98 protein-coding genes and 2 pseudogenes (2 of these 100 running past the window's edge) are annotated in these 113147 nt (G+C 72.9%); 36 read left to right on the plus strand and 64 right to left on the minus strand.

Annotated features, from left to right (window positions below; genetic code table 11):
- Nucleotides 1-1152 carry the 5' portion of an MDR family MFS transporter gene (locus N5I75_RS38850; RefSeq protein ID WP_476685146.1) on the minus strand. It extends 351 nt beyond the left edge of the window, so the window shows 1152 of its 1503 coding nt (coding positions 1-1152); its start codon is at nt 1150-1152; the stop codon falls past the left edge of the window.
- Nucleotides 1153-1373: 221 nt separating this feature from the next.
- Between N5I75_RS38850 and N5I75_RS38855 the strand changes: the two are divergent.
- A pseudogene (locus N5I75_RS38855) lies at nt 1374-4105 on the plus strand (helix-turn-helix transcriptional regulator).
- 9 nt (nt 4106-4114) lie between these two features.
- Here the strand turns inward: N5I75_RS38855 and N5I75_RS38860 are convergent.
- Nucleotides 4115-4906 (minus strand): alpha/beta hydrolase, encoded by a 792-nt coding sequence (locus N5I75_RS38860; RefSeq protein WP_476685147.1) that lies wholly within the window; start codon nt 4904-4906, stop codon nt 4115-4117.
- A gap of 245 nt (nt 4907-5151) precedes the next feature.
- Between N5I75_RS38860 and N5I75_RS38865 the strand changes: the two genes are divergently transcribed.
- Nucleotides 5152-5619 (plus strand): SsgA family sporulation/cell division regulator, encoded by a 468-nt coding sequence (locus N5I75_RS38865; RefSeq protein WP_476685148.1) that lies wholly within the window; start codon nt 5152-5154, stop codon nt 5617-5619.
- Between the two features lie 7 nt (nt 5620-5626).
- On the opposite strand, the gene N5I75_RS38870 is transcribed toward N5I75_RS38865, so the two are convergent.
- The 3 genes from N5I75_RS38870 to N5I75_RS38880 all read right to left on the minus strand — a co-directional run bounded on the left by N5I75_RS38870 (nt 5627) and on the right by N5I75_RS38880 (nt 7694).
- On the minus strand, nt 5627-6586 hold the full coding sequence (locus tag N5I75_RS38870) for an alpha/beta hydrolase (protein WP_476685149.1): 960 nt from the start codon (nt 6584-6586) through the stop codon (nt 5627-5629).
- A gap of 117 nt (nt 6587-6703) precedes the next feature.
- Nucleotides 6704-6916, minus strand: coding sequence for a hypothetical protein (locus tag N5I75_RS38875; protein ID WP_476685150.1), 213 nt, complete (start codon nt 6914-6916; stop codon nt 6704-6706).
- A 97-nt stretch (nt 6917-7013) separates the two neighbouring features.
- Complete coding sequence (locus tag N5I75_RS38880) at nt 7014-7694, minus strand: TetR/AcrR family transcriptional regulator (protein ID WP_476685152.1); 681 nt, start codon at nt 7692-7694, stop codon at nt 7014-7016.
- A 159-nt stretch (nt 7695-7853) separates the two neighbouring features.
- Here N5I75_RS38880 and N5I75_RS38885 point away from each other — a divergent pair, with 159 nt between their 5' ends.
- Nucleotides 7854-10343, plus strand: a complete 2490-nt coding sequence (locus tag N5I75_RS38885; protein WP_476685154.1) for a tetratricopeptide repeat protein — start codon at nt 7854-7856, stop codon at nt 10341-10343.
- 192 nt (nt 10344-10535) lie between these two features.
- Here N5I75_RS38885 and N5I75_RS38890 read toward each other — a convergent pair whose 3' ends face one another.
- Nucleotides 10536-12788, minus strand: coding sequence for a tetratricopeptide repeat protein (locus N5I75_RS38890; RefSeq protein ID WP_476685508.1), 2253 nt, complete (start codon nt 12786-12788; stop codon nt 10536-10538).
- A gap of 255 nt (nt 12789-13043) precedes the next feature.
- Here N5I75_RS38890 and N5I75_RS38895 point away from each other — a divergent pair, with 255 nt between their 5' ends.
- Entirely contained in the window at nt 13044-15881 is a 2838-nt protein-coding gene (locus tag N5I75_RS38895) for a LuxR C-terminal-related transcriptional regulator (RefSeq protein WP_476685156.1), read from the plus strand.
- A gap of 37 nt (nt 15882-15918) precedes the next feature.
- Here the strand turns inward: N5I75_RS38895 and N5I75_RS38900 are convergent, their stop codons facing one another.
- A complete protein-coding gene (locus N5I75_RS38900; RefSeq protein ID WP_476685157.1) occupies nt 15919-18660 on the minus strand; it encodes a helix-turn-helix transcriptional regulator in 2742 nt (913 codons plus the stop codon).
- Between the two features lie 93 nt (nt 18661-18753).
- On the minus strand, nt 18754-19218 hold the full coding sequence (locus tag N5I75_RS38905; RefSeq protein ID WP_476685158.1) for a hypothetical protein: 465 nt from the start codon (nt 19216-19218) through the stop codon (nt 18754-18756).
- Between the two features lie 208 nt (nt 19219-19426).
- Between N5I75_RS38905 and N5I75_RS38910 the strand changes: the two genes are divergently transcribed.
- Nucleotides 19427-20002 carry a TetR/AcrR family transcriptional regulator gene (locus N5I75_RS38910; RefSeq protein ID WP_476685159.1) on the plus strand — a complete coding sequence of 192 codons (576 nt, stop codon included), beginning with the start codon at nt 19427-19429 and terminating at the stop codon, nt 20000-20002.
- Between the two features lie 73 nt (nt 20003-20075).
- On the opposite strand, the gene N5I75_RS38915 is transcribed toward N5I75_RS38910, so the two are convergent.
- The 3 genes from N5I75_RS38915 to N5I75_RS38925 all read right to left on the minus strand — a co-directional run bounded on the left by N5I75_RS38915 (nt 20076) and on the right by N5I75_RS38925 (nt 22259).
- Nucleotides 20076-21074 (minus strand): alpha/beta fold hydrolase, encoded by a 999-nt coding sequence (locus N5I75_RS38915; protein ID WP_476685160.1) that lies wholly within the window; start codon nt 21072-21074, stop codon nt 20076-20078.
- A 154-nt stretch (nt 21075-21228) separates the two neighbouring features.
- Nucleotides 21229-21408, minus strand: coding sequence for a hypothetical protein (locus N5I75_RS38920; RefSeq protein ID WP_476685161.1), 180 nt, complete (start codon nt 21406-21408; stop codon nt 21229-21231).
- A 14-nt stretch (nt 21409-21422) separates the two neighbouring features.
- Nucleotides 21423-22259, minus strand: coding sequence for a Bax inhibitor-1/YccA family protein (locus tag N5I75_RS38925; protein ID WP_476685162.1), 837 nt, complete (start codon nt 22257-22259; stop codon nt 21423-21425).
- A 309-nt stretch (nt 22260-22568) separates the two neighbouring features.
- On the opposite strand from N5I75_RS38925, the gene N5I75_RS38930 reads away from it, so the two are divergent.
- Nucleotides 22569-23057 (plus strand): TetR/AcrR family transcriptional regulator, encoded by a 489-nt coding sequence (locus tag N5I75_RS38930; protein ID WP_476685510.1) that lies wholly within the window; start codon nt 22569-22571, stop codon nt 23055-23057.
- Between the two features lie 132 nt (nt 23058-23189).
- On the opposite strand, the gene N5I75_RS38935 is transcribed toward N5I75_RS38930, so the two are convergent.
- The 4 genes from N5I75_RS38935 to N5I75_RS38950 all read right to left on the minus strand — a co-directional run bounded on the left by N5I75_RS38935 (nt 23190) and on the right by N5I75_RS38950 (nt 25813).
- Nucleotides 23190-23741, minus strand: a complete 552-nt coding sequence (locus N5I75_RS38935; protein WP_476685163.1) for a CGNR zinc finger domain-containing protein — start codon at nt 23739-23741, stop codon at nt 23190-23192.
- A gap of 70 nt (nt 23742-23811) precedes the next feature.
- Nucleotides 23812-24882, minus strand: a complete 1071-nt coding sequence (locus N5I75_RS38940) for a hypothetical protein (protein WP_476685165.1) — start codon at nt 24880-24882, stop codon at nt 23812-23814.
- 77 nt (nt 24883-24959) lie between these two features.
- Complete coding sequence (locus N5I75_RS38945) at nt 24960-25328, minus strand: hypothetical protein (protein ID WP_476685167.1); 369 nt, start codon at nt 25326-25328, stop codon at nt 24960-24962.
- A gap of 56 nt (nt 25329-25384) precedes the next feature.
- A complete protein-coding gene (locus N5I75_RS38950; protein ID WP_476685168.1) occupies nt 25385-25813 on the minus strand; it encodes a cupin domain-containing protein in 429 nt (142 codons plus the stop codon).
- 144 nt (nt 25814-25957) lie between these two features.
- On the opposite strand from N5I75_RS38950, the gene N5I75_RS38955 reads away from it, so the two are divergent.
- Nucleotides 25958-26329 carry a peptidase inhibitor family I36 protein gene (locus N5I75_RS38955; RefSeq protein ID WP_476685169.1) on the plus strand — a complete coding sequence of 124 codons (372 nt, stop codon included), beginning with the start codon at nt 25958-25960 and terminating at the stop codon, nt 26327-26329.
- 97 nt (nt 26330-26426) lie between these two features.
- On the opposite strand, the gene N5I75_RS38960 is transcribed toward N5I75_RS38955, so the two are convergent.
- The 6 genes from N5I75_RS38960 to N5I75_RS38985 all read right to left on the minus strand — a co-directional run bounded on the left by N5I75_RS38960 (nt 26427) and on the right by N5I75_RS38985 (nt 30901).
- The gene (locus N5I75_RS38960) at nt 26427-28055 is read right to left on the minus strand and encodes a tannase/feruloyl esterase family alpha/beta hydrolase (RefSeq protein WP_476685170.1); all 1629 of its coding nucleotides are present in this window, start codon (nt 28053-28055) and stop codon (nt 26427-26429) included.
- Between the two features lie 168 nt (nt 28056-28223).
- Nucleotides 28224-28922 carry a cytochrome b/b6 domain-containing protein gene (locus N5I75_RS38965; RefSeq protein WP_476685172.1) on the minus strand — a complete coding sequence of 233 codons (699 nt, stop codon included), beginning with the start codon at nt 28920-28922 and terminating at the stop codon, nt 28224-28226.
- Nucleotides 28870-29538 (minus strand): molybdopterin-dependent oxidoreductase, encoded by a 669-nt coding sequence (locus tag N5I75_RS38970; RefSeq protein ID WP_476685511.1) that lies wholly within the window; start codon nt 29536-29538, stop codon nt 28870-28872. The genes N5I75_RS38965 and N5I75_RS38970 overlap by 53 nt, the downstream gene beginning before the upstream one ends.
- A gap of 68 nt (nt 29539-29606) precedes the next feature.
- Nucleotides 29607-29771: a hypothetical protein gene (locus tag N5I75_RS38975; protein WP_476685173.1), complete on the minus strand. Its 165-nt coding sequence runs from the start codon at nt 29769-29771 to the stop codon at nt 29607-29609.
- A gap of 33 nt (nt 29772-29804) precedes the next feature.
- Complete coding sequence (locus N5I75_RS38980; RefSeq protein WP_476685174.1) at nt 29805-30245, minus strand: organic hydroperoxide resistance protein; 441 nt, start codon at nt 30243-30245, stop codon at nt 29805-29807.
- 143 nt (nt 30246-30388) lie between these two features.
- Nucleotides 30389-30901, minus strand: a complete 513-nt coding sequence (locus N5I75_RS38985) for a hypothetical protein (RefSeq protein ID WP_476685175.1) — start codon at nt 30899-30901, stop codon at nt 30389-30391.
- A 155-nt stretch (nt 30902-31056) separates the two neighbouring features.
- On the opposite strand from N5I75_RS38985, the gene N5I75_RS38990 reads away from it, so the two are divergent.
- Nucleotides 31057-31677 carry a TetR/AcrR family transcriptional regulator gene (locus tag N5I75_RS38990; protein ID WP_476685176.1) on the plus strand — a complete coding sequence of 207 codons (621 nt, stop codon included), beginning with the start codon at nt 31057-31059 and terminating at the stop codon, nt 31675-31677.
- 27 nt (nt 31678-31704) lie between these two features.
- Here the strand turns inward: N5I75_RS38990 and N5I75_RS38995 are convergent, their stop codons facing one another.
- Nucleotides 31705-32505, minus strand: coding sequence for an SDR family NAD(P)-dependent oxidoreductase (locus N5I75_RS38995; RefSeq protein ID WP_476685177.1), 801 nt, complete (start codon nt 32503-32505; stop codon nt 31705-31707).
- 236 nt (nt 32506-32741) lie between these two features.
- On the opposite strand from N5I75_RS38995, the gene N5I75_RS39000 reads away from it, so the two are divergent.
- From N5I75_RS39000 to N5I75_RS39010, 3 genes are all read left to right on the plus strand, one after another.
- Nucleotides 32742-33662: an alpha/beta fold hydrolase gene (locus N5I75_RS39000; protein ID WP_476685178.1), complete on the plus strand. Its 921-nt coding sequence runs from the start codon at nt 32742-32744 to the stop codon at nt 33660-33662.
- A 139-nt stretch (nt 33663-33801) separates the two neighbouring features.
- Nucleotides 33802-34299, plus strand: coding sequence for an HD domain-containing protein (locus tag N5I75_RS39005; RefSeq protein WP_476685179.1), 498 nt, complete (start codon nt 33802-33804; stop codon nt 34297-34299).
- The gene (locus N5I75_RS39010; protein ID WP_476685180.1) at nt 34296-36875 is read left to right on the plus strand and encodes a helicase associated domain-containing protein; all 2580 of its coding nucleotides are present in this window, start codon (nt 34296-34298) and stop codon (nt 36873-36875) included. The genes N5I75_RS39005 and N5I75_RS39010 overlap by 4 nt, the downstream gene beginning before the upstream one ends.
- A gap of 29 nt (nt 36876-36904) precedes the next feature.
- On the opposite strand, the gene N5I75_RS39015 is transcribed toward N5I75_RS39010, so the two are convergent.
- Nucleotides 36905-38380 (minus strand): MFS transporter, encoded by a 1476-nt coding sequence (locus tag N5I75_RS39015; RefSeq protein WP_476685181.1) that lies wholly within the window; start codon nt 38378-38380, stop codon nt 36905-36907.
- A 117-nt stretch (nt 38381-38497) separates the two neighbouring features.
- Here N5I75_RS39015 and N5I75_RS39020 point away from each other — a divergent pair, with 117 nt between their 5' ends.
- Entirely contained in the window at nt 38498-39061 is a 564-nt protein-coding gene (locus N5I75_RS39020) for a TetR/AcrR family transcriptional regulator (protein WP_476685182.1), read from the plus strand.
- Nucleotides 39062-39080: 19 nt separating this feature from the next.
- Here the strand turns inward: N5I75_RS39020 and N5I75_RS39025 are convergent, their stop codons facing one another.
- On the minus strand, nt 39081-40340 hold the full coding sequence (locus N5I75_RS39025) for an FAD-dependent monooxygenase (RefSeq protein WP_476685183.1): 1260 nt from the start codon (nt 40338-40340) through the stop codon (nt 39081-39083).
- A 325-nt stretch (nt 40341-40665) separates the two neighbouring features.
- Between N5I75_RS39025 and N5I75_RS39030 the strand changes: the two genes are divergently transcribed.
- Both N5I75_RS39030 and N5I75_RS39035 read left to right on the plus strand, forming a co-directional pair.
- Nucleotides 40666-41637 carry an ABC transporter ATP-binding protein gene (locus N5I75_RS39030; RefSeq protein WP_476685184.1) on the plus strand — a complete coding sequence of 324 codons (972 nt, stop codon included), beginning with the start codon at nt 40666-40668 and terminating at the stop codon, nt 41635-41637.
- Entirely contained in the window at nt 41634-42470 is an 837-nt protein-coding gene (locus N5I75_RS39035; protein ID WP_476685186.1) for an ABC transporter permease, read from the plus strand. Before N5I75_RS39030 ends, N5I75_RS39035 begins: the two co-directional genes overlap by 4 nt.
- Before the next feature lie 619 nt (nt 42471-43089).
- Here the strand turns inward: N5I75_RS39035 and N5I75_RS39040 are convergent.
- The 6 genes from N5I75_RS39040 to N5I75_RS39065 are packed head-to-tail and all read right to left on the minus strand — an operon-like array spanning nt 43090 to nt 53078.
- Nucleotides 43090-44025 (minus strand): thiopeptide-type bacteriocin biosynthesis protein, encoded by a 936-nt coding sequence (locus tag N5I75_RS39040; protein WP_476685187.1) that lies wholly within the window; start codon nt 44023-44025, stop codon nt 43090-43092.
- A 34-nt stretch (nt 44026-44059) separates the two neighbouring features.
- Nucleotides 44060-45571 (minus strand): nitroreductase family protein, encoded by a 1512-nt coding sequence (locus N5I75_RS39045; RefSeq protein WP_476685188.1) that lies wholly within the window; start codon nt 45569-45571, stop codon nt 44060-44062.
- A complete protein-coding gene (locus N5I75_RS39050) occupies nt 45568-47493 on the minus strand; it encodes a TOMM precursor leader peptide-binding protein (RefSeq protein ID WP_476685189.1) in 1926 nt (641 codons plus the stop codon). The genes N5I75_RS39045 and N5I75_RS39050 overlap by 4 nt, the downstream gene beginning before the upstream one ends.
- A complete protein-coding gene (locus N5I75_RS39055; protein WP_476685190.1) occupies nt 47480-49285 on the minus strand; it encodes a hypothetical protein in 1806 nt (601 codons plus the stop codon). Before N5I75_RS39055 ends, N5I75_RS39050 begins: the two co-directional genes overlap by 14 nt.
- A complete protein-coding gene (locus N5I75_RS39060) occupies nt 49282-51882 on the minus strand; it encodes a lantibiotic dehydratase family protein (RefSeq protein WP_476685191.1) in 2601 nt (866 codons plus the stop codon). The genes N5I75_RS39055 and N5I75_RS39060 overlap by 4 nt, the downstream gene beginning before the upstream one ends.
- The gene (locus N5I75_RS39065) at nt 51879-53078 is read right to left on the minus strand and encodes a hypothetical protein (protein WP_476685192.1); all 1200 of its coding nucleotides are present in this window, start codon (nt 53076-53078) and stop codon (nt 51879-51881) included. Before N5I75_RS39065 ends, N5I75_RS39060 begins: the two co-directional genes overlap by 4 nt.
- 161 nt (nt 53079-53239) lie before the next feature.
- On the opposite strand from N5I75_RS39065, the gene N5I75_RS39070 reads away from it, so the two are divergent.
- Nucleotides 53240-53830, plus strand: a complete 591-nt coding sequence (locus N5I75_RS39070; RefSeq protein ID WP_476685193.1) for a hypothetical protein — start codon at nt 53240-53242, stop codon at nt 53828-53830.
- Nucleotides 53831-53969: 139 nt separating this feature from the next.
- Here N5I75_RS39070 and N5I75_RS39075 read toward each other — a convergent pair whose 3' ends face one another.
- From N5I75_RS39075 to N5I75_RS39085, 3 genes are all read right to left on the minus strand, one after another.
- Nucleotides 53970-54140, minus strand: a complete 171-nt coding sequence (locus tag N5I75_RS39075) for a thiazolylpeptide-type bacteriocin (RefSeq protein WP_361075795.1) — start codon at nt 54138-54140, stop codon at nt 53970-53972.
- Between the two features lie 37 nt (nt 54141-54177).
- Entirely contained in the window at nt 54178-54348 is a 171-nt protein-coding gene (locus tag N5I75_RS39080; protein WP_361075795.1) for a thiazolylpeptide-type bacteriocin, read from the minus strand.
- A gap of 164 nt (nt 54349-54512) precedes the next feature.
- Nucleotides 54513-56063, minus strand: coding sequence for a SagB/ThcOx family dehydrogenase (locus N5I75_RS39085; protein WP_476685194.1), 1551 nt, complete (start codon nt 56061-56063; stop codon nt 54513-54515).
- A 192-nt stretch (nt 56064-56255) separates the two neighbouring features.
- On the opposite strand from N5I75_RS39085, the gene N5I75_RS39090 reads away from it, so the two are divergent.
- From N5I75_RS39090 to N5I75_RS39105, 4 genes are read left to right on the plus strand one after another with little or no spacing between them, the layout of a single operon-like run.
- Nucleotides 56256-57746: a multicopper oxidase family protein gene (locus N5I75_RS39090; RefSeq protein ID WP_476685195.1), complete on the plus strand. Its 1491-nt coding sequence runs from the start codon at nt 56256-56258 to the stop codon at nt 57744-57746.
- A 34-nt stretch (nt 57747-57780) separates the two neighbouring features.
- A complete protein-coding gene (locus tag N5I75_RS39095) occupies nt 57781-59547 on the plus strand; it encodes a class I adenylate-forming enzyme family protein (RefSeq protein ID WP_476685196.1) in 1767 nt (588 codons plus the stop codon).
- Nucleotides 59444-60358, plus strand: coding sequence for a 2-amino-3,7-dideoxy-D-threo-hept-6-ulosonate synthase (locus N5I75_RS39100; protein ID WP_476685197.1), 915 nt, complete (start codon nt 59444-59446; stop codon nt 60356-60358). Before N5I75_RS39095 ends, N5I75_RS39100 begins: the two co-directional genes overlap by 104 nt.
- Nucleotides 60330-61445: a 3-dehydroquinate synthase II family protein gene (locus tag N5I75_RS39105; protein ID WP_476685198.1), complete on the plus strand. Its 1116-nt coding sequence runs from the start codon at nt 60330-60332 to the stop codon at nt 61443-61445. The genes N5I75_RS39100 and N5I75_RS39105 overlap by 29 nt, the downstream gene beginning before the upstream one ends.
- A gap of 77 nt (nt 61446-61522) precedes the next feature.
- Here N5I75_RS39105 and N5I75_RS39110 read toward each other — a convergent pair whose 3' ends face one another.
- Both N5I75_RS39110 and N5I75_RS39115 read right to left on the minus strand, forming a co-directional pair.
- Nucleotides 61523-62128, minus strand: coding sequence for a response regulator transcription factor (locus N5I75_RS39110; RefSeq protein WP_476685199.1), 606 nt, complete (start codon nt 62126-62128; stop codon nt 61523-61525).
- Nucleotides 62129-62152: 24 nt separating this feature from the next.
- On the minus strand, nt 62153-62668 hold the full coding sequence (locus N5I75_RS39115) for a hypothetical protein (RefSeq protein WP_476685200.1): 516 nt from the start codon (nt 62666-62668) through the stop codon (nt 62153-62155).
- A 151-nt stretch (nt 62669-62819) separates the two neighbouring features.
- On the opposite strand from N5I75_RS39115, the gene N5I75_RS39120 reads away from it, so the two are divergent.
- On the plus strand, nt 62820-63809 hold the full coding sequence (locus N5I75_RS39120; RefSeq protein ID WP_476685201.1) for a helix-turn-helix transcriptional regulator: 990 nt from the start codon (nt 62820-62822) through the stop codon (nt 63807-63809).
- Between the two features lie 5 nt (nt 63810-63814).
- On the opposite strand, the gene N5I75_RS39125 is transcribed toward N5I75_RS39120, so the two are convergent.
- Nucleotides 63815-64180 carry a hypothetical protein gene (locus tag N5I75_RS39125; RefSeq protein ID WP_476685202.1) on the minus strand — a complete coding sequence of 122 codons (366 nt, stop codon included), beginning with the start codon at nt 64178-64180 and terminating at the stop codon, nt 63815-63817.
- A gap of 376 nt (nt 64181-64556) precedes the next feature.
- On the opposite strand from N5I75_RS39125, the gene N5I75_RS39130 reads away from it, so the two are divergent.
- On the plus strand, nt 64557-65075 hold the full coding sequence (locus N5I75_RS39130; protein ID WP_476685203.1) for a hypothetical protein: 519 nt from the start codon (nt 64557-64559) through the stop codon (nt 65073-65075).
- 52 nt (nt 65076-65127) lie between these two features.
- On the plus strand, nt 65128-65976 hold the full coding sequence (locus N5I75_RS39135) for a DUF4097 family beta strand repeat-containing protein (protein ID WP_476685204.1): 849 nt from the start codon (nt 65128-65130) through the stop codon (nt 65974-65976).
- Between the two features lie 10 nt (nt 65977-65986).
- Here N5I75_RS39135 and N5I75_RS39140 read toward each other — a convergent pair whose 3' ends face one another.
- The 11 genes from N5I75_RS39140 to N5I75_RS39190 all read right to left on the minus strand — a co-directional run bounded on the left by N5I75_RS39140 (nt 65987) and on the right by N5I75_RS39190 (nt 76652).
- The gene (locus N5I75_RS39140; protein ID WP_476685205.1) at nt 65987-67276 is read right to left on the minus strand and encodes an MFS transporter; all 1290 of its coding nucleotides are present in this window, start codon (nt 67274-67276) and stop codon (nt 65987-65989) included.
- The gene (locus N5I75_RS39145) at nt 67273-67896 is read right to left on the minus strand and encodes a 2OG-Fe(II) oxygenase (RefSeq protein WP_476685207.1); all 624 of its coding nucleotides are present in this window, start codon (nt 67894-67896) and stop codon (nt 67273-67275) included. Before N5I75_RS39145 ends, N5I75_RS39140 begins: the two co-directional genes overlap by 4 nt.
- Before the next feature lie 86 nt (nt 67897-67982).
- Nucleotides 67983-69389, minus strand: a complete 1407-nt coding sequence (locus N5I75_RS39150; protein ID WP_476685208.1) for a hypothetical protein — start codon at nt 69387-69389, stop codon at nt 67983-67985.
- Between the two features lie 67 nt (nt 69390-69456).
- Entirely contained in the window at nt 69457-70203 is a 747-nt protein-coding gene (locus N5I75_RS39155) for an HAD family hydrolase (RefSeq protein WP_476685209.1), read from the minus strand.
- Nucleotides 70194-70751, minus strand: coding sequence for a P-loop NTPase family protein (locus tag N5I75_RS39160; RefSeq protein WP_476685211.1), 558 nt, complete (start codon nt 70749-70751; stop codon nt 70194-70196). The genes N5I75_RS39155 and N5I75_RS39160 overlap by 10 nt, the downstream gene beginning before the upstream one ends.
- Complete coding sequence (locus tag N5I75_RS39165; RefSeq protein WP_476685212.1) at nt 70748-71428, minus strand: 2OG-Fe(II) oxygenase family protein; 681 nt, start codon at nt 71426-71428, stop codon at nt 70748-70750. Before N5I75_RS39165 ends, N5I75_RS39160 begins: the two co-directional genes overlap by 4 nt.
- Nucleotides 71428-73242: a hypothetical protein gene (locus N5I75_RS39170; protein ID WP_476685213.1), complete on the minus strand. Its 1815-nt coding sequence runs from the start codon at nt 73240-73242 to the stop codon at nt 71428-71430. Before N5I75_RS39170 ends, N5I75_RS39165 begins: the two co-directional genes overlap by 1 nt.
- Complete coding sequence (locus N5I75_RS39175) at nt 73239-74357, minus strand: aminotransferase class I/II-fold pyridoxal phosphate-dependent enzyme (protein WP_476685214.1); 1119 nt, start codon at nt 74355-74357, stop codon at nt 73239-73241. The genes N5I75_RS39170 and N5I75_RS39175 overlap by 4 nt, the downstream gene beginning before the upstream one ends.
- A complete protein-coding gene (locus tag N5I75_RS39180) occupies nt 74354-75676 on the minus strand; it encodes a B12-binding domain-containing radical SAM protein (RefSeq protein ID WP_476685215.1) in 1323 nt (440 codons plus the stop codon). The genes N5I75_RS39175 and N5I75_RS39180 overlap by 4 nt, the downstream gene beginning before the upstream one ends.
- The gene (locus tag N5I75_RS39185) at nt 75673-76452 is read right to left on the minus strand and encodes a tyrosine-protein phosphatase (RefSeq protein WP_476685216.1); all 780 of its coding nucleotides are present in this window, start codon (nt 76450-76452) and stop codon (nt 75673-75675) included. Before N5I75_RS39185 ends, N5I75_RS39180 begins: the two co-directional genes overlap by 4 nt.
- Nucleotides 76449-76652: a hypothetical protein gene (locus N5I75_RS39190; RefSeq protein WP_476685217.1), complete on the minus strand. Its 204-nt coding sequence runs from the start codon at nt 76650-76652 to the stop codon at nt 76449-76451. The genes N5I75_RS39185 and N5I75_RS39190 overlap by 4 nt, the downstream gene beginning before the upstream one ends.
- Before the next feature lie 237 nt (nt 76653-76889).
- Between N5I75_RS39190 and N5I75_RS39195 the strand changes: the two genes are divergently transcribed.
- Nucleotides 76890-77150, plus strand: a complete 261-nt coding sequence (locus N5I75_RS39195; protein ID WP_476685218.1) for an acyl carrier protein — start codon at nt 76890-76892, stop codon at nt 77148-77150.
- Here N5I75_RS39195 and N5I75_RS39200 read toward each other — a convergent pair.
- From N5I75_RS39200 to N5I75_RS39220, 5 genes are all read right to left on the minus strand, one after another.
- Nucleotides 77118-77852, minus strand: coding sequence for a methylmalonyl-CoA mutase family protein (locus N5I75_RS39200; RefSeq protein WP_476685219.1), 735 nt, complete (start codon nt 77850-77852; stop codon nt 77118-77120). The genes N5I75_RS39195 and N5I75_RS39200 overlap by 33 nt on opposite strands.
- Nucleotides 77853-78039: 187 nt before the next feature.
- Nucleotides 78040-79002 carry an NAD-dependent epimerase/dehydratase family protein gene (locus N5I75_RS39205; protein WP_476685220.1) on the minus strand — a complete coding sequence of 321 codons (963 nt, stop codon included), beginning with the start codon at nt 79000-79002 and terminating at the stop codon, nt 78040-78042.
- 16 nt (nt 79003-79018) lie between these two features.
- Nucleotides 79019-79903, minus strand: coding sequence for a ScbA/BarX family gamma-butyrolactone biosynthesis protein (locus N5I75_RS39210; RefSeq protein ID WP_476685222.1), 885 nt, complete (start codon nt 79901-79903; stop codon nt 79019-79021).
- Between the two features lie 291 nt (nt 79904-80194).
- Nucleotides 80195-80959, minus strand: coding sequence for an SDR family oxidoreductase (locus N5I75_RS39215; protein ID WP_476685223.1), 765 nt, complete (start codon nt 80957-80959; stop codon nt 80195-80197).
- Nucleotides 80960-81031: 72 nt separating this feature from the next.
- Nucleotides 81032-81667: a ScbR family autoregulator-binding transcription factor gene (locus N5I75_RS39220; protein WP_476685225.1), complete on the minus strand. Its 636-nt coding sequence runs from the start codon at nt 81665-81667 to the stop codon at nt 81032-81034.
- A 708-nt stretch (nt 81668-82375) separates the two neighbouring features.
- Here N5I75_RS39220 and N5I75_RS39225 point away from each other — a divergent pair.
- The 3 genes from N5I75_RS39225 to N5I75_RS39235 are packed head-to-tail and all read left to right on the plus strand — an operon-like array spanning nt 82376 to nt 84805.
- Nucleotides 82376-83047: a DUF4097 family beta strand repeat-containing protein gene (locus tag N5I75_RS39225; protein WP_476685226.1), complete on the plus strand. Its 672-nt coding sequence runs from the start codon at nt 82376-82378 to the stop codon at nt 83045-83047.
- Nucleotides 83048-83069: 22 nt separating this feature from the next.
- Nucleotides 83070-84032 (plus strand): ATP-binding cassette domain-containing protein, encoded by a 963-nt coding sequence (locus N5I75_RS39230; RefSeq protein ID WP_476685228.1) that lies wholly within the window; start codon nt 83070-83072, stop codon nt 84030-84032.
- A complete protein-coding gene (locus N5I75_RS39235; RefSeq protein ID WP_476685229.1) occupies nt 84029-84805 on the plus strand; it encodes an ABC transporter permease in 777 nt (258 codons plus the stop codon). Before N5I75_RS39230 ends, N5I75_RS39235 begins: the two co-directional genes overlap by 4 nt.
- Before the next feature lie 181 nt (nt 84806-84986).
- Here the strand turns inward: N5I75_RS39235 and N5I75_RS39240 are convergent, their stop codons facing one another.
- The gene (locus N5I75_RS39240) at nt 84987-85385 is read right to left on the minus strand and encodes a hypothetical protein (protein ID WP_476685231.1); all 399 of its coding nucleotides are present in this window, start codon (nt 85383-85385) and stop codon (nt 84987-84989) included.
- A gap of 357 nt (nt 85386-85742) precedes the next feature.
- Between N5I75_RS39240 and N5I75_RS39245 the strand changes: the two genes are divergently transcribed.
- The 8 genes from N5I75_RS39245 to N5I75_RS39280 all read left to right on the plus strand — a co-directional run bounded on the left by N5I75_RS39245 (nt 85743) and on the right by N5I75_RS39280 (nt 98442).
- Nucleotides 85743-88016: an MMPL family transporter gene (locus N5I75_RS39245; protein WP_476685232.1), complete on the plus strand. Its 2274-nt coding sequence runs from the start codon at nt 85743-85745 to the stop codon at nt 88014-88016.
- Nucleotides 88017-88234: 218 nt separating this feature from the next.
- Complete coding sequence (metK, locus tag N5I75_RS39250; RefSeq protein ID WP_476685233.1) at nt 88235-89458, plus strand: methionine adenosyltransferase; 1224 nt, start codon at nt 88235-88237, stop codon at nt 89456-89458.
- A gap of 97 nt (nt 89459-89555) precedes the next feature.
- Complete coding sequence (locus tag N5I75_RS39255; protein ID WP_476685234.1) at nt 89556-90539, plus strand: carbohydrate kinase family protein; 984 nt, start codon at nt 89556-89558, stop codon at nt 90537-90539.
- Nucleotides 90536-94015 (plus strand): methionine synthase, encoded by a 3480-nt coding sequence (gene metH / locus N5I75_RS39260; RefSeq protein ID WP_476685235.1) that lies wholly within the window; start codon nt 90536-90538, stop codon nt 94013-94015. The genes N5I75_RS39255 and metH overlap by 4 nt, the downstream gene beginning before the upstream one ends.
- Nucleotides 94012-94893: a methylenetetrahydrofolate reductase [NAD(P)H] gene (gene metF, locus N5I75_RS39265; RefSeq protein WP_476685236.1), complete on the plus strand. Its 882-nt coding sequence runs from the start codon at nt 94012-94014 to the stop codon at nt 94891-94893. The genes metH and metF overlap by 4 nt, the downstream gene beginning before the upstream one ends.
- Nucleotides 94883-96280 carry an adenosylhomocysteinase gene (ahcY, locus tag N5I75_RS39270; protein ID WP_476685237.1) on the plus strand — a complete coding sequence of 466 codons (1398 nt, stop codon included), beginning with the start codon at nt 94883-94885 and terminating at the stop codon, nt 96278-96280. The genes metF and ahcY overlap by 11 nt, the downstream gene beginning before the upstream one ends.
- Nucleotides 96281-96298: 18 nt before the next feature.
- On the plus strand, nt 96299-97579 hold the full coding sequence (locus N5I75_RS39275; RefSeq protein ID WP_476685238.1) for an aminotransferase-like domain-containing protein: 1281 nt from the start codon (nt 96299-96301) through the stop codon (nt 97577-97579).
- 101 nt (nt 97580-97680) lie between these two features.
- Nucleotides 97681-98442, plus strand: coding sequence for a thioesterase II family protein (locus N5I75_RS39280; RefSeq protein WP_476685239.1), 762 nt, complete (start codon nt 97681-97683; stop codon nt 98440-98442).
- A 94-nt stretch (nt 98443-98536) separates the two neighbouring features.
- Here N5I75_RS39280 and N5I75_RS39285 read toward each other — a convergent pair whose 3' ends face one another.
- The 6 genes and pseudogenes from N5I75_RS39285 to N5I75_RS39310 form a co-directional block, all read right to left on the minus strand.
- Entirely contained in the window at nt 98537-98980 is a 444-nt protein-coding gene (locus N5I75_RS39285; RefSeq protein ID WP_476685240.1) for an NUDIX domain-containing protein, read from the minus strand.
- A 71-nt stretch (nt 98981-99051) separates the two neighbouring features.
- A pseudogene (locus N5I75_RS39290) lies at nt 99052-99318 on the minus strand (tetratricopeptide repeat protein); the annotation flags it as partial.
- 147 nt (nt 99319-99465) lie between these two features.
- Nucleotides 99466-100008 carry an NUDIX hydrolase gene (locus N5I75_RS39295; RefSeq protein ID WP_476685242.1) on the minus strand — a complete coding sequence of 181 codons (543 nt, stop codon included), beginning with the start codon at nt 100006-100008 and terminating at the stop codon, nt 99466-99468.
- A 5-nt stretch (nt 100009-100013) separates the two neighbouring features.
- Entirely contained in the window at nt 100014-101135 is a 1122-nt protein-coding gene (locus tag N5I75_RS39300; RefSeq protein WP_476685243.1) for an adenosylhomocysteinase, read from the minus strand.
- 52 nt (nt 101136-101187) lie between these two features.
- On the minus strand, nt 101188-101625 hold the full coding sequence (locus tag N5I75_RS39305) for an ATP-binding protein (protein ID WP_476685245.1): 438 nt from the start codon (nt 101623-101625) through the stop codon (nt 101188-101190).
- 11 nt (nt 101626-101636) lie between these two features.
- The gene (locus N5I75_RS39310; protein ID WP_476685247.1) at nt 101637-102065 is read right to left on the minus strand and encodes a hypothetical protein; all 429 of its coding nucleotides are present in this window, start codon (nt 102063-102065) and stop codon (nt 101637-101639) included.
- Between the two features lie 154 nt (nt 102066-102219).
- Here N5I75_RS39310 and N5I75_RS39315 point away from each other — a divergent pair, with 154 nt between their 5' ends.
- Both N5I75_RS39315 and N5I75_RS39320 read left to right on the plus strand, forming a co-directional pair.
- Complete coding sequence (locus N5I75_RS39315) at nt 102220-103323, plus strand: hypothetical protein (RefSeq protein WP_476685248.1); 1104 nt, start codon at nt 102220-102222, stop codon at nt 103321-103323.
- Nucleotides 103324-103337: 14 nt separating this feature from the next.
- Nucleotides 103338-104006, plus strand: coding sequence for a YdcF family protein (locus N5I75_RS39320; RefSeq protein WP_476685249.1), 669 nt, complete (start codon nt 103338-103340; stop codon nt 104004-104006).
- A 387-nt stretch (nt 104007-104393) separates the two neighbouring features.
- Here the strand turns inward: N5I75_RS39320 and N5I75_RS39325 are convergent, their stop codons facing one another.
- The 5 genes from N5I75_RS39325 to N5I75_RS39345 all read right to left on the minus strand — a co-directional run.
- Nucleotides 104394-105275, minus strand: coding sequence for a 3-hydroxybutyryl-CoA dehydrogenase (locus N5I75_RS39325; protein WP_476685251.1), 882 nt, complete (start codon nt 105273-105275; stop codon nt 104394-104396).
- Entirely contained in the window at nt 105272-106300 is a 1029-nt protein-coding gene (locus tag N5I75_RS39330; protein WP_476685253.1) for a 3-oxoacyl-ACP synthase III family protein, read from the minus strand. The genes N5I75_RS39325 and N5I75_RS39330 overlap by 4 nt, the downstream gene beginning before the upstream one ends.
- Nucleotides 106297-107664 (minus strand): crotonyl-CoA carboxylase/reductase, encoded by a 1368-nt coding sequence (gene ccrA, locus N5I75_RS39335; RefSeq protein WP_476685254.1) that lies wholly within the window; start codon nt 107662-107664, stop codon nt 106297-106299. The genes N5I75_RS39330 and ccrA overlap by 4 nt, the downstream gene beginning before the upstream one ends.
- 146 nt (nt 107665-107810) lie before the next feature.
- The gene (locus tag N5I75_RS39340; RefSeq protein ID WP_476685255.1) at nt 107811-111290 is read right to left on the minus strand and encodes a non-ribosomal peptide synthetase; all 3480 of its coding nucleotides are present in this window, start codon (nt 111288-111290) and stop codon (nt 107811-107813) included.
- 186 nt (nt 111291-111476) lie between these two features.
- A protein-coding gene (locus N5I75_RS39345) for a type I polyketide synthase (RefSeq protein ID WP_476685256.1) crosses the window boundary here: on the minus strand, nt 111477-113147 show its 3' portion. The gene runs 1443 nt beyond the window's last position; the window shows 1671 of its 3114 coding nt (coding positions 1444-3114); the start codon falls outside the window, past its right edge; it ends in the stop codon at nt 111477-111479.

Consider the following 113147-nt stretch of genomic DNA (forward strand, 5'->3'; position numbering starts at 1 on the left):
GGGGACCATGCCGATGCCGACGCCGGTGAGCAGGAAGTAGCCGCTCAGCACCAGGGTGCCGGTGGTCGCGCCGATGGTGCCGAGGAGGAGCAGCCCGGCGAGGTTGGCGGCGAGGCCGGCGAGCAGGATCGTCCGCAGCCGTTCGACGTGCGCGGCCCAGCGTCCGGCCAGCGACTGGCTGATGACCAGACCCGCGACCAGCGGCAGCATGTGGACGCCGGACAGGGTGGCCGAGACTCCGTGGACGATCTGCAGGTAGGTCGGCAGGTAGACGAGGACGGCGAACATCGCGGCGTTGGCGAAGAAGCCGATCAGCGCGGAGAAGACCACGGTCCGCGAGCCGAGCATGGCCGGTGGCAGGACCGGGGCGGCGGCGCGGCGCTCGACCGGGAGCAGCACGGCGGCCAGGGCGAGGGTGGCGGCGATCAGGCCGACGATGGCCGGTGAGCCCCAGCCCCAGCGTTCGCCGAAGGAGGTGATGAGGACCAGTCCGGTGGCGATGGCGGCCAGGACGGTGGCGCCCAGGACGTCGATGCGGTTGCGGTCCCCGGCGCCGCGAGTGGTGGCGGGCAGCGCGCGGGCGGCCATGGCCAGGGCGACGATGCCGACGGGCAGGTTGATCAGGAAGGCCCAGCGCCAGGAGAGCTGGTCGGTGAAGACGCCGCCGAGGAGGGGGCCGACGATGCTGGCGACACCGTAGACCGAGCCGAACATGCCCTGGTAGCGGCCGCGTTCGGGCGGGGCGACGATGTCGCCGACGAGGGCGAAGGTCAGCACGATCATGCCGCCGCCGCCCACGCCCTGGAGCACGCGGGCGCCGATCAGCTCGGGCAGGTCGCGCGCCAGTCCGCAGGCGACCGAGGCGGCGAGGAAGATCGCGGTGGAGGTCAGGTAGAGCCGCTTGCGGCCGAACATGTCGCCGAGCTTGCCCCACAGCGGGGTCACCGCCGTGGAGGCGAGCAGGTAGGCGGCGCTGACCCAGGCGATGTCGTCGAACCCGTTCAGCTCCTCGGCTATCCGGGGCAGCGCGGTGGAGACGATCGTCTGGTCCAGGGCGGCCAGGAGGACCGCGAGGATCAGCGCGCTCATGGCCGCGGCGACGCCGCCTGCCGCGGGCGGTGCGGACCGTTGTGTCTTCTGTGCCGTGAACATCGGGCGTGCCTTTCCGGAGTGATCGCTCGGGCGGTGTGGCGATTCCAGCGCACTATGCGGCTCGCGGAAGCGACATACACCCGCTTAACTGTCACTCTACTGTAGCACTTGTCTCCTGGCTCATATGTGTCTCGCACACGTGTGAGACGCTGCTGCTCGAGGTGGGTCGGCCGGGTATGACAGGTGACGGAGAAACACACGTGGGGATCCTCAACGGGACGATGATCGGCCGGGAGAGCGAACAGGAGGCGCTGGCGGCGTTCGTGGCCGACAGCGGGGGCCGGTCCCTCGTCCTGCGCGGTGACACGGGTGTCGGCAAGAGCGCGCTCCTCGAACATGTGGCCGCCCTCGCGGCTGCGCACACGTATCGGGTCATCCGTGCCGCCGGGGTCGAGGCGGAGTCGGAGCTGCCGTTCGCCGGTCTGCACCAGTTCCTGTACCCGCTGCTGTCCTCCATCGACCGCCTCGACGCCGTGCACCGCAGGGTCTTCGACGTCGTCTTCGGCCGGAGCCAGGGCACACCTCCCTCGGTCATGACACTCGGCATCGCCGTGCTCGACCTGCTCTCCCTCGCGGCGTCGGAGAAACCCCTGCTGCTCGTGGTCGACGACGGGCAGTGGATGGACGCCGCCAGCACCGCGGTGATCGGTTTCGTCGGGCGCCGGCTGACCGGCAGCTCGGTGAAGCTCGCCGTCGTGCTCCGCGCCGACCTGCGCTCGGGCTTCGACACGGCCGCGCTGCCGGAGCTGCCGGTCACCACGCTGTCGGAGAAGGCCTCCGAGCAGCTCCTCGACGCCCGCCATCCGGGTCTCGACCCCCGGATCCGCCGCCTCGTCCTCGACGAGGCGCAGGGCAACCCGCTGGCCCTGCTCGAACTCCCGCCGTACGTACGGCGGTCGGGGCACACCTCCGGTGCCCTGCCCGGGTACACCGGCATCCCGCTCCCCGTGCGCCTGCAGCACGTGTACGGCGACCGGATCAAGGCACTCGGCGCCGGGGTGCGCGCGGAGCTGCTGCGCGGCGCGCTCGACGGTGCCGGTGCGACGGCGGGCAGCCCGCGAGGCACCCGCTACCGCATGACCGGGGCCGACGAGGCAGCGGAGTGCGGTCTGCTCGACGTCGATCCGCTCACCGGCGACTTCGTCTTCCGCCATCCCCTGGTGCGTTCGACCGTCGTCCAGACGGCGACACCCAACGAACGGCGCGCGGCCCACGCCCTGCTCGCCGAGGTGCACCGGGACGACCTGGAACGCCGCGCCACCCACCTGGCGGCGTCGACGGTCGACCCCGACGAGGAGGTCGCGGCCGTCCTCGACGCGGCGGCGGACTCCGCGACGGTGCAGGGCGGCGCGCAGGCCGCCGTAGCCTGGCTGACCCGGGCGGCGGAGCTGAGCGAGAGCCACGAGGCGCGCTCCCGGCGCCTCGGCAGCGCGGCCTACATCGCCGGGCACTCAGGACAGTTGGACCAGGCCCGCAGGCTGGTCCGCTCGGGCAGCGGCCCGGGGCCCGGCGCGTCACCCAGCTCGGTGGTCACCTCGGGGTACGTCGCGCTCTTCGAGGACGGGGACGTACGCACCTCGCACCGCCAGGTCTGCGCGGCGATCGAGACCATGCGCGAGACGGGGGTGAGCGGACCGGACACCGTCCTCACGCGCCTGGTCGACCTGTTGCTGGCCATCACCCAGTACGCGAGTGACGAGGCCGCCTGGCAGCGCACCCACGAACTCCTCGACAGCCTCGGCGATCTGGTCTCCCCGCACTCGCGGATCTACCAGGACGCCTGGGGGGACGTGGTGCTGCGCGGCGCCGGTGTGCACGAACGGGTCGAGCGCGCCTTCGCCGCCCCCGGCGACCGGGAGCCGTGGGACGTCACCCGGCTCGGGGTCGCCGCGTACCACGTGGACACCCTCGGCCGGTACCGGCCCCACCTGCAGCGCACCGTGGACCGCGAGGTGGAGACGGGCGCCCTCGCCGACGGCATGACGATGCTGCACCTGATCATGCTCGGCCAGATCGCGGCCGGTGAGTGGGGTGCGGCCGAGCGCACCGGCGAGCGGTGCCTGGAGCTGACGAGGGCCCATCAGCACGATCTGTTCACCCAGCACACCCACGCCTACCTGGGGCAGATCGCCGCGCTGCGGGGCGATCTCGAACGGGCCCGGGAGCTGCAGGCCGAGGTCGACGCCTGGGCGCGCCCGCGCGGTGTCGGCTTCCTCACCCAGATCACCGACACCATCGGCACCACCGCCGCCCTCACCGAGGGCGACCACGAGGCCGCCTACCTCCACGCGATCGGCATCACACCCCCCGGCACCTTCCGGCCCTACGCGCACCAGGCGCCCCGCACCCTCCTCGACCTCGTCGAGGCGGCCCTGCACACCGGGCGGGCCGAGCAGGCCCGCGCCCACGCCCTCGCGGCCGAGGCCGCCCGCCTCCCCGGCATCTCCCCCCGTCTCGCCCTGATCACCTACGGCGCCCTCGCCATGACGAGTGGGGATGCCGCCGAGGCCGAGGCCCTGTACCAGCGCGCCGAGACCCATCCGCACGCCGCCGACCACCCCTACGAACTCGCGCGCATCCGTCTCGCGCACGGCATCCGGCTCCGCCACACCCGGGGCGCAAGGCCGCACGCCTGCCGCTCACGCTGGCGGCGGAGGCCTTCGAACGGCTCGGGTCGCCCGCCTGGACCGAGCGCGCCCGGGCCGAACTGCGGGCCACCGGCGCCTCCCCGCTCGCGCCCTCGGCCGACCTCACCGCGCTGACCTGGCAGGAGCGCCGCATCGCCGACCTCGCGGCGAGCGGTCTGACCAACAAGGAGATCGGCCAGCGGATGCACCTCTCGCCGCGCACCGTCAGCTCGCACCTGTACCGGGTCTTCCCCAAGCTCGGCATCGCCTCCCGCGCCGCGCTGCGCGACGCCCTCGCCAAGGTCGCCGACGAGCGCACCCTGTGAGCGCGCCGGTCACTGTGCCCGCACGCCCTGGTCGTCGAGCCAGCCGAGGACGTGGTCGGCGACGTGACGCCAGCCGTTGTCCACGACGAGGGAGTGCGCGCGGTCCGCGAACTGCTTGAGGTCCGTCACGGCCGTGGAATCGCCGTAGGCCTTGTACGCGGCCCTGGTGACGGAGTCCGGGACGTACAGGTCCTCCTGTCCGGAGACGAGCAGCAGCGGGCCCCGGCCGGTGTTGCCGGTGTCCGCCACGGCGTACGGGCCGCGCCCGGGGCCCGTACCGCCCAGCTCGGTGAGGAGTCGGCGGGGAGCGGGCACCACGTACCGGTCGAAGAGCCGCTCGGCCTCCGCCGCGTCGAGGGTGTTGGCGAAGAGCGCGCGGAACCGCTCCGGGGCGAGCGGCACCCGCGGACCGGTGCTCGCCCCGTCCCCGGGCCACAGCGCGGGCCGGTCCCCGGGCCACGGGATGTCGTTGACCGGGGCGGGCGCGATGGCCACCGCGGCCCGGCCGAGGTCGACGCCGATCAGGTGCTGGGCCACCAGGCCGCCGACCGCGTGCCCGACGAGGACGGGCGCCGTGTCGAAGGAGCGCACGATCCCCGCGTAATGCTCCGTCAGGGCCCGCAGACCGAGGTCGCCGGAGGACGCGGGAGAGCGGCGCATCCGACCGGCGTCCGGCGCCTCCCCCGGCCAGCCGGGGGCGAGGCTGACGAATCCGCGCCCGGTGAAGCGCTCGGCCCATGACTCCCAGGACAGCGCGTGCAGCCACTCACCATGGATGAAGACGACGGGCGTACGGTTCACGGCTGGCTCCTCCGGGCATGACGACCTTCACGCGCACCGGCACGCGGGCGACGGATTCAGCATCGTTCAGGCGCGGATCATGGGCGACAGTCGAATGACTTAATGTCGGCGGCCGGACGGTCCGCGCGACCGTGCGCACCGCGGGAGCCGGCGCAGGACGACGGTCAACTTACTTATGTACGGCGGTCGCGCGGGGACGACAGTGGGGCGCGTCAGCTTTCCGCCCCACAGAAGGGCCTCTCGTCATGAGCGGCAACCATTTCGATGTCCGGGCTCCCGGGACGGCGGCGCCGTACGACCACGGCCCCGAGCTGGTCCTGGACATCGAGCGGGTGCTGGGCGTCTCGGCCCGGCAGGCGGTCAGGGCGGAGTTCGCCTTCGACCCCGGGTCGCCCCTGACCGTCCGCGTGGAGTTCCTCGTCGAGGGCGGCCCTCGCGCGGCGTGGCGGATCGGCCGCGACCTGCTCCGGCAGGGGCTGTACTCGGCGAGCGGTCTCGGTGACGTACAGATCTGGCCGGCGTACGCGGACCGGGACGCGGCCGTCGCCCGGCTGCAACTGGCCTCCGGCGACATGGCCGCCCTGTTCGAGCTGCCCGTACGGCCGCTGGCGCGATGGCTGGAGTACACCTACGAGGTCGTCCCCGCCGGTGCGGAGTTCTCCGCGGCCGACTGGGACCGCGCGAGCGCGGAGCTGATCCGGCCGGGGGCGTGACGGGCCGTCAGCGGGCCATCGGGGCGAAATGGGCGGCGTAGAAGTCGGTGAGCTTGTCGACGGCGATGTCGATGTGCTCCTTGCGGTCGTACAGGTCGACGTGGCTGGCGCCGTCGATCCAGTACAGCTCCTTCGGCCCGGTGGCCCGCTGGTGGACGTCGACGGCCATCCAGGAGGTGACCGCGCGGCCACCGATGACCTGGAGCAGCGGGCGGGGGCCGATCAGCGGCACCGCGTGGAAGGCGTCGAAGAAGGCGAGCTTGTCGAGGCTCTCCCAGGCGAGGAACTTCGCCGAACGCTCGTGCTCGCCGCGCGGCGTGCAGTAGTACTCGAAGCCCTCCACCCCGTGCTCGCCGCCGAGTTCGCCGGCCTGCTCGGCGGTCTCGGGGAACATGGTCATCACCCCGGGGTCCTCGCCGCGGGCCGCCGCGGTGCGTGCCCGCGCGGCGGCGTCGAGCAGGCTCTGGAAGACGGCCGGGTCCTGGGTGCCGTCGGCGCCGAGCCGGAACTGGCGGGCGACGTCCACACCGCTGACGGTGGCGACGGCCCTGACGCGGTGGTCGCCGCCGGCGGCGGAGAGCGAGTAGCCGCCGGAGGCGCAGATGCCGAGCAGGCCGATGCGGTCGGCGTCGGCCTCGTCCCGCGTGGAGAGGAAGGAGACGGCGGCCTTGAAGTCCTCCACTCGCTGAGCGGGATCCTCCAGGCCGCGCGGCAGACCGCCGGACTCGCCCTGGTACGCGGCGTCGAACGCGAGGGTGACGAAGCCGCGCTCCGCCATCCGCCGCGCGTAGGTGCCGGACGTCTGTTCCTTGACGCTGGTGCCGGGGTGACCGACCACGAGGGCCGGGCGGGGGCCCGCCGCCTGGGCGTCGGGGGTGTACAGGTGTGCGGCGATCCGGAGACCGGCGCTGTCGAAGGTGACACTTTCGAGGGCGACGGTTCCGGAGGGGGCGCTGGTCTGGGACATGAGGTCTCCCTGAGATGTGTGTGTGGGTTTCTCCCGTTGCCGGGAACATCTCCACGATCGCGCCAAACCGGCGGAGGGGGGAGAGCCAGGTTTCTGCCCGGGAAGGAACCTTCCCCCTCACAGGCCCAGATCGAGGGCGAGGCAGGAGAAGTGCTGCCACTGCCCTTCGGGGTGGTATCCGCCGTTGACCTTGGCGTCCAGCCTGCTGTCCACGCCCTGGGTGGTGTCCTCGACGCGGATGCGCTCGGGGAGCTTCCCGAAGCGCGCGTGCCGCGCCGCCGCGGCGGTGTCGGTGGTACCGGCGATTCCGGTGGTGGCTTTCTGGGTCATGACCGTCCTCCACTTCACGGATCACGTCCGTATGCGCGTCCGTACGTATCCCGGACAGGCATCACTCTCCTCGCTCACACGTAACCCGTCAAGACGGTTATCCCTGACGGTCGACGAGCATGCCCGTGACGGCCAGGTGCAGGATGCGGGCGAGGCGCTCGGCGAAGTCGACCTTCGTGGCGGCGAGCTCCGGGTCCCGCTGGGCCTCGACGACGGCCGGGGAGGGGTGGGCGAAGGGCCAGAGGCCTGCCGTGCAGACGATGGTCAGGGAGACCGCCTCGCGGGCGGCGGCCGGGTCCAGCGCGGGGATGTGTGCGCGCAGCAGGTCGGCGAGTGTGCCGAGGAGTCGGGTGTGAGCGAGTTTGAAGTCGCGTGCCGACTCGGCGGAGATGTTCCGTTCGAGTTCGGAGCCGAGCGAGCCGATCAGTTCGCACAGGGTGGTGCGGTCGGCCAACGACCGGGCGACGGCCTCGGTCACGCCCTTGGGCGGCAGCGGCCCGGCCGCCTCGCCCGCTGCCAGTTCGCCGGTCAACTCCTCGATCCAGCGGGCTAGTTCGCGGTTGAGCAGCTCGAAGAAGACCGCTTCCCTGGTCTCGAAGTAGCGCACGACGTTGGTCTTCGACAGGCCCACGCGCCGGCTCAGCTCGCGCAGGCTGATGTCCCTGACGGGCATCTCCGCGAGCAACCGCGTCGCGGTGTCGAGGATGTCCCGCTTGCGGATCTCGCGCTGCTCGGCGCTGCGCGCCCGCTGGAACTGCGCCGGCCGGTCGTCTGTCATCGTCGCTGTCCCGGGTGTCGAGGGGCTGCTGTCGTCTCTCGGCAGACTGTAAAGTGCCAGTGGCCTCTAGTCGAACACCGGCTGGTGGGACGTGGTGCGGCGGTCGTTCCCCAGCTGGTGGGCTCGCGGCCGGTTCGAGCGGTGGCGCGGAGGGTGTGGATGGACAGAACGGCGTTCGGGCGGCTGCTGCGGGAGGCGCGGCAGCGTGCGCTGCTCACCCTGGAGAGCCTCGCCGAGGCGTCCGGTGTGAGCGTCCGCGCCATCAGCGACATGGAGCGGGGCCAGAGCCTTCCCCGCCGGGCGACGCTGAGCGAGCTGATGGACGCCCTGGAGCTGTCCGAGGACGAGCGGCGGCGGTTCGTCGAGGCCTCCACGCAGCGCAGGCGGCAGGTTCCGCGGCAACTGCCGCCCGGGCTCGCCGCATTCCGTGGCCGCGAACGGGCCCTGGCCGTCGTCGAGGAGCTGACCCGGGAGACGTCCGGCGCCGGCCGGCATGTCGTCGTCTCCGCGATCGGCGGCATGGCGGGGGTGGGCAAGACGACGTTCGCCGTGCACTGGGCCCACCGGGTGGCGGACCGCTTCCCGGACGGCCAGCTGTATGTGAACCTGCGCGGCTTCGACGACTCCGGACTGCCGCTCGATCCCGGCGAGGCCCTGGGCGGGTTCCTCGACGCGCTCGGGGTGCCCAGCGGCGACGTACCGCGCGGCACCGCGGAGCGCAGCGCCCTGTTCCAGGAGCGGGCGGCGTCCCTGCGGCTGGTCGTCGTCCTCGACAACGCGCGCAACGAGGAGCAGGTCAGGCCGCTGCTGCCGGCGTCCGCCGGATGTCTGACCCTCGTCACCTCGCGCAGCCGGCTCTCCGGTCTCGCCGTCGCCGAGGGCGCCTCGATGGTCGACCTGGACGTGTGGACGCGGGAGGAGGCGCTGGCGGCGCTGGCCGCGCGGATCGGCGCCGAGCGGTGCCGGGCCGAGCCCGCCGCTGCCGCGGAGCTGGTGGCACTGTGCGCGTACCTGCCGCTCGCCATCGCCATCGTCGGCGCCCAGCTGCATGCCGACCCGCGCGCCCCGCTCGCCGCCGCCGTGCGCGAACTGCGGCGCTCGCGCTCACGCCTCGACGCCCTGTCGGCCGACGCCTCGATCCCAGACGCCGTGCCCGCTGACGGCCGGACCCTGCCTGCCGACGACCAGGCCCTGCCTGCCGACGACCGGGTTCTGCCTGCCGACGACCGGACCCTGCCCGCCGACGACCGGGTTCTGCCTGCCGACACCGTGTCCGCCGACAGCCGGACCCTGCCTGCCGACGATCGGGCCCTGCCTGCCGACGCTGCGTCCACCGACAGCCGAGCCCCGTCCGCCGACGGCCGGGCCCCGTCCGTCGGCGACCGTCGTGGTGACGTCCGTGCCGTCCTCTCCTGGTCCTACCGGGCCCTGGCCCCCGCGACGGCCCGCTTCTTCCGCCACCTCGCCCTGCACCCGGGGCCGTCGGTGTCGGCGGAGGCCGCCGCCTCGCTCGCCGGTGTGGCGATGGCGCAGGGCCGCCGTCACCTGCGGGAGCTGGCCGCCGCGAATCTGCTGTCGCGCGACGCCGAGGGCCGGTACGTGCTGCACGATCTGCTGCGCGTCTACGGCGCCGAGCTCGTCGAGCAGGAGCAGGACGACCGGTTCGGCGCCGAGACCCGGCTCCTGGACTATCTGCGGCACAACGCCAACGCGGCCACCGGGGTCCTCGACCGCAGCCCCGGACTCGAACCGGCCGCTCCCCCGGCCGAGGGCGTGGTGCGGGTCGCCGTAGACAGCCGCGAGGAGGCGCTGGAGTGGTTCCGCCAGGAGGAGTCGACCGTCGAGGCCGCCCTGCGCGCCGTGGAGGACCCGCGGCTGCTGCGCTACCGGATGGACCTCACGCGCGACTGGGTGAGCTACTACTCCGTCCTGGGCCGCTGGGCCGACGAGATCTCCGCCAAGCGGATCGGTCTGGAGGCCGCCCTCGTCCTGGACGATCCGGTCGCCATCGCCCGCAACAGCGCCGGCCTGGCGCGCGCCCTCGCCGAGACGGGCCAGGCCGAGGAGGCGGAGGAGCAGGTGAGTGTCATGCTCGCGCAGCTGGACCGGCTGCCGCCCGCGCTGCGGGCCGGCACCGAGCGGAGCGTCGGCTGGGTGCGCGGCCGGCAGGGGCGGCACGCCGAGGCCCTGCACCACGCCCGGCGGGCCCTGGCGCTCTTCCGCACGCTCGGGGACCGCGGCAGCGCGGCGCGCGAACTCAACGCCGTCGGCTGGTATCTGACCCTGCTCGGCGAGCACCGGCAGGCGATCGACTGCTGCGAACAGGCGCTGCCGATCCTGCGCGAGACGGGGAACCGCCGCAGCGAGGCCGCGACCTGGGACAGCATCGGCTACGCCCGGCACCGGCTGGGCGACCTCGACGCCGCGATCGCCGACTACCGCAGATCGCTCCAGCTCTACGAAGAGGTCCTCGACGCCTACAACCAGGCCGACGTCCTCGACCACATGGCGTCGGCGCAGCGGGAACGCGGGGACGCGGAGGAGGCCCGGGCGAGCTGGCTGCGGGCCGCCGATCTGCTGAGCGACATCGGCAACCCGCGCGCGGAGGAGCTGCGGACCAGAGCGAACGAGCTGCCCGCGCCCCGCTGACGCAGGCCGGTCGGTGGGCGGGGAAGAACCGTCCGCCGACGCAGGCCGGCCGGTGGGCGGGGAAGAACCGTCCGCCGACATGGGCCAGCCGGTGGGACCCGCCGACCTCGGCCAGCCGCCGGGCAAGGGCCCGACCATCCCGCCGACACAGGAGAGCCGCCGGGCAGGGGCCCAACCACCCGCCGACACGGGTCAGCCGGCAGGCGGAGGCAGTGTCGCCATCTTCGCGTGGATCTTCGCCGCGCTCGCGCTCCGCAGGGCGCCCAGCAGCTCGGCGGCGCGCGCCCAGCTCGCGCGGGCCTGTTCCACGTCGCCCAGTTCCAGTTGCACCGTCGCCAGATGGTCGAGCACCCCGGCCTGGCTGTAGTCGTCGTGGAGTTCGGCGAACAGGGCGCGTGAGGTCTCGAAGCCGGTGACCGCCGCCGTCAGGTCGCCGAGGCCCTTGCGGGCCCAGCCGATCCCCTGCCAGGCGCCCGCCTCGAAGCGGCGGTCGCCGGCCGCGCGGAGCAGCGGGATCGCCTCCTCGCACACGTCGATGGCCTCCTGGTGGGCGCCGAGCTGGGCGAGGACCCAACCGACGTTGCTGAGGGCGCTGGCGATGCCGCCCCGGTCGGCGAGCGCGCGGCTGATGGCCAGGGTCGAGCGGGCATGGTGCAGGGCCTCGGCGAAGCGGCCCTGGCGGATGCGGAAGTAGCCGGTCTCCCGTTCGGCGCGGGCCCGGTCCCGCGGCGGCAGCCGGTCCAGTTGCCCGAGCGTCTCGCCGATCACCGCCTCGGCCTCGTCGTCCTGGCCGGTCTCCAGCAGGGTGCGGGTCAGGATCGAGCGGGTCCGCGCGGTGGCGACCGGGTCGTCGAGCGCGAGGGCGGCGGCGAGGCCGGCGCGCGCGAGGGGCAGCTCCTCGGACCAGCGGCCCGCGGCCATGTTGTAGCCGATCCACTCCAGGGTCAGGTTCACCAGGGGCCGCAGCAGCGCGGGTTCGTCCCCGGTCTCCATGGTCCGCAGCGCGGCGCCGACGGCCGGCTCCTCCTGGCGGAACCAGGCCAGTGCCTCCTCGCGGTCGTCGAGCGCGACCTCCACGATCCCCTCGGCCGGCCGGATGTCGGGTCCGGGGTCCAGGTGCGTGACGAAGACGTTGGCGCGGTGGGCGTTGTGGCGCAGGTAGTCGAGCAGGCGTGCCCGGGGGGCGAGCCGGTCGTCGTGTTCCTGGTCGGACAGCTCGGTGCCGTAGGCGCGGACCAGGTCGTGCAGGACGTAGCGGCCCTCGGCGTCCCGGGACAGCAGGCCGGCGGCGGTCAGCTCCCGCAGGCGGCGGCGGGCGGTGGCCATGCCGGCACCGGCCATGGAGGCGGCGGCCTCGGCGGACAGGGCGGGTCCCGGATGCGCGCACACGGCGCGGAAGAAGCGGGCCGTGGCGGTGGTGAGCGCGCGGTAGGACCAGGAGAACACGGCCCGTACGTCGACGCGCTGGTCGCCGGTGGCGAGGGCGTCGAGGCGCGGCCGGGTCTGCCGCAGTTCGCGTACGGCCAGGCGCAGCGGCAGCCGCGGCTCGGCGCCGAGCTGGGCGCCGACGACGGCGACGGCCAGGGGCAGGAAGCCGCACAGCTCGACCAGTTCGGCGGCGGCCCGGGGTTCGGCCCGGCACCGTTCCTCGCCGATCCGGGCCGCCAGGGCCGCCAACGCCTCCCGGGGTGTCCACACGTCGAGGCCGATCCGGGCGACGCCGTCCGCGGCGGTCAGGCCGGGGAGGCGGTCGCGGGAGGTGACGAGGGTCAGGCAGCCTTCGGCGGCGGGCAGCAGCGGCCGCACCTGTGCGGAGTCCCGCGCGTTGTCCAGGACCGTGATCAGCCGCCGTCCCGTGGTCCGCCTGCGGAACAGGGCGCCGCGCTCCTCGAGACCGGCGGGGATGTCGGTGCTGGGCACGCCGAGGGCCCGGAGGAACCCGCCGAGCGCCTCCCCGGGGTCCAGGGGCTGTCCGGAGGGTTCGAAGCCGCGCAGGTTCACATACAGCCGGCCGTCCGGGAAGCGGTCCGCCACGCGGTGGGCGACGTGCACGGCGAGGGCGGTCTTGCCCACCCCGGCCATGCCCCCGATGGCGAGGACGGTGTGCGCGCCTTCCGCGCCGGCCCGGTCGGTGATCGCACGGGCGGCTTCCCGGGCCGCCTCGTGGCCGCGGAACACGGCGAGGTCCGGCGGCAGTTGCTGCGGGACGGTGCGGTCGGGGGCGGGCCGCGTGGCGGTCCGCACGAGGCGGCGCCGCTCGGCCTCGCCCAGTTCGAGCGCGTCCATCAGCTCGTTCAGGGTGGCCCGGCGCGGCAGGCTCTGCCCGCGCTCCATGTCGCTGATGGCCCGGACGCTCACGCCCGACGCCTCGGCGAGGCCCTCCAGCGTCAGCAGCGAGCGCTGCCGTTCCTCGCGCAGCAGCCGCCCGAACGTGCCCTTGTCCATCCCCACCCAGCAAGCAAGTACGGGGCCCGTCCGCTGGGGGCCGCCGCCGTCGACCGCGTAAAGGTAGCAGTTGTGGATCAAGCGATCCGCTACGGGCGACGGTTCCTCCGGGGTGTGAGCCGCTTGATCACCCCGGGGCAAGCTGCATGGGAACTGCCTGTTGCGGCGGGCCGGTGTCCAGTGGGATGGGCACAGGCATGAGAGCGCCCCGTGCATCGGAGGGGACCGCTCGACGTCCCGCACCAGGGGGCACCGATGGACACCCGGACCGAGGTCTCCGCCTTCTCCGTGCCCGGGGGCGGCCGTGCGTCCCGGGTCGGCGGCGGTGTGCTGCGCCGCCCGGTGGAGCGCGAGCGGCTCGTCGGGCGCGGCGGCGAGCTGCGCCTGCTGCGGGCGTTCGTCCGGGACGCGGCGGCGCACGGCGGGTCCCGCGTCGTGTGTGCGGAGGCCGGGGCGGGCAAGTCGGAGTTCCTGGCGGCGGGCGCCGGGCTGGCCTCCGCCGAGGGGATGCGTGTGCTGCGCTGCGCGGGCAGCCGGGACGGCGCCCCGGACGACCTCTCCGGTCTGCAGCAACTCCTCCGGCCTCTCCTGGAGAACGCGCGCACCGCGCGGGGCGGCGGCGACGACCTGTCCGCCCTGAGGGCGTTGCTCGTCGACGGCGTCCTTGCCCACAAGGATGTCCACAAGGAGGTCCCCGAGGATGCCCGCGAGGACCGCGCCGCTCTGCCCTTCACCGTGCTCCGTGTGCTGGAGTCGGCCGGCGCCGAGCGGCCGCTGCTCATCGCCGTCGACGACTGGGACGCGCTGGACGCGGCCAGCGCGGACGTGCTCGCCTTCGTCGCCCGCAGGACCGCGGGACACCCCCTGGCCGTGCTGCTGACCGCACGGCCGCACCCCGGCCGTACGTCCCTGACCGGCCTCCGCGAGCTGCCGCTGCGCCCCCTGACACCGGCCGAGTCCGCCGCGCTGCTCGCGACGCGGCGCCCCGGCCACGACCCGCACACCCTGCACGACCTGATGGCGACGGCGGCGGGCAACCCCCTCGCGCTGCTCGAACTGCCCACCTGGACCGGGGAGCGCGTCCCCCACCTGCCCGCGTCGTCCGACCGGCTCGCGGCCACCCTGGCCCCCGGGGCCGCCCGGCTGCCCGCCTCGACCCGGGACCTGCTGCTCGTGGCGGCGCTGCATCCGGCGGCGGACCTCCCGCTGCTGCTCGCGGCGGCCTCCCGGCTCGGGGAACGTGCGACGGGCTTCGCCACGATGGAGCCCGCGGAGCGCCAGGGCCTCGTCGCCTTCGACGGCATGCGCATGGTCTTCGGCCACCCCGCCACGGCCGGCGCCGTGGTCCGCGGGACCGGCCCCCGGCGCTGCCGCGCCGCACACGCGGCGCTCGCCGCCGAGCTGGCCGAGGGCTGCGTCCGGCAGCTGTGGCACCTCTCGCAGGCGGCCGAGGGAGCCGACGCGGAGCTCGCCCGCCGGGTGGAGGACGCCCACCGCACGGCCCTGCGGCAGGACGACCCGGCGCTTGCCCTGCGCCTGCTGCGGCGCGCCGCCGACCTGTACGGCGCGGACGGGGACCGGGGGCGCTGCCTGCTGCGGGCGGCGCAGCTCGCCGGGGACACGGGCTGGGGGCGCACGGCGCGGTCCCTGGCCCGCAGGGCGCTGGCACACCCCCTGGGACCGCTCGGCGTCCTGTACGCGCGAACGGTGACGCGGAGGGACGATCCCGCAGCACGCCTCATTACGGACCCCGGCGGCTGGCCCCTGCCGACGGGCGCCGCCGAGATCGAGAGCGCCCTGGAACTGGCCGAGCTGACGGCGCCCGCCGTCGCCGCCGACCCGGCGCGCGCGGACGCGCTCCTCACCTATCTCGACGCCCTGCCGCCGGGCACGTCGCACGATCCGCGGCTGCTGCACGCCATGGCCACGGCGGCGCCGGTCCGCCGGTCCGCCACCGTCCTCGCGCGCCTCGCCGGAACCGACCGGCACGACAACGTTGCCGTACGCGATCTGGAACGCCTCGGCGAGGCGGCCCTGCGCGGCGGCGCTCCGCTGCGCGCCCTCGAACTGCACCGGCAGGCGGAGCGCCGCTGCCGCTTCCACGGCCTGCCCGACCGGCTGCCCCTCGTCCTGCTGCGGCAGGGCCTGGCCCATCTGGTCACGGGCGACTGGGGGCAGGCCGAGGCCACGTTCCGGCGCTGCGGCGAGCAGGCCGGGGAACGGGGGCTGACGAGCGAGGCGACGGCGGCGGAGCTGCTCGGACGGCTCACGCGCGGACTGCGGACCGGGACCGTCCCCGCACCGGCCGACGCGCACGACGTCGAGGCCGCGCGGCGGTCGGTGAGCGCGATCGAGGAGATCCTCGCCGTGGGCACCGGCTGGGCGCAGGTGGAGAGCGGCGACGCCGCCTCCGGCCATGCCACCCTCGCGCGGCTCCTCGCCCGCCCCGAGCGCTGCACGGCGGTCCTGTTCGCCCTGGTCCCCTTCGCGGAGGCGGCCGCGGCCGCGCACGCGGCGGAGCCGGCCCGCGCCCGGCTGCGCTCCCTTGAGCGGGAGTTGGGCCCTGAACGCTCCCCCTTCGTCGCGGTGGCCCTCGCCGTGGCCGAGGCCGTCCTGGCGGACGACCGGGACGCGGGGGCCCTGTACGAGCGGGCCCTGGCCATGAACGTGGCCCAGAGTCCGTTCCTGGAGGCGTCGTTGCGCCTCGCGCACGGGCGGCGGCTGCGCCGGTGGCACGAGTTCACCGACTCGCGCGTCACGCTGCGCCAGGCCGCGGCCGCCTTCGGCATGACGGGCGCCGACGCCCGCGTCGCACGGATCACCGAGGAGCTGCGGGCCTCCGGCGAGCGGGCCGGCTCGGTCACCTCGGGCGCGCCCCGCGCCACCGGCGCCGCCGAGGTGCTCAGCTCGCAGGAGCTGCGGATCGCCCGGCTCGCCGCGCGCGGCCTGTCCAACCGGCAGATCGGCGCGGAGCTGGGGCTCTCCCCCCGTACGATCGGCGCCTATCTGTACCGGATCTTCCCGCGCCTGGGTGTGACGGCGCGGGCGCAGCTGGCCGGTGTCCTCGAAGCCGACGATCAGGCCCCTGTCTGAGCCCGTGTGCCGGGTGCGCGCGAGCCTCGTCCGTACGTCACCGGAGGTCCTTGCGCGCGGCGAGCTGGGCCCGGGAGGTGACGTCGAGCTTGGGGAAGATCTGGTAGAGGTGCGTGGCCACCGTGCGGGCGGAGAGGTGGAGTTGCTCGCCGATGGCGCGGTTCGTCAGGCCCCGGGCGGCGAGGCGCGCGATGGTGAGCTGCTGGGGCGAGAGCAGGCGGGCCGCGGTGTCCCCGGCGGGCGCGGCGTGCCCGGCGTCCGGCCGTCCGGCCGCCCGCAGCTCCGAGGCCGCGAGACCGGCGCGGGAGGTGGCGCCGAGCGCCAGGAAGAGCGCCTCGGCCGTGGCGAGCGGGGCGCGGGACTCGACGACGCGGCGGCGGCGCCTGAGCCGGACCCCGTAGTTCAGGTGGGTCATCGCGTGCAGCAGCGGCCAGCGGGCGGCGTCGTCGCCGATGGCCTCGTGGTAGCGGGCCTCGGCCTCGTCGTCGGGGGCGAGCGCCGCGTCGGCGTAGGCCAGGACGCGCCGGAGCATGGGCGCCCGGCCCGGGCGGGTGCGGCGCGCGACCTCCGCGACGACGGCCCGGGCGTCGTCGCTCTCGCCCGCGGGCAGGGCGGCCTCGACGAGGAAGGCGAGACCCCAGAACTGCTGGAACGAGTACGGGGTCAGCAGTTCGGTGAACGACGAGCGCAGCTGTGTGTACGCCTCGGCGTACCGTCCCGTGCCGGAGGCCGTCAGCACACGGGTGAGGGTGGCGAGGTTCAGGTGCTGGCCCTGGCCGAGGTGGCGGGAGGCCTCCTCGATCGCCGCGGCGCGCTCAAGGGCCTTGTCGTGCCGGCCCTGGAGCGCCTCGATGACGCCGAGGGCGCCGACCGCCCGGGCCGCGTAGTTCGCGTGGCCGAGCTCGGCGGCGATCGCCCTCGCCTCCGTCGCCCTCGCCCGCGCGGTCTCCCATTCGCCGCCCAGCCAGATCTCGCCCAGCGCCCTGGCCTCCAGGATCTGCGGCAGCCGTCCGGTGCGGCGGCCCGCGCGCGCCAGCGTCTCGGCGCCGTCGAGGAGGCGCGCGGCCTGTTCGAGGTCGCCGGTGAGATGGGCGGCCTGGCCGAGGAAGAGCCGCTCGTCCGGGGCGAGCGAGGCGCCCGGCCGCAGCGGTTCGTGGCTGATCGAGAGCGGGTCGGTCAGGGCCAGGGTGACGAGGTCGCGGGCGCTCCACGGCGCGGTCCGTAGTGCGCGTACGGTGCGGACGACCAGCGCCCGGTCGGCTTCGGGGGTCTGCTGCCACCAGCACCGGCCCGCGGCGGTGTGCAGCAGCTTCTGCGCGAGTACGGGGTGGGTGGCGGCGACCGACCGGGCCGCCGAGCAGAGCTGGGCGATCCGCTCGGGGCCGGTCGGCGAGGAGCCGGGCAGGACGTCGTGCAGCCACAGGAGCATGGCGCGGCCGAGCGCGCCGAGTTCGGCGGGGTCGATGCCGCGCGCGTGGCGGCGGGCCTGGGCGTCCAGGCCGTGGTGGCAGGCGAGTTCGGCGGCGCGCAGCAGCCGCGCGGCCCGGCGCGACGGGTCCGGGGAGAGGCGCGCGGCCCCTTCGAGCGCCGCGAGGGCGACCAGCAGCCCGGTCCCCGGCAACGGTCCTGCGGCCAGCGGCTCCAGGCGCCGGGCGAGGTCCTCGTCGGTGCCCGCCGCGTGCTGGGCCGCGTGCCAGGCCGTGTGCGCGGGGTCCGTGGCGCGGTCTGCGAGTGCCTGGTGGGCGGCCATGCGGCGCGCGGTCGGCTCCCGGTGCAGGACGGCCACCCGGATCAGGGGCTGGGGGAAGTGGGCGCGCCGCTCCCGCGCGACGACGAGGCCGCGCGCGACGACCTCGTCCAGGCCGGTCCGCGCATCCCGCTCGCTGCCCAGCAGGCGCGCGGCGGCGTCGAGGATCTCCTCAAGGACCGAGGAGACGCTCAGCGCGGCGGTGAGAAGCACACCGGCGCCCTGGGCCGACAGCGCCTCCAGGTCCTCCTCGTAGGCCTCGGCCAGCCGGGGGGAGGCGGGGAGCAGGCCGAGGCCGGCCGCCTCGCCGAAGCCGCTGCCGTTCGGCGCCAGTTCGGTGAGCGCGAGCGGGTTGCCGCGGGCCACGGCGAGGACGAGTTCCTCCTCCGTGGGCGCCGCCGTGCGCCCGTGGCTCCGCAGGAGTGCGCGGGCCTCGTCGGCGGAGAGCGGCCCGAGGAGGCTGGTGCGGGCGTCCGCGGGCAGCCAGTCGGCGTCGGTGGCCCGCTCGGCGACGATCATGCGCACCTGGGTGGAGCCGCACAGGTGGGCCAGCGCGCGCAGGGCGGCGCGGCTCGCGGCGTCGAGCCGGTCGAGGTCGTCGACGACGAGGAGGGGGCCTGGCTCCAGGGGGCCTGGCTCCGGGGGTGTCCGCAGCAGGCGCAGTGCGGCGTGGGCGAGGTCCTCGGGCGTCACCGCCGCGTGGTCCCCGCCGAAGGCGGACTCCAGTGGCGCCCGCTCCTGGGGCGGCAGTTCGGCGAGGCGGGGCAGGAGGGGCCGGAGCAGTCCGTGCAGGGCGGCGTGCGGCAGGTCCCGTTCGGCCGGGGCCCAGGACATCGACAGGACGGGGATGCCTGCTCGGGCCGCAGTGTGTGCGGCGTACCGCAGGACGGCGCTCTTCCCCGTCCCCGGGCCGCCGCCGAGGTGCAGGACGCGGCTGGCGCCGGGCGGGCCGGTGAGGAGTGCGGCCACCAGCTCCCGTTCGCGGGCGCGGCCGATCAGCGCGGGGTCGTCGGTCCGTGTGTGCGCACCCATGTCGTACTCCCCCGCGAGGCCCGGCACATTGTCACCGTCCCCTTGTGGGTCTCGGCCAGTCGGCCGTTCGGACCGGGTCCGGAGGGGGGTACTTTAACATTCAGGTTTCTCGTTCAGGCTGTCACAGGTGATGTCATCGGGACCCGGTACGGGCCTTTCGCCGTGTCCGGCCCGCGCGTACAGGGCGCTGATGCTGACGGCGGGGCCGTGTTCGAGGCGGCGGAACACCCAGTCGATGGGCGAGCACCGGCCGGCCCCGGGCACGTCCACGACGAGCGGGACGGCCCCGTCCGCGGCGGGGACGTGACACCAACTCCCCCCGCCCTGCCGGATCAGGACCTCCCCGACGTAGCAGCCGAAGGAGACGAGCGACTCGGCCACCTCACCGCCGGTCACCCCGTCGCTGCGGAAACCGTCGACGATCTCCTCCACCAGGCCGATGCTGCCGGGGCTGTAGTCCAGCTCCGCGTCGCTGATGTCGGACGCGGCCGCGACGACGTCGGCCGCGAGCCGGGGCGCACTGGCCGGCTCAAGGAGATACTTCATGTGCAGCTGCATGTTTGTCCTCGGACCGCTCGTGCCACCGACGCTGTCGAGGCTAGACGCAGAGCCCCGGCCGGACAGGCTCTCCCCCATAAGTACTCGGTCACTGCCCCCGGACGGACCCGTGCAGTCGACCGACTCATGCCTGTTGCTCGTGAGCCTGCCACAGTCCACACACGTGCGAACAGTCCACACACATGCGACCCCGGGAAGGAACACACCCATGGCGCGCCCTCGCGCATTCAACACGGACGTGGCGGTGGAACGGGCCACCCGCCTGTTCGCGAGACAGGGGTACGGCGCCACCTCGATGCCCCAGCTCACCGCCCGGCTGAACATCGGCAGCGGCAGTCTGTACGCGGCGTTCGGCTCCAAGGAGGGCCTGTACGCCCGCGCCCTCGGCCACTACTGCGAGGAACTGGTGCACACGCTCGGGCAGCGGATGGCGGCCGCCACCGATGTGCGCGCCGCGCTGCGGGACCTGCTGCTCACCCTGGCCGCGGCCGATGTCGCCGACCCGGAGCGGGGCTGCCTCCTTGTCAGCGCGGCGACCGAGCGTGCCACCCACCCGGCCACGGTCGAGCGGGTGCGGGCGACCATGGCGGCGGTGGAGTCGGTGCTCGTCGACGCGCTGGAGCGGGCGCGGGCCCGGGGCGAACTGCGGCGCGAGCACGAGCCGGTGGAGCTGGCCCGCTTCCTCACCACGTTCATCCAGGGGCTGCACGTCATGGGCAACGCGCGGGCGGACCTCGCCTTTCTGGAGTCCGCCGTGGACGGAGCGCTGCGGGCGCTGGACTGAGGGCCTGTGTCGGCGCCCCGGCGCCCCGGTGTACCGGCACCCCGGTGTCCTGGTACCTCCGGTCGGGCCGGGCTCAGCCCAGGGCGTGGGCTTCGAGGACCGCGGAGACGAAGGCGTCCGGACGCTCCTGGGGCAGGTTGTGGCCCGCGTCGGGGACCACGTGGTGGGCGAAGGGCCCGGTGTAGTGCGGCTTGTAGGAGCTGCCGTCGGTCCAGGGCGTCACGCCGTCGGCCTTGCCGTCGAGCGTGACGGTGGGCGCGGAGATCGTCGGCAGTTCGAGCAGGCGCCGCTCGAGCTTCTCGTAGCGGGGTGCGCCCGGGGCGGCGGCGAGGCGGTGGCCATAGCTGTGCAGGGTGACCGCGACGTAGTCGGGGTTGGTCCACAACTGCGCGGTCTGCGCGAACTCCGCCTCGGTGAACCGCCATTCGGGCGAGTTGCGCTGCCAGACGACGCGGCCCAGGTCCTCCCTGTTGCGCTCCAGGCCTTTGGCCCCGCGCTCGGTGAGGAAGTAGAAGAAGTACCAGAAGCCCAGTTCGAGGGAGGGCGCGAGGGGCTCCTGGGCGCGGGCGATGTTCTGGATCAGGTAGCCGTTGACGGAGACCAGGCCCGTGCAGCGGTGGGGCCACAGGGCCGCGGCCACGTTGGCGGCGCGCCCGCCCCAGTCGTACCCGGCGTACAGGGCCCGCCGGATGCCGAGGGCGTCCATGAACTCGATCAGGTCCGCGCCGATGGCGGCCTGCTGACCGGAGCGGAAGGTGTCCCGGTGGCGGAACCGGGTCTCGCCGTGTCCGCGCAGGTAGGGGATGTAGCAACGGAAACCGCGGTCGGCGAGCGGCGGCGCCACCTCCGCGTAGGAGCCGACCGGGCTGAACGGCCAGCCGTGCAGCAGGATGACCGGCACGCCGTCGGCCGGGCCGACGGCGTGGTAGGCGATGTCCAGGACCTCGGTGCGCACGTGCCGCAGCGGGCCGAGCCCCTGAGCGGCGACGGCCTGGCCCGCCCCTGGAACTCCGGCCGCTCCGGACGCCATTCCCGCCGCCATCGCCTGGGACACCCTGCGTCTGCTGATCACGTCGTTCCTCCCGTCGACCGGCGGTACACATGTGTCGCACACCCGCCGTATTGACATCACCGTATTGACTGGTGACAAGACTCACCCCTCCCTGCACACATGTCAAGGAGGGGAGAGGTGAAGAAGACACGTCGGTGTCCTACAGGCGGCGAGGTCACAGAAAGAGGCCGAGATACGTGGCCGCGGCCAGATACTCGTTGCGCTGGGTGGTCGCCTCGATCTCGGCGGCCTCCCTGTCCGGCGCACGCCGGTCGTTGCAGTTCACCCGGGACAGCAGGTCCTCCAGCGCCCGCTGGTCCTTGCTCGGCCGACCGGGGAGGAAGGGGTGGGTCATGAGGTGTCTCCTCGTCAGTTGTCGCCCTGGAGGATCGTGAGGAGCTGGAGCGCCTGGAGGTAGATCCAGACCAGGGTGGTGGTGAGGCCGAACGCCGCGAACCAGGCCTCGTTGCGCGGGGCGCCGTAGGCGATGCCGTCCTCGACCTGTTTGAAGTCCAGGGCCAGGAAGGCGCCGCCGAGCGCGATGCCGACGATGCCGAACACGATGCCGAGGGCGCCGCTCTGGAACCCCAGGCCGTTGCCCGCGCCGAACGCGGAGAACAGCAGGTCCGCCACGAGCAGCAGCAGGAATCCGGTCGCCGCGGCGAGGACGAAACCCTGGAAGCGCCGGTCGACACGTATCCAGCGGCGCTTGTAGGCGATCAGCACACCCGCGGACACCGCCATGGTGCCAAGGACCGCCTGGACGACGACGCCGGGCGCGATCCACGCCGAGGTGGCGCTGGAAACGGTGCCGAGGAAGACACCTTCGAAGGCGGCGTAGCCGAGGATCAGCGCCGGCGAGGGTGTGCGCTTGAAGCTCTGCGCCATGGACAGGGCGAACGCGACGAGGGCGGCGACGACGGCGATGCCGTAGGACCGTCCGATCCCGGCGCTGTCGACGGGGAGCAGGATCCAGGAGAGGGCGGCGGTGAGCACGACGGTGCCGAGCGTGGCGGCGGTGCGCACGACCACGTCGTCGATGGTCATGGCGGTCGCGGCATAAGGGCTGCTGAGAACGGGGCCGGCCGAGTCCGCTTCGGCCGCCGTGCCGACTGGCACGGGCTGGAGTCGCTGGATCGTGCGGTCCGCGGGGCCGTCGCCATCGTCGTGGCCCCATCGGGCGAAGACCGGATTGCTACTGCGCATGACGTTCCCTCCGAGGGGCCGCGACGGCGCGCGACCGCTGCCGTATGTTTCTCAACCTCTGTCGGTCGAGTAACCACTCTGACAGGTTACGCATCGCCCCGCAAGCCACTCCCCCCGGAGATCGATGCGATCTGTCGGCCTGTCGGCCCCCGCGTCGAGAAACGACCCGTGTATGAGGTGATTGGCCTGGCCATCCGCCCGCATGCGTGCCACATCACGCGGGTACCTGCACAAGATTCGCCTAGACTGGCGTCCATGAGGGCCGACGCCGCACGCAATCTCGAAGCTGTCCTGACCACTGGCGCACGTATGCTCGCCGCCGACCCGGGCGCGAGCATCGCGAGCATCGCCGCGGAGGCCGGCGTCGACCGCAGGACCGTCTACCGGCGGTTCGACACCCGCGAGGAGTTGCTCGCCGCGATCTATGTGTCGCGGCTCGAAGCCATCGAGCGGGCCATCGCCGACGCACGCCTGCGGGAGGCCCCGGTCGCGGTGGCCCTGCACCGTTACGTGGAGAACATCATCGCGGTGAACCGCACCTGGCCGGTCGATCTCACCCGCATGCTCGCCGACGACGCGGTCCGCGAGCGGCGGGACGCCTCGGTCCGGGTGGTCGACGCGTTCGTGCAGCGCGCCGTCGACGAGGGGACGTTCCGCGCCGGGCTGCCGGACGGATGGGCACAGGCGCTGCTCGCCGAGCTGATGCACCTCGTGGTGCGGCGCATGCCCGAGCTGACCGACGGGCAGGCGGCGGACCTCGTCGTCGACACGCTCCTCAAGGGCCTCGGACCGGCCTGACAGGCCGGATGGCGGCGCGGGACACGCAGGGGCGCGGGGGCGCGGGGGCCGCGAGGGCGGGGAACGGCTGACGGGCCCTGCGGGCGCTGCGGCCTGCGGGCCCGTCGGGAAGACCGGAAGAGGAGGGCGGGGTCAGCCCTGGGTGCTGCTGTGCTGGCGCGCGCGGTAGCTGGCGGCCTTGACCCGGTTGCCGCAGGTGCGCATGGCGCACCATTCGCGCCGGTGGCCGCGCGAGCGGTCGAGGTAGGTCTGCGTGCACTCGGGGCGGGCGCACTCGCGCAGCAGATCGCCGTCCGCGCCGCCGATGATCTCGACGGTCTCGCGGGCGAGCGCCGCGAGCCCCTGCGCGACCGAGCCGGTACGGGTCGCGCCGTCCCGGCCGAGCCGCAGCGTCACGGGCATGCCGGACGCCTGCAGGTTCACCTCGGCGACCGCGTCGGTGGGCAGCTCCCGGCCGTCCATGCGCGCCGTCACCAGGGAGTAGATCGACTCGCGCAGGTCCACGGCGAGGGCGAGGTCGACCTCGCTCGCGCCGGGCGCCAGGTCGAGCATCCCGGACTCCACGAACCAGTCGTCGAGCAGCTCGGGGGTGGCGAGCTTCTCCGTCGGCAGGTCGTTGCGCCGCGCGCGCAGCGTGCCGACGAAGTCCAGGGGGAGCGTCCCGCAGGGAAAGGCATGATTCACATAACCATTCTGAACGGTGAGCACCCGGAATGCAACCCGTTGGAACGGTGACCTCGTCCGACGCCGCGCCTCAGGCTCCGCTCCATGCGTCGCTGCGTACGAGCTCGGCGAGGCGGGCGGGGCTCAGTACGGGTGTGCGGCGCGTTCCCGGGAGCTGGTAGGCGCGGGCGTTCACTTCGGTGGCCAGGACGCGGAGGCCGTCGGGGCGCAGGGAGTCGGCCCGCCATTCGACGGCGCCTTCGCCCCCGTTCGTGGCCGGACCGGTGCCGGTCATGAGGAGCGTGCCGTCGGCGAGTTTCCGGGCCTTGCGGAAGACCTTGCCGATGGCCGGGTCGGCCGGTCTCCAGCGTTGCACTGTGACGGCTATGAGGCACTTGCCGTGTCCGTCGTCGACGGTGAGATGGCCGTAGCCGGGCTGTCCGCTCCCGTCGGCCACCCGGACACCGCGGGGCACGGCGGCGGCGATGACACGTGTGATGCGGTCCGCCGGCATGGACTGGTCGATGTCCGGTGCGGGCCGGGGTCGCGGCGGCGGCAGGGTGGCCAGGACCGGCTTCCAGGCGGGCGATCCGGCGATCTCGGCGAGTTCCCGGCTCGTGAGCGGCAGGGAAGCGCTCCCGTGCGGGGAGTTCCGCTCTTTCGGGGCGGGTGGCACGGCGGGGATGTTCGACACCGAGATCGCGAGCTGACGGCCGTTCGGGTACGTCAGAACGGTGGTGAGCCGTCGGGCGGCCGTGGGACGGGACTCGTCGAGCGGTGAATCGTCGGAGGTCAGTCGCGCCCCGCGATAGCTCTGTGCCGTGCAGACACTGCGCGGGTGGAGGGCGCTGTCCGGGCAGCTCAGCGCTTGCGGGCTGATGGGCAGGGGGAGGCGGCTCGCCGCTACTTCCACGAGCCCTTCGGACCCGTTCCTCGTGAAGGTCATGGAGGCCGAGGACGAGGGGTCGACCTGCCGGTTCCCGGCGTCCTGACTTCTCGCTCCGCCTCCCTGCGGGAGAAGCTCCCGCAGGGTGTGGGCGAAGGGGTTCGGGGGCGCGGGGGCTGCTTCCGGCTCCTTCGGGGCCGCGCAACCCGACGCGAGCAGGGCGCCGGCCGCCAGTGCGGGGAGTGCCAGTACCGCGCGATCAAGGATCGGTTTCACAGTTCCTGACTCCATGGGAGGAAGGGGGCGGGCCGCCGCTCGTGAACGAGCGGCGGCCCGCCGTGGACAGCCCCGGGTCAGCAGGGGCGGCCGGAGGAGATGGAGTCGTTGTAGGGGTAACTCAGCGTGTTCCAGGTGTAGTTGTTCTGGAACACGCCCTGGATGCCGCCGTAGTTGTTGTCGGTGAAGAGGCACCAGGTCTGCCCCGAGTAGTTGCTGATGTAGGAGACCCTGTCCTGGAAATTCCCGTCGCTGCCGTTGGTCAGGTTCGGGAAGGCCCAGGATTCGTAGTCGCAGCGGTTCGACGAGTTGTAGGAGTCCTCGCACAGCTTGAGGGTGCCCGCGGCGGGGGCGGCCGACGCGGGGACCGTCGTCACGGCCGCGACGAGCGCGCCCGCTGCCATCGCGACACCGGCACTCGCCATGGCCTTCTTCGTCAGCTTCATTGCAGCTCCTTCACGCAGATGGAATGGGTTTGTTTCAGGTGTGTGCTGGATGTCGGTCAATACGTCGTCACCAGCGGCTCGTCCTCGTCGACGACATACGTGGAGAGCATCATCGTCGTCACCTTCCCGACGTTGACGGCGTTGTGGACGGTCCCGGACGGGATGAAGAACGGGTCGCCCGTGCGCAGCCGGATCGGCGGCCTGTCGTCGAACTTCATGAGGACGTCACCGCGCACGATGTAGCCGACCTCCACTCCGGGGTGGCTGTGCCGGCCGGACTCCTTGTGCCGGGGGATCTGCACCAGCGTCTGCACCGTCTCCCACCCCTCGGCCGGGGACGGGTGTTCCTGCAGCAGAGTCCTGGTCACACCGTCGGTCGGACCGGAGTCGGCGGCGTGGGCGGTCGAGGAAAGGGCGGCGACCCCGAGGGCGCCGGCCGCCGCGACACCGCTGGTACGGAGAAGAGAGCGTCGATCGATCGTCACGGGTTCTCCCGAAAAGGTGTCAGGAGCCAGCCGGGCTGGCGCGATACGTGTATCTTCGGCTCCGCCAACATATCTATGCTCGGCGAGACACACAAGACACACACTCAGCCACATGTGTGCACACCTCGATCGGATGGGATGACCATGCTTCTGCGAACCATCACCGCACTGGCCGTCGGCGCGGCAGGCGCGCTGGCCCTCGCCGTCACACCGGCGACCGCGGCCCCCGCCGCGTCCTGCGACGGCGCGCTCGTGCTCTGGGACAACGTCAACTACAGCGGCGGCAACGGCTGCCTGGGCTACTGGCAGGACACCGAGAACCTGTCGGGCTTCAGCCTGCAGGACAAGGTGTCGTCCATACAGAACTTCACCGGCACCCCGTTCTGCCTGTACGCCGACAACAACTTCGGCGGTGACCACTTCGAGATCGCCCCGCACACGTCGATCGTCGACATGAGAAACCCCAACCCCTACTGGAACGACCGGATCAGCTCGGTCAAGCACAACGGCTGCTGACGATCGCGCACGGCGTACGAGAACGCCCCGGCCCGCGCCTTCGGGAAGCGCGGGCCGGGGCGTTGTCGTACGCGTAGGGAGGTCGTCGCCGGACGGGTCAGTGACGGGGGGAGACGCAGCGGAAGCTGGTGGCGAGGGCGGGGTCGCCGTGGCCCTTGTAGTGGGACACCGCGGGGTAGGCGCACAGGTCGTGTGCGACCGTCTCGCCGTCGGTGTCGACCAGCGTGGCGGGCAGGGTCCTGGGTGCCTTGCCGTGCTCGACCCAGGCGGTCAGCGCAGCGAGGCCGTCGGCCGAACCGTCCTGGCCGTTGAGGCCGCAGTGGTCGGTGTTCGGGGCGAGGAAGACACGGTAGAAGTCGTCGACGCGCCCGGCGCCGCCCAGTTCACGCTCGACCTGCCGGTGGTAGCGCACGGTGCCCTGGGCGGGGATGAACTGGTCGGTGTCGCCCTGCCAGGTGATCAGCTTGCCGCCGGATGTGCGGAAGTCCGACAGATCCGGGTCGTCGGTGCCGATGACCTCGTCGTACTCGGCCTGGGACTGCCTGAACAGCTTCGTGAAGTCGCTGTAGGTGATCTTCGTGAGGTCGAAGGACGGATCCTTCTCCAGGAAGAGCCGGACCCAGGCGGCGGGGACCGGGAAGGGCACACCCTTCACGACGCCGTCGCTCTTGTCGGGCTCGGAGTGCGCCAGGCCCGCCAGGTCGGCCCCGACCGGCACGCCCGCCCAGAGCTTCTTGCCCGAGGGGGTGCGGGGGCCGTCCCAGATCTTGCGGACCACGGCCGCGTCCGCCGCGGTGACGGTCAGCTCCTCGCCCGCGCACTCGACCTTGGTGCCGATCAGGCGGCGCGGGTCGAAGTCGCACCGGGAGGCGTCGTTGACCAGGCCGTCCTTGACGCCGTCGAGCTTGTCGCAGGCCTTGACGGCGGCGTCGGTGAACGCCTTCAGCTCGCAGTCGGTCGGGTACCTCTTCTCGTTGTTCAGGACCACCTGCGGCCACAGGGTGGCGACCTCGTACTCGTCCCAGTTGATGGCGGGCGCGTTCGCGAGGATGCCGTCGTAGTCGTCCGGGTACGCCTGGGCCTCCATGTAGCCCTGGCGGCCGCCGGTGGAGCAGCCGGTGAAGTAGGAGTAGGCGGCACGCCTGCCGTAGACGCCGTTCACGACCGCCTTGCCGACGGCCGCGGCCTCGTGCTGGGAACGGGAGGCGAAGTTCTTCAGCGCCGTGCGGTTGACCCGGCCCCCGGCGTCGAGCACCCAGCTCGTGTCGAGGACGTCGCCGACCCCGGCGTCCGTGGTCATCGCCGCGTAACCGTTCTTCACCGCGGTACCCAGGCCGACACCGTTGTCGGCGGCGCTGAAGGCGCTGCCGCCGATCGCCTGGAACCGGCCGTTCCACTGCTGCTCGGGCAGCCAGGTCTGCACCTTGGCGTGATCGCCCTCTCCCGGGTGGGTGAGGGTGACCGTCACCTGGCAGAAGGCGGGAACGCCCGAGACCTCGCCGCCGAGCAGCCCGGTGCCCTGGATGGTGCCGCCGGCCTGGCGGACCGCGGTCACGGACTCCACCTTCGTACCGGCCGGAGCCTTCACGGTCGGCGCCGCGCAGGCGGCGGTGGTGGCGGCGGCGGTGGCGGTGCCGCGCGTCTCGTCCGCCGAGGCGGTCGGCAGCCATACCGCCGCCGCGACCAGCGGCACACCTGCCGCGAGTGCCGTCAGAGCCTTCTTCATATGTTCCATCCAAGGAGTAGGTGTGTGCCTTCTGCAGCGGCACACGTGTGCACGTCACATGACGTGTCGGGAGTTCGGGGCGCGTGCGTCGCCGCCCTGTGACAACTGTGTCCATGAGCCCATGGCGCAACAACAGTCAATTGACGGCTCGGTCGGCGGAGTTGACGCTTAGGTCATTCGACGGACATCGGCGCTCGGCGACGCCTCCGCATGTTCCTCGCGCGGCCACTTCGCATGGTGCCGCCGCACCCAGGCCTTGCTGACATGTCCGGTACGCATACCGAGCCGTGCCTCCGGGTCCTGGCGCGCCATGCGCACATGTCCCAGGACGACGAGGGTGATCGCCCAGGCCAGCACATCGTGGACGAAGATCGCACTGGTGCGGGAGAGGAAGGGCAGCAGCCCCGTGCACCACATCAGCAGACCGGTGAACAGCATGACCAGCACGGCGCCGGCGATCCAGCCCGCGTAGAGCTTCTGCCCCGCGTTGAACTTCCCGGCCGGGCGCGCCCCCGGCGAGGTGCGGCGTTGCCGGACGGCGCGCAGCCACTGGCGGTCGTACGGCGCGAAGCGGTTGATGCGGCGCAGGTCGGCGCGGAAGGCGGGCGAGAGGAGCCCGAGCAGGAACGGCAGCGGCAGCGCGATGCCGGACCATTGGTGCAGGGTGACCATCAGGTGCCGGCGGCCGACGAGTTGGGCCAGCGGCCCGAGGTAGAGGCAGGCGGCGGTGGCCAGGCACACCAGCATCAGCCAGCCGGTGGTCCGGTGGATCCAGCGCTCGGCGGGGCTGAACCGGCGGACCCTGCCGGACGGTTCAGGGCGCGTCGCTGCGCCGGTCGGCGTCGTCGAGCCAGCCGTCGACCGCATAGCCGCGCTCCTCCCAGTAGCCGGGGACGACCTTGTCGGTGACCGAGATGCCGGACAGCCACTTGGCCGACTTGTAGAAGTACATGGGTGCCACGTAGAGGCGGACGGGGCCGCCGTGCGCGTGGCTGATGGGTTTGTCCTGCATCTTCAGCGCGACCATGACGTCGGAGCGGCGGGCCTGTTCCAGGGTGAGGCTCTCGCTGTAGGCCCCGTCGAAACAGGTGAAGCGGATCGCCGCGCCCGCCGAGCGCACCCCGGCGTCGTCGAGGATGTCGGCGAGTCTCACCCCGTCGAAAGGTGTCTTCTCCACCCGCCATCCGTCCGTGCAGACGACGTCGTGCACGACCCGGGTCTGCGGCAGCGCGCGCAACTGGCCGAGGGTGTAGTCCCTGGGCCGGTCCACCAGGCCGGTGACCCGGAGCCGGTAGTCCGTCTCGTCCTTGTGCGGTACGGAGCCGACGACGCTGTAGTACCGGAAGCCGCCGGGATTGGGCAGCAGTCCGGTCGCGCCGGTCGGGTCGAGCTGCGAGGCCGCGCCGAGGAACCCCTCCCAGCCCCGCTGGAGCCAGGGCGCGGCGGCGAGCCCCGCGGCCCCGGCGGCGAGCGTGGCCAGCATCGCGCGCCGCCCCACAGGTGGGCCTTCGGCTGCTCCGTCGGCCTGCTGTCGCGGTGTCTCCGCCATGGTCAGCGCTCCTCGCTTTCGGTGAGTCGACCTGGCGTACGGGGCAGGAAGTCCGAGGCGGTCGGCCCGTAGCCGAACAGCACCGCGCTCCGCGCCCAGTTCCACATCTGTGCGTCCGTCGGCCAGGCGTGTTCTTCGGGCCCGGTGCCGTCCCTGTGCGTAGCCATGTCGTGCTCCCGCTCCTCGGGTCGGTCTCCCGCTCAGGCGGCGATGCCGGTGGCGGCGTCGGCGTTGATGGTGACGGGGATGTTGCCGCGCAGGGCCTTGGAGTACGGGCAGATCTGGTGGGCGGCCTGGGCGAGTTCCCGGGCCGTGGCCCGGTCGACGCCGCCGAGGACCGGGTTGAGGACCGCGGAGAGGGAGAACTCTCCGTCGTCGCCGTGCGTCAGGGTGATCTCGGCGGTGATGGCGGTGCTGGTCAGCCGGATCTTGCGGGAGGCGGCGGCCCGGCGCAGGGCGCCGAGGAAGCAGGCGGCCCAGCCGGCGGCGAGCAGCTGCTCGGGGTTGGTCGCGGTGCCGGCGCCGCCGAGCTCCTTCGGAAGGGCGAGGTGGGTCTCCAGGAGGCCGTCGGAAGAACGGACGTGTCCTCCGTTGCGGCCTTCTCCGTCGACATCGACAACGGCGGTGTAGCTGACTGCCATGACTGTGCTCCCTGTCCGGATCCGAGTCGAATGCTCATCGACCTCAACCAACCCCCCGCCGCGCTCCGTTCGTGTCACCAGAGTCACCGGTCGGGGTGGTGTTGAAATCATGTCGACCCATGCGTCACCTGTCAAGACAGTTACTACAGTTGCTGTGTATGTGCGCGGCCGTCCAGGGGACGGAGTGCGTCGTACAGTTCGGTCACCTGCACGACAGTGGGCTGCACGACAGCGGACCACTCGCCGCGCAGCCCGGGCCAGACCGCCAGCAGCGTCCGGCCCTCCGCGCGGCCCAACTGGGCCGTGACATCGGCGCATCCCCCGATCGCGGGCGTCCAGGAGAGCAGGATCCGGCCCTGCGGCAGGGAGAACGGCCCGCTCAGCGGCGCCCAGACCGCCATGAGCCGGCCGCCGCGCCCGGGTGTCACGAGCGCACCGCGGACATCGGCCGGCATCGGTGCCCGCGTCAGGGTGGACAGTGCGACGGGGGTCCGGTCGGCCGCGGACCCCGGCACCAGGGTGAGAACGGGCCTTCCCGCCCTGTCGACGGCCCTGTCGACGGCCCTGTCGCCGCCCCGGGGGCGCCTCCGGGACGGTGCCGGGGCGTCCACGGGGCGGTCGGGCCATGGCCGGTGCGGCGAGTCGTACCTCGTCATGTCTGTCTTCCCTCCATACCTGGGTGGTCACCGGCCGCGGCACCCGACGTGCACAGACACATAGGTGTGGGGCGGAGCGGCGTAGGTGTGAGGTCAGAATACGTGTCTCGCCGAGGTCCTGGGTCACACCGGTCGATGGACCTATGCTGCTGTGCATGGATGCTGCGCGACCTCCCCGCAAACGTGACGGCGCCGCGACGCGCGAGGCGATCCTCGCCGCGGCGGTGGTCGAGTTCACGGAGCACGGCTATGCGCGGGCCGGGGTGCGGCAGATCGCCGAACGGGCGGGGGTGACGGCCATGATGATCAACCGCTACTTCGGCTCCAAGGACCGGCTGTTCGCCCAGGCGGTGGACCGGGCCTTCGGGCCGCCGACCGTGGTGGGCGACGAACGCCACGACTTGTCGCAGGCGTTGGCGCACACCCTCGCCGAGCGCACCGGGCCCGGGGCCGGGCGTCTCGACCCGTTCCTGCTGATGCTGCGCTCGGCGCCGGACCCCGAGGCGACGGACGCCCTGCGCCAGGGCATCGAGACACATGTGGGCGCCCGCCTTGCAGGACTGCTGCCGGGGCCCGAGGCCGAGGTGCGGGCCCAGCTCGGCCTCGCTCTGGTCGCCGGGGTGTGGCTGCTGCGCACGGCCGTCGGCACCACCGCGCTCGCCGAGGCCGCCGACGACGACCTCGCGGAACTGCTCACGGCCATGCTCCGGCCCCTCACGGGGGAGGCCGGCGACGAAGCCGCCCCTGACGCGGGCCCGGAGGGCGCCGACGCCTAGGGCTAGCCCCAGCCGGGCTGTCGGCGTTCAGAAGGCCGAGCGGATCAGCCCGCCGTCGACGCGGATGGTGGCGCCGCTGATGTACTGCGCGTACTCACTGCACAGATACGCCACCGCCCCGGCGATCTCGTCGGGCTCGCCGAAGCGCTCCTGGTCGTTGGGGATGAGCGCCTCGACGGCGCCTGGCCGGATCTCCTCCCAGGTGTCGCCCCAGCCGCGGGCGGGACCGATGTGCGTGACGAGTTCTCTGGTCGCCTCGACGAGGATCGCCCCGGGCGAGACCACGTTCGAGGTCACGCCGGTGCCCTTCAGGTCGCGGGCCAGCGACACGGCGAGGTTGTGCCGGGCGGCCAGGGTGGCGTTGTACTGCGGATGGGTGTTCATCGGCTGGGAGGCGAGACCGCCGCCGATCGTGATGACCCGGCCCCAGCCGCGCTCCCGCATCGCGGGGACGAGGTGCTGGATCATCCGCACGCCCGACACCACGTTGACGTTGTAGGTGTCACGCCACTCGTCGGGGGTCGCTTCCGTCCATGACAGGTGCCGGTAGAAGCCGGCGTTGTTGACGAGGATGTCGACGGGCCCGTCGGCCAGGGCCGCCCGGGCGACCCCGGCGGCCGCGTCGTCGTCGGCCAGGTCGCCCAGGACGACGGCGGCGTCCCCGCCGGCCTCGCGGACCTCCCCGGCGACCTTCTCCGCGCGCCCCTTATCCCGGCCGTGGATCAGCACCGTGGCGCCTTCGGCCGCGAGCAGCTTCGCCGTGGCCTCACCGAGTCCGCCGCTCGATCCCGTGACGAGCGCGCGCTTGCCGGTCAGATTCAGGTTCATGTCCACGTCCTTCGCTCGGGCCTCTCCGGCCGTGACGGCTGGAGAACTGTGCGGATCTCAAAAGTATACGTCCGTAGACTTCTAAGTCCGATGCGGCGCGGCCACGCACACCGGAGTCAGTAACCGCCTTGACCGGTGATGAACTCGTGTGCCAGAGTCGGCAGCGCCGTACAGCTCCGACGTCAGCCTCGGCGAATGGTTCACACCCCCACCCACCCCACACTCCGGAGATCACCATGAGTGCCTTCGCTCGCCCCGAGACCGGCCCGCTCTCCCCCGGTACCCACACCTTCGAGCTCGGTGGTGTCGCCCAGCGCTACCACGTCCACGGCGAGGGCCCCGTCTGTGTGGCGCACTCCGGCGGCCCCGGCATCTTCTGGGAGTACCTGCGGATGCCGCTGCTGGAGCGCCACCTGACCATGGTCTACGTGGAGCCCATCGGCACAGGGGGCTCGGGGCGGCTGCCCTCCCACCCGCACGGTTACACCCGGGACCGCTACAGCCGCTTCCTGGACGTGCTGATCAGCAGGCTCGGCGTGCCCGCCGTGCACCTGCTGGGCCACTCCCACGGCGCCTTCGTCGCGGCCTACCACGCCCTGCACCGCGCAGGCCGGCTGTCGGGCGTCATCCTGTACGGGGGCGCGCCGGTGACCGGACCGGAGCACGGCGAGGAAGCGAGCGCCAGGGTGCGGGAGTTCGCCACCGTCCACGCCGGTCATCCCGGACTGCCCGCTGTGCTGGAGGCGTTCGCGGCGATGGGCGGCATGACCGACGACGCCTCGACCGTGGCCGTCGCCCGGGGCGTGCTGCCGTCGTACTTCGCGGACTACTGGGGCGACGAGGAGCGGTTCGCGCCGTTCCGTGACGCGGTGCGGGCCACGTACGTCTCCGGACTCGACGAGAACCTCTCCCCCGACCTCGTCGACGACCGTGCCGCCCTCAAGGGACTGGCGGTGCCGGCCCTGGTGATCGTGGGCCGGCACGACGTGATCTGCGGACCGCGCTGGTCGCGGGAGCTCGACGAACTGATCCCCGATTCCCGTCTCGTGGTGCTTGAGCACAGCGGGCACATGGGCCACATCGAGGAGCCCGAGACGTTCGGCGCCGCGGTCCTGGACTTCGTACGGGAGACCGCCACCGGTCCCGCGGGGGCCTGAAGGCGGTCCCGCAGTTCACGCGGGTGGAAGGTACTGGGCGGCTGTTCAGCCGTGTGCCGCTGGTGGGGGTGCCGGGCCGTTGCGGGAGGATTGCGGGAGATCCCGTGCGATGTGCGGCTGAGGAGAGGGAGAGCGGAGCATGATGTCCGTCCATGACGTCGACCTGCTGGCCGGCCGGGCTCATGCCGGGCAGGTCGACAAAGTCGGTGTCGCCTATGTCGAGCATGTGCGCGCGGTCGCCGCCGGGCTCGCGCCGTTCGGTGACGAGCTCGTCATGGCCGGGCTGCTGCACGACGTCCTGGAGGACACCGACTGGACCGCCGGCGGGCTGGTGGATGCCGGTGTGCCCGCCCGGGTCGTGGAGATCGTCCAGGCGGTGACCAATGAGGCGGGCCCGGAGTACGAGGAGAAGATGCGTCGGATCACCGCCGACCCTCGGGCCGTCCTCGTGAAGATCGCGGACAACGCGCACAACTCCCGTCCCGACCGCGCCGCGCGGCTGTCCGTCGCCGAGCGCGAGCGGCTCGCGGGCAAGTACCGTGCCGCGCGCCGTGTGCTGTGGCCGGCGGCCGATCCGCGGGACGTCGGGGCGATCGTGCGCGTCGTGAACCCGGCGCTCCTCGGTGAACTCGCATGACGACGGTCGCCGAGCGCGCCGCAGGACAGGCGCTGCGGCCCCATCAGGTCGAGGCCGTCGACGCGCTCGTACGGGCCCTGGAGGCGCCCTCGGACGGGCGGCTGCCTGCCGGGGGCCTGCGGTGTCAGTGCATCGCCGCCACCGGGTCCGGCAAGACGCTCATCGCCGCAGCGACCGCGCGGAGGCTGGACGCGCGGCGCGTGCTGGTCCTCGTCCCCACCCTCGACCTGCTCGTGCAGACCGCGAACGCCTGGCGGCGGGACGGCGGCCGGGCCGGGGCGATGGTCGGCGTGTGCTCGCTGGCGGCCAAGGACTCCGAGGGTGTGCCCTGCACCACCGATCCGGACGAACTCTCCGCCTGGGTCAGCGAGTTGGGGCGCGTGACCGTGTTCGCCACGTACGCGTCGGTGAGCGTGCTGCAACAGGCTCACGCCGCTGGGCTCGGCGCCTTCGACCTCATGGTCGTGGACGAGGCGCACCGCACCAGCGGCGACGGGCTCAAGCCCTGGGCCGCGGTCCACGACCAGCAGCGGATCCCGGCCGCGCGCCGGGTGTACATGACGGCGACGCCGCGGGTGTGGCAGGCCGCCGGGAACGGTCCGGGCGGGTCGTCGGCGCGGCTCGTCGCGAGCATGAGCGAGGACTCCCCGGTCTTCGGGCCCGTCGCCTACCGGCTGACGCTGTCGGAGGCGATCGGGCGGGGCCTCGTCGCGCCGTACCAGGTCGTGTGCGTCGACATCCGCGATCCGGAGTACGGGCATCGGGCGCGGCTCGGTACGGGGACGGAGCGGGTGCGCGGGGCGCGCCTCGCCGCGTTGCAGGCGGGTGTGGTGACGGCGGCGGCGCGCGAGAACCTGCGCAAGGTCCTGACCTTCCACTCGCGGGTGGCCGAGGCGGAGGCCATGGCCGCGGGCGTCCCGGATGTCGCGCGGCGGCTGTGGGAGGAGGACCGGCGGCTGTATCCGGACCCGGAGCGGGTGTGGGCGTCCTGGCTGTACGGCGAGCATCCGCCCGCACACCGGCGCGCCGTGCTCGCGGAGTTCGCCTCCGACGTCGTCGAACGGGACGGGCATGACGGCTCCGACGTCGTCGAACGGGACGGGCGTGACGGCCCCGCCCTGGTGCCCGCGGCGCTGCGCGTGCTGGCCTCGGTGAAGGTGCTCGGGGAGGGGGTCGACACGATCGCGGACTCGGTCGCGTTCTGCGACGTGCGCGGGTCGATGGTCGACATCGTGCAGGCGGTCGGGCGGGCTCTGCGGACGCGCCCCGGGCAGGGGAAGGTCGCCTCCCTGATCGTGCCCGTCTTCCTGGAGGAGGGCGAGGAGCCCGAGGACATGCTGACGTCCCCGGCCTACGGCGGCCTGGCGAAGATCCTGGAGGCGTTGCGTGCGCACGACTCCGAGGTGATCGAGGCGCTCGCCGATCCCCGCGCGCGCAGCGGCAGTTCGGTCGACGAGGGCGACGAGGACCCGGCGGCAAGCGAGGGCGCTCCGTCGGCGAAGGCGGTCAGCAGCCGCGCCCGTGAGCTGCTCAAGTTCTCCTCGCCCCGGGACGCGGCGCAGCTGGCGCGGTTCGTCCGGCTGCGGGTCCTCGAACCGGAAGGGGAGTACTGGCGGCGCGGTGTCGAGGCCGCGGCCCGGTACGTGCAGGAGGCCGGGGGCGGCGGGCTGAGGGTGGCGTACGACTTCGTCACCCCTGCCACGTGGTCGCCGGCCGGGTTCCCGCTCGGGGTGTGGCTCGCCACCCAGCGCAAGAACCACAAGGCCGGGCGGCTCGACGCCGAACGGGCCGCCGAGCTCGACGGGCTGGGCATGGTGTGGTCGCACTGGGACGTGGCCTGGGAGGAGGGGCTTGCCGCGGCCCGTGAATGGGCCGCCGAGCACGGCCACTTCCTGCCGCCCGTGACCGCCGTGTGGAACGGCTACCCGGTCGGGGCGTGGGCGAAGAACCAGCGCGCGGCGGCCAGACGCGCCGACGAGATCGCGGAGCGGCGCGCGGCCGGACAGCCCATCGGGTCCGCCGCGGGCGCGCTTCCGGAGTCCCGGCGCGAGCAGCTCGACGCGGTCGACCCCGGCTGGTGCCCCGTCTGGGACACCGCCTGGCAGCGCTGCTTCCGGCTCGTGCGGGCGCGTGTCCGGGCGGGCGGGGGTCTGCCGACGGGGGCGGGTGACGTCGTCGTGCAGGGGGAGGACCTCGGGCGGTGGACGCAGGCACAGCGCCACGGCTTCGAGCACCTGCTGCCCGCGCAGCGGTGGCTCGTCGAGAACGTCCTCGGGGTCGAGCCCGCCGGGGAGGACGAGCGGCCGGTGCGGCGTACGCAGGACGACAAGTGGGCCCTCAACCTCGCCGCCGCCCGGCAGTTCCACGCGCGGGAAGGGCACCTGAACGTGCCCCGCAAACACGTCGAGGCGGTGCCGGTCGGCCTCGCCGGGCCCGCCGCCACCGGGCGCGGCATCGCCGCCGACGACACGGTCCCCGTGGCGCTCGGCATGTGGACCGCCAACGTACGCAGACGGGCCGGGAAGCTCGGCACGGGGCGGCGCGGGGACCTTGATGCGTTGGGCATGCGCTGGTAGTCGCGGGAGCGGTCGCGGCCCGGCAGCCGTTATCGACCGCCGTTCGCCGGGGCACCGTTCGGGGTCGTCGCGGCCGTGGTGGGGGCGGTGGGCTTCCGGACCGGTGCCGGGCGGGACCTCGTCAGCCACAAGCCCGTGCACACGGCGGTGGCCAGGGTGACAGCACCTGCGGTGAGGAAGGCGCTGTCGAGGCCCGTCCCGAAGGACGCTCCGCCGGACTGCTCGGCCCGGACGACGGCTCCGAGCAGGGCCACGCCGAGGACCGCGCCGAGCTGGCGGGTGGTGCTGCTGATGCCGGAGGCGAGGCCGCCTTCCTGCGGGCTCACCGCTTGGATCGCGGCACCTGTCAGCGGGGAGAGGGTGAGGGCGAAGCCGGTGCCGACGACGGCCAGGCGCCACCACACGGTGCCGTAGCCGGTGTCGGCGTGGACGGTGCCGAGTGCGAGGAGGCCGAGGCCGGCCAGGGCCAGGCCGGTGGTGGCGACGGCGCGGAAGCCGTACCGGGCGGCGAGCCGGCCCGCGTACGGGCTGACGGCCACCATGGCGAGGGACATCGGCAGGGTTTGCAGGCCCGCCCGCAGGATCGAGTCGCCCTGGACGGACACGAAGAACTGGGAGAAGAAGAACGAGGAGCCCATGAGCGCGAACCCGACCACGATCATGGCGGTGTTGGAGACGGTGAACAGGCGCTCCCGGAACAGCCGCGGCGGCAGCATCGGGGCCGGGTGACGTGCCTCGACCGCGAGGAAGGCGGCGAGCAGGAGCGCCGCGGTGGCGAAGGTGCCCAGGATCAGCGGTGAGGTCCAGCCGCGGGCGCCGCCCTCGATCAGGCCGTAGGTCAGCACCCCTACCGCCAGGACGGAGAGCACCGTGCCGGGGACGTCGATCGCGGGCGCGTGCGGGTTGCGGGTCTCTTCGAGGGTGCGCAGGCCGAGCAGCAGCAGGAGCAGGCCGATGGGCAGGTTGACCAGGAAGATGGCGGGCCAGCCGAACGCCTCCGTCAGGACGCCGCCGGCCACGGGGCCCGCGGCCAGGCCGATGCCGCTGAGTCCGGCCCACAGCCCGATCGCCTTGAGGCGTTCCTTCGGTACGGGGTGGGCGGCGGCGAGCAGGGCGAGCGAGGCGGGGCTGAGCGCCGCCGCGCCGATGCCCTGCAGGACCCGGCCGGTGACGAGCCAGCCGAGCGAGGGCGCGAGGCTGCACACGAGCGAGGCGACGGTGAAGACGGCGACGCCGGTCAGGTAGACCCGCTTGCGGCCGAACCGGTCGGCGAAGACGCCGCCGGACAGCAGCAGCATGGCGACGAGCAGGACGTAGGCGTCGACGATCCATTGCAGGCCCGTGAGCTGGGTGCCCAGGCGGTGCTGCATCTCGGGGAGCGCCGCTCCGACGATCGTGTTGTCGAGCAGGACCATGAACTGGCCGAGGCACGTCACCGTCAGGAGTACGGCCCGGCCGGGCCGACTGCCTGCGGGTGCTGCGGGCGCTGCGGGCGATACGGCCATGAAGGTTCCTCCCGAGGGTCACACGCACTAACGCAGCCGTCGACTGCGTTAGTGCACCGTACGAGGGTGCGCTCGTAAACGCAAGCTGCAACTGCGTTAAGGCGTTAGAGTGGGGGCATGAACGAGCCACAGCGAGCCCGGCGGCCCGGCGGGCGCAGCGCCCGCGTCGGCGCGCAGGTCCACCAGGCAGTCACCGACCTGATCAACGAGCGGGGCTACGGGAACTTCACCGTCGGCGAGGTCGCCGCCCGCGCGGGCGTGGCCGACTCCAGCGTCTACCGCCGGTGGGGCAGCCTGGAGGCCCTGCTCAGCGACGTGGCGCTGACCCGGCTCAACGCGCGGTCGCCGATGCCCGACACCGGGAGCCTCGACGGTGACCTGCGCACCTACGCGGCCCAGGTGGCCCGGGAGATCACCGGGCCCGACGGTCTGGCGCTGCTGCGTCTGGCCTTCGCCCTGGCCGGAACCGGCGACCAGGGCCGCCAGGCGCGTGACGCCCTCCGCGACGAACGCACCCGGCAACTGCGGTCCATGCTCGACCGCGCCCGCGAACGGGGCGAACAGCCGCCCGACGCGCTCGACTTCCTGGACCATGTCCTCGCGCCGATGTACATCCGCGTCCTGTTCGGCGTGGAGATCGGCCCGGAGTATGTCGACGGGCTGGTCGACCGCCTGCTGTGAGCGGAAACGGCCGAGATGTTCAGGCCGCGCCGGACGCCGCCGGCGGCACCACGCTGCGGCCCGTCTCATGGGCGTAGAGCGGAGCCCGGTCGCGCAGCGCCGCGTGCACGGCCATCTGCGCGTCCCTGCGGCGCTGGGCCGGGCCGTCGGGGAGGTGCAGGACGCCCGCGTTGCCCCGTGAGCCGCGCTGGATCTCGGCGGTGCGGGGCATGCGCAGGGACTCGTAGCGGGCGAGTCGCTGAGCGACCTGCGCGCGGGAAGCACCGGTCAGACAGGCGGCCAGGTCCATCGCGTCCTCGATCGCCTGGTTGGCGCCCTGGGCCATGAAGGGGAGCATCGGGTGGGCGGCGTCGCCGACCAGGGTGATGCGCTCCGTCGACCACGTCCTGAGGGGGGCGCGGTCGTGCAGCGCCCATTGGTGTGTCGTCTCCACCGCCGCGACGATGTCGGACACCAGGCCCGTCCAGTCGCCGAAGGCCGCGCGCAGGGCGTCGGGTTCGCCCTCCCTCGACCAGGACTCGGGCGGCGGCGGGCCGTCGAGCGGGACGGTCGCGGCGTAGCTGATGAGCCTGCCCGAGGCGACGGGGTAGCAGACGAAGTGGCCGCCGGGGCCGAGCCAGAGACGGACCAGGCGTTCACGGGCGGCGGGCGGCAGCGCGTCGACGGGGACGAGGCCGCGGTAAATACCGAGGCCGGAGAAGACGGCCTCGTCGCGGCGCAGCACCTCGCGGACCGTGGAGTGGATGCCGTCCGCGCCGATGACCACGTCGGCCGCCGAGACCGTGCCGTCGTCGAAGGTGAGCCGGACGCCGCCCGCGTCGCCGGAGCGTTCCTCGAGCGTGTTCAGGCGCCGGCCCAGGCCCAGGCGGTCCCGGTCGATCAGGGAGAGCAGGGCCTCGTGCAGGTGGGCGCGGTGGATCGTCAGGTACGGGGCGGAGAACATGCGCTCGCACTCGCTGCCGAGCGGGGTGCGGGCGATCGGGCGGCCGTTCCAGCCGCGTACCTCCATCGCCTCGATACGGACCGCGTGCTCCTCGAGCGCGGGGCCGAGGCCGAGGCGGAGCAGGGGCCTGATGGCGTTGGGGGAGAGCTGGACGCCCGCGCCGACCTCGGCCAGTTCGCGGGTCTGCTCGTGGATCACGTACGGCGTCCCGGTCGCGGTGAGCGCGCCGGCGAGGGTCAGGCCGCCGATGCCCGCGCCGATGACGGCGATGTGCGGCCGCTCCCGGCCCGGCGAGCTGTCCGGGGAGCGCCGCTTCGTCTCGTCCGCTGTCCTCACATCGCCCGTCTGCACGTCCGGGACCGCCTTCCGTGTCGTCGCACTGTCAGTCGCCCTGTCGCCGCTGTCATCGGTGTCATGGGTGTCATCGGTCGGGAGGTCTTGAGCATCGGCGGTGCGTTGGGGCGCGGCAACGTCCGGCGGGGCCGGGGCTGACAACTGTCGCCGCTTGCGTGACGGACGTCATCGGTTCCGGCTCCCGTACTGCTGTCACCGGCCCGGCCGGCCATAACTTCCTCGTACAGGTAAGCAGTTCGCCATCCGCCGCTCGGAGGAGACCAGTGACAGTGACAGTGACACGGCAGCCAGGCGCGGGGTGGCCGCGGTGACCGCGGTGGCCGTGGAGGGCCTGCTCAAGAAGTACGGGGACCACGAGGCGGTGCGCGGTGTGGACTTCACCGTCGAGGAGGGCGAGATCTTCGCGCTGCTCGGGCCGAACGGGGCCGGCAAGACGACCACGATGGAGATCCTGGAGGGGTTCAGGGAGCGGGACGGCGGCGATGTCCGCGTCCTCGGCAAGGACCCCGGGGAAAAGGCCGACGGGCGGTGGCTGCGCGGGCAGATCGGGCTCGTGCTCCAGGACATCGCGGTCGAGCCGTATCTGTCGGTGCGGGAGACCATCGCCCGTAACGCCGGGTACTACGCGGCGCCGCGCGATGTCGACGAGGTCATCGACCTCGTGGGGCTCGACGAGAAGCGCGGCGCGAAGGTGAAGGACCTGTCCGGCGGGCAGAAGCGGCGCCTCGACCTCGCCCTCGGCGTGATCGGCGACCCGCAGCTCCTCTTCCTGGACGAGCCGACCACCGGATTCGACCCCGGGGCCCGGCGCGGCGCCTGGGAGGCCGTACGCAATCTGCGCGACGCCGGGACGACGATCCTGCTGACCACGCACTACATGGACGAGGCGCAGGCGCTCGCCGACAACGTCGCCGTCATCGCCGCCGGGCGCATCGTCGCCGCGGGCACGCCGGACACGCTCGGGGGCCGCGACAGCGCGCTCACCAGGATCCGCTTCGCGCTGCCTGCCGGGGCCGCCATCGGCGAGGTGCCGCTGACGGTCGCCGACGCCGAGGACGGTCTCGTCACCGTAGAGGCGAAGGAGGCGACGTCCGCCCTGCACCGGCTCACCTCCTGGGCCCTCGAACGCGGTACGACCCTGGAGCGGCTGACCGTGGAGCAGCCGACCCTTGAGGACGTCTACCTCGGTCTGACCAGCGCGTACGCGGAGCAGGACGCCTCGATCCCCGCCACCGGGCGCAAGCCGCGGGGCCGCCGACCCGGACGGAGCCGACGATGACCAGCACCCTTCCCCCCACGACCACCGCCGCCGACGGCGACCGGCGCGAGCGCGCGCGGGCCGGCCGGCCCGACGAGCGCGGCTCGTTGGCGCTGCTCGCGCACCAGATTCGCTACGAGCAGCTGTCGTTCTGGCGCAACCCGCAGTCGATGGTGTTCACCTTCGTCCTGCCGATCCTGATCATCTCGATCTTCGGCGCCGTGTTCGGCGGCGGCGAGAGCGAGGAGTTCTTCTTCGGTCTCAACGGCATGGAGTACTACACGCCGACCATCGCGGCGGTCTCCGTCCTCGGCGCCTGTTACGGGCAGCTCGCGATCGTGCTCGCCATGCGCCGGCAGACCGGCATCCTCAAGCGGCTGCACGCCACTCCCCTGCCGGCCTGGGTGTACTTCGCGGGCCTCCTTGTGCACTGCGTGGTCGTCAGCGTCGTGGACGTGGCGCTCGTGCTCGGCATCGGCAACCTCTACGGGGTCGGTCTGCCGCAGGGCTGGGGCGCGCTCGCGCTCACGCTGGTGCTCGGCGCGGCCAGCTTCTGCGCGCTGGGTGTCGGGGTGGCCTCGCTCATCAAGAACTCGGAGGCGGCGCCCGCGGTCGTGCAGTTCATCCAGTTCCCGCTGGTGTTCATCTCGGGCAGCTACTTCCCCGTCCACGCGGAGCTGCTGAACAACATCGCGGGGCTGCTGCCGGTCAAGCCGTTCAACGACGCGATCATGGCGGCGTTCACGCAGGGCTCGGAGTTCCAGTGGAAGGAGCTCGGGGTGCTCGCGGCGTGGGGTGTGCTCGGTGCTCTCATCGCGGTGCGGAGCTTCCGGTGGGACCCGCGCCCCGAGTGATCCCGCCCGCCACCGGCGAGCCACTCCATCGAGGGGCCTCTTCGGAGGCCCCTCGGCGTCGTGCGGCGGCGAGCACGGCGGCCCGGTCAGCCGGCCTCCGGGACGTCGCGGCGCAGCGCCTTCGAAGACGAGGGGCCGCCCGCACACACCGCTCAGGACCTCAGCGATCTGGGGGCACGTCAGGCTGTCCGAGGCGATGTCGATGCGCAGGCCCGCCAGCGTCCACTCGCCCGTGCACTTGTCCATGAACGCGGCCGGGCCGAGGACCGTCCACGGCACGCCGAGGCCGCGCAGGTGCTGCTCGATGCGGTACTTGCGGTCGAAGTGCGGGACGCCGGTGTCGCGGTCGGCGTGCGCGGCCGAGGTGAACACGATGTGGCCGACGTCGCGGGCGGGTATGGACATCGGTTACGTGGTCCGGCGCCGCGACACGGGCGACCGCCGCCGGGTCCTGGTGGAGCCCGTCGCGCCCTGCCGCTACGGCACATGCGGCGCACCGTCGAGCTCTCGCGGCAGCAGATCGCCCGCCTGCGCGGCAAGGCCTGAGGGGAAGGCCCGGCCGGAGGGGGGCCTCCGGCCGGGCCTTCTCGGCGGGCAGCCGTCGCGACAGGGGGCGTTGTCAGCCGACGGGTGCCGGGCGCGGTGCCGGTGTCGTCACCGGGAAGACGTGGGACAGCCACGCATACGTGCGCAGCTCCTCCAGGAGGCTCAGGCCCAGGCGGTTGTGGAGCATGTGGGCGTGGGAGAAGAGGATCATGCCGGGGTGGACCGGCGAGGCGCGGCGGACGTCGGCCGCGTGCGCTGCCAGGGCCGTGTGCCAGTCGGCGAACGGGCCGTGGGCGTCCGGCGAGACGCGGGCCGTGGCCGGGTCCTGGTCGACGCGGGTGATCCGGTCCAGGAGGCCGGCCGGGTGCCCCGCGTCGGCGGCCCAGGCCCGCCAGGCGTCCCGGCCGCGCGCGAAGTAGTGGGCGCGCTCGACGGGGTCCCCGAGCGCGACGGCGGCGGAGAGCGTGCCGCGCAGGCCGAGCCGGGCCCTCCTGGAGTCGCCGGTCACCGAGGGGGTCAGGCGCAGGACGAGCTCGCTGGAGAGGTGGAACAGCGACTCGGCGGCCGGCATGAGGGCGTGGCCTCCGTACCGCTCGAACTCGGGGTCGTAGGCCGCCCGGTGCACGCCGGGCGGGAGCAGCGTCCGCACGGTGGCGTTGATCCCCGTCTCCCCCGCTGCCGCGAGCCGGGACGCACCCTCCTGGTACGCGTCGGGGGCCAGGGGTTCCTCGCCCTCGTGGAGCTGCCCGGCGCGGTCGAGCCGTTGCCGCAGGGCTCCTTCCACGTGCGCGTACGCGTCCGGGGTCAGGTCGGCGACGCGGAAGCGCAGGTGGGGTCCTGACTGCCAGTAGCGCAGGAAGAACCACTCGGTGCCGGGCGGCAGCGCGGCGACGGTGGGGCCGATGACGTCCGTCAGGACGCGGTCGTGCGCGCTGCGCGCGGTCGTGCCCAGGTGCAGGTGCCAGGCGCTCCAGCGCTGGGGGGTCGTTGCTTCCGTGGTGTCGGGCATGTGTGTTCCCTTGTCCGAGAGGTGGGGGCGTGGCTCAGAGGCGCAGGTCGAGCACGGGGCCTCCGGTCTCCCGGGGGACGCCCACGACGGCGGAGAGGACGATCGTCTCGTCCTCGTCCAGCGCGACGACCTCCTTGGTGGGGATCTCCTTGAAAGCCCGTACGGGGCGGGCGAACAGGCCGGTCGCGGCGGCGGCGAGGCACAGTCCGTGGACGGCCCAGCCGCAGGCGTGCTGGGCCGCGCCCCAGCCGGCGGGGCCGAGGCGGGCGAACAGTTCGCGGGGGCGTACGGAGAAGAAGACGGTGAGCGGGGCCCTGGCGACGCCGCACCCGTTGACCGGCGACAAGCCGTAGCCGTAGTGCGCTTCGAGCCCCGCGGGAGCGGTGGGATCGGCTCGCACCGGATGGGCCGTCCCGTCGCGCAGGCGGTGGACGCCCGTCGCGTACCCGTCGATGTGCTGGGTCACCGCGGTCACCGTGAGCGCGTCGAACGCGGCGGCGAGAGCGGGGTGCGGGGGCGGCACGGCGAGCCAGGCCATCGCCTGGCGCAGGGCGGACGCGGGCAGCGGGGCGTGCCGGGCGAGGGAGTCCATGCCGTGCAGGCCGCGCGGCATCCGCCCGGAGTGGCGCCGCCAGAGGAGTTCGGCCCAGTCGGGGGTGAGCGGGGACGGGGGCAGTCCGGCGGGCACCGCCGTGGTCAACGGCGCCCGCGGACTTCCGTACGTATGCCGCCTGTTGACGCGTACGACGTCCGCGAGGGAGGCGTCGTCGTCCGGTGCCGGGGTCTCGGCCCCGGCTGCCGGGGAGCGCCGTCGGGGCGTGCCGGTCGCCGTCTCGACGACCCAGGGCAGCGACCACTCCCAGGTGCGGTCGAGGCCCGCCTCCGCGAGCAGCCCGTACGCGTCCCCGTCGGGGAGGGTGAGTGTCGCCGGGACCCCGGACAGTTCGAGGCCGAGGCTCAGCGCGCGCAGCACCATGCCGAGTTCGAGGGCGACGAGCGAGCCGCGGAACCACTGGTAGGCGGGCGGGATCGCGGTGAACCGGCCGGTGAGGGCGATCCGTGCGGGGGCGTCGGAGGGCGGGCCCGTCAGCGCGTGCCGGTCCGGCTCCAGGAGTCGCCAGCCGTCGCCGTCCCCGCCCACGAAGGCGTGGACCGGGAACAGGCAGCGGGGGGAGGCGTAGGGGCGGTGTTCGTTGTAGGGGTTCTCCGGTTCGCGGCGCAGCGGGGCGAACGTCGTGGTCAGGGCGTGCAGCAGGGCGTCGTGCCCATGGCCCGGTGCCGGGAGTGCGGGGTAGGGCAGGGCGGTGAGGTGCCGCGTGGTGCCGAGCGGCAGGGGCGTCGACGGGCCCGGCGGGCGTGGTGGAGCCGGGGGGACGTGGGTGTCCGGGGGCGGGGTCGCGTCGTAGGTCCAGCTCGGCGGCGCGGGACGGTCGTCACCCCTGCCGTACGCGTACCAGAGGGGTTCGCGCGCGATGCTGTTGTCGCCCTCGGGCCCCGGCAGGTCGACCGGGGCCCTGCGGGTCCACTCGGGTGCGGGCGCGCTCACGGGAACGGGTGGGGGTCGTAGGGGATGGCCCGGTGTTCCTGCGCGGTGCCGCGCAGCGCGGCCCGGAGCCGGGGAAGGCCGTCGAGGCGCTGCTGGGCGTGGCCGAAGCACATCGGGACGATGCCGGGGACGACGGCGCGGGTGACCGCGATCCCGGCGTCGGCGTGCTCGCGGCTGGTCTGGTCGACGACGACGATCTGGTCGAGCCCGGCGTCGGCGAAGAGCGAGGCGACGTAGGAGAGAGTGGTGCGCACGTCGCCGCCGGCGGCGCGTTCGAGCCGGCCGGGCCAGTCGGGGAACGCCTCGTCCAGGGTGACGGCCCGGCCGCCGAGCCCGGCGAGGGCGCGGTCGCGGGTCTCGGGCAGCGAGGAGAACCGCACGTGGTCCTCCAGCTCCTCGACCAGCCAGGGGTTCTCCACCATGGGCTCGACCTGCTCGCGGGTCCAGTCGACGGGGTTGGTGACGAGCTGGGCGACCTCGCGCAGGGCGCCGCGGATCGCGGACCGCGGGTCGGCGCCCGATCCGGCGGAGGAGAACGTCGCCGGGAACGGGTTCTTCTCGTTGACGGCGATGACCCACACCACCGGCAGCGCGATGTCCTGGGTGGCGACGAGCAGATGGACGTCGAAGCCGCGCGAGCGGATCAGGTCGGTCATCGCCCGGCTGGTGGGGTCGGTGAGGGTGGAGACGGGGATGTGCGGCAGCGGCTCGGCCCGGTACCAGGCGGTCAGGAACGCGTCCCGCTCGGCGACCTCGAAGAGCGAGTGCAGGGCCGCCTCTTCGTAGTTGGCGCCGACCGCGCAGCCGCTGGAGCAGTCGAAGAAGTAGTGCCTGCGGTTCTCGGCACCCGCGATCCGGGCCGCGCGGCGGTCCCTGCGGAACGCGTACTCGTACTGGTAGAAGGCGTGGTCGGCCGGGACGAGCAGCGGGCTGCCGTCGGCCAGGTCGTGGCCCCACGCCCAGTCCATCGGGGTGTCGGCGGTGAACGGCGTGGCGCGGCTGGTGGGGTGGGCGAGCTGCTCGGCGGTGTAGCGGCCGAGGGTGTCGGGGTCGACGGCGTGCCCGGCGACGTCGCGGTAGGAGCGGCCGGTCAGCAGCGGGATGTCGTACGGGTAGCCGCCCAGGCGCTCGTACGCCTCCAGGACGGCGACCGGTTCGGTCTCCTCGAACGTACGGGCCCTGCCGTGGCCCATCGCGGGGGCGTCCGCGACGACGGCCATGCTCATCGCGAACGGGGCGTGCGACTCGCGCAGGATGGCGCGGACCGGGCCGAACCGTTCGTCGACGAGGCGTTCGCGCAGGTGGCCCGGGGTGACGAGGCGGCTGGCGGCGGTGCGCGTGGCGTCGCCGGGGACCGCCGGGCGGGGCTCAAGGACCCGTGGCGGCGGGGGTGTCCCCGTACTGACGAGGTCCTCGGGCGACGGGCCGCACACCGGGCACCAGAAGCTCCGCGCGATGCGGTGGCGGCGGGCGCCGCGCAGGGTCACCGCGTACGCCTCGCCCGGCGCGAGCGGCCGGTCCGCCAGGTGGGTCAGGGCGGCGCGCAGCAGCTCGGGCAGGAGGGGGGCGGGCCCGGCGGTGGCGCGGGTCGCCCGGGTCAGGTCGCCGACCAGCGGGTGGTCGAGGACGGTGCGTTCGCGGACCTCGGCACAGGCGGCGCAGCCGGAGTCGGTGCCGGGCACCCACAGGGGGCCGATCATGACCTCGTCGTCGTGGACGCGGACCGAGAGGTGGGGTGTGCCGGGGGCGGCCTCGACGGGGCCGCGCTCGAAGTCGAGGTCCCAGCCGAGGTTCACGGAGACGGTGGCGCCGGTCGCGCGCGCAAGCGCGGCCAAGGGCTCCAGCCAGTCGTCGCGGCTGGTCGCGGACAGCGCGGGGCCGGGCAGCACCTGGCCGGCGGTGGGCAGCTCAGTCGTCGGCATCGGTGGGCTCCTGGGCGGGAAGGGCGGTCACCGGGCCGTACCAGAACGGGACGTCACCGAGGACGGGGTCCGTGCGGTGGGCGTGCCCCTGGTACGTGGCGCCCTGGGCGGTGAGCTGGGCGCGCAGTGCGGCGCGGGTGGGGGTGTCGGTGGTCGACAGGGCGTCGGTGGACAGCCGGGGGGCGGCGGTCCCGCCGTCGTCCGTCTGGGCGGCGGCCAGGGCTGTGCCGAGTGCGTGGTGCGCCGCCTCGGCCGGGGTGGTACCCCAGCCGGCGCCGAGGCGCCTCCCCGCGGCCGTGACCTCGGCGAGGAGCCAGTCGACCCCGTCGGCCCGGGAGAGAGCGACCTCCGGTTCGGCGGCCGGGGCGAGGTGGGTGCGCAGGGCGTCGAGGACGCGTTCCGTCTCGGGTTCAAGGACGATGTCCGCCTTCGACTCACCTGCCCTGGTGGCGAGTTGACGGAGCGCGCCGTCGAGCAGCCAGTGTTCGCGGGTGAGTCCTGCCGCCGGGGTGCCGGGCCTGTCGGAGACGCGGTCCCTGAGCGCCGCCAGGGCGGTGGCCATGGTCGCCGCCTCCTGGTGGCCCGCCCATGCGACGACGGTGCCGGTGCGGTCGGCCCGGTGCTCGGCGGCGCGCAGGGCGAGCGGCATCTGGGGCAGCCGTTCGCCTTGCGGGAGGGCGAAGAGGCCGGTCCAGCGGGCGGTCACGGACCGGGCCGGTTCGAGCACGTCCTCGGGGGCGGGCAGCGGTTCGGCGGGAGCGTCGTCGAGGGTGACGGTGACCGCTTCGGCCGCGGGGGCGCCCGCGACGGTGATGCGGTCGGCCGTCAGGCCGGGGCCGTGGACGACATGGGCCTCGCCGGGCTCCGCGACACCCGTGAGGGTGTCGGCCAGGAGCTGCGCGGCGAGGGCCCCCGCCAGGGAGTGCGCCACCGGGCCCGCCGCGGGGCCGATGCCCTCGGCCGCGGCCCAGGCCAGGGCGCGGTCGCGCAGGACGCGCCAGGCGGCGGGGTGCGCGCCGACGGGGCCTACCAGGCCGATGCCGGGGCCGAGCAGGACGGGCACGTGGACCGTGCCCGGTTGCTCCGCCCAGGTCCTGTCGCCGTCGCCGTCGCCGTCTCCGTCGAGGAAATCGATCACCGCTACGGGGGCCGGGGCCCTGCCCTCCACCGTCGGGTCGCCGACGGGGAGCAGGGCGGGGTCCGCGTACATCGCCGGGTCGCAGACGGGGACCAGGTGGGCGGGGAGCGGCGCGAAGTCCGCCTCGTCCTCCCGCGGGGTCACCGTCGTGCGCGCGACCCCGGCGCGGTGCAGGCCCCGGCGGGCCGGGTCCACCGCCGTCGCCGGGCCGCGCAGCTCCACCGGGGTGCGGCGCAGCCGGGCGAACGCGGCGTACGGGTCGTCGAGGTGGGCGGCGAGCCGGGCCAGGCTCTCGGCGTGCCGGGCGCGCAGCGCGGCCGCGGGCTCCGGCGCGCTGAGCGTCGCCGCGTCGAGCAGCAGGCCGTTCTCGCGGAGCTTGGTGACGAGGTGGCGGACGGCGGGCCGCGCGCGTTCGGTGCCGAACTCCGCGACCAGCGCGTCCTCGGTCGTGCCCGCCTCCAGGAGCGGCAGGCAGACGTCCGCGACGGCGTAGAGGATGTCGGAGCCGCGGAGGACGAACTGGCCACGTGTGCCGTTGAAGTAGACGCCGCCCGCGACCGGCGCGCAGTGCAGCCCGGGGCGGGTCCTGAGGGCCGGGGCCGGTGCCTCGACGGCGGGTGTGCCCCGCTCCGCCTCCGTCTCGGTCACTGTCATGAGCCGTCTCCTTCCGGTGCCGGGTTCTGCGGGGCGTACGTGTAGGCGCCGCCGGCCGCGCGGCCGACCTCGAGGACCCACTCCGTGGCGTGCGTGCCGTCGGTGACGCCGGGCAGCGCCTCTTCCAGGTAGTCGGCGCCGCCCCCGCGGCGCTCCAGCATCCGGGGCAGCACCCGCGCGGCGAGGGCGCTGGACAGGTCCACGTACTGCGGTTTCTGCTGGAGGCGCTTGGACTGGACGTCGGGGGCGCCGACCGACAGGGGGCCCTCGTCGTCGGGGGCCGACTTGACGACGACCTCCTCCGGGACGCCGTGCCGGGCCCGCCACGCGGTGAGGGCGAGGAGCCGTTCGTGCTCGTCGGGGCCCGCGGCGACCGCCGCGTCCAGCTCGGCCCCGCCGTACCAGCGGCGGCGCCCGATGACGACGTCGCCGACGGTCATCCGGGGGGCGGTGCGGGTGGCCTCGCCGTCCCACGGGGTCGCCGCGTGCCAGGAGTTGGGGAGGCTGTTGAAGAGGCGTCCGCTGATGACGAGCCCGGAGGCGACCGACAGGGGCGGCGGGAAGAGCCCCGGGTGGCCGGTGCCGAGGGGCAGGACGCGCAGGGGGCGGCCGTCCGCGTCCTCGACGGTGAGCGTGTCCGTCGCCGCGTCGTGCGCGAGGCGCAGGGTGAACCAGTCCTCGGCGGTGAGGCCGCCGGGCAGGATCGGGGTGTGCGCGTTGACGTTGAGCCGGTGCAGGCCCAGATCTTCGGTGACGCGCGTGCCGTCGTGCCCGTAGAAGCGGTCGAGGCGCTCGGCGAGGCGGGGCAGGGCCTGGCCGCCCTGGCGGCGGTCGGCCTCCAGGAAGCGGGCGTAGAGCATGCCGTGGCCCGGGAGGCCGTCGTTGAGGACGAGCCGGTCGCCGGCCTGCTGGAGGAGGACCCCGTAGATGAGCGGGTCCTGGCGGAAGCGGTCGGGCAGGGCGCCGGTCAGCTCGGCCACGTCCGCCGCGGTGAGAGCGAGGGTGTCGGCGCCCTCCTGGGCGGTCTTGGTGAGCTGGGCGTGCACCGCGTCGGACAGTTCGCGGCGCAGCAGGTACATGCGCTCCAGGCTGCCGTCGGCCGGGCCGAGGCCGGTCAGCGCGGTGGCCTCGCCGGTGCCCTGCGGTCCGTAGACGGCGGCCATCGCGGCGGCCCGGCGGGACACCTCGGCGACGATGTGCGGGGCGTGTTCGGCCAGTGGCACGTTCGCCCCGGCGCCGAAGCGCTCGACGAACGCGGCGGTCATCAGGACCCGCACGTCGTGCAGCCAGTCGAAGACGGAGAGGAGCTCCACCGCCGGTCCCACGTCGGCGAGTTGCGGGTGCCAGTCGGCGGAGGCCACCTTCAGCGGTGGCATGACGTAGTCCTCCTCGACCGTGATGTGCGCGGGGCGGCCTGCCGCCTGGCTGAACCGGCCGAGGTCCGCGCGCAGACTCGCGAGGGCCGCGCCGCGCTCCCGCGCGGGGGTGTCGGCCAGGCGGGGCAGGGCGGTGCGCACCTTGTCCGCGAGCTCGGCCGCCCGCGTTCCCGCCGGGAGGGTGAGCAGCTCGTCGTAGTCGGCGCGGGCGGTGTGCTCCTCGGCGCGGGCGAAGGTGCACAGCACGCCCTGGCGCAGCGCCTGCCGTACCCGGCGGTCGGCCTCCTCGGCGGAGCAGCCGGCGCGTCCGGCGACGTGGGCGACGACGGCCGGGAAGCGGCGCGGGCCCATCGAGAGGGCGTCGAGCAGGTCGCCGACGGGGCCGTCGAGCGGCAGGGCGAGGCGCCGGATGCCCTGCTCGGTGACGTTGAGGAAAAACAGCTTGCCCGCGGCGGGGTCGGGCGCGGAGGTCGGCGGGACACCCACCCACAGCTCGGCCGGGTCGGTCTCCTGGCCGTCGTCGCCGAGTGCGTAACCGAGCATGACGCGGTCCAGGCCGGGCACCGCCCCGGCACCGGTGAAGGCGACCTCTCCGGGGCGTACGGCCTCCTCGTCGGTGGCCGGGGCCGGCTCGGCGATGCCCACGGCGGTGAACCGGGACAGCGGGCTGGTGCGCACCATGGCCCGGGTGACGTACTGGATGAGGCCGCGTTCGGACTTGCGGGTGCGGGCGGAGACCTTGCCGGGGCCCTGGACGGCGGCCCGGTAGCGCTCGGCCTCCTGGTGCACCTCGGGGGCGACCAGGGCGAGCGAGCGCAGCAGGTCGTCGTCGCCCAGCAGGCGGGCCAGGGTCTCGCGTTCGCGGTCCGAGGCGGCCGCGTAGCCCTCGACGACCTCGGCGCGAAGGCGTTCGCGCTCCTGGTGGGCGGCGAGCCAGCGGGCCACGGCCGGGAGGCGCGTCGCGGGGCTGCCGGACTCCTTGCGGGGGGCGCGGCCGTTGTGGATGGCGCGGCGCAGCGCGATCAGCTCGCGGCGCTCGGCGTCCGACCCGGCGGCGCCGATGCGCTCGTAGAGGACCTGGGAGCACGGTTCGGCGGCGTCCGCCAACTCGGTCTCGGCGCACGCGAGTGCGCTCAGCAGGCGACGCTGCGCGGGGTCGGCGAGGCGGCTGCGGCGCAACGGGTTGACGCGCAGGAACCATTGGGGTTCGGGGCCGGTCATCGTGCTGCTCCCGTCAGTTCGGTCGTGCCCGACGCGGTCGTCTCCGTGCTCGTCGGCGTGGCCGTCCGGTCCAGGCGGTCCCGCCAGCTCGTGCCGAGCACCTCGTCGACGGTCTCGGCGAGGGCGAAGCACATGTAGTAGCGCTGCATCGGCGGGACGGTCAGCAGGGGCAGTTGCTGGTAGAAGAGGTTCGTCAGAAGCCGGTACGCGGCGAAGAACGGCGACGGGGTGTCGATCGCGCCCGAGCCGTGCACGGTGCGGTGGAAGTCGGTGTCCGGCTGCGCGCCGCGCGGGACGACCGTCGTCGCTCCGGGCGGGCCCATCTCGCTGCGGTCGACGGCGTCGCCGACGGAGTCGAGCAGGTCCCCGGTGAGAGTTCCGGCGGCGACGGCGCTGTCCAGGACCCCGGCGGCGTAGGCGAACGCGGTGCGCCACTGCGCGGCGCCGGGCGACACCTCGCCGCTCAGCCGCTCCTCGATGACCTGGCGGATCGCGGGCGCGTCCTTGGCGAGACGCTCGCGGAAGGCGGGCCTCATGTCCTTGGTGGGCGCCGCCCAGGCGAGGAACGCCTCCACGTGGGAGCGCGGTGAGAAGACTCCGTAGGACGGGCCGAGCGCGTGGGTGTCGATGAGCGCGGCGAACGCCTCCGCGAGGCGGACGGTGGCGCTGCGGGGCCGGTCCGCCATGCCCTCGATCGTCGTCAGGACCGGGGTGGTGAGGGCGCCGAGGACGACCGTGCGCAGCGTGTCCAGGCGGGGATCGCGGGAGCGCAGGGCGGGGTCGTCGGTGGCGACGTGCTCCACGGTGCCGTGCTCGCGCAGCGGCAGGTAGGGCGGCTGCACCCCTTCGAGGCGGCCCAACTCCCTCGCCTGGTCCAGGTACTTCTCCTCGGTCAGGGCCCGGCTCGGGTCCAGGGGGCCCGCGTCGAGGCCGGCCGAGACCGCCGCCCAGTCGACTCCCCCTGCGGGCGCCCCGCCGCCGCCCACCGGGGCGAGGAGGTCGACGTGCGGCCCGTGCAGCCAGCCCCGGCGCACCTGCACACCGGGCACCCCGCGCCCGCTCAGCTCCCGGGCGGCCGGGACGACGTACCGGGCCAGCCAGGCCGGTGTCACCGGCATCCGTGTGTGGAGCCGTACACCCGTCAGGTCGGTGGAACCCGGCTTCACGGCTGTGCGCTCCGGAGCGTCTACCCCCATGTCCTGGCACCTTCCGCAATGAAATCGAAAACGTCGGAAACGTCGAAAACTCAGCACACATTTTTGATGTCTCGAATTGGCGGCGGAAGGAAAAGGGGGCCGCGCCTTACATTCGTCATGCTTTCCGTGACGTCCGTGAAGGGCCGTTGTATCCTCCACCAATGACACCCACGACGACGCCGTCCCCCACATCCCCGGCGGACGCCGAATGCCTCGCGCTGACGCGTACATTGCGCCGCAGAGGCGCCCTGGTCCTGTCCGTTTTCGGCCTGTTGTGGGCCTTCGCCGGGGCCTCCGGCACCGGGTCCGGCACCGATGCAGTGCCGCTGACGATCGAGGTCGCCGCCGTCCTGGTGACCGCGGGCGCCCTCTACCTGGGATACCGGCCGGGCGCCGCGCCCTCGCCCCGGACCGTGAACCTGCCCGAGAAGTGGGCGCGCGGGGTGGGCATCGTCAACTCCGTCGAGGTGGTGGCCATCTTCGCGGTCATCGCCGCGTCCAACGCCACCGGCCGCCCGGGGCTCATCCCCGTGGGCATCGCGCTCGTCGTGGGCCTGCACTTCTTCCCGCTGTCGCGGCTGTACGACCAGTGGCAGTACAAGTGGACGGCCGCGCTGCTCACCGTCGCGGCGGTCATCGGGCTCGTCCTGTACGCGGCCGGCGTCTCGGACGAGAGCGTGCGCGTCGTGGTGGGTCTGGTCTCCGCCGTCGTCCTGTGGGCCTCCGCGTACCACGTGGCCGTGCGCGGCTGACGGCTCCGCCCCTGCCCCCCTGTCCCGCCCTCCCCCTGTCCCGCTGACACGAAACGCAAGGATGTGCCCGACCGGCCGAGAGGCCGGGCAGGCGCATCCTTGATCGCGTTTCTCACGCGGTACCGCGGGTCACGCCACTTCAGCAGGCGGAGCAGGTGCTGGAGGACGAGGACGAGGTGCCGATCGAGCCGCTGGAGGCGCCCATCTCCGGCAGCGCGACGCCGTCGGCGACCTCGAGGGTCTCCAGCTCGTCCGCGTCGAAGCCGTCGAAGGCCTGCTCGTCAGCGTTCTTGATGTCCTTGGCGGTCATGTCAGTGGTCCTTTCGGGGATCCGTGGAGGGGGTGGGTCAGCAGGCCGAGCAGGTGCTGGAGGACGAGGACGAGGTGCCGATCGAGCCGCTGGAGGCGCCCATCTCCGGCAGCGCGACGCCATCGGCGACCTCGAGGGTCTCCAGCTCGTCCGCGTCGAAGCCGTCGAAGGCCTGCTCGTCAGCGTTCTTGATGTCCTTGGCGGTCATGTCTTTTCTCCTTGGCTTGGAATTCCTCTTGGCCTGCCGATCGGAATTCGAATAACCCGCGCCGGGAGTTCCTGCGGGTTTTTCCTTTCCCGTCCGGCTCTGGAATTCATCTTGCTCGAACCGTCACCGCCGCACCAGACCCGTCGGCTTCCGGCTGACATTTATCATGCGCGGGGTGACGTATTACCTGCCGCGGGCAGCGCCCATTCCGGGCTGTTCACCATGTGCCATTCGCTGCCGGGCCGCGCGGGTATGCCGGCGTCGGGCCCGGGGGTACCGAGGAGGAAGTCCCCGACCGACGACTCCTGGAGGTAGTCCAGGTCGAGGACGCGGGCGGACAGGTCGGCGTCCCCGTTGCCGAGGCCGCAGGGGGCCAGCCCCATCGCCGTGGCCACCAGGTACATGGTCTGGTAGAGCACGCCGGTGTGGCGCAGCGTCGTCGCGTAGGCCATCGCGCGGTACTTCCACGCCATGCGCTGGAACCGCGAGGTCACCGTGAACAGCACGTCGGGGCGGACGTCGGAGCCGACCGAGCGCGAGGCCACGCCGAGCAGGTCGCGCCGGTCCTCCGCCGACTCGTTGAGGAGGACGAGGCGGTGCGCGTACGAGTCGTAGTGGTAGACGCCGGGCGCCAGGCCTTCGCAGCGCAGGACGGTGACGTACAGCTCCAGCTCGTAGAGCGAGCCGCCGCTCGGGTAGGGGCGGGAGACGACCTCGTCGCGGTCGGCCGCGCCGGATGGTGCGCGGTGGACGCGGATGCGCTGCACGCGGTACAGGAACTCACCCAGCTCCCGCGCACTGAGCGGGCGTTCGCCGAACGTACGGTGGGATCTGCGGGTCTCCAGGGCGGCGGTCAGCGACGGGTCGCGGGCGTCCAGGTCGGCGCGGAGCGGCCGGTACAGGTCGGTCGCGGGGCCGGCGGGCGGCGGCTTCACGGCGGGCTGCGGGTCGATCTCGCCGCGGTAGGGGTACAGGGCGCCGAACGCCTCGTCGAAGCGGCCCGAGCGGATGCGGGAGTGGAAGAGCAGGTCGTGGAAGTCCCACTGGCGCAGCACCGGCTCGGTGTCGGAGGCGAACGCCCCGTCCTCGTCCGCGACCTCGACGAGGTCCGCGCCGGCCAGATGGGCGAGCACGTCCAGCGTCTCCGGTCCGCGCAGGCCCGTACCGTCACCGGCCCGGGCGGCGGCACCGGGCTGTCCGAGCGCGGCCACGAGCTGCCGGGCGGCGGGGTCGGCGAGGACGGCGCGGAACTTCGCCAGCGGTGACTCCAGGACCAGGACGTCCTCGCGCGTACGGCACAGGGCGAAGCGGGACAGGCGCACCCGCGCGTCGGCCGCGACGGGCGCGACCCGGCGGCGGGCGTCCCGCGCCGTCGGTTCGAGGCGCATCAACTCCCGCCTTGCAGGGCGCGGTTGTTGCGTGAGGACGCTGTGGGCCAGCATGTGGTCGGCCCGCTCGAAGAGGGCGTCGACGCGCCTGCGGCCGGCCTCGTCGAGCCCCTCGCACAGCTCCTCGTGCGGCAGCGGTCCCGCGGCGAGCCGGTCCAGGACCGTGCGCAGGGCGCCGCGTACCGGGCGCAGGACGAGGGAGGTGACGGGCGCGCGCAGGACGGTGGTGTCCGTGGCCTCGTCGTGGACGACCTGTACGTCGGTGCGCAGCGCCCGGACCGGCCGGCCAGGTGGGAAATCCTTCACGGGTACGGGTACGGAATTCATGAGGCCACTCTGACGCCCGCTACACCGGCGGCTCCGTTCCCGTACGCACGAAATGACAGTCACCATTCCCGCGCGTGACCCGGGTCATGAAAGCACGTGACACATGCCAGGGACGGGCCGTTTTCGCTCGGAGATCCGGCGACGGCGGCACAGGATCGGAACACGAATTCCCAACGGACAAGGAAGACAGTCGTGTTCACTCGTCGTCACGCGATACGCCTCGGTCTCACCACCGGTGCCGTCGGGGCGGTCGGCGCCGCGGGCGGCGTCTTCCAGACCCTCACCTCGGGGCAGCCGGCCGCGGCGGCAGCGGCGTCCGGCGCCGTTCCGGCGGAGGCGGCGGCACCGGCCGTCGCCCCGTTCTCCGTGCCGCTGACGGTGCCGCCGGTCCTCGCCCCGTACCGCAGGACCGCCCGCGCCGACCACTACCGGGTCACGATGCGGCGCGCGAGCAAGGAGATCCTGCCGGGCACCCGCACCGACGTCCTCACGTACAACGGCTCGTTCCCGGGCCCGACCATCCGCGCCCGGCGCGGCAGGACGACGGTCGTCGAGCAGGTCAACGCACTGGACATGCCGACCTCGGTGCACCTGCACGGCGGCAACAACCCGGTGGAGCACGACGGCGGCATGATGGACACCATCGCGCCCGGCCGCCGGCGCACCTACGTGTACGAGAACAAGCAGCCGGCCGCCACCCTGTGGACGCACGACCACGCCCACCACATGGAGTCCGAGCACGTCTACCGGGGCCTTTCCGGTCTCTACCTGCTCAGTGACGCGGCGGAGGACCGGCTCGGACTGCCCTCGGGCACGTACGACATCCCGCTGGTCCTGCGGGACGCCCAGTTCGACGGACACGCCGCCATGGTCTACACGATGGACGACGCCGAGAACCGCACGACGCTGCTGGTCAACGGCAGGCCGTGGCCGTACCTCAAGGTCGAGGGCCGCAAGTACCGCTTCCGGCTCGTCAACTCGTGCAACCTGCGGATCTTCGTCCTCGCGCTGTCCGACGGCAGCACCACGCAGCACCCGGTGCAGCAGATCGGCTCGGACGGCGGCCTCCTGGCGGCCCCGGCCGAGACGCCCGTCCTGGTCCTCTCCCCCGGTGAGCGCATCGACCTCGTCGTCGACTTCGCGCAGTACGCGCCGGGCACCCAGCTCGTCCTCGCCAACATGCTGGGTCCTGGCCCGACCGACCTCGTCGGCCAGGTCATGCGGTTCGACGTCGGGGAACGCACCCCCGACACGAGCCGCGTCCCGGCCGAACTCGCCACGCTGCCCGCGCTGCCCACACCCACCGTGGAGCGCTCCTTCGACCTCACCATGGACGAGCCGGGCACCGGCCACCAGGCGTACATCAACGGAAAGACCTTCGACCCCGACCGCATCGACACCCACATCGAATGGGGCACCACCGAGGTGTGGACGGTCACCAACAAGAGCGCCACCATTCCGCACAACTTCCATATGCATCTGGTGCAGTTCCGCATCATCGAGCGGGACGGACAGCCGCCTTATCCGGCCGAGGCCGGGTTGAAGGACACCGTGCTCCTGTTCCCGGGGCAGACCGCGAAACTCCAGCTCACCTTCGATTCGCATCGCGGTGTCTATCCCTACCACTGCCACATGATCGACCACAGCGCCATGGGAATGATGGCGCAGCTCAAAATCGCCTGACCGCCGACGGTCCCTGCATTCGGAAAGGAGGACCATGAACTCCCCCCAGATCGACCGCCCTTACACCCGCCGCGTGCTCGCCGCTCTCGGACGCGACCCCGAGCGGATCGTCCTGCGCCGCCCCGGCACGGCGGTGACCGCGGCCGAGCTGCGCGCGTCCGTCCTGGGCGCCGCCGCCCTGCTGCGCGCCCACGGCGTCGGGCCCGGCACCACCGTCGCCATCCTGACCGGCCCCAACCATCCGTCGATGCTCAGCTCCCGCTACGCCGCCCATCTGCTCGGCGCGACCTCGGTCTACATCCGCTCGATGAACCCGCGCACGGACACGGAGACCTTCACCCTGTCCACGCAGGCGGAGGTCCTTGCCGACCTGGACGTGCCGCTGCTGCTCGTGGACGACACCGACGAGGACAGCGCGGCCCGCGGCAGATGGCTCACCCTGCGCCGCCCGGGGCTCACCGTCCTGGCGATCCCGCGTACGACCGGGGACGACGAAGCGGTGCCCGACACCCGGCCGCCGCGCCCCGACGACCTCGCGGTCGTCGACTTCACCAGCGGCAGCACCGGCCGGCCCAAGATGGTCGGGCAGCGCTACCGGACGCGGGAACACCTCGTCGCCCGGCTCGCCGACGGACTCGACGCCGCGGGACCCGCGACGCTGCTCTCCGTCACCCCCGTCAGCCACACGACGGCGCCGATGGCCGACGCGGTGCTGTGCGGCGGCGGGAGCGTGGTCCTGCACGACGAGTTCGACGCCGACGCCACGCTCGAGGCCATCGCCGAACTCGGCGTCACCGACGTGTACTTGGCCGTCCCGCACCTGTACCGGCTCCTCGACCACCCGCTCATCACGTCCTACGACCTGTCGTCGCTGCGCCGCATCACCTACAGCGGCACCCCGGCCGCCCCCGACCGGGTCCGGCAGGCGGTCGAGGTCTTCGGCGACGTGCTGATCCAGGTGTACGGGACCACGGAGGCGGGCGGCATCAGCAGCCTCAACCCGCTGGACCACCGGGAGCCGGAACTGCTCGGCTCGGCGGGGCGCCCCTTCCCCTGGGTGCGCGTCGAGATCAGGGCGCCCGGCACCGGAACCCCGCTCGGACGGGGGCAGAGCGGTGAGATCTGGGTCGACTCCCCCACCGTCTCGGCGGGTTACCTGGGCGACCCGGAGCTGACCGGGTCCACGTACCAGGACGGCTGGCTGCGCACCGGCGACCTCGGGCACTGGGACCGCTACGGCTATCTGCGCCTGGACGGCCGGGTCGGCGACGTGATCAAGCACGGCGGCCTGAAGCTCGACCCGGCGGCCATCGAGGCGGCGCTGATGAAGCACCCGCAGGTGCGGCAGGCGACCGTGTTCGGGGTGCGGGACGAGCAGTTCGTCGAGCAGGTGCACGCCGCCGTCGAGCTGTACTCGGGCGCCGCGCACACCTCCTGCGACCTGCGGGACTACGTCGCGGCGACGCTCACGCCCGAGCACGCCCCGGTCGCCGTGTCCGTCTGGCCGCGGCTGCCGCTCACCCCGTCCGGCAAACCGGACCGCGCGCGGCTGCGCTCCATGGCCGTCCCCGTACGGGCCCGGCCGGCGGCGGCGCATGACGGCTCCTCGAGGCGCGACAGCTCCTCAGGACGCGACGGTTCCCCGGGACGCGGTGCGCCGGCCGGCGCACCTCCCCGCGCAACAGAAAGGGCGCTCCATGACCGGATACGGCCACTTCGCCCGGTCCCTGCGGCTGCGGCGGCTCTACCGCCACAGCACGGCCGGCCTGATGATCACCCCTCTCGACCACTCGATCAGTGACGGGCCCGTGGTGCCCAAGGGCACGACCCTCGACGAACTCGCCGGGCAGCTCGCCGCGGGCGGCGCGGACGCGGTCGTCGTGCACAAGGGCAGCATCCGCCACATCAGCCCGGAGCGGTTCGCCGCGATGTCGCTGATCATCCACCTCAACGCCTCCACCAGCCAGGCCGCGGACCCCGACGCCAAGTACATGGTCACGCAGGTCGAGGAGGCCCTGCGGCTCGGCGCGGACGCGGTCAGCGTCCACGTCAACGTGGGCTCGGACGACGAGCGGCAGCAGATCGGCGACCTCGGACGGATCGCCGACGCCTGCGACCGGTGGAACCTGCCGCTGCTCGCCATGGTCTACGCCCGCGGCCCGCGCGTCACCGACCCGCGCGACCCGGGCATGGTGGCGCACGCCGTCACCGTCGCCGCCGACCTCGGCGCGGACCTGGTCAAGACGGTCTTCCTCGGCTCCACCGCGGAGATGCTCGACCTCACCGCGGCCTGCCCGGTGCCGGTACTCGTCGCGGGCGGCCCCGCGATGGCCACCGAGCGGGACGTCCTCGCCTATGTCCAGGGCGCCCTCGCGGGCGGCGCGGGCGGGGTGGCGATGGGCCGCAACATCTTCCAGGCCGCGGACCCGAGGCGGCTCGCCGCCCAGGTGGCCCGGCTGATCCACCACTTCCCCGAACAGCACTTCGGCACCGTCGGCTTCCCGGCCGCCGACGCCGACCCGACCGTGCGACTGACCCCCGACCACCTGCCCGAGCTGCCCCACCTGACAGGAGACCCGCATCATGACGGACGCCAAACTGTGCTGGCTTGACATCCGCGGCGCCGGCGACGCCACCACCGCCGTCCTCGAGGAGGCCATGCACCAGCGCATCGACGGCATCGTCGCCGCCGACCCGGCCGCCTTCGCCGACCTGCCGCCCACGGTCCGCAAGGTCCTGCTGTACGAGGCCGGTCCCGACGCCGTCCCCGCCGATCTCGGCGCCGCCGACCTGGTCGTCGTCAAGGGCGGCAAGGACGAGCGGGCCGCGCTGGAGAAGGCGCACCCGGACGTCCAGTTCGGGCGGTACGTCGAGATCGTCGACGCCGACACCCTGGAGGACGCCTGCCTGGCCGCCCGCCTGGAGCCGTGGGCCGTCCTCGACTTCCGCGACCCGACGAAGATTCCCCTCGAAATCGTGATCGCGGCGGCCTCGGGCGCCCCGGGCTCGATCATCACCACGGCGGCCGACACCGACGAGGCCGAGATCGTCTACGGCGTCCTCGAACTGGGCTCGGACGGTGTCCTGATGCGGGGCACCGAGGTCGGCGACGCCACCTCGCTGCGCAAGGCCGCGACCGCCCGCGCCGGCAAGGTCGACCTGGTCGAGCTGACCGTCACCGCCACCACCCACATCGGCATGGGCGAGCGGGCCTGCGTCGACACCACGACACACTTCCGCAAGGACGAGGGCATCCTCGTCGGCTCGCACTCCAAGGGCATGGTCCTGTGCGTCAGCGAGACCCACCCGCTGCCGTACATGCCGACCCGCCCGTTCCGGGTCAACGCCGGGGCCCTGCACTCGTACACCGTCTCCGAGGAGGGGCGGACGAACTACCTGAGTGAACTCCACGCGGGCAGCAAGGTCCTCGCCGTCGACGTCGAGGGCCGCACCCGGCCCGTCTCCGTCGGACGGGTCAAGATCGAGACCAGGCCGCTGATCTCCATCGACGCGGTGGCACCGAGCGGGCAGACCGTCAACCTGATCCTCCAGGACGACTGGCACGTGCGGGTCCTCGGTCCGGGCTCCGCGGTGCTCAACTCCACGGAGCTGAAGCCGGGTGACCGCATCCTCGGCCACCTGCCGACCGCGGACCGCCATGTCGGCTACCCGATCCAGGAGTTCTGCCTGGAGAAGTGAGTACAGCGTTCGCAGTGTTCCGCCCAGCCCCGGCACGCGTCGTGCCGGGGCCGGCGCATGTGCGGCCCGGGTCGGTGTCACAGGAGGCCGTGCTCCCCCGCGATGCGGGCCGCGTCGAACCGGTTGCGTCCCCCGAGCTTCTTGATCGCGGCCGAGGTGAGGTTGCGTACGGTGCCCGCCGCGAGGAACAGCTCGCCCGCGATCTCCTTGACCGTCGCCCCGCTCGCGGTGAGGCGCAGGACGTCCGTCTCCCGCGTGCTCAGGGACGACTCCCCGGCGTCGGCGGGCCGCAGCAGCGACGGATCGACGGTCAGGCACCCGCCCGCGACCCCCATGAGCGTCGTGACGAGCTGCGGAAGGCGCGCGTTCTTCGGTACGACGCCCAGCGCGCCCGCGGCGACCGCCCGGTCCACCACGGACGGGGTCGCCGCCCCGACCATCAGGGCGACCCCGCACCTCGGGTGGAGGCTGCGCACCTCCATGGCGACCTGGAGCGCCTTGCCGCCCAGGGTGGGTTCACTGAGCAGCAGCACGGTGGGCCGGTGCCGTTCGACGGCGGGCAGGACCGCGTCGTAGGAGGTGGCGAGGCCGACCACGGTCAGCCCGTCGATGCTGTTGAGCGTCTCCGCGAAGGCTTCGAGGACGAGTTGGTGGTCGCCGGCGACGACCAGGCGTACGGACATTGCGCATTCCCCCATGACGTGTCGTCAGCACCCGCGACGTGCACTGCTGCGGGTGGCGGAGAGCCACCCCATGACCTCCTGGACCAGCCTTTCCTGGTCCTCCAGGTCCTCGACCGCCGCCACCTCCAGGAGCACGGCGGAGGGCGGCAGCCCCGCCGCGATCGCCTCGGCGGCGACGCGCATGGCCGCCGGTAAGGGCCCGGCCGCGCCGCCCGGCGGGATCACCACCACGCAGGCGGTGGCCGCGCCGAGGTCCGCGGCGATCTGGTCCGGCAGGGCCCGGAAGGTCTCCGCCCGTTCGGTGTCGACCTGGTAGGGCAGCGCGACCATCCCGATGTCCGCCAGCTCCTTGCAGAGGAACGCCGCGTTCGTGGCGGCGTCGTCCACACGCCCCGGATGCCCCGCGGCGACCACCGCCACCGCCGCGCCCGCCGCGCACAGCCGGGTGGCGATGCGGCGGCCCACACCCGCGGTCGCGTCGACGACGAGGACGACGGCACCGGCGAGGGGCGGAGAAGAGAAGGTAGTTGAAGGGGACACCGGAACTCCCGAACGGGGTAGTGTGACGAATATGTGAACGATCACGGGGGCGTCGATCGTGACGATCCCCCATGTCTGTCGTTCGTGCCGCGCGCAGGCGAGTGCGAGTGCGAACGACCGGCACCGTACGCGCGGTTCAGGGGGACACCACGTGGCCGAGTCATCAGCTCTGGACCAGGAGACGCTCGGCGTCTACCGGGCGATCCTGTTCCACAAGGAACACGACCCCGACAGGCTCGCCCTGCTCCTCGACATCGATCTCAGCTGTGTGAAGGCGGCCCTTGAGCGGCTGTCCGACCTGTCGCTCCTGGCACCCTCACGGGACTCGCCCGGAACCATGCGCGCGGTCAACCCCTCGCTCGGCCTGAAGGTCCTGCTCCAGCGCGAGCAGGACGAACTGGCCTGGCGGCAGCAGCGCATCGAGCAGAACCGGGCCGCGCTCGCGGCGCTCGCCGCCGAGTACGCCACCTCCAGCCGGCCCGGCTCCGACGGCACCGAGGAACTCGTCAACGTCGACGACATCCGGATCCGTCTGGAGGCGCTCGCCGAGTCCTGCCGCCACGAGTCGCTCGCCTTCCACCCCGTGGGCGGCCTGACCGAGGAGTCCATCGAGGCGGCCAGGCCGCTGAACGAACGGGCCCTCGCCCGCGGTGTCCGCTTCCGCTCGATCTACCTCGACAGCGTCACCAACGACCGGGTGACCCGTGCGCACGCGCAGTGGATGGCGGAGCGCCGCAGCGAGATCCGCACGTCCCCGACGCTGCCGATGCGGCTGCTGATCGTCGACACGACCGCGGCGGTCGTGGCCGGATTGCCCGGGCAGTCCGGGCCGTCGGCGCTCGTCTTCAGCAGCCAGCCGGTGGTGCTCGCCATGCGCGCCCTGTTCGAGGCGTACTGGGAGCACGCCTCGCCCTTCCACCAGGAACCGTCCGCGGGGGCCGGCCAGGGGACCGAACTGACCCCGCAGGAGCGCAAGCTGCTCCAGCTCCTCGCCACCGGCCTCACCGACGAGGCCGTGGCGCGGGCGCTCGGCATCGGTGTCCGCACGGAGCGGCGCATCGTGGCCGAGCTGATGGAACGGCTCGGGGCGTCCAGCCGGTTCGAGGCGGGGGTCCAGGCCGCTCGCCGCCAGTGGATCTGACGACGTCACGGCTTGACCGGCGGCGCGGGCCAGGTGAAGTCGTCGGGCGAGTGCTTCGGCCCGGTCGGCCAGGTGAAGTCGCCCGGCGCCTTGCTGCCCTCGATGGGCCAGGTGAAGTCGGACGCGGAGTCCAGGGCGTTCCGCACATCCCGAAGGTCGCCGAGGTCCGGCAGCCCGCCCGGGCCGGGACGGCCCGACGGCGGCGTCGGCCAGGTGAAGTCCTGGGTCGTGGCCTGCGGCGTCCGCCCCAGCGCGTCGGCCGCCTGGGCCGGCGCGGCGCCGGCGACACCGGCCAGCACGCCGGCGGCGACGAGGGTGACGACGGCGGAGATACAACGGTTGGTACGGGCCACGAGAGGTCTCCATTCCATGCGGGCAATCTGGTTCACGACAGTGCGCATGGAGCCAGTGATGCTTCAGCTCCCCCGGGCCGGTCCGCGTTCCCCGCGCTTTCCGGCCGCTGAGAAGAGAAAACCACCCCGCCCCCACGCCTGTCCGCATCACACGAGGTCAGGAAGCTGCCTGGCAGAAAACTGCCGCGGGGTGGGGTGGTTGCCCGTTCCGGGATCGGCACCGCGGGCCGCTGGAAGAGGGTCATGCCGAGTCCTGATGTCGCACTGTTCGGCACCACGTGGTGCCATGCGGGGACCGGTGGGCCTCTTGGCTGTTATGTGCGCAGGTCGAGGCGGTGTTGAAGTGCTGCGCACGTTCGGTGCGTACTCTCGCGCGTGGTGCCATCATGGCGTCATGGATCTGACGCCGTACGTCGACACCCTCCGCCGCGAGCTGGCGGTGGCCGCCGCAGCCGGGGGCGAGGAAGCCCGGGAGCTGGCCGAGCGGCTCACCGCGCCGTTGGAGTCGGCGGCCCGGCTGACCCTGCTCAGTGCGCTCTCCGCCGCCATGGGTGACGTCACGCGGGAGCTGGCGCCCGGCTCCGTCGACGTGCGGCTGCGCGGGCTGGAGCCCGACTTCGTCGTCACGCTGCCGCCCGGCGATCTGCCGCAGGGGCAGACGGGCCCGCGGGAGGAGATCCCGGCGGCCCCGTCGGCCGAGCGCGCCGACGAGGGCGGCACCGCACGCGTCAATCTGCGCCTGCCCGCCCACCTGAAGGCGCGCGCCGAGGAGGCGGCCGGCCGGGAGGGTCTCTCGGTCAACGCCTGGCTGGTGCGGGCCGTGGCGGCCGCTGTCGAGCCGGGCGCCGCGCGGCCCCGGGCGACCGAGCGGCCCCGGGCCGTCGGGCAGAGTTTCACCGGCTGGGTGCGCTGAGGTTCCGGTGACGGATCTCCGGACGCCAGGGCACCGACCAGACGGGATCACCATGCCTGCTTTTGACACCCCCCAGCCGATCTCGGTGACCGCTCACCTGGAAGCCGGGTCGCTTCGGTTCGTGGCCGGTGCGCGGGTCGAGACCGTCGTCGAGGCGCGGCCCCGTGACGCGGGGCGGGAGCTGGACGTCAAGGCCGCCGCGCAGACCGAGGTGTCCTTCTCCCACGGCTCGTTGCAGATCAGGACGCCCAGGGGCGCTCTCTTCGGCCTCGGCCGCACCGGCACCGTCGATGTCACGGTCGAACTGCCCACCGGGTCGCGCCTGGACGTCACCGGTGCCTGGGCGCAGGTGCGCGGCGAGGGCACGCTGGGCGAGGTCCGGGTGAAGACCTCGTCCGGGGACGTGCGGCTCGGCACCACGGGGCCGCTGCACCTGACCGCGACCCACGGGTCCCTGACCGTGGACCGCGTCGAGGGCCCGGCGGAGATCACCACCAGCTCCGGGAGTCTGCGCGTCGGGGCGGTCGAGGGCGCCGCCGTCCTGAGGAACTCGCACGGCAGCACGACCGTCGGCGAGGTCACCGGTGAGCTGCGGGTCAGCGGCGCCGACGGGGACATCACGGTCGAGCGGGCCCAGGGCTCCGTCACCGCCACGACCGCCCACGGGGCCGTACGGCTCCTCGACATCGCGCGGGGTGTCGTGCAGGTGGAGACCTCCGACGGTGTCATCGAGGTCGGCATCCGCGCGGGCACGGCCGCGTGGCTCGACGTCGGCTCCGTCGCCGGGCAGGTCCTCAACTCCCTCGCCACGTCCGCCGGCCCCGCCGACGGCGAGGAGAGAGTCGAGGTGCGGGCCCGTACGCGACACGGCAACGTCGAGGTGCGCCGCGCCCTGGGCTGAAAGCCTGTCCTCACACCCCCGCCCCGGACCCGGCCCCCCGCACGCGCAGCAACGGCCGCGCCGTCATCGCGAGCACCACCGCCAGCCCGACGGCGCAGAACCACAGCGCGCCCTGGTTGCCGGCCCATCCCGCCATCACGCCCACGAGGAGCGAGCCCAGGGGCAGGCTCGACATGATGCCGACGCGGGCCGCCGCGTTGACGCGGCCCAGTACGTGCTCGGGTGTGAGGCGCTGGCGCAGGGTCACCAGAGCGACGTTGATCAGGGGCGAGCTGAGGCCGAACGCGAACTGGGCCGCCGCGAACCCGGCCCACGACCACTCCCGCGTGGTGGCCGCGAGGACGAACCCGCCGCCGGTGAGCAGCGCCAGGCCGATGAGGACCGTACGGGGTTCTCCGCCGCGGGCGATGACGCGCGTCACCAGGGCCGAGCCGATGAGGGCCGCCGCCCCTTCCGCGGCGAGGCAGACGCCGATGGTCCGCGGCGACATGCCGAGGTCGCGGGTGGCGTACAGGACCTGGAGGGCCATCAGGCCCGCGGTGAAGAGGTTGGAGGCCGCCCCGGCGACGATCACGAGCTGGACCGGCCGGTGACGGGCGATGAAGCGGAGCCCTTCGGCCAGGTCGTCGCGGAGCCGGCTCCGGGCAGGCGCGGCGGAGACGGCCCCTTCCTGGGGTGCGGGCGTACGCGGGGCGCGTCGTGCCGTCATGGCGAGGACGCAGACGGCCGAGACCGCGTAGGACGCGGCGTCGAGGGTGAGCGCCCCTGCCGGGGAGAACTGCACCACCAGGAACCCGGCCGTGGTCGGCCCCACGAGCTGCGCGAACGAACGGCTCATCTCCAGACGGCCGTTGGCGCGCGCGAGGCCGTCGGAGGGGACGGTGTGCGGCACGAGCGTCTGGTAGGCGACGTCGAAGAAGACGCTGAAGCAGCCGATGGCGAAGGCGAGGAGAAGCAGGAGGGGGACGGAGAGCAGGTCGATCGCGGAGAGGAGCGGGATCGCGCCGATCAGCAGGGCCCGGAAGAGGTGGCACACGAGCATGGTCCGGCGCTGGTCGTGCCGGTCCGACCACGCTCCGGCCACGAGGCCGAGCACGACGATCGGCAGCCATCCGGTGGCGGTGATGAGGCCCATCTGCGGGCCGGACGCGTCGAGGGTGAGCACCGCCGTCAGGGGCAGGGCCACCAGCGTGATCTGCGTACCGAACAGGGAGATCGTCTCGCTGCACCACAGCAGCGTGAAGTCCCCGGTCCCGCGCGTGGCGGCGCCGCTCCTCGGGCGCTCCCGGACGCCGCTCACCGCAGGAAGGTGACGGTCACGGACCGGCGGCGCGGGGCGGTGGGCGCCGGGCTGCGGACCGCGTGCCAGGAGTCGTCGGACCGTACGAGGACGGCGCCGCTGCCGAGCACGGGGGTGTGGGCGGCCGTGGGGCGGGCGGCGTCGCGGCCGTCGAGGATGAGGAGTTCGCCGCCGTCGGCGCGGGTCCAGCCGTCGCTCAGGTAGAGGATCTGCGTGACGATCTTCTCGGCCTTGTCGACGTGCGGCGAGAGCCAGTCGCCGCCCGCGTACTCCCACAGGTTGACGGACAGCCGTGCCCCGGCCAGGTCGACGCCGGTCAGCCGTGCCATCCGCTCGCGGTACGAGGGTGAGGTCAGCGCGTCGAGCAGCTCGGGCCACGGGCCGCCGGGCCAGGAGCCCGGGTCGTCGACGGCGACGGGGCGGGTGGCCATGCGGTACGTCTTCTCGCCCTCGTACTGCGCGCAGGGCGTGAGGACGAGGTCGTCGAAGGAGCGGGCGAGGTCCTGGGCGAGGCGGGGGTCGAGTGCCTGGTCCAGCCAGGCGTGGGACCAGGGCCGGGTCCGCAGGCGGGCGTCGGCGAGGGCGTCGGCCGGGGTGCGGCGGCGCAGTTCGGAAGGCATACGGACTCCAGGGGTCACAGAGCCGACGGGGGTCACAGGGCCGGCGGGGGTCACAGAGCCGGCGACGGTCACAACGCCGACGGGGGTCACAGCGCCGGCGCGAGCGGCGGGTCGACGAAGCAGTCGGCGAGCTTCTCCGGCAGGTGGTCGTAGCCGCGGTCGAGGTGCTGGGTGCCCGTGATGTGCACGGGCCCGCCCTTCGCGGCCAGGGACGCCACCAGGAGCGCGGCGGCGCAGCGCAGGTCGGTGGCGTGGACCTGGACGCCGTCGGCGGGGACGCGCAGGGGCGAGGCGCCGACGAGGACACCGTCCGGGGTGCGGCGGGTGTCGGCGCCGAGCGCCGCGAGTCCGTCGAGGTGGTGGTAGCGGCCCTGCCACACCCCGTCGACGATCCGGGTGGGCCCTGGGCACCGGGTGGCGAGGACGGTGAACAGGGGCTGCGAGTCGCTGTAGATGGTGGTGGGATCGACGCGGATCTCGGGCAGCGGGGCGAAGCGGCCGACGGGGGCGCCGACGATGAGGCCGCCGTCGTCCTCGGCGAACCGCACGCCCGCCGCGCGCCACAGGCCGTACTCCGCCCGCAGGCCGTCGTGGAGCGTCTCGGCGGTGACGTTGGCGAGGCGGACGCGGCCGCCGGTGACGGCGGCGATGGTGGTCCACGTGACCACTTCGAGCAGGTCGGGCGGCAGGTCGTAGGTGAGCGGGTCCTGGCGGCGGGCCGGGCGCGGGGTGATCTCGACGCGGTCCGGTGCCCGCCGCACGTCGGCGCCGTCCTGCTCAAGGAGGCACAGCAGCGCCTCAAGCTCCGCCTTGCGGTAGGGGCGGTGGAGGACGGTGGTGCCGTCGGCGAACGCGGCGGCGAGGACGGCGGCCTTGGTGGCGCCCGAGTACTCGGCCCCGGTGAGCCGGTCCGGGTCGTCGGCGAACAGGCCGAGGTCCAGTTCGGCGGCCCGGTAGTGCCCTGCGGGCAGGGTCAGTTCGCGGCGTGCGGCGTCGAAGCGGGCGCCGAACCGCTCCAGTACGCGCACGATGTGGCGCCAGGGGCGGGCGCCGCGGTCCTCGGCGCTGCCTATGGGGCAGCCGCCGAACGCGGAGAAGCCGATGCGGCCTCCGCGGGCGAGGAGCGGGGGCAGGAGGTAGAGGCTGCCGTGGATGGTCTCGGCCACGGGCGGCATCGTGGTGACCGCGCCGGTCGCGCCGGTCGTGTCGTCGTCGGTCGGCAGGTCGCCGGGGGCGAGGAGCAGGCTTGAGCCCGTCTGCGCGGTGTGGACGCCCAGTCGGGGCAGGAGCTCCAGGTAGGTGCGGGTCTCCAGGATGTCCGGCACGTTGGTGAGGACGGTGCGCCGCCGGGAGCCGACGGCGTAGGCGACGGCGAGCACCATGACGTGCTTGAAGCCGGAGACGGTGACGCGGCCGCGCGCGGGGCCGCCGCCGCGGACGGTGAGGCGGTCCGGCGACAGGACGGGGGAAAGGGTCGGGGCGTTGCTGCTCACGGTGGACTCCGCCTTCCACAGAAATCTACGAGTGGCGATCCGCGCGGGGTGGTGCGCGAACGGTGATCTACGAGCGGTGGTCTGCGAGTGGTCTGCCGACGAGGTCGGCCAGGGGGCGCAGGTCGCTCCAGACCGTGGTCGCGGCGCGGTCGGCGGCGGGGAGGCCCGCTCGTCCGTCGCGGTCGAGGAGCGCGGTGCGGAAGCCGAGTGCGCGGGGGCCCGCGACGTCGCAGTCGTAGCGGTCGCCGACGAAGAGGATCTCGGCGGCGGTGAGCGGGCCGAGTTCGTCGAGCACGGCGGTGAACATGCGCGGGTGCGGCTTGCGGGCGCCGGTCCGCCAGGAGACGACGCAGCCGCGCGGGCGCAGCCCGGGGCCGAGCAGGGCGCCGAGTTTGCCCTCCACGTCGGGTGAGGCGTTGGAGCAGAGCACCCACGGGATGCCGTGGTCGCCCAGGGCCCGCAGCGCGGGGCGGACGTCCTCGTAGAGTTCGAGGCGGCGGGCGTCGAGGACGGCGCGCAACTCCCCGATGAGCGCCGGGGTGACGGGGACGCGGGCGTAGCGGGCGGCGGCGCGCCAGCTGTCCTCCTCCCAGCGCGCGTAGGCCGCGGCGGTGACCGGCGCGTCGCACTGGGCGGTGCCGTTGACCCCCTCCACCAGCTCGACGAGGTGGACGGTGTCGATCCGGGTGCGGTCGGGGGCCGCGTCGTAGAGGACCTGGGCGGGGCTTCCGACGGTGCCGGGCCGCCAGTGGCCGAGGGTGCCGAAGAAGTCGAACGCCACGGCGCGCGGCGGCGCCTGCGTGGTCACGCGCATCGTGTGCTCCTGTCGGGGCGGGAGGGTGCGGGAGCGAGCTGGGCGAGAGCGTCGAGGAGGCCGGGCAGGTCCGGAGCGCGTCCGGCGTACAGCGGCCGCAGTCCGTGCGTGTGCGCGAGGCGGCGGGTCCTGGGCAGTTCGACGCGGCGGTAGTGGGCCGCGATGCGGGCGATGCCGGTGAGTCCGCGTCCGGCCCGCATGCGTCCCTCGGCGCGCAGGCCGAGCGGCAGTTCCTCGGTCCGGCCGAGGTAGATGCCGAGGGTGCGGCGGACGAGACGGGCCAGGCAGACGGCCGGGCCGGGGTCGACGACGATCAGGTGGGTGGCCCGGCGGAGCCGGATGTCGAGGGTCGGCTGGAAGTTCCCGGCGATGATCCAGCTGTCCCGGGCGGCGACCTCGCGCTGGCGGGCGCGCCACATCTCGGGGGCGGGGCGGGTCCAGCCGCTGCCCCAGTACAGGTCGTCGAGGTCGTACAGGGGCACGGCGGTGCGGGCCGCCAGGGCGGTGGCGAGGCGGGTCTTGCCCGCTCCCGGGGGTCCTACGATCACGAGCCGCACGGCGCCTCCCCGGTGCGGGCCCAGTGGGCGTGGAGGAGGAGCGCGCGGCGTGGTGCGCGGGCCCGCGCTTCGACGGGGAAGACCTCGTGCCAGGAGTGCTCGGAGCGGGCGAAGGCGAGGGAGTTGCCGTCGCCGGGCAGGAACGTCGTGGCGGGCGCGGGGGCGGTCCGCGTCGGGTAGAGGCCGAGGCCGCCGCCCCAGTCGGGCCGCCAGCCGGGGCACAGGTAGACGTTCTGCGAGAACGCCTTGTCGGCGCGGTCGGTGTGGCGGGACATCCAGCCGCCGTCGCGGTACTCGGTCAGGCGCACCTCGATGTCGAGGGGCGCGGCGGGCAGGCCGAGCAGCCGCAGCATGCGCCGGCCGTGGGCCGGGGAGGCCAGGTGGCGCACCACCGCGTGCCAGACGGGGTCGAGGCCGTCCAGTTCGGGGGCGGGGGCGCCGTGCCGGTGGAGGGTCAGCGCGTGGACGGTGTACGTTTTGTCGCCGCCGTCGCGGTGGCGGGCGGTGCGCAGCAGGTGGGCGGGGAAGGTCGCGGTGAGCCGGGCCGTGGCGTCGGCGCCGAGCAGGGCGCCGGGGCCGAAGACGACGTGCGGGAAGGGGTGAGCGTGCCGGGTGCCGGGCTCGGGGCCGGCCGGGGCAGGGGCGGTGGTGCCGTACGCCGTCGACATCAGCGGGCCCTCCATCGGGTGCGCCAGGACCACATCTGGCTGCCGCTGACGACCACGGCCTTGATTGTGTGGAGCTGGTCGGTGAGGTCGTCGGGGACGGGCAGCGGCAGTCGCTCGGGGGTGGTGCCGAGGCGGGCGCGGCGGACGGGGAAGACGGTGGCGCTGTTCTTGAACGCGGCCTGCCACACGACGTGGCAACTGCCGTGCGCCGTCTCGGGGTTGACCTCCAGGGCGGGGTCGGGTCCCGGTACGAGCCGGAAGGTGACGCAGGAGTCGGTGGAGTCCGGGGTGGTGCGGCGGCTGCCGCAGTGCGGGCAGTCGTGGCGCAGGCGGCCCGTGGAGCCGAGCAGGTCGCGGTAGGTGAGCAGGTGCATGCGGCGGCCGCACACCTCGCAGCCCTCCTGGCCGAGCCGCTCGCCCTGCGGCCACATCGCCGAGGTGAGCAGGTCGGCCGGGTCCTGCTGGACGAGGAGCAGTTCGAGGGTCTCGGCGACGGCCTCGCCCCAGGCGTCGAGCAGTTGGCGGGTGGCCTCCTGCCCGCCGGGGTGGGTGACGAGGCCGTGGGCGGCGCCGCCCGCGAGGCGGCGTACGGCGGTCAGGCGGGAGGCCTCGTGCCGGTGGCGCAGGGCGGCAAGGCGTTCGCCGAGTTCGAGGGCGCGCCGCCGGGCGGGCGAGGAGACGAGGGCGGCCGTCAGCTGCCCGTACATCAGCCGCATCCGTTCCAGGTCCAGGCGGTGGCTGTCCAGGTCCGCGGCGCGGGGCGCCCAGTCGGGCACGAGCCGCACCACGTCCGGGGAGAGCCCTTCGGGCAGCACGAGGTGGCGGCGCCCGTAGGCGCTGTCGACGCCGGGGCGCAGGGCGGTGTCGTCCGACACGCGCAGGGCGAAGTGCCGCTCGCCGCCGTCGGGCCCTTCGACGGGGTGCACGGTCACCCCGCACCCGGAGTGCGGGGCGTCCGCGTCGGTCCCCGTCGCGCCGGGTGCGCCGAAGATCCGGTAGTGCAGGCGGCCCCGTCCTGACACGTCGTCGAGGTAGGAGCGCACGCGGTGCGGCGCGGCGTGCCCGGCCAGCGCGTACAGGCCGTGGGTGATGGCCGGTGAGGCGGACGCGTTGCCGGGCGGTGCGACGACGGTGACGGCGTATCCGTCGAGGAAGCCGACCACCACGTTGGTGGTGGAGGGGAAGGCGGGGTCGATGATCGAACCGGCTTTGCAGGCTACGAGGACGACGCTGCCGGCCTTGATGTCGCGGCACAGCAGGACGTTGTCGTGGTCGCGGGAGCGCTTGCAGGAGACGCCCGCGCGGCAGCCGCGTTCGAGGGGCGCGCCGGACGCCAGGTCCCGTTCGACGGAGGTGTACAGGCCGCACGCGACGAGGGGGCCGAGGTCGAGGTGGCCGCCGTCGCCGTGCGCGACCACGACGAGGCGGCGCACGCCCTCGGTCAGCACGCGTCGCAGCGCGTCGCGGTCCGGGGTGCGCTGCTCCCCGTCGAGCAGGACGGTGGCGTGCAGGGTGTCGACGAGCAGCGTGTCGTGCCGCCACGCGACGCCGGTGGCGTGCCGGGCCTTGGCGCGGACGAAGTGGATTCCTTCCGCGCCGAGTCCGAGGTCCCCGTCGTCGTGCGCCTGCAACGTGCGGTAGAGCGCGTTGAGTTCGCGGGGCGGCTCGCCGGGCTCCGTCGCCGTGGGGCAGAGCATCGGCAGCGCTCCCTCGCCGGGGGCCGGGGCGGGGCCGAGGCCGTACCAGTCGGCCACGGCCTGCCAGTGGTGGCCGGTGCGCGGCGCTGCGGCGGGTGTGCCGAGGGTGGTGGTCATGCCCCGCCGACCTCCGCGAGGTGCCGCTCCAGGCAGTCCAGGAACCGCTCGCCGACCGGTCCGTGGGCGACGGTGAACCGGACGTGGTGGCGGAGTCCGGTGGTGTCCCCCATATCCCGTACGCGGTAGCCGCTGTGCGAGAGGCGGGCGGTCAGCCCGGCGGCGGACGCGGCCGTCGGTCGCGGTACGTGCAGGAAGTTGCCGCCGGACTCCGGTACGAGGTGACCGCGTGCGGCGAGCCGTGACCGCGTCGCCTCCCGCGTGGCGGCGACGTCCCGCCACACCCGCGCGAAGCGGTCGTACACCTGGTCCGTGCGGGTCAGTGCGTGCAACGCCCAGGCGGACACGTGGTCCTCCTGCCGGGCCGCGCGCAGCCGGTGCACGAGGTCGGGGCCGCCGCAGGCGACGGCGAGCCGGCCGCCCGCGAAGCCGAACATCTTGGACCAGCTCAGCAGGGTCAGGCAGTGGTCGTCGGCGAGTGCGGCCACCTCCAGGGGGCTGCCCGCGAACCCGGCGTAGCAGCCGTCGACGACCAGCAGGTGCCCCCGGCCGCGGCAGACGGCCGACAGTTCGGCGACGTGGCCGAGGTCCGGCGTGTAACCGGCGGGCCCGTTCGGCCAGGAGACGACGACGAGGGCGGGCTCGGACTGCGCGGCGGCGGCCAGCATCGCCTCGGCGGACGCGGTGGCCGTGCCGTCCGGCGAGGCCACCTTGCGCAGACGCCACAGCGGCGCGTCCACCGCCTGCGTCCACGCCTCGTAGTTGGGCTCCTGGAGCAGGAGGCCGCCGGGGAAGGCGCCGCGCAGCGAGGTCAGCAGGAGCCGGATCACGGCGTCCGATCCCGCGGAGAGCAGCAGGCGGTGCGGGGAGAGCCCGAGGAGGGCGCCCGCGGCGGTGGCGGCGGGCTCCTGCACCGGGTAGCCGCGCAGGACGGCCGGGTCGAACCCGTCCGTCATCTCCCGTACGAGGGCGGCGACTTGGGGGTGGTGGAGTTCGTTGGAGCTGAGGTTCACGCGCGGGTCGGCGGCGCGCCGGTCCCGCACCACCGCCCCGGGCGCCCCGGGCGCCCCGGGCGCCCCGGGCAGCCGCCAACGCGGCTCGCTGACGACGGTCACCGGGCCTGCTCCAGCCGCTGCGGGACGCGCTCGGTCACCGGGGTCACCCAGTCCTCACGGCCGTAGACCAGGCCGTAGAAACGCTCGGCCGTCTCGCGGTCGGGCACCTCGTCCGGGTGGAGCAGTTGGCGGTTGAACGCCGACGCCTCGGCGGGGCCGGTCGCGGCGCGCAGCCGGTCCATCGACGAGTACACCGTGGGCCGGACCCGGCCGGACGCCTCGCGGATGGCGCGCACGGTGTCCTCGGCGCCCTGCGGCGTCGTCCCCGGCAGCCCCATGATGACGAAGCAGTTCAGCTCGACGCCGAGCCGGTTGCAGGCCGCGGCGAGCTCCTCGTAGCGCTGCTGCTCCATGCGCTTGAGGCGGGGCAGCGCGGCGTGCCCCGACGGGTCGAGGGTCTCCACGCCCACGCTGACGCGGACGCAGCCGGACGCGGCCATCGACTCCAGGAGCGGTTCGCTGAGGTGGGCGACGGTCGTCGCGCACTTCCACGGGTACGGGCTGCCGAGTTCGATCAGTTCGCGGCAGAGCCGCTCGGTCCACTTGCGGTCGAGGGTGAAGGTGGGCGCGTAGAACGCCACGTACTCGAAGGGGTGCGCCGCGAAGCAGGTCCGGATGTAGTCGATGGTCCGCTCGACGCTCAGTCTGCGGTCGCGCAGCCCCTGGAAGGTGGGGACCTCGCAGAACGAGCAGTTCACCGGGCAGCCGCGGGACGCCGGGACGACCAGTTCGCGGCGGTTGGGGATGCCGCAGAACTTGTTCTGGTCGCGCTGGTACATCCGCTCGTAGGCCTGGTACGGGATCTCCTCGACGGCGGGCAGGACCCACTCGGAGGCGGGCAGGAAGGTGCCCGGGGCCGCTTCGCGCGGGTCCTGGCCGCGCAGTACGACGCCGGGCAGGGGCGCCTGCTGCGTGCCCGCGACGTGGCGCACGTACGCGGCGACGCCGGACTCCGGGTCGCCGCCGACGACCACCGCGTCCAGGTCGTAGGCGTCGAAGGAGCGCGGCGCCTGGCTGCTCAGCCGTCCGGCGGTGACCACCTTGGTCTCCGGGGACAGCGTGCGCACGTAGGTCAGCAGGCGGGGCAGGTCGTCGACGTTGTCGAAGTCGTTCATGACGGCCAGCACGTCAGGACGCTCCTGGAAGAGCAGGTCGCCGATCTCTTTCCAGGTGTAGTTCAGGGCGCCCGCGTCGACGGCGCGGACCCGGTCGACCTCGGGCAGGGTGCGCAGGTAGTTGGCCGTCAGGAACGTGCTGATGTGGTGTCCCGCGTTGAAGTAGCTGGGGACGTGCGGCGGCCACAGGACCAGGACCTTCATGCCAGTTCACCTTTCGGTCGCGTGAGGCGGGCGCGGGCTCGCCGGAACAGGGCCGCGTCGGCGGCCGTCCGGGGAGCGGGCCCCGGGGCGCCCCGTGCGGCGCGCAGGCGCAGGACGTCGAGCACGTGCTGGGGGACGCCCGGCGGGAGGTCGCAGCGGCGCAGCACCTCGGCGGGGGTCTCGCCCCGCCGTGCGGCGTAGCCGTCGAGCCAGTCGCGGCGCCCGGCGAGCGCCCGTCCTGTGCGGGCGAACTCCGCGCGGTTGTCGCGGTCGCTCACGCCGAGGAGCCGCAGCAGGAGGAGGATCACCAGACCGGTGCGGTCCTTGCCGAGCCGGCAGCCGACGACGACCGGTCCGGTGCCCTCGGCGACGACGCGCAGCAGCCTTTCCACGACGGCCACGGCGCCCGGCACCATGCGTACGTACTGCTGGGCGAAGTGCTCCGGGCCGCGTGCGGAGGGGGGCACGTGTGCGGCGTCGGGGTCGCGCAGCGGTATGCGGTGCACTGTCACGCGGTCGTGCGGCACAAGCTTTTCGTGCACTTCGGACGGCGCCCGCAGATCGAGGAAATGGACTTTCTCGCGACTGCTTTCCCCGATATCCCGGGCCATGTCCAGAACCAGGCCCGGAAGGGCGTTTTCCAGGGCGGCGGTCCGGAATACCACCCCCGGCGCGGTCACCTCTCCGGGGGCGGTCCGTATTCCGCCGATGTCGCGGGAGTTCAGATGGCGGGAGGCTGGAACGCGGGGCTCTCCCGCGCCCCAGCGCCGGGTCATTCCGCGATGAGCCCGTCATTGAGCGAGGCGGCGTCGAGGTTGCCCTCGCTGCTCAGGCGGGCCTCGTTCGGGAGGGCCTCGCCGTCCCAGTCGGCGGAGACGGTGGCCGCGATCTCGCCGTCCCAGTCGGCGGAGACGTTCGCCGCGATCTCGCCGTCCCAGCCGTCGGACGAACGGTTTGTCATCTCGTTCTCGGACATCAGAAACCTTCCTCGGGAATCAGCAGGGAAGAACACGTGGACCCGGAGTGCGGCCCGCCCCGAACGATTACACCCGGCCCGTGCGGCAACAAGAGAGAGGGCACTTCATCGACCAGCTCTCCAGCGATTCCGGAGAGCAATTCTCGAAGCGCGTCCCCATTCAGCGGCGCTCGAGCGGGATGCGAGGTGCGGCGCATACAACCGAGGGGCCCGGCACGCGTCCGCAAAGGAGTCCTGATGCGTCACTCCCAGGCGATCGAAGAGTTCTTGGCCACGCAGATCGGCGGGCCCTCGGCGGGCGCACTCGCACCGGACCAGGACCTGCTGGCCCACGGCGTCCTGGACAGCATGGGCGTCATGCAGCTGGTCGCCTGGATCTGCGACCGCTACGCCGTCGACCTCGACGGGTGGGTGCCGGACGCGGACGAGCTGCGGTCGGTCCGCGCCATCGACGCGTTCATCACGTCATCCACGGCCCCACACCTCGCGCAGCGCTGAGCCGACCTCGCCGATCGTCGCCCCGGCGGAGAGCGCCTCCTTCATCGGGTGCAGCACGTTGCCCGGTCCGGCCGCGGTCGTGCGCAGCGCCGCGAGAGCGCCGGCGACACGGTCCCCGCAGCGCCAGGCGCGGAGTTTGGCGAGGCGTTCGCTCTGCCGCCGGGTCGCGGCGTCGGACCGGGGCGCGCGGAGGGCCGCGCGCGGCCATACCGGGGCGCCGTCGTCGATCCCCGCGGGTACGGCCGTTCCCCAGCGCGGGAGTTCGGCCCGGCAGTAGGTGAGGACGTCCGCGGTCAGCCGCAGCGCCGGGCGGGGCGGGAGGGGGTGCGACCCGGCCCCGCCGTCGCGGAGGGCGCCGGTCAGCCGGTCGGCGGGCACGCCTTGTTCCTCCGCGACCAGGTGGTAGAGGAGCAGCAGCGGCGCGGCCTGGGCGCCGACGGTCATCGAGGTGGAGACGGTGCCCAGCGGGATGCCGCCGAACAGGACGCGCATGTCGTCGATCGAGTCGACCGCGACGCCGTCCCCGCCGACCTCGCCGGCGGCGGCCGGGGCGTCGCTGTCGTGGCCGAGCCGTGTGGGCAGGTCGAAGGCGACCGACAGCCAGGTCGCCCCGTGCGCGACCAGATGCCGGTAGCGGGCGTTGGCCTCCGCCACGGTTCCGCATCCCGCGCGCACGCTCGGGGCAGTGGTCTCCACGGTCATACGCGTGTCGGCCTCCTGACGATGCTGCTCCGCGACGACGGTCGGGCCGCCGGGCGGATCCACATGCTGCGATACAGGTTCGTCGAACGCTCGAGACGGTACGCACAGCGGGTGGAGCGACGGCTGTACGCGGGTGGAGCCCTCGCTCAGCCGGGTGGGGCGGGCCGGGTGCCGCTCGGCCAGGTGGTCAGCCGCCGTGGCGGAGGTACCAGTCGCGGGCCTCCGTCAGTCGTTGTTCCAGGCCGGGGCCCGGTGTCTGGCCCGTGCGGGTCCACAGTCCGTCCGCGTCGTACCAGTGGTCCTCGGTGAGGAGGGCGTACTGGTGGTCGGAGAGTGCGGGGAGGGCGGTGCGGACGCGTCGGCGGTGTTCGGCGCGGGAGACCGTGGCGGAGGGCGGCGGGGTGCCGAGGACGTGGTGGAGGGCCGTGTGCAGGCGGCTCATCGGCACCGGTCGCGGGTCCGCCGCGTGGAAGATCTCCGGCCCGCGCGCCGCCCAGGGGCCGAGGGCCAGGGCGACCACGCAGCGGGCCAGGTCGCGGACCGCGATCAGCGAGACGAGCGGGTCGCAGCCGGCCGGCCACACGGGGACGGCGCGCAGCAGCCGGTCGACGGCCGGCACCACCCACCGGTCCCCCTCGCCGTGGACGAGGTGCGGGCGCAGGACCACGCCGCCCGCGTCGAGCACCGCCTGCTCGCCCCGCATCCTGGAGGCGCTCGCCGCGGACTCGGGGCGCAGCGGCAACTCCCCCTCGCGCGCCCCGCGATGGGGCCCGCCGCCGTACACCGAGGCGGTGCTGACGTGGACGACGCGGTCGACCCCGGCCCGCCGCGCCTCGTCGAGCAGCGCCAGCGTGCCCGTGTGGTTGACGGCCGCGCAGCGCTCGGCGTCCCGTCCGACGTAGGAGGCGGTGTGCACCAGGGTCGTGACGCCGTCGCACGCACCGCGCAGGCTGTCGCGGCGGGTCAGGTCGGCGCGGACGTGCCGGACCGGGGAGCCGGCGGGGAGGCGGGGCCCGCCCCGGGAGGAGAGCACCCGCACGGCGGTGCCGGTGCGTTCCCGGAGTTCGCGCACGACGGCGCGCCCGATGAAGCCGGTGCCGCCCGCGACGAGCACCGTGCCCGTGGCGGCCGGCGCGAACGCCGTGGCCACCGCGCTCCCGCCCGCCTCAGTCCTCGGCACTGGTGTCCAGCGCGACCCGGCACGAGCCGACCTCGGTGCCGCCCTGGTGGAAGCGGACGGTGAGGTGGCTGCGGCCCGCCGCGTCGGTCTCCGCGGGCCCGGCGGTCACCAGGCACGGCACGTCGAACTCGACGTAGCGCCTGAAGTTCGCCTCGCAGGCGACCAGCAGGGCCGAGGGGGCGCGCAGCGCGAGCACGGCCATCTGGCGCGCGGCCTCCATCAGCACCATGCCGGACACGTGGTCGACGGGGTGGTCGAAGAGCACCGGGTGGTCCGGGTCGATGCGCAGCGGCATCACACCGTCGGCCACGGAGATGCCGAGCACGACGTCGAACTCGTTGTCCCGCCCCACGAGCCGGGGATCCACGGGCCGGACGGCGGGGCTCGACGCCCGGGCCGAGAAGCGGTCGCCGCGCAGCCGCTCGTAGACGGCCGGAGAGACGCACTGGCCCTTCAGGTACCCCGTGCCGATGCGCTCACCGTCGCGGCGGGCGACGACATCGTAGGCGTAGGAACTGACCGCTCCCGCACGGCGTTTGACCTCGGCCAGGCTCATGTCGAGCACGACGTGGGCGGGGCGCCCGGGGCGCGACAGCCGCACGCCGGCCTCGTCCGCCTGGAAGAAGGTGCGCGTGGTGAGGAACTGATACGCCATGGGAACGTCCAGCGCCTCGTGGGCAAGGAGCAGACAGGACTGACGAATCGATTCGGCAAGCAACATCGGATCGTGCCACCGGTTCGCGACGGACCCGTAGTAACTGTGCCCGCGGGACCACTGGGCACCGAGCCGGTACGAGGTGCCCTCGATGCTCCGCCATCCGGTCAGGAGGACCTCGGAGACCGCGGCACGGTGTACGAGGCTGCGCGGCACGGTTTGTTCGAAGAGGTCTGCATCGCAGTCCTGCCGCGTTCCGCGGTACGGACGGTCGGTTTGTATGAGCGGACTCACTTGTCCCCCTGGCTAAGACGTCGACTCGGATTAAAACGCGTCCTGAGCAGAACAAACGAGGGCGCGAAACCCCCATGCGCCACGTGAGCAAGTAGAGAATACCAGTCGACTGGTTTTTTTTGAGGTGGCGGACGGCAAATCGGGTACACGGACGGGTTGAGCTGTTGAGGGTGTGCGCGTTCACGCGTGGTCAGGCCGGCACAGCGCCCCTGCTCACAGCCGGGAGCCGCCGGACGCGTCGATGCACTGCCCGGTGATCCACCGCGACGCGTCGGACGCCAGGAACAGCACGATGTCGGCCACGTCCGTGGGCTGCCCCAGGCGGTTGAAGACCGACCAGGCCGCGAGTTCGTCCGCGGCCTTGGCGTCCAGCCGCTTCCTGGCGTTCATGTCGGTCTCGATGAACCCCGGGCGCACCGCGTTCACCGTGATGTTGCGGCCGCCCATCTCCTTGGCCAGGGCCAGGGTGAAGGTGTCGACGGCGCCCTTGCTCATCGAGTACACGAGGGACTCCGGGTAGGCCAGGCGCGACGCGGCCGACGAGACGTTGATGATCCGGCCGCCGTCGTGGATGCGCTTGACCGCCTGCTGCGACACGAACACCAGCGACCTGGTGTTCACCGCGAAGATGCGGTCGAACAGCTCGGGGGTCACCTCCTCGATGCGGGCCGCGCCGCTGACCCCGGCGTTGTTGACCAGGATGTCCAGGCCCGGGGCCGCGCCCAGCTGGGCCACCTCCGCGTCGAACTGGGCGTACATCATCTCCACGGCGCCGGGGGCGCCGAGGTCGGCCCGGATCGCGAACGCCCTGCCGCCGTCGTCGCGGATCTCGCTCAACGTCTCGTCGGCCGCGGCGTCGTTCCCCCTGAAGTGCACGCCGACCAGGGCCCCTTCACGGGCGAGGCGGCACGCGATACCGCGTCCTATCCCGCGACTCGCTCCGGTGACCAATGCCGTTTTGCCCGCCAAAGCGCCCATGTCTCCCCCTGAGACTCCCCCGCAGGAGCGATCAGCCCCCGGCGTGTGAAGTTTGTAGCACTCATGGGCAATCTACGGGAGATCCGTGAAGGTCATGGTCCGTACCTGGTGCGGGCCGCCGGGCGGCATCAGGAGGGGGAGGAACAGCTCCCACAGCCGCGTCAGCCACCGGTCGCCCTCGTCCGCGGGCACCCCCATCGAGGCGAGGACCTCGACCCCGGAGACCGCGGCGGTGACGAGGGTGCGGGCCGACCCGTCGGCGACGTCGCCGTCCAGTTCGTTCTTGCGCCGGGCCTCGTCGAGCAGGCCCCACAGCCGCCCGAGCCACAGGGGGTAGAAGTCGGACGGGGCCCCGGCCCCGCTCGTGCGCTCCCTGGTGATGCGCACGCCCGCCCGCACGAAGGGGTCCTCCCGCAGCAGCCGGTTCAGCTCGTGCGTGGCGTCGACGAGGACCTGGAGGCTGAACTCCTCCCGCCGGGCGATGGACCTGATGGCGGCCTCGCAGATGTCCTCGCCGCGCGCCTGGACGGCGTCCGCGAGGTCGTCCTTGGTGGCGAAGTGGAAGAAGAGCGCGCCCTTGGTGACGCCGGCCGCCACGCTGACGTCGCCGAGGGTGGCCCGGACGAAGCCGCGGTCCGCGAAGAGCTGCGCCGCCGACGCGATCAGCCGCTCCAGCGTCCGCGCCGACCGCTCCTGCTTCGCCTTCATGGGTGCTTCACCTCGCGTGTCCGTGAACGGGCCGACATCAGCCACCCGCGTACGACTGCGTGAGGCCACGGGCGGAAGGGAGGATCCGCCCGGAGTGCGCATGACTGTAGGAACCGGTCGAATGGCAAGTCAATTTAAACCGCTCGGTAGGTTTTTTGTGCGCAATGGGATCCGTGCATATGCCGACCGGGTACGGCGACGACCAGGGGAGAGAGCGCCGCGAGGGGCGTTCACTTTCAGCTCGTTGCAACGACATCCGACTCACCGTTGCGTTCGCCCAGAGATCGTTGCAAACCCCTCGCCCACTTTCCTCACGTCGCGCCGTAGTTGCGCTGCGCATACTTTCCCACACGGCTGAACGCAACGTAGCGTTTCTATCAGCCGAAACTATCGGCCAGCGCGCTCAAGTGCGGCTCGAGCGGCGCTGCACCGGTGCGCGGGACAGTCGGCCCGTCGCCCGGTCCGGTGCGGCGGCCCGAGCGCGGCCCCGGCACTCCCCCATGACGTTCACCGTCAACCATTGCAACACTTGCCACTCGATTCGTTGCATTCAAGTCGTTCTCATTGCAATGAAATTCCGGCTCTGAGCTGCATACTTGGCGAGTTGAGCGCACAAGTTGTGTTGCCGAAGTCGTGAATGCAACGTAGCGTTTCCATCATCAGAAACGGCGGGCCGCAGGGACCGCGACGCGGATGAAGGAGAGCACGATGCAGAAGTTCGACACCCCGGCCCCGGTCCAGACCGTCCTCGACATCCCGGCGGGGCGCATCCACCTCATCGCGACCGACCAGGCCGTGACCAGCGTGGAGGTGCTGCCCGCCGACGCCGGCAAGAGCCGCGACGTGAAGGCCGCCGAGCAGATCGAGGTCTCCTGCCGCGACGGCGTGCTGCGCGTCGAGGCGCCCGAGGCGAAGCGCGCGGCGCTCGGCAACTCCGGCTCCGTCGAGGTGACCGTCCACCTGCCCGCCGGATCGCACGTCGACGCGAAGGCGGCCGCCGCCGAACTGCGCAGCAAGGGACGGCTCGGCGACGTCACCTTCGAAGGGGCGCAGGCCACCGTCGCCCTGGACGAGACCGCGGGCACCCGGCTCACCGTCGCCGACGGGAACGTCACGGTGGGCCGCCTCACCGGGTCCGCCGAACTCCGCGCCCAGAAGGGCGACCTGACCATCGCCGAGGCCTCCTCCGGCACCCTCACCCTGCACACCGAGTCGGGCCGGATCTCGGTCGGCGCCGCCCCCGGCGTCTCCGCCACGCTCGACGCCCGTACCGCCTACGGCCGGATCACCAACACGCTGCGCAACAGCGACGGTGCCGCCGCCGGTCTGACCATCCACGCGACCACCTCGCACGGCGACATCACCGCCCGCGGCCTCTGACACCCGAAACGGAGCTCCCCCCATGACGAACCTGGCCATCGCGGCACACGGGTTGCGCAAGTCCTACGGAGACAAGACGGTCCTCGACGGGCTCGACATCACCGTCCCCGAGGGCACGATCTTCTCCCTCCTCGGGCCCAACGGTGCGGGCAAGACCACCGCCGTGAAGATCCTCTCCACCCTGATCGCGCCCGACGCGGGCACCGGGCAGATCACGATCGGCGGGCACGACCTCGCCACGCAGGCGCAGGCCGCCCGCGCCGTGATCGGTGTCACCGGGCAGTTCTCCGCCGTCGACGGGCTGATCACCGGCGAGGAGAACATGCTCCTGATGGCCGACCTGCACCACCTGTCCAAGGCGGAGGGCAGGCGCGTCACCGCCGAACTCCTGGCCCGCTTCGACCTGGTGGAGGCGTCCAAGAAGCCGGCGTCCACCTACTCCGGCGGTATGAAGCGCCGCCTGGACATCGCGATGACCCTGGTCGGCAGCCCGCGCATCATCTTCCTCGACGAGCCGACGACCGGCCTCGACCCGCGCTCGCGCCACAACATGTGGAACATCATCCGCGAGCTCGTCACCGACGGCGTCACCGTCTTCCTCACCACCCAGTACCTGGAGGAGGCCGACGAACTCGCCGACCGGATCGCGGTCCTGAACGACGGCAAGATCGCCGCCGAGGGCACCGCCGAGGAGCTCAAGCGGCTGGTCCCCGGCGGCCACGTCCGCCTCCGGTTCACCGACCCCATCGGCTTCCAGTCCGCCGCCCTCGCCCTGTCCGAGGCCGCGCGCGACGACGAGAGCCTCGCCCTGCAGATCCCCAGCGACGGCAGCCAGCGCAATCTGCGCTCGATCCTCGACCGGCTCGACGCCGCGGGCATCGAGGCCGACGAGCTGACCGTGCACACCCCCGACCTGGACGACGTGTTCTTCGCGCTCACCAGCACGAGCGGCGTCCCCACCCAGCCCAAGGAGACCGTCCGATGAGCTCCCTGTCCCTCGCGGTCCGCGACTCGGGCACGATGCTGCGCCGCAATCTGCTGCACGCCCGCCGCTACCCGTCGCTCACGCTGAACCTGCTGCTCACCCCGGTGATGCTGCTCCTGCTCTTCGTCTACATCTTCGGCGACACGATGAGCGGCGGCGCGGGCCGCGACGCCTACATCTCCTTCATCGTCCCCGGCATCCTGCTCATGACGATCGGCTCCACCACCATCGGCACCGCCGTGTCCGTCTCCACGGACATGAGCGAGGGCATCATCGCCCGCTTCCGCACCATGGCCATCCACCGCAGCTCGATCCTCTTCGGCCACGTCGTCGGCAGCGTCGTGCAGACGCTCCTGAGCCTGGTCCTCGTCGGCGCGATCGGTGTCGCCATGGGCTTCCGCTCGGTCGACGCCTCGGTCCTGGAGTGGCTCGCGGCCTTCGGCCTCGTCACCCTCTTCGCGATCGCCTTCACCTGGATCGCGGTCGGCATGGGCCTCGGCAGCCCGAACGCGGAGGCGGCCAGCAACAACGCGATGCCGCTGATCCTGCTGCCGCTGATCTCCAGCGCCTTCGTCCCGCTCGGCTCGATGCCCGGCTGGTTCCAGCCGATCGCCGAGTACCAGCCCTTCACCCCGGCCATCGAGACCCTGCGCGGCCTGCTCCTCGGCAGCGAGATCGGCAACAACTGGTGGATCGCGCTCGTCTGGTGCGTGGGCCTGACGGTCCTCGGCTACCTGTGGTCCAAGGCCCAGTTCAACGCCGACCCCAAGTAGTCCTCCAGCGGTTCACGAGCGGTACTCCCCCGGCTGCGGGGATGCTCGGTCCAGGGAGTCCGCCCTGGGCCACACCGCCCGCACGACCCCCGAGCCCGCCCGCCGGCGCCCCGCCCACCCCCGTGGGGCACCGGCGGGCTTCCGGCGTTCCACGACGCCGCGCGCACCGCCGGAGCCCGTCTCACCGCGTGCAGGCCTTGGTCAGCTCGCCCGCGGCGGCCTTGGCGGGGGCCAGGTCCGGGCTCGTGTCGCCGTCCCTGAGCGCCTCGACGACGCCTGCGACGGCCCGGCCCAGATCCTTGACGGCCTTGTCCACGTCGACGTTGTCGCTCTGGCGGGCGATGTCCTTCAGGTCCTCCTTGATCGGGGAGAAGTAACCGTGGGCCTCGGAGGGGTCCAACGCGGCGTCGCGGGCGGCGCGTTGCAGGTCGTCGACGCTGTTGGCGACGGCGTTGGCGGTGCGGACGCAGTCCAGGGTGCGGTGGGCCGCCTCGCAGCCGGTGAGGGTGAGCGCCCCCGCGGCGAGGGCGGTGGCGGCGGCCAGGACGCGCGGACGTGTCGAACCGTGAGTGCGGGGCATGGGGGTCGGGTCCCTTCCCTGAGACGACCGGTGAGGTCTGCGGAGGTGCCGGACAGGACGCGCGCCCATGGTGTCGCGGCCGGGGAGGGCGGGGAGGGCCGGTCCACCGGTTCTCATGTGCCGCTCGTGCCGGCCTTCAGCGCGGCCGGAGGGCGCCGGGAGCGCGGCTGGCCAGAAAAGGCGCGTGGCGTCGAGAAGCGCTGGAGGACCGCTTCAGAGCGCCCGGAAATTCCGGCGGGCCGATGGCCTTTCCCGTCAACGTGTGGTCATGCGGGACCGGACCGCCCGGGCGTGGACGCCCTGGTGACCGGCGTCCGCGTACGTCCCCACCCCTCACTCGACGGAAGCGCGGTTGCCGTGGCTACCTTCCTTTACCGACTCGGCCGTCTCGCCTTCAGGCGCCGCGGCCTCTTCGCTCTCTTCTGGGTGCTGATCGTCGTCGGCGCCGGTGCCGCGGCGTCGTCCGCGCCCACCCCGCCCACCGAGCAGTTCTCGATGCCGGGCACCGAGTCCCAGAAGGCGTTCGACCTGCTGGAGAAGAAGTTCCCCGACGCGAGCGCCGAGGGCGCCAGCGCCCGTGTGGTGCTGCGCGCACCGGAGAACAAGACGATCTCCGACGAGCGGGCCGTCGTCGAACGCCTCGTCGGCGAACTCGGCAAGGCACCCCAAGTGGCCGCCGTGGCCGACCCGTTCAAGGCCCGCTCGATCAGCGGCGACGGCCGGACCGCGTACGCGGTGGTGACCTACGAGGTCGCGGCGCCCGACGTCACCGACGCCGCGCACGACGCACTCACCAAGGCCACCGACCGGGCCCGCGACGGCGGTCTGACCGTTGAGGCGGGCGGCGACGCCATCATGGTCGAGCAGGAGATGAACGGCACCGGCGAGCAGATCGGCGTGCTCGTCTCCGCCGTCGTCCTCGTGCTGACGTTCGGCGCGCTGCTGGCCGCCGGAATGCCGCTGCTCACCGCCCTGATCGGGGTGGCCATCGGCACGTCCGCCATCACGGCCCTCGGCAGCGCGCTCGACCTCTCGGCCACCACGTCGACGCTGGCGATGATGATCGGCCTCGCGGTCGGCATCGACTACGCCCTGTTCGTCATCTTCCGCTACCGCGCCGAGATCGCCGAGGGGCACTCCCCCGACGAGGCGGCGGGCCGGGCGACCGGCACCGCCGGTTCGGCGGTCGTCTTCGCCGGGCTCACCGTGATCATCGCGCTCGCGGGTCTCGCGGTCGTGAACATCCCGGTCCTCACCAAGATGGGTCTCGCCGCGGCGGGTACGGTCGCCGTCGCCGTACTGGTGGCGGTCACCCTCGTACCGGCGCTCCTCGGTTTCGCGCCGCGGCGCGTGGTGCGGGTCGCCGACCGCCGTCTCGTCCGGACGAGGAAGCCGCTGTCCGCGCGCAAGCTCGCCAGGTCCGAGAAGAAGGCGGCGAAGCTGGCCGCGCGGACGAAGCCGAACCTGTCGACGCGCTGGGCGTCGTTCGTGGTGCGCCGCCCGGTGGGGGTGCTGATCGTCGCGGTCCTCGGGCTCGGGGCGCTGGCCCTGCCCGCCACGAAGCTGGAGCTCGGTCTGCCGGGCGAGGGCACGATGGCGAAGGACACCACGCAGCGCAAGGCGTACGACCTGCTGTCGCAGTCGTTCGGGCCCGGGTTCAACGGTCCGCTGACCGTGACCGTCGAGGGCCGGGACGCGGCGGCCGCCGGTGACAAGGCCGGCGCCGCGCTGAAGAAGGCGGCGGGGGTCGCGTCCGTCTCGCCGGCCACCGCCAACAAGGCGGGCGACACGGCGATCCTCAGCGTCGTACCGAAGACAGGACCGACGGACGACGCGACGAAGGAACTGGTCAAGGACGTCCGTGCCAGGGCCGCGGCGCTCGCGGCGGCCTCGGGCGCGTCCGAGATCCTGGTGACCGGGCAGACCGCCCTGTTCATCGACTTCTCGCAGACCCTCTCCGACGCGCTGGTGCCCTACCTGGCGCTGGTGGTCGGCCTCGCGTTCCTGCTGCTGCTCCTGGTGTTCCGCTCGGTGCTCGTGCCGCTGAAGGCGGCGCTCGGCTTCCTGCTGTCGGTGAGCGCGGCGCTCGGCGCGGTCGTCGCGGTGTTCCAGTGGGGCTGGGCCGCCGATGTGCTCGGGGTCGAGCAGCCGGGCCCGATCATGACCACGATGCCGATGTTCATGATCGGTGTGGTCTTCGGGCTCGCGATGGACTACGAGGTCTTCCTCGTGACCCGGATGCGGGAGGCGTACGTGCACGGTGCCGGGGCGAAGGACGCCGTCGTGACCGGCTTCCGGCACAGCGGACGGGTCGTCACGGCCGCCGCCATCATCATGATCAGCGTCTTCTCGGGCTTCATCTTCGAGGTCAACGACCTGGTGAAGATGATGGGCTTCGGCCTCGCCTCGGCGGTCCTGTTCGACGCGTTCCTCGTCCGCATGACCATCGTGCCCGCCGTGCACGCGCTGCTCGGCGACGCCGCGTGGTGGCTGCCCCGCTGGCTCGGCCGCCTGCTGCCCAACGTCGACGTGGAGGGCGAGAAGCTGCGCGGCCTGCGGCCCGCTCCGGTGCCCGCCGGACCCGGCAGACAGGGCGAACCGGGGGCGTACGAGCGCGATCTCGTGCACTGACGTGTCCTCCGCGGCCCGGTGCGACCCCTTGCGGGTCGCACCGGGCCGTACGTGTGCGCGGCGGCGGCCGGTTCGGCTCTGGCGGGGTTCAGCCGCTCTTCGAGTGCTCCTCGTTCGGGGTCGGTCATCGTGGCGGGCACCCGGGCGGTTCCGTCCGCCTGTGCCGCGCTTCGTGTCCGACGCCCTTCGCGCTGTGGTCCACAACCGTCTGGAGAGTCATGTCCCGTCGCCTGTTCACCTCGGAGTCCGTGACCGAAGGACACCCCGACAAGATCGCCGACCGGATCAGCGACACCGTGCTCGACGCGCTGCTGCGGGAGGACCCCGCCTCCCGCGTCGCGGTCGAGACGCTGATCACCACCGGCCTGGTCCACGTCGCCGGTGAGGTGACGACCACGGCGTACGCGCCGATCGCGCAGCTCGTGCGCGAGGCCGTCCTCGACATCGGCTACGACTCCTCCGCGAAGGGCTTCGACGGCGCGTCCTGCGGGGTCTCGGTGTCGATCGGCGCGCAGTCCCCGGACATCGCGCAGGGCGTCGACACGGCGTACGAGAAGCGCGTCGAGGGCGCCTCCGGCAAGGACGGGGGCGACGAGCTCGACCAGCAGGGCGCGGGCGACCAGGGCCTGATGTTCGGCTACGCGACCGACGAGACGCCGAACCTGATGCCGCTGCCGATCGAGCTGGCCCACCGGCTCTCGCGCCGCCTGACCGCGGTGCGCAAGGACGGCACGGTCCCCTATCTGCGGCCCGACGGCAAGACGCAGGTCACCGTCGAGTACCAGGGCAGCCGCCCGGTCCGGCTCGACACGGTCGTGGTCTCCTCGCAGCACGCCCCCGGCATCGACCTGGACTCCCTGCTCGTCCCCGACCTGCGCGAGCACGTCGTCGAGCACGTGCTCAACCAGCTCGCCGAGGACGGGATCAAGCTGGAGACGGACGACTACCGCCTCCTCGTCAACCCGACGGGGCGGTTCGAGATCGGCGGCCCGATGGGCGACGCGGGCCTGACCGGCCGCAAGATCATCATCGATACGTACGGCGGCATGGCCCGCCACGGCGGCGGCGCGTTCTCCGGCAAGGACCCGTCCAAGGTGGACCGCTCGGCCGCGTACGCGATGCGCTGGGTCGCGAAGAACGTCGTCGCGGCCGGACTCGCGTCCCGCTGCGAGGTGCAGGTCGCGTACGCGATCGGCAAGGCGGAGCCGGTCGGCCTGTTCGTGGAGACCTTCGGCACCGGCAAGGTCGCGCAGGCCACCATCGAGGCGGCGATCGCCGAGGTCTTCGACCTGCGCCCGGCCGCGATCATCCGCGACCTCGACCTGCTCCGCCCGATCTACGCGCAGACCGCCGCCTACGGCCACTTCGGCCGCGAACTGCCCGACTTCACCTGGGAGCGCACCGACCGCGCCCAGCGGCTCAGGGCCGCCGCGGGCATCTGAGCCCGCACCTGTGCGGCGGGCCCGCCGGGTCCGCCGCCCGACGGCCGGGCGCGTGCGCCACCGGCGGTCAGCGACCGAAGCGACCAAGGAGTGTTCTGTGCGCATCGCGGTGACCGGCTCCATAGCCACCGACCATCTGATGGTCTTCCCCGGGCGGTTCGCGGACCACCTGCTCCCCGACCAGCTGGCGCACCTCTCGCTCTCCTTCCTCGTCGACCGGCTCGAGGTGCGCAGGGGCGGCGTCGCCGCCAACATCGCGTTCGGGCTCGGCGGTCTCGGCCTCACCCCGCTCCTCGTCGGGGCGGTCGGCGCGGACTTCGCCGAGTACGAGGTGTGGCTGAAGGAGCACGGCGTGGACACCGGCGGCGTACGCGTCGCGCCCGAGCGGCAGACGGCCCGCTTCATGTGCATCACCGACGAGGACGCCAACCAGATCGCCGCGTTCCACACCGGCGCGATGGCCGAGGCCTCCGACATCGACCTGCGAACCCTGTTCACCGCCGCCGAACGCCCCGGCCTCGTCCTCGTCTCCCCCGACGACCCCGCGGCGATGCTCCGCCACACGGCGGCGTGCCGCGAACTCGGCATCCCCTTCGCCGCCGACCCCTCGCAGCAGCTCGCCCGCCTCGACGGCGAGCAGGTGCGCGCCCTGGTCACCGGCGCGACCTGGCTGTTCACCAACGAGTACGAGGCGGCGCTGCTGCGCGAGCGCACCGGCTGGTCCCGCGAGCAGGTGCTCGACGCCGTCGGCACGTGGGTCACCACCCTGGGCGCCGGCGGCGTCCGCGTCGAGAGCGCCGGACGCGCGCCCCTCACCGTCCCCGCCGTCCCCGTCGCCGAGACGGCCGACCCGACCGGGGTCGGCGACGCGTTCCGCGCCGGGTTCCTCGCCGCCGTCGGCCACGGCGCCGAGGCCCGCTCGGCGGCTCGACTGGGCTGCGCGCTGGCCTCCGTCGTCCTCGCAGCGGTCGGCTCGCAGACGTACGAGGTGGACACGGCGGAGCTGACCCGCACCGTCGAACGCGCCTACGGCCACGGTGCCGTCGGCCCGCTCGCCACGGTCCTGGGCGGACGCTCGTGAGCGCCGTGGACGAGGGCCGCGCCCGCGTCGCCGCCCTGCGCGAAGCCCTCGCGACGCGCGTGGTCGTGGCGGACGGCGCGATGGGCACCATGCTCCAGGACCGTGAGCCGACCCTGGAGGACTTCCAGCAGCTGGAGGGCTGCAACGAGGTCCTCAACATCACCCGCCCCGACATCGTGCGCTCGGTGCACGAGGCGTACTTCGCGGCGGGCGTCGACTGCGTGGAGACCAACACCTTCGGCGCGAACCACGCGGCGCTCGGCGAGTACGAGATCGCCACGCGCGCGTACGAGTTGTCGGAGGCGGGCGCGCGGGTGGCCCGCGAGGTCGCCGACGCGTTCACCGCGCGGACCGGACAGCAGCGCTGGGTCCTCGGCTCGATGGGCCCCGGCACGAAGCTGCCGACCCTCGGCCACGTCGCGTACGGCGTGCTGCGCGACGGGTTCCAGCGCAACGCCGAAGGACTCCTCGCAGGCGGCGCGGACGCGCTCCTCGTCGAGACGACCCAGGACCTGTTGCAGACGAAGGCGGCGCTGATCGGCGCGCGGCGCGCGATGGACGCGCTCGGCGTCGACACCCCCCTGATCTGCTCGCTCGCCTTCGAGACGACCGGGACGATGCTCCTCGGCTCGGAGATCGGCGCGGCGCTCACCGCCCTGGAACCGCTCGGCATCGACCTGATCGGCCTGAACTGCTCGACGGGCCCGGCCGAGATGACCGAGCACCTGCGCCATCTGGCACGGCACTCCTCGACACCGCTGATGTGCATGCCCAACGCGGGCCTGCCGGTACTGAGTTCGGACGGTGCCACCTTCCCGCTCGGCCCTGAGGGCCTGGCCGACGCGCAGGAGACCTTCGTCCGCGAGTACGGGCTCTCGCTGGTCGGCGGCTGCTGCGGGACGACCCCCGAGCATCTGCGCCAGGTCGTGGAGCGGGTGCGCGGCGCGGAGCTGGTGCGGCGCGATCCGCGTCCGGAGCCGGGTGCGGCGTCGCTGTACCAGTCGGTGCCGTTCCGCCAGGACACCGCGTACATGGCGATCGGTGAGCGGACGAACGCGAACGGGTCGAAGAAGTTCCGCGAGGCGATGCTGGAGGCCCGCTGGGACGACTGTGTGGAGATGGCGCGCGAGCAGATCCGCGAGGGCGCGCACATGCTCGACCTGTGCGTGGACTACGTCGGCCGTGACGGCGTCGCCGACATGGAGGAACTGGCCGGCCGCTTCGCCACCGCCTCCACCCTGCCGATCGTGCTCGACTCCACCGAGGTCGACGTCCTGCGGGCGGGGCTGGAGAAGCTCGGCGGGCGTGCGGTGCTGAACTCGGTGAACTACGAGGACGGCGACGGTCCGGACTCCCGCTTCGCCAAGGTCACCCGCCTGGCGCAGGAGCACGGTGCGGCGCTGATCGCGCTGACCATCGACGAGGAGGGCCAGGCCCGCACCGTCGAGCACAAGGTCGCCATCGCCGAGCGGCTGATCGCCGACCTGACGACGAACTGGGGCATCCAGGAGTCGGACATCCTGATCGACTGCCTGACCTTCACGATCTGTACGGGTCAGGAGGAGTCCCGCAAGGACGGTATCGCCACCATCGAGGCGATCCGGGAGCTGAAGAAGCGCCACCCGGACGTGCAGACCACCCTCGGCCTGTCCAACATCTCCTTCGGCCTGAACCCGGCCGCCCGCATCGTGCTGAACTCCGTCTTCCTCGACGAGTGCGTCAAGGCGGGTCTGGATTCGGCGATCGTGCACGCCTCGAAGATCCTCCCCATCGCGCGGTTCGACGAGGAGCAGGTCGCCACCGCCCTGGACCTGATCTACGACCGCCGCGCCGAGGGCTACGACCCCCTCCAGAAGCTGATGGCGCTGTTCGAGGGCGCCACCGCCAAGTCCCTCAAGGCCGGCAAGGCCGAGGAGCTGGCCGCACTCCCGCTGGACGAGCGGCTCCAGCGCCGGATCATCGACGGCGAGAAGAACGGCCTCGATCAAGACCTGGCCGAAGCCCTCCGGTCCACGCCCGCCCTCGACATCGTCAACAACACGCTCCTCGCGGGCATGAAGGTGGTCGGCGAGCTGTTCGGCTCCGGGCAGATGCAGCTCCCGTTCGTGCTGCAGTCGGCCGAGGTGATGAAGAACGCGGTGGCCTATCTGGAGCCGCACATGGAGAAGTCGGACTCCGAGGGCAAGGGCACCATCGTCCTGGCCACGGTGCGCGGCGACGTGCACGACATCGGCAAGAACCTCGTCGACATCATCCTGTCCAACAACGGCTACAACGTCGTCAACCTCGGCATCAAGCAGCCCGTCTCCGCGATCCTGGAAGCCGCCGAGGAGCACAAGGCCGACGTGATCGGCATGTCCGGACTCCTGGTCAAGTCCACCGTGATCATGAAGGAGAACCTCCAGGAGCTGAACCAGCGCAAGATGGCCGCCGACTACCCGGTCATCCTCGGCGGCGCCGCCCTCACCCGCGCCTACGTCGAGCAGGACCTGCACGAGATCTACGAGGGCGAGGTCCGCTACGCCCGTGACGCCTTCGAGGGCCTGCGCCTGATGGACGCCCTGATCGCGGTCAAGCGCGGCGTGCCCGGAGCCACCCTGCCCGAGCTGAAGCAGCGCCGCGTGCCGAAGCGGGACCTCGTCCTGGAGGAGCCGCGGGACACCGGCCGCTCGGACGTCGCCACCGACAACCCCGTACCGCAGACGCCCTTCTGGGGCACCCGCGTGGTCAAGGGCATTCAGCTCAAGGAGTACGCCTCCTGGCTCGACGAAGGCGCCCTCTTCAAGGGCCAGTGGGGCCTCAAGGGTGACACCGTCGAGAGCGAGGGGCGGCCCCGGCTGCGGATGTGGCTGGACCGGCTGCGCACCGAGAACCTCCTGGAGGCCGCCGTCGTCCACGGCTACTTCCCCTGCGTCTCCAAGGGCGACGACCTGATCATCCTCGACGAGAACGGGCACGAGCGGACCCGCTTCACCTTCCCGCGCCAGCCGCGCGGCCGCCGCCTGTGCCTCGCGGACTTCTTCCGCCCCGAGGAGTCCGGTGAGACGGACGTGGTCGGGCTCCAGGTCGTCACCGTCGGATCCAAGGTCGGTGAGGCGACGGCCGAGCTGTTCGCCGCCGACTCCTACCGGGACTACCTCGAACTCCACGGACTTTCCGTGCAGTTGGCCGAGGCGCTCGCCGAGTACTGGCACGCCCGCGTCCGCGCCGAACTCGGGATCGCGGGCAGCGACCCGGCCGCGATGGACGGCATGTTCCGCACCGAGTACCAGGGCTGCCGCTACTCCCTCGGCTACCCGGCCTGCCCGGCCCTGGAGGACCGCGCCAAGATCGCGGACCTGCTGCGGCCCGAGCGGATCGGCGTCCATCTCAGCGAGGAGTTCCAGCTCCACCCGGAGCAGTCCACCGACGCGATCGTCGTCCACCATCCCGGCGCGAGCTACTTCAACGCGGGCCGGGCGGGAGGCGGACGATGAGACCGACGTTCTCCTTCGAGTTCTTCCCGCCGAAGACCGCCAAGGGCGAGCAGACCCTGTGGCAGGCGCTGCGCCGGATCGAACCGCTCGCCCCCGACTTCGTCTCCGTCACCTACGGCGCGGGCGGCTCCTCGCGCGAGCGCACGGTGCAGGTCACCCAGCGCATCGTCGCCGAGACGACCCTGCGCCCGGTGGCGCACCTGACGGCCGTCGACCACTCGGTGGCCGAACTGCGGCACATCATCGGCCAGTACGCGGACGTCGGCGTCCGGGACGTCCTCGTCCTGCGCGGTGACCCGCCCGGCGATCCGAGGGGCCCCTGGCGGCCCCACCCGGACGGCTTCACGTACGCCTACCAGCTCGTCGAACTCGTGCGCTCGCTGGGCGAGTTCAGGATCGGCGTCGCGGCGTTCCCCGAGATGCACCCGCGCTCGCCGGACTGGGACACCGACATCCGCCACTTCGTGGCCAAGTGCCGCGCGGGGGCGGACTACGCGGTCACCCAGATGTTCTTCGACGTGGAGGACTATCTGCGGCTCCGGGACCGGGTGGCCGCCGCGGGCTGCGCCACGCCGATCATCCCGGAGATCATGCCGGCGACGGACGCCCGCCAGATCGGCCGGTTCGCCGAACTGTCCGGCGCCGCGTTCCCCGAGGACCTCGCGCACCGCCTGGAGGCGGCCCGGGACCGCCCGCGGGACGCGTACGAGATCGGCGTCGCCCACGCCACGGCGATGGCCGAGCGCCTGCTCGCGGAGGGGGCTCCCGGCCTGCACTACATCACGCTCAACAAGTCCACGGCGACCCTGGACATCCACCGTGCCGTACTGAACAGCCGTGCCGTACTGAACAGCTCAAGGAGCCTCCATGTCAGCTGAGTTCACCGACTTCAAGGTCGCCGACCTCTCCCTCGCCGCGTTCGGGCGCAAGGAGATCACCCTCGCCGAGCACGAGATGCCCGGCCTCATGTCGATCCGCGCGGAGTACGCCGACGCCCAGCCGCTGGCGGGCGCGCGGATCACCGGCTCCCTGCACATGACGGTCCAGACGGCCGTCCTCATCGAGACCCTGGTCGCGCTCGGCGCCGAGGTCCGCTGGGTCTCCTGCAACATCTACTCGACGCAGGACCACGCCGCCGCCGCGATCGCCGCCGCCGGGATCCCGGTCTTCGCCTGGAAGGGCGAGACCCTGGACGAGTACTGGTGGTGCACCGAGCAGGCGCTGACCTGGCCCGGGCACACCGGCCCGAACATGATCCTGGACGACGGCGGCGACGCGACCTCCCTCGTCCACCTCGGCGTCGAGCGCCAGAAGAGCGGCGCGCTGCCGGAGGCGTCCGGCGAGGAGATGACGGTCGTGCGCGGCCTCCTCGAGCGTTCCACGCTCGACTGGACCGCCATCGCCTCGGAGATCCGCGGCGTGACGGAGGAGACCACGACGGGTGTCCACCGCCTGTACGAGATGCAGCGTGAAGGCACTCTCCTGTTCCCCGCGATCAATGTGAACGACGCGGTGACGAAGTCGAAGTTCGACAACAAGTACGGCTGCCGCCACTCCCTGGTCGACGGCATCAACCGCGCCACCGACGTCCTGATCGGCGGCAAGACCGCGGTCGTCTGCGGCTACGGCGACGTGGGCAAGGGCTCCGCGGAGTCGCTGCGCGGCCAGGGCGCCCGCGTGATCGTCACCGAGATCGACCCGATCTGCGCGCTCCAGGCGGCGATGGACGGCTACCAGGTCACCACGCTCGACGAGGTGATCGACAAGGCCGACATCTTCGTCACCACGACAGGCAACAAGGACATCATCATGGCGAGCGACATGGCCAAGATGAAGCACCAGGCGATCGTCGGCAACATCGGCCACTTCGACAACGAGATCGACATGGCCGGACTCGCGGCGATCGACGGCATCGTCAAGGACGAGGTCAAGCCCCAGGTCCACACGTGGACGTTCCCCGACGGCAAGACCATCATCGTCCTGTCCGAGGGCCGCCTGCTGAACCTGGGCAACGCGACCGGCCACCCGTCCTTCGTGATGTCCAACTCCTTCGCCGACCAGACGCTCGCGCAGATCGAGCTGTTCACCAAGCAGTCCGAGTACCCGGTGGGCGTCTACACGCTGCCGAAGCACCTGGACGAGAAGGTCGCCCGCCTCCACCTGGACTCGCTCGGCGTGAAGCTGACGACGCTCCGCCCGGAGCAGGCCGCGTACATCGGCGTCGGCGTCGACGGTCCGTACAAGCCCGACCACTACCGCTACTGACGGGGCCGGGAGGTCCAGGTGCACGACATCGCAGCGAACCGGTTCGCCGTGCGCACGGCCGGCATGGAAGCCTCGGAGATCCGGGCGCTGTTCGCGGTCGCCAGCAGGCCCGAGGTGGTCTCCCTCGCGGGCGGCATGCCCAACCTGGCCGCCCTGCCGCTGGACGCCCTCTCCGGGCAGGTGGCGCGGCTCGTCGCACAGGACGGTCTGACGGCGCTGCAGTACGCGTCGGCGCACGGCCTTCCGCCGCTGCGGGAGCGGATCTGTGACGTCATGGCGCTGGAGGGGATCGCCGCGCGGCCGGAGGACGTCGTGGTGACGGTCGGCTCGCAGATGGGGATCGACCTGCTGACCCGGCTGCTCTGCGACCCGGGCGACGTGGTACTGGCCGAAGGCCCCTCGTACGTCGGCGCGCTCGGCTCGTTCGCGGCGTACCAGACGCAGGTCGTGCATGTGCCGATGGACGGGCACGGGCTCGTCCCCGACGAGCTGCGGGCGGCGCTGCGGCGGGCCGGGGCCGCCGGGCAGCGGGTGAAGCTGCTCTACACGATCCCGAACTTCCACAACCCGGCGGGCGTGACGCTCGCGGCGGGGCGGCGGGCCGAGATCCTGGAGATCTGCCGCGCCTACGACGTCCTGGTGGTGGAGGACAACCCGTACGGGCTGCTCGGCTTCGACGGCACCGCCCACCCGGCGCTGCGCTCGCTGGACCCGGAGAACGTCGTCTATCTGGGCTCGTTCTCGAAGACGTTCGCCTCCGGTCTCCGGGTCGGCTGGGTGCTCGCGCCGGCCGAGGTGCGGGACAAGCTCGTCCTCGCGATGGAGTCGGCGACGCTGTGCCCGCCCACGCTGAACCAGATGATCGTGGAGCGGTACCTCGCCGCGCACGACTGGCAGGGGCAGATCGAGGTGTTCCGCGACCTCTACCGTGAGCGGCGCGACGCGATGCTGGACGCGCTGGAGCGGCTGCTGCCACCGGGGTGCGCGTGGACCGTGCCGGACGGCGGTTTCTACGTGTGGGTGACCGTGCCCGAGGGCGTCGACACCCGGGCGATGCTGCCGCGCGCGGTCGCGGCCGGGGTGGCGTACGCCTCGGGCAGCGGCTTCTATGCGGACAAGTCCGGGGCGCGGCAGATGCGTCTGTCGTACTGCTATCCGACGCCTGAGCGGATCGTGGAGGGGGTGCGGCGCCTGGCCGACGTGCTGGCGGCGGAGCTGGCGCCCGGACCCTCCATCGGCTCTCCAGCGCCGGCCGAGCGCACCCCCGGAGCATCGGAGGTATGTGCATTCCGCGCGTGAGTTCCGCTCCGTGCGGCCATGAGCCCGGACAACGCCGCGACCCCGCCGGAGAATGCTCCGTCGGGGTCGACGGCCTTTCTCCCACGAAGGGACTTCCGACCGTGAACAGCACGTGGTTCCGACGCTTCACCCCTGTCGGCAGCGGGCCCCGGCTCTTCTGCTTCCCGCACGCGGGCGGCTCCGCGACCTCCTACATGCAGCTCGCGCGCACCCTGCCGTCCTCGTTCGACGTGGTGTCCCTGCAGTACCCCGGGCGCCAGGACCGTTACCGCGAGGAGCCGTTCACCGACCTGACCACGCTGGTCGAGACCGTCGCCGGGGAGCTGGCCGGCGAGGTGGCCGCCGACCCCGGGCGGCCCTACGCCCTGTTCGGCCACAGCATGGGCGCGCTCGTCGCCTTCGAGACGGCCCGGCTCCTTGCCGCCCGCGCCGAACTGCCGCGGCCCGAGCGGCTGTTCCTGTCGGGCCGGGGCGCGCCGGACGGCCGGGACCTCGAGTACGGCAGGTTCGGCGAGGACGACGTGCTGGCCGACGTCCGCCGCCTCGGCGGCACCGAGCAGGCGATGCTGGAGGACCCGGAGATCCTGGAGATCGTGCTGCCCGCGCTGCGCGCCGACTACCGCATCCTCGGCACGGTGCGCTGGCACGGCGGCGAGTCGCTGGACGTCCCGGTGACCGCGCTGACCGGCGACAGCGACCCGATGACGACGGTCGACGACATGTGGACCTGGCGCGCCCACACCACCCGCGACTTCGGCCTGAAGGTCTTCCCCGGCGGCCACTTCTACCTCTTCGACCAACTCCGCCCGGTCGCGGAGGCGGTCACGGAGGGGCTGGCGGCGGCGCGCACGGTCGCCGTGTGAGCGACCCGGTTCAACGTTCGGTGCGCGCTGGGAAGTGCGGGCCACCCGGTCCCCGCTCAGGGGGATGCAGGTCGCGGTGGCGCGGTGGTGATCCTTACTTCCACCCGTCCAGCGATACCTGGGGGCCGTCGGCGAGGTAGCGATGGACGGCGCTCGCGGTGGTGTGCACGAACTCCTCTGGGATGGCATCCGCGTCGACCCAGCGGACCTGGGCGTGTTTGCGGGGTTCGCGGTTTTCGGGTTCGCCGGTCCATTCGTGGGTGGCGAAGACGACGGTGAGGAAGCCGTTGGGGGCTTCGACGCCCCAGGCGCTATGGATGATGTGGGCGACCCTCAAGGTTTCCGGCTTCACAGTCAGGCCGGTTTCCTCATACAGCTCACGGACCGCAGTCTCGGTGATGGGCTCGCCGGGTTCGCTCTTGCCGACCGGCAGGTCCCACTTGCCCTGCGCGAACTTGGCGTTCTCGCTGCGTTGGAGGAGGACGACGCGGTTGGCGGCCTTGTCGTGGACGATGACGGCGGCGACCAGCAAGGTCATGGAGTCGACTGGTCGTCGGTCTGCGGCTGAGCCACGGCAGGGGTCCCCTCGTCGACCGGTTGGTGGGCAGCTTAGGTCAGTGCTTCGCGTGCGCGGCGGTCGAGTTCGACGGCTCCAGGTACTTTGCGGCGCTGGTAGACGGCGAGGGTGGAGCGGAGCGAAGTGATCGCCTTGCGGGTGCGGTCGGAGGTCATGCCTTCCATGAGGGACAGAGCCTGGGACCAGGCGGCAACGGCCTCGTCGGCTCGGGCCTGAACGGCCAGGCTGTCGCCCAGGTCGGCATGGGTGAGGGCATGGACGCGTCGGTACTTCTCCGGGTCCCAGCGGATCAGGGCGTCGCTCAGTACCCACGTGTCCAGGCGGCGTGGCCGTGCGGGTCGGCTTCGCAGGCGAGTTGATAGCCGACCTGGCCTGTCGTCGGGCGGGCTGGGAGGCCGCCCCGCGCGCGTCGGGGGTTCGCAGGCGCGGGGCGGCCGGTCTTGGGGTCAACGCAGTGCTTGGGCGACGCGCTGACGCAGCCTCTCGTCGTGGAGGGCGCTGGCCGTTCGCCAGGCAGCGTCGGAGACTTCTTCGGCTTGGAGTTCGCCGATGTCAGCGGTGGTGCGGAAAAGGAAGCGGAAGTCGAAGTGCTGGTGGGCGAGCTCGCCCTTGGCGGGGTTGGCGTCGATGGGGTGGATGTCGATGTGGAGCGGAGTCTCGCCGTGCGGGGTCACGACTTGGGGTGGGATGCCGGTCTCCTCTGCGAGTTCACGGCCCGCGGCCTGAAGGAGCGTGTCGTCCGAAGGTTCCAGATGACCGCCGGGCAGAAGCCATTTCTGGGTCACGTTGTGGAGAATGTGCAGGATGCGGCCGTCGGGGCCGACGAGGATGGCCCCTGCGGTGACGTGGCCGGGCAGGGTCTTGCGGTTGGTGAGGTCGCCGTCGCCGTCCAGGAGGCCGAGGACGACGCCGAGCTCGCGCCTGTCCTCGGGGTGTTCATCGAGATAGGCGGCGATGGTGGTGCGGATGTGGTGGGCCGTGATGGTCATCGTGATCACCTGTTGAAGTAGGAGAGCCAGGTCGCCGCGATGGCTTCGCGGTCGGGTGCGGGAACCTCATGGATGCCGGGGGCGAGGTCGCCGCGGGTGAGCATCCTGATCCCGGCGAGGATCTCGGCCTGGACCAGGAAGATGAACGGCCCAACGCTGGCGCCGTGAATGAAGTTGACGGCGTTGCCGCCGTTCACCAGATAGAAGTAGTGGCCGGTGGTCTGGTAGCGGGTGACGTGGTCACCGACCTGGGTGCGGGTGTAGACGTCGGGGAGTCCGGCGAGGTCGAGTTCGTCCTCGCTGCTGGTGACGGTGGCGACGTAGGCGCCGTTGCGCAGGTGGGAGAAGTCCTCGCCGCACAGAGAGACGGCGCCGGTCGCGCAGAGCACCAGGCCGGCCCCGGTCAGGGCGGTTTCACCGTTGCTGGCGACGGTGAAGCCCTGGGAGAGCGCCTGGGTGCGGCGGACCGGGTCGATGTCGAAGACGGTGACCTGGACGCCCTTGGCGTGCAGGAGGCGGGCGATCGAGGAGCCGAGTTTGCCGAAGCCGATCACCAGGGCTCGGCGGCCATGGAGGATGTCGCCGCGATCGCGCATGACGGCCTCGGTGGAGAAGACGACGGATTGTCCGACGAGGAAGTCCTCGGGGTCCTTCAGCGGTGAGCGGGCGACGGAGACGACGGGACAGGGCAGTTTGTCGAGGTTTTCGTAGCGGCGGTGCCCGTTCTCGGTGTCCTCGATCACCCCGGCGAGCTGCCCGGTGAAGCGACTTTGCACCTCGGTGAGGCTAGGGGCGAAGTAGCCGCCGACGTCCAGCAGGCAGACCGACTCGCCGGCAGCCCGGGACTCGATGTAGTCCAGCGCGTCGTCGGCCTGGGCGAACATCTGACGGGTGAGGACGTCGACCATGTGTGTCCGCTCGACCTCGCGCTTCGCGGCCGGGTGGACGGACTTCGGCTTGGGCAGCACCGCAGTGAGCCGGGTCATCGCGGCGACCGCGCGGACGAACGCGGGACGCTCGGCCAGCAGATGCGTGATGAGGAACGACGCCGTCTGCTCACCCGGGGCGAACTGGGCGGCGATCCGGGCGAAGTAGGCGTCCAGCCTGGCGCGCTCGAAGGTTTCCATGGCAGTGCCCTCTCATCCGTTCGGTCCGGGGGCCATGTGAGGCGATGCGGATTCAGTGGGTGCGGGCGCGTCCAAACAGCAGCCGGTCGGCTGCTGGCGCTGCATCCAGGTAGGCGAAACAGCACCAGACGATCTTCCCTGGCGGAGTGCGGTCCTCAGCTCCCCAGCCGTCGGCGAGCGCGTTCACCAGGATCAGCCCGCGTCCGGAGGTGTCGGTGCCGGCGGCCTGCCGGGTCTCCGGGTGCGGGCGGCGGCTGTCGTGCACTTCCAGGCGTACGACTTCCTCGTCGGCGTCGAGCTTGACCAGGAAGCCGTGTCCGGGGGCGGTGCCGTGGACCAGGGCGTTGGTGGCGAGCTCGGAGACGCAGAGCCGGATGTCCTCGGCACGGTCCAACAGGCCCCAGTCGGCCAGGGCCTCAGAGGCGAAGGACCGTGCCTGGCCGACCGACTCGGGCCGCGAGTCGAAGAACCGCTGGGTCGTTTTGGTCATCACAATGGTCCTCATGACTCGGCGTGCAGGACGCGGGTGCTGCCGAGGTGACGGCGGCGGACGGGGCCGCTGCGGGAGATGGAGTGGTGGGCCGTGCAGGGCTTGCGGACCAGCAGCAGCCGCGAGCCGACCGCCTCGATCCGCCGCCCGCGTTCAGCGGCTATGGCCTTTGGCCCCAGGTGCGACGTGGCCGGGGCGATGACGCCGTAGAGGTCCGGCAGCGCGAGCACGTCCAGTAGCCCGGTGAACGCCGCTGAGGCGGGCCCGGCGGACGCGTCGCGGTCGGTAAAAACACTGGACAACTGCAGTTCGTGGCTGCGGCAGTACTCGGCGAGCGAGGCAATCAACGCGTCCTGCCGCGCTTGGGAGACCCGCACCAGCCGCAGGAAGCCGTAAACGACCGGGCCGTTGACCGGGCGATGCTCCGTGAGGGGTTCCATGCTCAGGACCGTCCAAAAGACTCGACAAGTGGTGACGCTCCGATCGTGGCGTCCGGCCAGCTCGCGGCCAATGACCAGCCGTTCCACTTCCGTTCCACTTCCGTCCCGCCGACTGCACGGATCTGCTTCGATGACCGATGGAAGGGAGTGACGCGTGGCGACCGTGCACCACTGGACCGGCCTGGAGGCCAGGGCCCTGCGGCTCGCCCTGCGACTGAGCGTGCGGGCCTTCGCCCAGCAGCTCGGTCTGGCAGTCGCGACCGTGTCCAAGTGGGAGAGCAAGCTCGCCGACACCGAGCCCAGACCCGACACCCAGGCCATCCTCGACACCGCCCTCGGCCGCGCGGACGCCGCTGTCCACCTGCGGTTCGAAACGCTCCTGTCCGAGATGACCAGCCCGGTGCGGAACGCCGGCCGACGCCGCGTCACCGTCTCCGGTCCCCGGGTCTGGGAGTACGAGTCCTGGGCCGATGATCTCGATCGCGTCGTGGTCGCGTTGTCCCGGCAGGACTTTGTCTTCGCCGACAGCCTCCTGACCCGGTGGCTGAGCCGATTCAAGGCCCCCGAGCTGGACGAGAAGGGCCTGTATCTCCTCGCCCGCTCCACCGCCCTGCTCGGCGACCTCAAGCGCGACCAGGGCGTTGTCCTGGGCCCGCTGTCCGCCCAGCACTCCTATGCCGGCGCCCGCGCGGTCTTCATCCAGCTCGACATCCCCCGCCGCGTCGCGCAGCTCGACCTGTCTCTCGCGGTCGTCACCGAGATGTCCGGGAAGCTGGAGATCGCTGCCCGCAACTACGAGACCCTCACCGTGGATGACCGGCTCTCCCGCCGCGACCGGGCCCGCGCGAGGCTGTGGGTGGGGACCGCGCTGAGCAAGGACGGCCAACACGACTATGCGACCCGCGTCATGCAGGTGGCGGCCCGCGACTTCGAAGACCTCACCGAACCCGATGACTGGTCGGTGGCCCACCAGAAACTCGCCCTCGCCCGCCGCGGCGTCGGCGATCTCACCCAGGCCCTGCGCTTCATCGACATCGCCCGCAGCAGCGGGGCGACGGACTCACCGATGCAACGTGTGCGGCTGGACACCGCTCATGGCCACATCCTGCTCTCCGATGCGGCGACCCGGGATGATGGACTCCTCGTCCTCGACCAGGCCGCCAAGGTGGCCGCGCAGTACGGACTTGCGCACCAACTGCGCAGTATCGAGGGCATCAGGGCTACGAGCGAGGGGCCGGTCGGCCCCCGGCAACGGTGACCAGGGAGAAACGCGTGAGCAATGACCAGCGGGGCATCACCGAGGACCAGTGGCGCCAGGCCGAGCTGATCTGGAACTACCACCAGATGCAGCACGAGCTGCGGCCCGTCGACGTGGCGATCGGTCTGGGCAGCCACGACCTCGGCGTCGCGGCCCACTCCGCCGAGCTGTACCGCTCCGGGCTCTTCCCGACCCTGGTGTTCACCGGCGGCAACAGTCCCACCACCGCCAAGGTCTTCCCGCGCGGGGAGGCCGTCCACTTCCGCGAGTACGCCATCGGCCTCGGCGTCCCCGCCGAAGCGATCCTGCTGGAACCGAACGCGGGCAACACCGGACAGAACATCACCTTCTCGCGTGAGGTCCTCGTCGCCGCAGGCATCAGGCCGACGTCGGTGCTGCTGGTCTCCAAGCCCTATATGGAAAGGCGGTCGTTCGCGACCACCCGCAAGCAGTGGCCCGACGTCGAGATCCTTTGCGCGTCGGAGCCGCTGGAGTTCGACGACTACCTGAAGTCCATCGGCGACGAGAAACTCGTCCTGGACATGCTCGTCGGCGACCTCCAGCGGGTCATCGAGTATCCAAAGCTCGGATTCGCCATCGAGCAGGAGGTCCGGGAGGACGTGCATGCAGCGTACGAGTCCCTCGTCCGCGACGGCTTCACCAGCCGCCTCATCAACCCCTGACCTGCCCGAGCCGGGCGGGTTGTGTGCCATCTACCAACCGAATCTCCTGCCCCGGCCGACCACGCCGGCCAAGTTGTTCGCGGCGGATCCGGTTGCCGATACCTCCAGCCGCGTCCTGCTGGCCTGCTGGGCTGGGAGGGCCTGGCATGACGTATCTCGACCCCGCCCCGTTCATGGTTCAGAACATCGCCGTGGCCTCGTTCCGGCCGCCCGCCACCGGCATCTGGTCGTCCGGCCGCCGCCTCAGTGCCCTGTGGGCCTTGGCCACCCTGGGCCCGGACGCCGTGGCAGCCCGCCAGCGGCAGGTCGCGGCCGTGTCATCGATGTTCCGGGGCAACAGCGAAGGGCCCGGGCGGAGTGCGCCGCCCGGGCCCTTTCGCACGTTCGTCACGGGTACGGGTAGAAGCCCCGGCCCGACTTCTTGCCCAGGAGGCCGCTCTCGACCATGCGGAGCAGGAGGGGGGGCGGGGCGTAGAGGGGCTCCTTGAACTCCTCGTACATGGCTTGGGCGATGGAGACCGTCGTGTCGAGGCCGATGAGGTCGGCCAGGCGCAGGGGGCCCATCGGGTGGGAGCAGCCCTGGGTCATGCCCTGGTCGATGGTCTCGGCCGTGGCGAGGCCCGACTCGACCATGCGGACGGCGGAGAGGAGGTAGGGGAAGAGCAGCGCGTTGACGAGGAAGCCGGCGCGGTCCGGTGAGGTGATCGGGTGCTTGCCGAGGACGTCGCGGACGAAGGTCAGGGCCCGGTCGCGGACCGTCTTGTCCGTGAGGACCGAGGGGATCACCTCGACGAGCGGCAGTGCCGGGACCGGGTTGAAGAAGTGCAGGCCGAGGACGTGCTCCGGGCGGCGGGTCGCGACGGAGAGGCGGGCGACGGGGATCGAGGAGGTGTTGGTCGCGAGGATGGCGTGCGGGTCCTCCACGATCTTGTCGAGGGTGGCGAACAGGTCGAGTTTGAGGGGCTCGTCCTCCTTGATCGCCTCGACGACCAGCTGGCGGTCGGCCAGGTCGGCGAGGTCGCGGGTGTAGGTGACCCGGGCCAGTGCGGCGTCGCGCTCGTCGGCCGTTAGCTTGCCCCGGGCGACGCCCCGGTCGAGGGAGGCGGCCAGGCGGCGCGGGCCGTTGTCCAGGGAGGCGTCGGAGAACACCGCGACGATGACGTCGAGGCCGGACTTGGCGCAGAGTTCGGCGATGCCGGTGCCCATGATGCCGCTGCCCGCGACACCCACCCTCTCGATCGTGTCGCTGCCGGTCGTCGTCGTGGTCATGGGGTCCCCCAGGTCAGTAGTGATGCTCCGATCGACATGCCGCCGCCGAACCCGGCGAGCAGCACGAGGTCGCCAGGTGCGAGGGCGCCGGTGCGGTGGGCCTCGTCGAGTGCGAGGGGCACCGAGGCGCTGCCGACGTTCCCGTACCGGATCAGGGTGCGGTGGGTCTGCGCGGCGGTGAGGCCCGCGCGCTCGACGACGTCCGTCAGCATGACGCCGTTGGCCTGGTGCGGTACGAAGTGGTCGACGGTGGCGATGTCGACACCGGCCCGGTCTGTCAGGGCGCGCAGTGCGGGCGGTACGTGTTCGGCGACGAAGTCCCGTACGCCGCGGCCGTCCATCTTGAAGTAGTGGCCGCCCTCGGCGACGGTCTCGGCCGACGCCGGGTTGCGGCTGCCGCCCGCCTCGACGCGGATCAGGTGGTGCGCGTCGCCCCGGGCGGCGAGGTCGGTGGCGATGATGCCGTACGGCGCGGGGACCGCTCCGACGACCGCGGCCCCGGCGCCGTCGGCGAAGAGGATCGCGGTCCTGTGGTCGGTGAAGTCGAGGATGCGTGAGTACACGTCCGCGCCGATCACCAGGGCGCGGGCGCCGGGGCGGACGTTCACCAGCGCGTGGGCCAGGGAGAGGGCGTAGACGAAGCCGCTGCAGACGACGTTGATGTCGAAGCAGGCGGCGCCGTAGGCGCCCAGGCCGTGCTGGACGAGGTGGGAGGTCGGTGGTTGCGGGAAGTCGCCGGTGGAGGTGGAGAGGATGATGTAGTCGATCTCCCCGGCGGACAGTCGCGCCTGTTCCAGGGCTCGTTCGGCCGCTCGGATCGCCAGGTCCGACGTCGCCTCGTGGTCCGCGGCGTAGCGCCGCGACCGTATCTGGGTCTTGCGCTCGATCCACTCCGCGGTGACGCCGACGCGCTCCGCGACCTCCTCGTTGCTCACCTCGTGCTTGGGCACGTAGGAGCCGGTGGAGAGGATGCCGATGCCGATGCCGGTGCCGATGCCGGTGCCGGTGGTCGTGGCCCCCGTCATGACAGGGCGCCTTGTGCGGTGCGGGGTGTCGCGCCCAGGCCGCGCAGCGGGTTGAGCCGCTCGGCGCCGATCCTCTCCCGCAGCGCGGGGTCGGTGACGCCGAGGCCCTCCTCGGGGGCGAGGCACAGCACGCCGACCTTGCCGATGTGCCGGTTGCGCTGGACGAGGCGGGCCGCCTCCCCGATCTCGTCGAGCGGGAAGACCTCGGAGAGGACGGGGGCGAGGTGGCCGAGGCGGAACAGGCGGTTGCACTCGGCCTGTTCCTGGAGGTTCGCGGCGTGGCTGCCGACGACCTTCTTGAGGTTCATCCACAGGTAGCGGTTGTCGAAGTGGTGGTCGTAGCCGGTGCTGGAACCGCAGGTGACGACCGTGCCGCCCTTGCGGACGACGAACACGGAGATCCCGAACGTGGCGCGTCCGACGTAGTCGAAGACGACGTGCGGGTCCTCGCCGACCTGGCGGCGGATCTCCCGGCCGAGCCGCTTGCCCAGCTCGATGGTGCGTTCCGGGGACGGTGCCTGGTCGTCGCCGAGGCCGATCTCGCTGCGGTCGATGACGATGTCGCAGCCGAGCCGGCGCAGCGCCGCGGCCTTGTGCTCGGAGCCGACGACACCGATGGGGATGCCGCCCGCGTTCTTGACCATCTGCACGGCGTAGGCGCCGAGTCCGCCGGTGGCGCCCCAGACGAGGACGATGTCGCCCTGCTTGATGCGGGCGCCGTTGTCGCTGACGAGCATCCGGTAGGAGGTGGCCGCGGTCAGCAGGACGCTCGCGGACTCCTCCCAGGTCAGGTGCGGCGGCTTGGGCAGCAGCTGGCTGGCGCGGACGATCGCGTAGTGGGCGAGGCCGCCGAAGTTCGTCTCGTAGCCCCAGATGCGCTGGCCTGTGGAGAGCATGGCGTCGTCGTGGGTGGCCGGTTCCTGGTCGTCGACCTGGACGCAGCTCGCCACCACGTGGTCCCCGGGCTTCCAGTGGCGCACGCCGGAACCGGCGCGCACGACGACACCGGCGGCGTCCGAGCCGACCACCTGGTACGGCAGGTCGTGCCGGGTGTCCCAGCCGCCCCTGCGGGCCTGGCGCTTGAGGAACTCGAAGGTCGGCACCGGTTCGAACGTCGCCGACCATACGGTGTTGTAGTTGATGGAGCTCGCCATGACGGCGACGACCACCTCGTCCGGGGCCAACTCCGGCATCGGGACCGGTCCGACGTGCAGCGACTTGCGCACGTCGGGGTCGGCGACCCCGTCGAACATGCCGATGTCGGCGGCCAGCAGATGCGCGGCCCGGTACTCCGTGGGCAGATCGTGTCGCCCGATGTCGTCGGGGCCTGCCCCGGACAGCAGGGCTTCTGTCAAAGAATCCATGATTCCCTTTCTCCTCACCCGCTGATCGGGGGCGTTGGCTGTGGTGGGGGGTGGCTGATCGGGCGTGCTGGCCGAACGGGGGTGTCAGCCGGCTGTACGGGAATGTCAGCCGGCCGAACAGGGGTGTCAGCCGGCTGTACTTGGCGTCAGAGGACCGCGCCGTCCCTGGTGCGGCGGCGCAGGCTGGGCCTGCGGGCCTGTCCCAGGTCCTTCCACATGTCCGAGAGGCCGGTGACGGTGCGGGCCGCGAACAGGCGGCGGATGGAGACTTCCTGCTTGAGTTCGGAGCGGATCAGGCCGACGAGGCGGATCGCCCGGAGCGAGTTGCCGCCCAGGTCGAAGAAGTCGTCGTCGATGCCGACCCGGTCGAGTTCGAGGACCTCGGCGAAGGCCTTGGCCAGGATGCGCTCGGTGTCGGTGCGCGGGGCACGGTAGGTGTCCTCGGCGGCGACCGGCTCGGGCAGCGCCGCGAGGTCCGTCCGCCCTGCCGCTGTCACCGGCAGCGTGTCGAGGACGGTGAAGACGGACGGCACCAGGGCCTCGGGCAGCCGGGCGGCGGCGAACCGGCGCAGGTCGTCGGCGGAGACGGTCCGGCCCGCGGCCGGAACGACGTACGCGACCAGGCGCTGCCTCCCCGACTCGTCGGGCGCGCCGAGGACGACTGAGTGGGCGAGGTCGTCGTGGCCGGACAGGACCTCCTCGATCTCGGCGGGCTCGACGCGGGTGCCGCGCACGTCGGTCCGGGCGCCCGCCCGGCCCACGTGCTCCAGGCGGTCGTCGGCGCCCCAGCGGGCACGGTCGCCGGTGCGGTACATGACGGTGCCCGCCGGTCCGAACGGGTTGGCCACGAAGCGCTCCGCGGTCGCCGCGGGCTGCCCGGCGACGCCGCGCGCGAGGCCGGGCCCGGCCACGTACAGGTCGCCGGTCACGCCGTCGGGCACCGGGGCGAGGCCGGGGCCGAGGACGAGGAGGGAGGTGTTGTCCAGGGGGCGGCCGATGGTGCCGGCGCGGCGCGCCTCCTCCCCGGCGGCCGGGCGGTCGGACGCGGCGAACAGGGTCGACGCGGTCGGGCCGTGGCCGACGACGACGCTCAGGTCCGGGCAGGCCGCGCGGACCCGGCGCAGCGCGGCGGCGGACACCCGGTCGCCGCCGGTGACGACCTCACGCAGCCCGGCCAGCGCCTCGGGGCGGTCGGCGGCGAGCGCGGAGAACCGGCCCGCGGGCAGCCACAGCGTGGTGATGCCGTGGGTGGCGCGGGCGGCGGTGAGTGCGTCGGCGTCGAGGTGCGCGCCGTCGGCCACGACCACGCGTCCGCCGTTCAGCAGCGGCACCCACAGTTCGACGGCGAGCGCGTCGGAGGCGGGCGAGGTGTGCCAGAGCACCGCGCTGTCCTCGGCGCCGCGCCACTGCTGGTCCTGCACGAAGTGCGCGAGGCCCCGGTGGGTGAGGGCGACCGCCCTGTCCGGGCCGGGGGCCGGGGAGTCGGGGAGGAGCGCCAGCAGGTGGTCCGGGTGCGGGGCGGCCCAGGCGGCCGGGGTTTCGGCGTCGGCCTCGGACGAGAACGCCTCACCGCTCGTGGCGGAGGCAGCCGCCCTCCCGGCGGCCGGGGAGTCACCATCAGTCTCGGACGGGAACGCCTCACCGCTCGTGGCGGAGGCGCCCGCCCTCCCGGCGGCCGGGGAGTCACCATCAGTCTCGGACGAGAACGCCTCACCGCTCGTGGCGGAGGCACCCGCCCTCCCGGCGGCCGGGGCGTCGTCGCCACCGGTCTCGGACAAGCGTGCGTCGGCGGCGGCGAGCGCCGTGCCCCCGTGGTCTTCGGCCAGGAGCGCTTCGACGGTGATGACCGGGGCGCCCGCACTCGCGCCCAGGCGGTCGGCCGTCGCCGTGTCGGTCAGCAGGAGGCGGGCCGGCGCGGCGGTGAGCTGTGCGGGGATGTCGTCGGCCGGGGTCGCCGGGTCGAGGGGCAGGTACGCGCCGCCCGCCTTCGCCACGCCCAGGAGGGCCGCCGCCAGGTCCGCCGAGCGCGGCAGCGCCAGCGCGACGACCGTCTCCGGTGCCACGCCCCGGCCGCGCAGGGCGCGGGCCAACTGGTCGGAGCGCGCCGCGAGTTCGGCGTAGGTGACCTCGCCCGCCGCGTCGGCCAGCGCGACCGCGTCGGGGGTGCGCTCGGCCCGGCGGGTGAAGAGGTCGGGGACCGTCAGGTCGGACAGCGGCGCCTGCATGCCCTGCGCCGCCACCCGCAGGCCGTCGCGGTCCTCGCCGCCGAGTACGTCCAGGGTGCCGACCGGCTTGTCGCCCGCGGCGAGGACGGCCCGGATGTGGGCGATCAGGTCCTCGCCGATGAAGCGGAGTTCGGCGCGGTCGTAGAGGCGGGCGGGGGCGTCGAGCCGGAGGTACAGGTCGCTGTCGGGGCTGCCGTCGGTGTAGACGCCGATGGACAGCTCCTCGAAGGTGCCGGTGGTCGCGCCGCAGTAGCGGGCGGGGCTGTCGCCGAAGGAGAGCCGCTCGACGAACTCGACGACGTTGACGACGGCGCCGTAACTGCCCCGGTCGCTCAGGGTCGTCCCGGCGGCGCGCTGGATGTCGGAGTAGTGGCAGGCGGTGTGGTCGAAGATCTCGTACGTGTCGTCGACGAGCGCGTCGGCGATGTCCGCGAAGGACGTCCCCAGGCCGACCTTGGCGTGCACGGGGACGACGTTGACGGCGAGGCCGGGGGTGCGGCTGGCGACGCCGATCCGGTTGCCGACCGCCAGCGAGAGCAGGAACTCGGGGCGCTCGCAGCGATGCCGCAGGTACACGGCCGTGGCGGCGGTGACCAGCTGCGACATCCACAGGCCGAGTTCCTGCGCGGTCTCGGTCCAGGTGTCCGCCTCGGCGCGGGGCACGGTCAGCGTGCGGGAGACCATGCCGATCGTGCCGGCCACCTCGGACCACCGGTCGGCGCTGCTGAGCGGCTCGGACAGGGCGGCGCGCCGCTCGTCGGAAAGGATGGCGCGCGGGATCCGCGCGGGGGCGGGCGCGTCCGCGAGGTAGTCGCGCCAGAAGGCGGAGTCCTCGGTGAACTTCTCGGAGGCGAGGTAGTCGGTGGCCTCGGCCGCGAACGACGCGGTGTCCCACGGGTGTTCGAGCGCGGGCACCGCCTCGCCGCGCACGAGGGCCGTGTAGACCTCGGCGAGGCGGCGGGACAGCAGGCCGCCCGCCCCGAAACCGTCGGAGATGAGGTGGTGGTAGGCGATGACAAGGAGGTGGCGGGTGGCCGACAGGGTGACGACGCCGAGCCGGAACAGCAGGTCCTGGCCGAGGTCGAAGGGCTTGCGGACCAGTTCGGCGAGGGCGTCGCGGGCGGCCTGCTCGGGGTCGGCCTCGGCACTGAGGTCCAGGGTGAAGGGGCGCCAGTCGCCCAGTTCACGGGGGACGAGGCGCAGCCCCTCGCCGTCGTCGCGGAAGGTGACGCGCAGGATCTCGGCCTCGCTCATGACGTGCAGGAACGCGGACTCCATGGCTGCCTCGTCCAGGCCACCGTCCACGTCCCACATGGTCAGCGCGTGGTTCGGCGTGTCGGGAGCCATTTCCTGCGCTCGCCACATGCCCTTGTGCGCAGAGGACGCACCGAATGAACGCACACAGATCAACCCCTAGACAAGCCTCGGAAAATCGGCCCGGAAACCGGATGAATTCGCAGATCACCCCCATGGTCGGGAGGGCGGCCCGGGCGGACAAGACAGTTCGGAAGCGGGCGGGACACCGGGCCGTGACGGCTTGCGGTGTCCCGCCGGCGGGACAGGCGGACGGGGCGCGGGGTGCGCGCCCTACGCGGCCAGCAGGGTCGTGAGGTATCCGGCGATGCGGCGCGGCGAGGGGTGCCGCAGGACCAGGTTGGGCCGCAGTTTCTGCCCGGTGGAGGCGCTCAGCCGCTTGCTGAGCTCCACCGAGAGCAGCGAGTCGAAGCCCAGCTCCTTGAACTCGCGGTCGGCCTCCACCGAGGCGCTGGAGGCGTGCCCGAGCACGACGGCGACCTTCGTGAGGACGTGGTCGAGCACGAGCTCCTCCGCCTCGTCGCCGCCGAGCGCGGCGACCCGTTCCGCGAGGGGGAGTTCGGCGTCGTCGGGCGCGGCCGGCTCGGCGTCCGGCACCTGCGCGACGGCCGCCGTGTGCGCGGAGCTGAGCCAGTAGCGGCGCCGCTGGAACGCGTAGGTCGGCAGGTCCACCCGGCGGCGGGGGCCGAACAGGGCGGCCCAGTCGACGGTGCCGCCGCGCGCGTGGAGCGTGGCCAGTGAGGTGAGCACGGACTCCACCTCGCCTCTGCCGCGCCTCGACGAGGACAGGACCAGCGCGTCGGCCGCGTCGTCGACGCCGTCGAGGATCTCCTGCACCGGCACGGTCAGCACCGGGTGCGGGCTCACCTCGACGAAGACCCGGAACCCGGCCTCGGCCAGCTGCCGCGCGGACGGCTCGAAGAGGACCTTCTCGCGCAGGTTCTCGTACCAGTAGCCGGCGTCGAGGCGCGCGGTGTCGATGACCTCGCCGTACAGCGTCGAGTAGAACGGCACCGACGACGACGTGGGACGTACGCCGGACAGGGCGTCGAGGACCTGGTCGCGGACGCGGGTCACGTAGGGGGAGTGCGAGGCGTAGTCGACCTTGATGCGGCGGGCCTGGACGCCCTCGGCGTTCATCTTCTCCACGAACTCGTCGAGCGCCCCGGGCTCTCCGGAGACGACGACCGAGGAGGGGCCGTTGACGACGGCGACGCTCACCTGGTCGCCCCAGGGCGCCACGTGCCGCTCCACCTCGTCCGCGGACGCGGCGACCGACGCCATCCCGCCGTGCCCGTTGAGGTCCACCAGGGCCTTGCTGCGCAGCGCCACGACCCGGGTGGCGTCGCGCAGGGAGAGCGCGCCGCTCACGTACGCCGCCGCGATCTCGCCCTGGCTGTGGCCGATCACCGCGGACGGTTCCACGCCCCAGGACCGCCACAGGGCCGCCGTGGAGACCATCACCGCGAACAGCGCGGGCTGCACCACGTCGACGCGGTCGTGGCCCGGGGCGCCCTCGACGCCGCGGATGACGTCGAGCAGCGACCAGTCGACCCACTCGGACAGGGCCTCGGCGCAGGCGTCGACGCTCTCCGCGAAGACCGGGAACGCCTCGTACAGCTCGCGCCCCATGCCGACCCACTGGGAGCCCTGGCCGGGGAAGACGAAGGCGACAACGCCGAGCTTGCCCGCGGTGGACTGGACGAGCGCGGGGAACTCGGCGCCCTCGCTCAACGCGCCGAGCCCGGCGAGGAATTCGTCGCGGTCGCGGCCGAGGACCACGGCCCGGTGGGGGAATTGGGACCGGCTCGACACCAGCGACCAGCCCGCTTCGGCGAGGTCCAGGGACGGATCGGCGGCGGCGAACTCCCGCAGCCGCGCCGCCTGTTGGCGCAGGGCCGCCGCGCTCTTGGCGGACAGCGTCCAGGGCACGAGGCCGCCCGG

It is taken from the genome of Streptomyces sp. R818, from assembly GCF_056172735.1.

What these genes read in the sequence shown, in the direction of transcription:
- metF (WP_476685236.1), top strand. Translation starts at nt 94,012, where the DNA reads ATGAGACCGACGTTCTCCTTCGAGTTCTTCCCGCCGAAGACCGCCAAG.
- N5I75_RS39295 (WP_476685242.1), bottom strand. Translation starts at nt 100,008, where the DNA reads ATGACCATCACGGCCCACCACATCCGCACCACCATCGCCGCCTATCTC.
- N5I75_RS38870 (WP_476685149.1), bottom strand. Translation starts at nt 6,586, where the DNA reads ATGTCCCAGACCAGCGCCCCCTCCGGAACCGTCGCCCTCGAAAGTGTC.
- N5I75_RS39050 (WP_476685189.1), bottom strand. Translation starts at nt 47,493, where the DNA reads ATGCCGACGACTGAGCTGCCCACCGCCGGCCAGGTGCTGCCCGGCCCC.
- N5I75_RS39155 (WP_476685209.1), bottom strand. Translation starts at nt 70,203, where the DNA reads ATGCGCGTGACCACGCAGGCGCCGCCGCGCGCCGTGGCGTTCGACTTC.
- N5I75_RS39035 (WP_476685186.1), top strand. Translation starts at nt 41,634, where the DNA reads ATGACCAGCACCCTTCCCCCCACGACCACCGCCGCCGACGGCGACCGG.
- N5I75_RS39015 (WP_476685181.1), bottom strand. Translation starts at nt 38,380, where the DNA reads ATGGCCGTATCGCCCGCAGCGCCCGCAGCACCCGCAGGCAGTCGGCCC.
- N5I75_RS39305 (WP_476685245.1), bottom strand. Translation starts at nt 101,625, where the DNA reads ATGACCAAAACGACCCAGCGGTTCTTCGACTCGCGGCCCGAGTCGGTC.
- N5I75_RS39325 (WP_476685251.1), bottom strand. Translation starts at nt 105,275, where the DNA reads ATGACCACGACGACGACCGGCAGCGACACGATCGAGAGGGTGGGTGTC.
- N5I75_RS39105 (WP_476685198.1), top strand. Translation starts at nt 60,330, where the DNA reads ATGACGGACGCCAAACTGTGCTGGCTTGACATCCGCGGCGCCGGCGAC.
- N5I75_RS39225 (WP_476685226.1), top strand. Translation starts at nt 82,376, where the DNA reads ATGCAGAAGTTCGACACCCCGGCCCCGGTCCAGACCGTCCTCGACATC.
- N5I75_RS39005 (WP_476685179.1), top strand. Translation starts at nt 33,802, where the DNA reads ATGATGTCCGTCCATGACGTCGACCTGCTGGCCGGCCGGGCTCATGCC.
- N5I75_RS39085 (WP_476685194.1), bottom strand. Translation starts at nt 56,063, where the DNA reads ATGAATTCCGTACCCGTACCCGTGAAGGATTTCCCACCTGGCCGGCCG.
- N5I75_RS38900 (WP_476685157.1), bottom strand. Translation starts at nt 18,660, where the DNA reads ATGGGTGCGCACACACGGACCGACGACCCCGCGCTGATCGGCCGCGCC.
- N5I75_RS39100 (WP_476685197.1), top strand. Translation starts at nt 59,444, where the DNA reads ATGACCGGATACGGCCACTTCGCCCGGTCCCTGCGGCTGCGGCGGCTC.
- N5I75_RS39010 (WP_476685180.1), top strand. Translation starts at nt 34,296, where the DNA reads ATGACGACGGTCGCCGAGCGCGCCGCAGGACAGGCGCTGCGGCCCCAT.
- N5I75_RS39230 (WP_476685228.1), top strand. Translation starts at nt 83,070, where the DNA reads ATGACGAACCTGGCCATCGCGGCACACGGGTTGCGCAAGTCCTACGGA.
- N5I75_RS38980 (WP_476685174.1), bottom strand. Translation starts at nt 30,245, where the DNA reads ATGGCAGTCAGCTACACCGCCGTTGTCGATGTCGACGGAGAAGGCCGC.
- N5I75_RS38865 (WP_476685148.1), top strand. Translation starts at nt 5,152, where the DNA reads ATGAGCGGCAACCATTTCGATGTCCGGGCTCCCGGGACGGCGGCGCCG.
- N5I75_RS39055 (WP_476685190.1), bottom strand. Translation starts at nt 49,285, where the DNA reads ATGACAGTGACCGAGACGGAGGCGGAGCGGGGCACACCCGCCGTCGAG.
- N5I75_RS39300 (WP_476685243.1), bottom strand. Translation starts at nt 101,135, where the DNA reads ATGGAAACCTTCGAGCGCGCCAGGCTGGACGCCTACTTCGCCCGGATC.
- N5I75_RS39285 (WP_476685240.1), bottom strand. Translation starts at nt 98,980, where the DNA reads ATGACCTTGCTGGTCGCCGCCGTCATCGTCCACGACAAGGCCGCCAAC.
- N5I75_RS38945 (WP_476685167.1), bottom strand. Translation starts at nt 25,328, where the DNA reads ATGAAGCTGACGAAGAAGGCCATGGCGAGTGCCGGTGTCGCGATGGCA.
- N5I75_RS39185 (WP_476685216.1), bottom strand. Translation starts at nt 76,452, where the DNA reads ATGACCCGGCGCTGGGGCGCGGGAGAGCCCCGCGTTCCAGCCTCCCGC.
- N5I75_RS39330 (WP_476685253.1), bottom strand. Translation starts at nt 106,300, where the DNA reads ATGACGGGGGCCACGACCACCGGCACCGGCATCGGCACCGGCATCGGC.
- N5I75_RS38895 (WP_476685156.1), top strand. Translation starts at nt 13,044, where the DNA reads ATGGACACCCGGACCGAGGTCTCCGCCTTCTCCGTGCCCGGGGGCGGC.
- N5I75_RS39110 (WP_476685199.1), bottom strand. Translation starts at nt 62,128, where the DNA reads ATGTCCGTACGCCTGGTCGTCGCCGGCGACCACCAACTCGTCCTCGAA.
- N5I75_RS39220 (WP_476685225.1), bottom strand. Translation starts at nt 81,667, where the DNA reads ATGAAGGCGAAGCAGGAGCGGTCGGCGCGGACGCTGGAGCGGCTGATC.
- N5I75_RS39080 (WP_361075795.1), bottom strand. Translation starts at nt 54,348, where the DNA reads ATGACCGCCAAGGACATCAAGAACGCTGACGAGCAGGCCTTCGACGGC.
- N5I75_RS38930 (WP_476685510.1), top strand. Translation starts at nt 22,569, where the DNA reads ATGCTCGCCGCCGACCCGGGCGCGAGCATCGCGAGCATCGCCGCGGAG.
- N5I75_RS39200 (WP_476685219.1), bottom strand. Translation starts at nt 77,852, where the DNA reads ATGACCGTGGAGACCACTGCCCCGAGCGTGCGCGCGGGATGCGGAACC.
- N5I75_RS38925 (WP_476685162.1), bottom strand. Translation starts at nt 22,259, where the DNA reads ATGCGCAGTAGCAATCCGGTCTTCGCCCGATGGGGCCACGACGATGGC.
- metK (WP_476685233.1), top strand. Translation starts at nt 88,235, where the DNA reads ATGTCCCGTCGCCTGTTCACCTCGGAGTCCGTGACCGAAGGACACCCC.
- N5I75_RS38985 (WP_476685175.1), bottom strand. Translation starts at nt 30,901, where the DNA reads ATGACGAGGTACGACTCGCCGCACCGGCCATGGCCCGACCGCCCCGTG.
- N5I75_RS38875 (WP_476685150.1), bottom strand. Translation starts at nt 6,916, where the DNA reads ATGACCCAGAAAGCCACCACCGGAATCGCCGGTACCACCGACACCGCC.
- N5I75_RS38990 (WP_476685176.1), top strand. Translation starts at nt 31,057, where the DNA reads ATGGATGCTGCGCGACCTCCCCGCAAACGTGACGGCGCCGCGACGCGC.
- N5I75_RS39060 (WP_476685191.1), bottom strand. Translation starts at nt 51,882, where the DNA reads ATGACCGGCCCCGAACCCCAATGGTTCCTGCGCGTCAACCCGTTGCGC.
- N5I75_RS38960 (WP_476685170.1), bottom strand. Translation starts at nt 28,055, where the DNA reads ATGAAGAAGGCTCTGACGGCACTCGCGGCAGGTGTGCCGCTGGTCGCG.
- N5I75_RS38975 (WP_476685173.1), bottom strand. Translation starts at nt 29,771, where the DNA reads ATGGCTACGCACAGGGACGGCACCGGGCCCGAAGAACACGCCTGGCCG.
- N5I75_RS38880 (WP_476685152.1), bottom strand. Translation starts at nt 7,694, where the DNA reads ATGACAGACGACCGGCCGGCGCAGTTCCAGCGGGCGCGCAGCGCCGAG.
- ahcY (WP_476685237.1), top strand. Translation starts at nt 94,883, where the DNA reads ATGTCAGCTGAGTTCACCGACTTCAAGGTCGCCGACCTCTCCCTCGCC.
- N5I75_RS39215 (WP_476685223.1), bottom strand. Translation starts at nt 80,959, where the DNA reads ATGGGCGCTTTGGCGGGCAAAACGGCATTGGTCACCGGAGCGAGTCGC.
- N5I75_RS39195 (WP_476685218.1), top strand. Translation starts at nt 76,890, where the DNA reads ATGCGTCACTCCCAGGCGATCGAAGAGTTCTTGGCCACGCAGATCGGC.
- N5I75_RS38885 (WP_476685154.1), top strand. Translation starts at nt 7,854, where the DNA reads ATGGACAGAACGGCGTTCGGGCGGCTGCTGCGGGAGGCGCGGCAGCGT.
- N5I75_RS39125 (WP_476685202.1), bottom strand. Translation starts at nt 64,180, where the DNA reads ATGGAATGGAGACCTCTCGTGGCCCGTACCAACCGTTGTATCTCCGCC.
- N5I75_RS38955 (WP_476685169.1), top strand. Translation starts at nt 25,958, where the DNA reads ATGCTTCTGCGAACCATCACCGCACTGGCCGTCGGCGCGGCAGGCGCG.
- N5I75_RS39135 (WP_476685204.1), top strand. Translation starts at nt 65,128, where the DNA reads ATGCCTGCTTTTGACACCCCCCAGCCGATCTCGGTGACCGCTCACCTG.
- N5I75_RS38890 (WP_476685508.1), bottom strand. Translation starts at nt 12,788, where the DNA reads ATGGACAAGGGCACGTTCGGGCGGCTGCTGCGCGAGGAACGGCAGCGC.
- N5I75_RS39190 (WP_476685217.1), bottom strand. Translation starts at nt 76,652, where the DNA reads ATGTCCGAGAACGAGATGACAAACCGTTCGTCCGACGGCTGGGACGGC.
- N5I75_RS39235 (WP_476685229.1), top strand. Translation starts at nt 84,029, where the DNA reads ATGAGCTCCCTGTCCCTCGCGGTCCGCGACTCGGGCACGATGCTGCGC.
- N5I75_RS39170 (WP_476685213.1), bottom strand. Translation starts at nt 73,242, where the DNA reads ATGACCACCACCCTCGGCACACCCGCCGCAGCGCCGCGCACCGGCCAC.
- ccrA (WP_476685254.1), bottom strand. Translation starts at nt 107,664, where the DNA reads ATGGATTCTTTGACAGAAGCCCTGCTGTCCGGGGCAGGCCCCGACGAC.
- N5I75_RS38920 (WP_476685161.1), bottom strand. Translation starts at nt 21,408, where the DNA reads ATGACCCACCCCTTCCTCCCCGGTCGGCCGAGCAAGGACCAGCGGGCG.
- N5I75_RS38970 (WP_476685511.1), bottom strand. Translation starts at nt 29,538, where the DNA reads ATGCTGGCCACGCTCGCCGCCGGGGCCGCGGGGCTCGCCGCCGCGCCC.
- N5I75_RS39065 (WP_476685192.1), bottom strand. Translation starts at nt 53,078, where the DNA reads ATGGGGGTAGACGCTCCGGAGCGCACAGCCGTGAAGCCGGGTTCCACC.
- N5I75_RS38905 (WP_476685158.1), bottom strand. Translation starts at nt 19,218, where the DNA reads ATGCAGCTGCACATGAAGTATCTCCTTGAGCCGGCCAGTGCGCCCCGG.
- N5I75_RS39020 (WP_476685182.1), top strand. Translation starts at nt 38,498, where the DNA reads ATGAACGAGCCACAGCGAGCCCGGCGGCCCGGCGGGCGCAGCGCCCGC.
- N5I75_RS38965 (WP_476685172.1), bottom strand. Translation starts at nt 28,922, where the DNA reads ATGCGGTCGACGGCTGGCTCGACGACGCCGACCGGCGCAGCGACGCGC.
- N5I75_RS39000 (WP_476685178.1), top strand. Translation starts at nt 32,742, where the DNA reads ATGAGTGCCTTCGCTCGCCCCGAGACCGGCCCGCTCTCCCCCGGTACC.
- N5I75_RS39240 (WP_476685231.1), bottom strand. Translation starts at nt 85,385, where the DNA reads ATGCCCCGCACTCACGGTTCGACACGTCCGCGCGTCCTGGCCGCCGCC.
- N5I75_RS39145 (WP_476685207.1), bottom strand. Translation starts at nt 67,896, where the DNA reads ATGCCTTCCGAACTGCGCCGCCGCACCCCGGCCGACGCCCTCGCCGAC.
- N5I75_RS39095 (WP_476685196.1), top strand. Translation starts at nt 57,781, where the DNA reads ATGAACTCCCCCCAGATCGACCGCCCTTACACCCGCCGCGTGCTCGCC.
- N5I75_RS39180 (WP_476685215.1), bottom strand. Translation starts at nt 75,676, where the DNA reads ATGAAGGTCCTGGTCCTGTGGCCGCCGCACGTCCCCAGCTACTTCAAC.
- N5I75_RS39310 (WP_476685247.1), bottom strand. Translation starts at nt 102,065, where the DNA reads ATGGAACCCCTCACGGAGCATCGCCCGGTCAACGGCCCGGTCGTTTAC.
- N5I75_RS39040 (WP_476685187.1), bottom strand. Translation starts at nt 44,025, where the DNA reads ATGCCCGACACCACGGAAGCAACGACCCCCCAGCGCTGGAGCGCCTGG.
- N5I75_RS39130 (WP_476685203.1), top strand. Translation starts at nt 64,557, where the DNA reads ATGGATCTGACGCCGTACGTCGACACCCTCCGCCGCGAGCTGGCGGTG.
- N5I75_RS39070 (WP_476685193.1), top strand. Translation starts at nt 53,240, where the DNA reads ATGACACCCACGACGACGCCGTCCCCCACATCCCCGGCGGACGCCGAA.
- N5I75_RS39165 (WP_476685212.1), bottom strand. Translation starts at nt 71,428, where the DNA reads ATGTCGACGGCGTACGGCACCACCGCCCCTGCCCCGGCCGGCCCCGAG.
- N5I75_RS39075 (WP_361075795.1), bottom strand. Translation starts at nt 54,140, where the DNA reads ATGACCGCCAAGGACATCAAGAACGCTGACGAGCAGGCCTTCGACGGC.
- N5I75_RS38995 (WP_476685177.1), bottom strand. Translation starts at nt 32,505, where the DNA reads ATGAACCTGAATCTGACCGGCAAGCGCGCGCTCGTCACGGGATCGAGC.
- N5I75_RS38910 (WP_476685159.1), top strand. Translation starts at nt 19,427, where the DNA reads ATGGCGCGCCCTCGCGCATTCAACACGGACGTGGCGGTGGAACGGGCC.